This window comes from Pontibacter roseus DSM 17521, from assembly GCF_000373265.1.
Classification (GTDB): Bacteria; Bacteroidota; Bacteroidia; order Cytophagales; family Hymenobacteraceae; genus Pontibacter; species Pontibacter roseus.
The window spans coordinates 692,060-807,402 of sequence record NZ_KB890762.1 but is presented as its reverse complement, the minus strand read 5'-3'; the positions used below and the strand labels follow the sequence as shown (position 1 = coordinate 807,402).

Genomic DNA, 115,343 nt, shown 5'->3' with positions numbered 1-115,343 from the left:
AGGAGAGGGGTGAGATTCTGCTTCTTAAGTTTGCCCAGGCGCTTGAGGATGTGGCGAAAGTAGAGCAACTGCCTAAGCTGGAGGGAAAAAGGATGTTCCTGATTCTTGCTCCAAAGGTGGCAGCGCCTCCTAAAAAGTAATTTGTTTAATTAATTATATACCCATGCCAAAAGTTAAAACTAAATCTGGTGCAAAGAAGCGTTTTTCTTTGACAGGTACTGGCAAAATTAAGCGCAAGCACGCTTACAAAAGCCACATCCTGACCAAGAAGACGACAAAACAGAAGCGTAATTTGACACATGCTGGCCTTGTTAGCACTGCTGATATGGACAGAGTGAAGTTGATGCTTCAAATCTAATTTCACAATTAGACGGTTAATTTATTAGTACGAACCCGGTGTCTGGTCTTTTGAAGATTGTCATAATCACCAGCCGCTAAAACTTTAAAGAAATGCCTAGATCGGTAAACGTCGTCGCAGCACGACACAGGAGAAAAAAAATGATGAAAATGGCCAAAGGTTACTTTGGCCGTCGCAAGAATGTCTGGACAGTTGCAAAAAACGCAATTGAAAAAGGTTTGCTTTACGCTTACCGCGACAGAAAAGCGAAAAAAAGAGATTTCCGTGCCCTTTGGATTCAGCGTATCAACGCTGGCGCGCGTGAGCATGGCCTGTCTTACTCTCAGTTGATGGGTGCCCTGAAAAAGGCGAATATCGACCTGAACCGCAAAGTACTTGCTGATTTGGCGATGAACCACCCAGAGGCTTTCAAAAGCATCGTTGAGAAAGTAAAATAATTTGCTTCCTACATATTATAGCAAGAGGCTTGGCAATGCGCCAAGCCTCTTTTGTTTTGTAGGCCACTGTTAGACCGATTTGCTGCCCCCAGCTCTCCATTGATGGATGCTATACCTGATTATTTATTCTAATCTCGAAGCTCATCCTGTACTATTGTGTGTTAGTGGACTTTGCTTCTAATGCTGATTAGAGAAGGTCTTTAGAGGATATCTAGCTTGATATTTAATGCATAGTTCTTCGCAGGTATAGGTATAGGCATGACTTCAGCTTGAGAGGCCGTATGAAGGAGGATTGTACGGAAATGCAGGCTATACTGCTGGAAGGAGGGAAGAAGCCTTGGACAATAAAAAAGCCCAGGATATACATCCAGGGCTCTGTAGCGGGGAGCAGAATCGAACTGCCGACCTTAGGGTTATGAATCCTACGCTCTAACCATCTGAGCTACCCCGCCGAATTGTGGTGCAAATATAGCTGATAAATTTCGAAGAAAGCAACTGCAAATGCATAAAAAAATATTTTGTTTTCCTTATATTTAAGGAATCGGAAATAAATACTATACTTACTCAGACACTTACAATACGTGATAATGAAGGCAACCAAGACGAAATTCATATGTGAGTACCCCATCAATGCCTCTGCCAAGCTACTATACCCATACTTGAGCACGGCGAGCGGGCTTTCGCAATGGTTCTGCGATGACGTGCTGGTAGACGAAGACAAGTTGTTCAACTTTGTGTGGGACGGCCGCAACCATTATGCGGAAATGACGAGCCACCGCACCAACCGCTCCGTGCGCTTCCTTTTCCTCGACAACAACAAGCACCATGCCTCTGACGCTTCCTACGTGGACTTCTCCATCGAGTCAAGCGAGCTGACGCAGGAACAGTTCCTGAAGGTGATTGACTATTCCGAAGAGGAGGACGTAGAGGAGCTGTCTGAGCTTTGGGAGCATTTGCTGCAAAAGCTGCGGGAAATAGTGGGAGGTTAACCCGTTCTTACACACGAACTGCTTATCTTTGCACGATTTTTGGGACCCGGGTGTTAAGTGAAAATACTCGGGCATCATTGCTGCCCCAATGCTATCAGGCTCACATGAAGAAACTAGATAAGCTGATATTACGGTCTTTTGCCGGTCCTTTCCTACTGACGTTCGCCATCGTGGAGTTCATTCTGCTCACGCAGTACATGCTCAAATACCTAGACGAACTCGTTGGCAAGGACTTAGGTATAGAAGTGTTTGCTGAGCTGTTGTTCTACTTCAGTATCAATATGGCGCCCATGGCCTTGCCGCTCGCGGTGCTTCTGTCGTCGTTGATGACCTTCGGCACCATGGGAGAGCACCATGAACTGACTGCCATCAAAACCTCAGGTATAGCACTCCCGCGTATACTCCGTCCTGTTGCCTTCGTGGTTATTGCCATCTCCATTGGTGCCTTCTTCTTCAACAACTACACTGTGCCGAAGGCTAACCTGAAGGCGTACAGCCTGCTTTGGGATATCCGTCAAAAAAAGCCTTCTATGAACTTCAAGGAAGGGGCCTTTTACAATGGTCTACCTGGGTATAGCATCAAAATCAACGAGAAGCTCAACGACGGCAAGACGCTGCGCGATATCATGATTTACGACCACTCGAAGGGCGGCACCAACACCACCGTCATTCTGGCTGACTCAGGCAAGATGTACACCGAGTATGACGACAATTACCTGGTCCTGGAGCTTTTCAAAGGCCAGACCTACGTAGACCAGAACGACGGTAGTTTCCGAAGTTCATCGGAGCAGTTCGTGCGCGAGAAATTCGATGCGAGCAAAATCATTTTCAGCCTGTCGTCTTTTAACCTCGATAGGACGCGCGAGGAGCTGTTCTCTGACAACAAGATGATGAAGAACATAGACCAGCTAGCAACTGTCACCGATTCGTTGCGCCGCTACAATGTCCGTGAGAAGGCTATGTATGCTCCCAATGTAGACCCGTTCTACCTGTACTTCAAGGCGGATACCGGGGATGTGAAGAATGGTCTGAAGCTAACCGGCAAGGTGTTGGAAGAGGAGAAAGAGATAGCGCCCTTGACTGCAGATGTGCTATTGGCGGCTACTACCAAGGCCCGGAACGTGAAAAGTTTCACTTCTAGTTACTTGGAGCGGGTGAATACGCTGGCACGCGATGCCAATAACTACGAAATTGAAATCTGGCGCAAGTATACCCAATCAGTTTCCATCCTGATTATGTTCCTGATTGGTGCGCCTTTGGGAGCTATTATCAAGAAAGGCGGCCTTGGCGTACCGGTTCTGATATCCATCATTTTCTTCATCGTGCTGTACGTGCTGGCCATACTAGGGGAGAAGTGGGCGCGTGAGGGGCTGCTGCCGGTAGGTATAGGTATGTGGGGAGCCAATGCTATCCTGCTGCCCATCGGTTTGTTCTTCCTGTACCAGGCCCGGAACGACTCCAGCCTGCTGGAAGTAGACTTCTGGCGAAAGTTGATGACCCGTCTCAAAAGGAATAAAATGTAGTGCTGGGGCGAAAGAACAGTGTGCATTTTATTTTTTAATATAGATATTTTGTATAACTTTGCGGCTTATACAAGTATCTATCCTCGAAAATAATAGATTGATATTTTTTATACGCAATGAAATTAACTACTGAAGCGAAACAAGAAATTTTTGAAAAGTACAGCCTGACTAAGTCTAAGACTGATACAGGTTCTGCCGAGGCTCAGATTGCGCTGTTCACCACACGCATCGCTGACCTGACAGAGCACCTTAAAATTCACAAGAAGGATTTTGGCACTCGCCTTGGTCTTCTTAAACTGGTAGGTAAGAGAAGAAGACTTCTCAACTACCTGCAGAAAAACGACATTGAGCGATACAGAGCCATCATCGGTGAGCTAGGTATACGTAAATAAGCTTTTTAGTGCATTAGGGAATTTCTTACAGGGATTCCCTAATTTTTTCAGTACCATTCCTTTCCCTTCCTCTTTGCCAGTACCTGACAGTGGCCGCAATTGGCAGCCCTGTCTTTGTTGATGCTAAACAATAATTGAAGATGTCTTATAACGCAATAACCAAAACAATCTTTCTTCCGGATGGCCGGGAGATAACAATCGAAACTGGTAAACTAGCCAAACAGGCTGACGGCTCTGTAGTAGTGAAAATGGGTAACACCATGCTGCTGGCAGCCGTTGTCTCTAACAAAGAAGCCCGCGAAGGGGTTGACTTTCTGCCTCTTTCCGTTGACTACCAGGAGAAGTTTGCCTCTTCTGGCAAAATTCCAGGAGGTTTCCTGAGAAGAGAGGCCAGACTATCTGATTACGAAATTCTTATATCTCGTTTGGTGGACCGTATCCTGCGACCTATGTTCCCGGGAGACTATCACGCCGAAACGCAGATGACTATACATATGATTTCAGCTGACGCGGAAATCATGCCGGATGCCTTGGCTGCGCTGGCTGCTTCGGCTGCCCTCGCTGTCTCTGACATCCCTTTCAACGGACCTATCTCTGAGGTGCGTGTGGCCCGCATTGACGGCCAACTGATTATCAACCCGAAGGTTTCTGACCTGCAGCGTGCCGATATCGATATGATAGTAGGTGCCTCTATGGACAGCGTAGCCATGGTGGAAGGTGAAATGAGCGAAGTGTCAGAAGAGGAGATGCTCGAGGCGATTGCTTTCGCACACGAAGCCATTAAAGTACAGTGCCAGGCGCAGATGGAGCTTGCCGAAATGGTAGGCAAACTGCAGAAACGCGAATACTCCCACGAAACACATGACTCTGAGCTGCGTGAGAAGGTATACCAGGCCACTTATGCCAAAGCCTACGAGGTAGCCAAAAGAGGCAGAGCGAACAAATCAGAGCGTAAAGAAGGATTTGCCGCTGTGTTGAACGAGTTCGTGGAGTCGCTGGGTGAAGACCATGGCTATGACATGGGCTTGATTAAGACCTACTACCACGATGTGGAGAAGGACGCCGTACGTGACATGATTCTGAATGACCGTGTACGTCTGGATGGCCGTCAACTAAATGAAATCCGACCTATCTGGTCTGAGGTGAACTACCTGCCAGCTACGCACGGCTCCGCTTTGTTTACGCGCGGTGAGACTCAGTCTTTGACTACGGTGACCCTGGGTACTAAGCTGGATGAGCAGATGATTGACAGCGCCATGGTGTCTGGCACGAACAAGTTCCTGTTGCACTACAACTTCCCTGCCTTCTCAACGGGTGAGGTGAAGCCAAACAGAGGCCCTGGCCGTCGCGAAATCGGTCATGGTAACTTGGCCCTGAGAGCGCTTAAGAAAGTGCTTCCACCGGATGCAGAGAACCCATATACTATCCGTATCGTGTCTGATATTCTGGAATCTAACGGTTCATCTTCTATGGCGACCGTATGTGCCGGTTCATTGGCCCTGATGGATGCAGGTGTTCCTGTTAAGGACGCCGTTTCAGGTATAGCCATGGGTTTGATTACTGACGAGAAGACAGGCAAATTCTCTGTTCTTTCTGACATCCTGGGTGATGAAGACCACTTGGGCGATATGGACTTCAAAGTGGCTGGTACCCGTAAAGGCATAACTGCTTGCCAGATGGACATCAAAGTACAGGGCTTGTCTTACGACGTGCTGAACCAGGCACTGGCGCAGGCCAGAGAGGGTCGTCTGCACATTCTCAACGAGATGAGCAAAACCCTTTCTTCTCCAAACCCTGACTACAAGCCACACACACCACGTTCCTTCAACATGGTGATTGACAAAGAATTCATTGGTGCCGTTATCGGACCAGGTGGTAAAGTGATACAGCAAATCCAGAAGGATACGGGCGCTACTATCATTATCGAGGAGAAGAACGAGAAAGGCCATGTGAATATCTTCGCGAGCGACCAGGACTCCATGAGCAGCGCGGTGAGCAAAATCAAAGGTATCGTAGCCCAGCCTGAGATAGGGGATACCTACATTGGTAAAGTGAAGTCTATTCAGCCTTACGGTGCCTTTGTGGAGTTCATGCCTGGCAAAGATGGCTTGCTGCATATCTCTGAGATTAAGCACGAGCGCCTGGAGACAATGGAAGGTGTACTGGAGATTGGTGAAGAGGTGAAAGTAAAGCTTATCGATGTCGACAAGAAGACTGGTAAGTTCAAGCTTTCGCGCAAGGCCATCCTGCCTAAGCCTGGCGCTCCAGAGCAGAACTAAGATAACTATCAAAAGCTCCTGATGCCCGTTCCGCATAGGCGGGGCGGTGTCAGGAGCTTTTGCTTTTGCATTACAGGCGTTGGCTCTTGATTTTATTCGCAATAAGTAAGAACTTTGCGCGATTTTCTGATGTTACCACTCCGAGCCCGAAATTAAGATTTTCACATTTTTGCATTAATATTATACTCTGATGAGACAACTCAAGATAAGCAAACAGATTACCAACCGTGAAAGCCAATCGCTTGATAAATATCTGCAGGAGATTGGTAAAGTTGATTTGCTTACGCCAGATGAAGAGGTGTCGTTAGCACAGAGAATTAAAGAGGGAGATCAGTTTGCGCTTGAGAAGTTGACGAAAGCTAACCTGCGTTTCGTGGTGTCAGTAGCCAAGCAGTACCAGAACCAAGGCCTATCTTTGGGCGACCTTATCAATGAAGGAAACTTGGGTCTGATTAAGGCTGCCAAGCGCTTTGATGAAACAAGGGGTTTCAAATTCATCTCTTACGCCGTTTGGTGGATTCGTCAGTCAATCCTGCAGGCATTGGCTGAGCAGTCGCGTATCGTGCGTCTGCCGCTTAACCGTGTTGGTTCCCTAAACAAGATTTCCAAATCATTCTCAGAACTGGAGCAGAAATTTGAGCGCGAGCCGTCGCCGGAGGAGATAGCGGAGGTACTGGAGCTAACAACAGCCGAGGTAGTGGATACGCTGAAAATCTCCGGACGCCACGTGTCAGTGGATGCCCCGTTTGTGCAAGGCGAAGAAAACCGTCTGCTCGACGTATTGGAAAATGAGGACGAAGAGTCACCTGACACGGGGTTGATGAATGATTCGCTTCGCAAAGAGGTACAGCGCGCACTTTCTACGCTTACCAAGCGTGAGGCTGACGTCATCACGCTCTACTTCGGGCTGAATGGCGAGCACTCGCTTACGCTGGAGGAGATAGGCGAGAAGTTCAACCTGACCCGTGAGCGTGTTAGACAAATTAAGGAGAAAGCCATCCGTAGGCTTCGTCACACTTCCAGAAGCAAAGCATTGAAACCATACCTAGGTTAAGTTGACCTAGTTGGAACAGAAAAGCCCTGGCCACGCTGCCAGGGCTTTTCTGTTATAGGGGAGTCCTCACCAATACAATTAACCGAGAAGGTATGCAGGCAGAGGATGAGATTTTTCGTATACTTGCAACCAAATTTCTTTTGCACCCAACACCAATGGAAATAGAAAGAGTAAAATGCCTTATCATAGGCTCAGGTCCGGCTGGTTACACAGCGGCGATATACGCTTCCAGGGCCGGTCTAAGCCCTGTTTTATACCAGGGACTCCAGCCAGGAGGCCAGCTGACCATCACCAACGACGTAGAGAACTATCCAGGCTATCCTGACGGAATCAATGGGCCGCAGATGATGGAGGACTTCAAGCGACAAGCCGAGCGATTTGGCACTGATGTGCGCTATGGCATTGCCACAGCCGTCGATTTCTCCTCACAGCCCCATAAAGTTACGATTGACGAACAAAAGGTGATAGAGGCCCATACGGTCATCATCTCAACGGGAGCCTCCGCTAAATGGCTAGGTATGGAGTCAGAGGCACGCCTGAATGGCAATGGTGTAAGCGCCTGTGCGGTTTGTGACGGCTTCTTTTACCGTGGACAAGATGTGGCTATCGTAGGCGCCGGCGATACGGCGGCTGAGGAAGCAACCTACCTGTCCAACCTCTGTAACAAGGTATACATGATTGTGCGCCGCGACGAGATGCGCGCTTCCACCATCATGCAGGAACGCGTGAAGAAGACACAGAACATCGAGATACTCTGGAACAGCGTGACGGACGAAATTCTGGGGGAAGACACGGTGCAGGGAGTGCGCGTACGGAATGTTTTGACCGATGATCTGCGGGAGATTCCGGTTCAAGGGTTCTTTGTGGCCATTGGCCACAAACCAAACTCTGACATCTTCGCCGATTACCTGAACCTGGACGAGAACGGGTACATCCGGACAATTCCGGGCACCAGCAAGACCAATATTGACGGCGTGTTTGCCTGCGGCGATGTGCAGGACTTCACCTACCGCCAGGCAGTGACTGCCGCAGGCTCGGGTTGTATGGCTGCGCTAGACGCAGAACGTTACCTGGCCGCACAGGATTTGTATTAAAAAGAAATGAGGGAAATTGTCTGGACTTGGCAAATTTGTGTTGCCTTAAGGGCATGCCCACAATAAAACGGCGCAGCTATAGTTAAAGAATGCGATATAGAGATTGAATCCATAGCGCTGCCATATTCCGATTCCAATGCTAAAGTTCAAAGCACCCATTTCAATTGCACTCTTTTTGCTCTGCTTGCTATGCGGAGCGGAAGGTGCATTTGCACAAGGGAGGGTGAAAGACCTGTTCAAGGTCAAGTCACCTAAGATTGACTACGTACGCCCTGACACTACCATCCTGATTAAGTACGAGGAGTTTCCGGATGATGAGTCTGATGCAGGCAAATCCATCTTCTTCAACCCCAAGAAGGAGTTGTCCATTGTGAGCGAGGATACCTCAGAACTGGACATGGGCGAGCAGCACATCGTGGAGGTGTCGGAGGAAGTGTTGATTGACTCCTCCTGGATTAAGATTGCGGGCTACTACGCCATCTGGGATACGCGCAACATCAACCCATACCGCATGGACGGCCGTCAGCTGAAAGACACGGTCGATATCACCTTGTATGACCCACGCGTCAAACGAGATTACAAGATGCCGCTGGAGAAGACACCTGTTACGAGTCGTTTTGGGCACAGGGGCTACCGTTGGCACTACGGCACTGATATTGACCTAAACACCGGCGACTCCATTTATGCAGCTTTTGATGGCGTGGTACGAATCAACAAGTGGGACGGCGGAGGATATGGCAACTACATCGTGGTACGTCATTACAACGGGTTGGAAACGCTTTATGGGCACATGAGCAAGACCATTGCCCAGACGGGTCAGTTTGTGAAAGCAGGTGAGGTGATAGGCTTAGGTGGTAGCACCGGCCGTAGCTCAGGTCCGCATTTGCACTATGAGGTGCGCTACCAAGGGAACCCGCTTGACCCAGAGTTGATGTACGACTTCCCGGACTACCTGCTGAAAGGGCAGAGCTTTGTCATTACCTCCGCCTTGTTCAATTACTACAACAAATCCAGGAGTTCAAGCAGTGGCAGCGCCCGCAAGGCGATGTACCACAAGGTGCGGAGCGGCGATACTCTCTCAGGTATAGCCAAAAGGTACGGCGTCTCAGTGAGCCAGATAACTAAACTGAATGGCATCAGTGCCCGTACCACTTTGAAGCTAGGGCGTTCCCTTCGCATAAAATAAAACGATACCCATGAAATTAGATATACTTGCTTTTGCGTCGCACCCAGATGATGTGGAATTGGGCTGTGCAGGCACCATTCTGGCCCACATAGCGGCGGGAAAGAAAGTAGGAGTAGTGGACTTGACGAGAGGCGAACTGGGTACCAGAGGCACGCCGGCTGAGCGAGTGGAAGAGGCCGAAGCCGCCGCCAAGATAATGGGACTCTCGGTAAGAGATAACCTGGGCTTTGCCGATGGCTTCTTCGCCAATGACAAAGAGCATCAGCTGCAGATTGTGCGGAAAGTGCGGCAGTACCAGCCGGACATCGTGTTGATGAACGCCTTGCACGACCGTCACCCGGACCATGGCCGTGGAGCCGCTGTGGTAGCTGAGGCCTGCTTTCTGTCTGGCCTTAAAATGATAAAGACACTTGGGGACAGTGGCTTGGAGCAGGAGGCGTGGCGACCAGGTGCCATGTACAACTTCATCCAGGACAGGTATATCACGCCTGATTTCGTGGTGGACGTGACGCCTTTTTGGGATAAGAAACTGGAAGCCATACGCGCCTTCCGGACGCAGTTCTTCAACCCGGACGATACCTCTCCGAACACCTACATCTCTTCCCCTGAGTTCCTGGACTTCATCGATGCACGTGCCCGCGAATATGGGCATGCCATTGGCGTGACGTATGGAGAGGGTTTCACCTCGGCTAAGAAAATAGGAGTGAGGAGCCTGTACGACTTGATTTAATTTGCCTTTATCATAAACAGCGAGGGCGCTGCAGGTATACCTGCAGCGCCCTCGCTGTTTATAGTCAAAATCGGCTTCTATTTCAGCCGGTTCTTTCGCCAATTGGAGCTGGTGCCATTGCTTGTGGCTGAGGCAGCTGTCACCTTCGGCTTGTTGTTTGTCAGCAGTAAGGCGGCGAGCGCTGCTACAATCTCTTCGGTTTCACCTGTCGCTTTATGCTCCAGTACGCTTGGGGTGAAGTAGCGCTCAATGAACTTCGTGTCAAAGTTTCCGGAAACGAAGGCCTCGTGCTGCAGCACATACTTTCCAAATGAAAGCGTCGTCTCTATACCTGTAATCTTGTACTCATCGATGGCACGCAGCATCTTGTCAATCGCCTCCTGGCGGTCCTTGCCGAAGGTCACCAGCTTGGCAATCATCGGGTCGTAGTAAATCGGGATGTCCATACCTTGCTCAAAGCCGTCATCCACGCGCACGCCCAGTCCTTGCGGGCGGATGTACGTCTCCAGGCGGCCTATGTCAGGCAGGAAGTTGTTGGTGGGGTCTTCGGCGTATACGCGCAGTTCCAGGGCATGTCCGTAAATCTGGAGATTTTCCTGGCGGAAGCTCAATGGGTTACCCTCCGCAATAAGGATTTGCTCCTTCACCAGGTCCAGACCTGTGATTTGCTCCGTTACCGGGTGCTCCACCTGCAGACGTGTGTTCATCTCCAGGAAATAGAAGTTCAGGTTCTCGTCCACGAGGAACTCCACGGTGCCGGCACCTACATAGTCGCAGGCCTTGGCCACATTGACGGCGCAGCGCCCCATCTCGTCGCGCAGTTCGGGCGTCAGGACAGCGGAAGGCGCCTCTTCAATCACCTTCTGGTGGCGGCGCTGGATGGAGCACTCCCGCTCAAACAAGTGTACGATGTTGCCGTGCGTGTCGCCCAGCACCTGAATCTCGATGTGGCGTGGTGAGCCGATGTATTTCTCGATGAACACGGAGCCATCGCCGAAGGCTGAAGTAGCCTCACTTACGGCGAGTTTCATCTGCTCTTCAAACACGTCCACGCTTTCCACCACGCGCATGCCTTTTCCGCCGCCACCGGCACTGGCTTTTATCAGAATAGGGAAGCCTACCTGCTGCGCGATTATCTTGGCCTCCTCCACGTTAGTGATGGCTTCTTCGGTACCCGGCACCATAGGTATGTCGTATTTGGCAACGGCAGCCTTGGCGGCGAGCTTACTGCCCATCAGTTCAATTGCCTCGGGCGTGGGGCCTATGAAAATCAATCCTGCCTCCTGCACCTGGCGCGCAAAGTTTGCATTCTCTGACAAGAATCCGTAACCTGGGTGAATGGCATCCACCTGCAGCCGCTTGCATACCTCAATGATGACGTCGCCGCGCAGATATGACTCGCTTGACTTGGGGCCACCCACACACACGGCCTCGTCGGCATAGCGTACGTGCAGGGCACTGCGGTCAGCCTCGCTGTAGATGGCTACCGTGCTGATTCCCATTTCTTTGGCTGAGCGCATGACACGCAGCGCAATCTCACCTCGGTTGGCAACTAGAATCTTGTTGATTTTTTTCATGCAGGGGCTAGGCTATATTTTCTTCAAAGAAACAGCATACGGGCCAAACTTAAAAATGAGTAGGTGAAAAAGGGGCCGCCGGAGTATTAGAAATTGTTTATGAATCTATAAAATGATAAATTTGCAGGCATTATACTTAGAACTGAATATATAGTATCACATACTACATAAAAACCTTAAATTATCCCTTAACTTAATTAAACACAAGGTGGATTTATTTGAAAAGTTGTTGACCAACAGAGGTCCGTTAGGCAGCCACTCACATTATGCGCATGGCTATTTCACATTTCCGAAGCTAGAGGGGGAAATCGCTCCGCGCATGAAGTTCAGGGGCAAGGAGGTTCTTACCTGGAGCCTTAACAACTACCTAGGACTGGCAAACCACCCGGAAGTTCGCAAAGCTGACGCTGAAGCCGCTGCCGCCTGGGGTATGGCTACGCCAATGGGAGCCCGTATCATGTCTGGTAACACCAATTATCATGAGCAGTTAGAGTCGGAACTCGCTGATTTCGTGCAGAAGCCGGATGCGCTGTTGCTGAACTTTGGCTACCAGGGTGTAGTGTCTATCATTGATGCACTGGTTGATCGCCACGACGTGATTGTGTACGATGCTGAGTCGCATGCCTGTATCATTGACGGTGTTCGTCTGCACCAGGGCAAGCGCTTTGTATACGCGCATAACGACATGGCTAGCCTGGAGAAGCAGTTGGAGCGCGCCACACGCTGGGCTGAAAACACTGGCGGCGCTATCCTGGTGATTACGGAAGGCGTGTTTGGTATGTCTGGTAACCTAGGCAAGCTGGACGAGGTGGTGAAGCTGAAGGAGAAATTCAACTTCCGCCTGTTTGTGGATGATGCGCACGGATTTGGTACCATGGGTAAGACCGGTGCCGGAACAGGTGAGCACTTGGGCTGCCAGGACGGTATAGACGTTTATTTCTCCACGTTCGCCAAATCCATGGCCAGCATTGGAGCCTTCGTTGCTTCAAACGAGCAAGTGGTGGAATACCTGCGCTACAACATGCGTTCCCAGATTTTCGCCAAATCGCTGCCTATGCCTTTGACCATTGGAGCCATCAAGCGACTGGAGCTGCTGCGCACCCAGCCTGAACTGAAGGACAAACTGTGGGAAGTAGTACGTGCGCTGCAAAGCGGCCTGCGCGAGAAGGGCTTCAACATCGGAACTACGGAGTCTCCGGTTACACCTGTGTTCCTGAACGGCCAGATTCCAGATGCGACGCAACTGACGCTGGATTTGCGTGAGAACTATAACATCTTCTGCTCTATTGTGGTGTACCCAGTTGTACCGAAGGACGTGATTATGCTCCGCCTTATACCTACGGCTGTGCACACGCTGGACGATGTGAAAGAGACGATTGAGGCTTTTGAGAAGATTGCACAAAAACTAGATAAAGGTCTATACTCTAAGTCGACTGTAACCGCCTAGATTGCTTGTAGGGGCTATATTAAAGTTTGCTAATCTTTGCATGTTATCATTTAATGTGTATATTAGAGCAGTAAAAACAAATGTTTCACTATAATAATAGCACCAATGAACAACAACTTTAGCAAACTCAAGGACTTGGTTATGTCGCTGGAATCTGACTTCGAAAAGTTCTATGACAAGAACAATGCCGCTGCTGGTACTCGTGTACGCAAAGGTATGCAAGACCTGAAGAACATGGCGCAGGACATCCGTAAGGAGGTTCAAGACATGAAAAACACCACTACTGAGAAGAAATAAGCAGCTCTTTAGACAAGACAAATAAAAAAGGTGGACCGTAAAGTCCACCTTTTTTATTTGTAACCCCCCTGTTTATCTGTTAGTTAACAGATATAAGATAATAGTTCTTCTTGCCTTTCTGTACCACCAGGTATTTCTGCTGCAGGAGCTCGAATTTCACCTCTTCTTCCGGTCCCTGCACCTTTTGGCGGTTGATGCTCACGCCTCCGTTCTTTATCATGCGCTTGGCTTCCCCCTTTGATTCGAAAATCTGCCCGCCTGTAATGTCAGACAACAAATCGCTCACGGTCGCAGCCGTCTCGTAGTTGGTGCGTGTCACCTCAATATGCGGCACACCCTCGAAAACAGACAGCAAAACATCGGCTTGTAGGCCTTTTAGGGTCTCTAAATCGCCTTTTCCGAATAAAATTTGTGAGGCATCCACAGCAGCCAGGTAGTCTTCTTCGGAGTGCACGCGAATTGTAACATCCTTAGCCAGGGCTTTCTGCAGCACGCGTAGGTGCGGTGCCTGTTTGTGCTCTTCGGTTAGGCTTTCTATCTCCTCTTTAGGGAGCAGAGTGTATACCTTGATTAGCTTCTCTGCCTCCTCATCGGAGAGGTTGAGCCAGAACTGGTAGAACTTGTATGGGGAGGTCAGCTTCGGGTCGAGCCAGACGTTGCCACCCTCTGATTTTCCAAACTTGGTACCATCTGATTTGGTCACCAGCTTTCCGACCAATGCATAGGCCTTGCCTCCGTCTATGCGACGAATTAGTTCTGTGCCAGTCGTGATATTGCCCCACTGGTCAGACGCGCCCATCTGCAGACGTACCCCTTTGTTCTTGTACAGGTGGTAGAAATCGTAGCCCTGGATGAGCTGGTAAGAAAACTCAGTAAAGGAGAGGCCTTCGGCGCGGTCACCTTCCTCGTCGGCGCTGATGCGCTTCTTAACCGAATCCTTCGCCATCATATAATTCACAGTCAGGTGCTTGCCCACCTCGCGCAGGAAGCCCAGGAAGCTGAACTCCTTGAACCAGTCGTAGTTGTTGACAATTTCAGCAGAGTTAGCGCCGCTGTTGAAATCGAGGAATTTCTCGAGCTGGCGGCGTATACCTTCCTGGTTTGCATTGAGAGTTTCTTCATCCAATAGATTGCGCTCGGCTGATTTGCCGGAAGGGTCGCCAATCATACCGGTGGCACCGCCAACCAAGGCAACTGGCTTATGGCCTGTGCGCTGCAGATGCACTAGCAACATGATTGTGGCCAGGTTGCCGATGTGCAGGGAAGAGGCCGTCGGGTCAAAACCGATATAGCCCGTCGTCATGCCGGATGCGAGTTGTTCTTCTGTGCCAGGCATGAAATCGTGGAGCATGCCTCTCCATCTTAATTCTTCTATCAGGTTCATGTACGCCTTGTTCGTCTATTCAGGGCAAATATAAAAAAGAGTTGGCAGATTCGTGGGGAAGCTGTGACATTGATGAGCATATGAGCCAAGAAACAGGAATCACAGGTATAGGCTGTAGTCCCATACCTAGAAGCAGTAGTCGCAGGCTTCCCACTATTTGGTGAGCCAGATGGACTCTACCTCCAGGCTGTGCGGCTTGGCGTAGTCCGCTGGGGTGGCGCCATGACCGATGCTGACTTCTATTTTCTCTGTCTGGTCCAGTCGCATGTCTCCAGGCTTGGCACGTTTAAACCAGAACGGATGAAAGCCAGGGTATGGCCGAGGCAGGAGCATGAACGCTGCTGGCTTGAAGCTGCTCAGCGGTATTTCTATCTCCTGCATTATATCTGACAATGGAACGGTAGCCGCATAGGCTGTGGCATCTGAACCAACCAACGTCACCCGCAACTGTTCCTTTCCTGCCTTGCTGGTCCGCGCCCTTATCACCAGCTTTTTGAAGTTACCTAGCTCTGATTTCCTTCCCATTAGTTTGTCTCCTATGTAGTATTGGAAGCCCATGACGTGCTCCGGCATGTGGAGGTCTTTGCTCGTCAGTTTCAGCACCAGTTGTCCGGGTTTCTCTGTTGTCACCAGCTGCCTTTCATCGCTGCGCCAGAGGTTGGGGTATACCATCAGGTTACGGTCTGTGGTGGCATTAAATAGCTGCAGGGCCGCGTTCTCAGCGGTTACAAATAGCTGCCAGTTGTCTGTCTGGTAATAGTCCCATGCAAAAGGGTCGCCCTTGTGGCCTCCGGGGAAAGTAGTGAAATCCTGTTCGCCTTTCTGCACCAGGATGCGGTAGTGGAGGAGCCCAGGCGACAAGATGTCTGCGGGTAGCTCAGCCGTATAGGTATAGGCGTCCTGTGGCTTCATCTCCACTGTCTTCCAGATGCCGGAGAGGTGGTGCAGGAGCAAGGACACTTTGTCCTCTCTGCCAATACCTGCGACTATAGCCTTTATACTTACTGGTTTGCCTGCCGTCACCTCAGGTATAGCTTCAATCGAAACGTGCTGCTCTGTGGAGCGGGACTGTGGGGCCACAAATTCGCTGAGCTGTAGATTTGCTACACCAGTTTTAGCGTTCCTCCGCTTCTTTCCGCCCTTCGTCAGCAGATACGTGCCCGGCTGAATAGTAAAGACTCCTTTGCTGGCCTGCGTTGAAAGTTGGTTTCCTTCGTTCAGCCCCTCCACTGTAAACTTATCACCCAAATCGGGAAGTCGTACCTGCATCGGGTGTGGCTGCCACTGTATGCGCACCACCTCCTTTTGGGGAGAGGCCTTGGCGAAGGGGTCGCGGAGGGGTATAGCATCCGGCATCACCTCCAATCGCCACACCCCATTCTCCAGTTTGTCCAGAAAGTAGGCTCCCAGGCCTTGGTACTGCACTACGGGAGAGCTTCCCACACCAGCAATACGCTGCAGTTTAGTCGCATTGGCAGGCTTCGTGCGGGTGGAGTTGGAGTAGTAGAATTCCTGCGGTGTGTTCATCTCACTCAGCTGTTCCTCATAGCTCACCCGGAACGCGCCGAATTTCGTGTTTTCTGGGTAGGCGCCGTAGCTCTTCAACCTAGGCAAGCTGTGAAAGGCTTTGGAGGCAATCATCAGGCTGATGGCTTTGGCGGGGGTATAGGCCAGGTTGACGTAGTGCGTCTGGTACTCGGTGTTACTGTAGGCGGTTGCCATGGGGTCATAAGCGAATTGGGTAGCCCACTGAAAACCCGCCTCCCGGAAGCTGCGGGCCATGGCTGGGTACATGATGGGGCTGGCGATGTCACCGGCATCAAACTCATACACCATACGTGCCTTACCGGCAAATTGCGGTATGGTGTCAAACGGAATGACGTATTTGTCTACGTGGGGCAGGTAATTGCCCTGTAGGGTGCGGTTGGCCACCAACCCGGTAGGGTACCACTGAAAACTCACGCCGTCAATATTGGCCTGTGAGACGGCATCCGCGTAGCGCGGCGATTCGCTGATGTTGTAGAAGATGGGCTTTGTCCAGCCAGTTTTCCGCATGACTTGCACCATGCGGTTCACATACTCCTTTGCGCGTTCCTTGGGGCCGGAATGGTGCGGCTCGTTGTTCACCTCGGCTGCTATCACGTCGGGGTCGTTCTGGTAGGTGAGCTTGGTATAGGGGTTGACGTGCCGGAAGAACTGCTCCAGGTACCGTTCCTGCGCCTGGAAAGCGGCTTCCTCGGTTACGGCCTTCTGCTTGCCATAGATGCTGGAAAAACTTCCGGTTTTGATGTCCGGCTCCGGATAACCGGGTCCCCAGAAGGCAATGGGCGTGATGAGGATTTTGATGTTGCGTTGTTTAAGCTTATAAACCAGGTAATCAAAGAGGCGCAGGTGCTCGTTTTCGAGCAGGTTTCCCACCGAATCGCTTATCTCCGTATCCCACACGTGCACCCGAAAAGCATCGAACCCCAGCCGGGCCATATGGTATACATCCTGGTCGATGGCCTTCTCCAGGTCAACGCCCAATGCCTGGTGGGAGCGGTAGCCATAGGCGAAGGGGACTGTATAGTTCAAGCCGAAGAAGTTCGCCTCTGCATTGCCTTTCTGCAAGCGCAGCACCCCCTGCTTATCGACATATACCGCGTTGGTGTTCTGGCCGAAGGAAGGTAAGTTCAGGCAAAGGAAGAGGATTGCAAAAAGTAAGGCTATACCTGTGGGTAGAGTTTTTCGCATATTAATGTATGGTTTAGATGTTGCTGTTTTACCCTCTGTGAATGTGTTCTATACCTGCTATACCTGACGTGTTGCCGATTATTCGAGTCAATTTGTATATGATTAGAAAGGCTATCCCGATTTCCTTAGGGGAAAACTCGAATAGCATTTAATTCTTTCATTTTGATGGCTATACGTTAATTTTGTAGGAGAGAGGTATGCTGGTTATACCTTATACCTGTACCTGACTCGCTTATACCTGATAACCACCATGTCGCACACACCCGAAGGCATTTTAGAGCAGCTCAAGAAGCGGCAGTTCGCGCCCATCTACTTCCTGCAAGGCGAAGAGCCCTACTACATCGACCTGATTGCCGATTACATAGAGGCCAACGCGCTGCAGGAGCACGAGAAGGGCTTCAACCAGGTGGTGGTGTATGGCAAGGACGTGGATGTGGCCACGGTGCTGCTGCAGGCCAAGCGCTTCCCGATGATGTCGGAGCGGCAGGTGGTGATTGTGAAGGAGGCGCAGAGCATCCTCGACCTGGAGAAGGAGGAGGGAATGAGGCAACTGGAGGCATACCTACAGAACCCGCTCCCGTCCACTATTCTCGTCTTCTGCCACAAGCACAAGTCTTTGGACGGACGCAAATCGTTGGGCAAGGCGGTGCAGAAACACGCCGTACTGCTCACAACCAAAAAGCTCTACGAAAACCAGGTGCCTACCTGGATTAATGGCTATGTGAAATCCAAAGGTCTGCAGATACACCCGAAGGCGGTCATGTTGCTGAGCGAGTTCATTGGGGCCGATTTGTCGCGCCAGGCGAACGAGATAGATAAACTGCTCATCAACCTGCAGCCGGGCCAGACGATAGACGAGCGGGTGGTGCAGGAGAACGTGGGCATCAGCAAAGAGTACAACATCTTCGAGCTGCAGTCGGCCCTCATTGCGCAGGATGCCCTGAAGGCCAACCGCATCATCCAGTATTTTGAAGCCAATCCCAAAAACAACCCGCTTATACCGAACCTGAGCCTGCTCTTCTCCTTCTTCACCAAGTTGCTTTGCCTGCACCAATCCGCGGACAAGACAGAGTCGGGGGTGCGGAAGAGCCTGGGCAACCGAGGTTTTCTGGTGAAGGAGTACATGCTGGCGCTGCGGGTGTTTCCGCTGGGCAGGGTAGTGGATATCCTGCACCACATCCGGGTAGCCGACCTGCAGGTGAAAGGCATCACGGGAGGTGACATGAGCGAGGCGGATATCCTCAAAGAGCTTGTTTTTAAGATATTGCATCCCGTCCCCAGAACTTTAACATTTCAATAAATCGAAATTTAAGTATTCAGTGCAATATTTACCGCCTGACCCGCATTGTATAGGATGTGAGAGGGAATGCCGCAAGGGCCGTCACAGGTTTATGGGCGGAGGGTACGGTGGGTTGTCAATTTTTATTTAACTTTGAGTGGGGCATATCGCCTGTAGCGCATAAGGAGGCCGAGCACCTTCGGCCTCTTGAACAAGACACATGATTGGCTCCGAGAGGGGCAAAACGGAATAATATGAAGATAGCCTATAAAGTAGCGCTTGCATCGGTACTGGCTGGAGGGAGCCACATGGCTGTAGCCCAGCACACACAGGTATTCACCTCGGAGGAGAAGTACTATCATGAAGGCGTGGAGTTGTTTGACCGGGCCAAGTATGGGGCGGCCCAGGAAGCCTTCCAGAAGTACATCAACCTGATAGGAGACGATGCCAAGACGGCTGATGCGCAATACTACTACGCTCTCAGCGGCCTATACCTGCTGCACCCCAACGCCGAGCAGCTCATCCTGAACTTCACGCGCAAGTACCCTACGCACCCCAAAACGGCTTTGGCCAACTACGAGCTAGGTCTGTACTACTTCGAGCAGAAGGACTACAAGAAAGCCGTGGAACTGCTCGAGAAGGCGCCCACCCACCTATTGAGCATCAAGCAGAACAAGGAACTGGAGTTCCGGCTGGGCTATTCCTACTTCGCCACCAAAGACTTCAAGAACGCCAAAATCTGGTTCGACAAGAACAAGACCACCGGTTTCCGGGAGGATGAGCACCGCTTCGCTTATGCCTCCAACTACTATGCGGGCTATATTTCCTACCGTGAAGGCGACTATGCGGCCGCCAAGGCTGACCTGCTCATAGCGGAGAAGAACGAGGCATACGCCCAGATTGTGCCTTACATGATTACAGAGATTCTCTACAAGGAGAATGATGTGTACGAGGTGATTCGCTACGGCGAGGCAGCCCTTGCCAAAACCCCGAAGGTGCAGCAGGCGGATGAAATCGCATTGCTCGTAGGCGACGCCTATTACCAGCGGGCCGACTACAAAACGGCGGAGAAGTATTTCAGCCAGTTCGCCCAGGGCAAGCGCAAACTTGAACCGGTGATTCAGTACAAAATCGCGTTCACGGATTACAAAAACGGTAACTATAAAAACGCGATTGCCAACTTTAAAGAAGTAGCCCTCAAGAAAGACGCATTGGGGCAGAACGCGGCCTATTATCTGGGTCTGAGCTACCTGCGAGAGAACAACAAGCAGTTCGCGCTGACCGCTTTTGACCAGGCGCGCAAAAATGACCACGACAAAGACATCACCGAAGCCGCCACACTCAAGTATGCGCAGGTGAGCTACGAACTGGGCAACTTTAGGGAGGTGCTGGGCTCGCTGCAGACGTTCAACAAGGATTTCCCGGATTCAGAGCAGAGCGCGGAGGCCGACAACCTGCTGAGCGAAGCGTACTTCAACTCCAACAACTATCCGGAGGCCATTCGTCATATCGAGGCCATGCCCACTAAGAGCTACCGCATCCTGCAGACTTACCAGCGTGTGACCTATCACCACGGGGTGAACCTGTTCAACGAGGCGAAGTTCCCGGCAGCCGTGGCCATGCTGGACAAATCCCTGCAGTACCCATACGATAAGGAGATTACGGCCGCCAGCCATTTCATGAAAGGAGAGGCCTTCTCCATTGGGCAGCGTTATCCGGATGCCATCAACAGCTATGCAGCCGTGTTCCGCAACAGCGAGGCCCGCAAGTCTGACTACTACATGAAGTCCAGGTATGGCATCGGCTACGCCTATTATAACTCCAAGGAGTATGATAAGGCGATGCCACACTTCAAAGCCTATGTGGACGGGACCAATGCAAGCGACCCGAACCACTTCGATGCTATGGTGCGTCTGGCTGACCTGCACTACGTGAACAAGCAATACGGTCAGGCCCTTGGTCTCTACGACAAGGTGCTTGCTTCCAACTCTCCAGACAAAGACTATGTTTACTTCCAGAAAGGATTGGTGCAGAGCCTGAGCGGTAACAAGGAGCAGGCTAAGCAGAGTCTGCAAACGGTGGTGTCGCAATTCCCGAAATCCCGATATGCTGATGCCGCCATATACCAGCGCGCGCTCATTGATTTTGAGTCCGGTAACTACCAGCCAGCTGTGGCTGGCTTTACCAACCTCATCCAGAACCGTCCAGACAGCCGCCTGGTACCGAATGCACTGGAGAAAAGAGGTATAGCCTACGCCAACCTGGGACAACACGCCGACGCAGCACGCGACTACAAGCGCGTTCTCGACGAATTCCCGAACTCACGTTCTGCCAGTGGCTCCCTCTACAGCCTGCAAGAGGTGCTGGCTACTCAGAACCGCACCAGCGAGTTTGACGAATACGCGGCCAAGTTCAAAGCTGCTAACCCGGAAAGCAACGCCTTGGAAAGCATTGAATTCGAAGCTTCTAAGACCCTTTACTTCAATGAGAAATACAAGGAAGCGATTGCCAAGCTGGAGAACTACCTGAAGACATACCCGAACAGCCCGTTTGTGAGCGACGCCAAATATTTCCTGGCCGATTCATACCTGCGTGAGAACAACCGTGAGGCGGGTCTTACACGCATGAAGGCCGTAGTGGCCGAGAACAAGACGGAATACGTGAACCGGGCCATACAGAAAGTGGCGGATGTTGAGTTTGAGCAGGCGAACTATCCAGAGGCTATCAAGTACTACAGCCGCCTGCGCGACCTGGCCAGCAACCGCCGTGAGCAGCAGACAGCCCTGACAGGCCTGATGAAGAGCCACTTCCTGACAAATGACTATACCTCAGCCAAGCGCATCGCCAATGAGTTGATTAGTCAGGGTAATGCTGCCCTGCATGCCTACAACACAGCCTTGCTTTACAAAGGCAAATCAACCTACGCGGAAGGTAACCTGGACCAGGCCATGAAGGAACTGCAGGAGGCTGCCAATGCCGCTGCCGATGAAAACGGTGCCGAGGCACAGTACCTGGTGGCTGAGATTCTGTTCAAGCAGAAGAAGCACAAGGAGTCAGTGGATGCGGCCTATGCCTTCAACAATAAGTTCTCGAGCTACGACTACTGGCTGGGCAAATCCTTCCTCATTATTGCCGACAACTATGCTGCCCAGAACGAGATGTTCCAGGCGCGTGCCACGCTCAACTCCATTATCGAAAACTCACCAGAGGCGGAGATAGTGGCCGAAGCGAAGCAGAAATTGGCCAAGTTCGGCGGAGAAACAGGCAGCCCTGCTGACACCATACAACAGGAGGCGGCTCCAGCCGATACCTTGAAGGAAGGTAGTAGAAACTAACTCATCAGAATTCGCTGAACAGAAACATCATCATGAAGAATAAATTCAAAAAAGCCTCGCTCGCCTTAGTATTGTGTGTTGGGTATAGCTTTCTAAACAATGCCAGTGCGCAAACAACAGGCTGGGGCGAAGGCGCTAAGCTGGAGGATGCGGAAGTAGTTGTTGAAAAGGACCGCAAGATTGAATTGCCGCGTGCCAGCCGCAACTACCAGAAGTTCACCGTAGTTCCGCCCGAGCCCGGCGACCGCAACGTGCGTTACCGTTTCACTGATTACAAGCTGCCGGCACAAGACATCGACCTGCAAATGAAGGTGCTGACCATCAAGCAGGATGAGCTGATGAAACTGTATGGCAACTACATCAAGGCGGGCCTGGGCAACTATGGCACGCTATACCTGAAAGGGTACTTCCATAACAAGCGCAGCGATGTGGCTTCCTATGGGGCCGATGTGAGCCACATCACTTCTGCCAGAGGCCCTGTCGACAAGGGTAACTCGGCCGTGACGAACTCTGCCATCAATGTGCACGGCGAGACCTACCTGCAGGGCCTGACCGTTGGCGGACGCCTGGGCTATGGCCGTGACAAATATCATTTCTATGGCTACAATCCCATTCGGGAAGTGGCCGTGGACAAAGACACCATCAGCCAGGTGTTCAATCGCGTGAACGCGGAAGGCTATCTGCAGAACCATAATTCTGGTGCCCCCTTGCTTTACAAGGCTGGTTTGAACGTGAACTACCTCAACGACAGGTATGACATGCGGGAGACCAACATCGCCTTGAGCCTGGACAGTGAGTATGGCATTGATGAAGTGTCGGGCATCAAAGTGCTGGCGGACCTGTCGCTGTTGTCGCACAAAGATTCGACCACAGTGAGCCGCAGCTTCTTTAAATTACATCCTACCTACGAGCGCCAGATTAATTCCCTCCGGATTTCGGTGGGTGCCAACATAGCCCATACGGCTGACACGGTAAATGATGCCCGCAAGTTCAATGTATATCCAACCGTGCGTGTAGGAGTGGAGCCGATAAAGGATAACCTCTTGATTTACGCAGGTATAGGAGGTGATTTGCAAAGGGTTTCTTTATATGGCCTCACACAGGAGAACCCTTTCTTAGCGCCGAACGTGCGTGTGGCTGATTTGAACAAGGGTTTGGAGGTATACGGAGGTATGCAGGCTAATATTGCCAACTTTGTGCACCTGACCGGGCGCGTAGCCTATCAGAATTTCCGTAACATGTACTTCTACAACAACTCAGCGAGCGACTCCACCAAGTTTGATTTGGTGTATGACGACGGAGTTACAAATGTTTTCAATCTTTATGCAGAGGCCGTGTTCAATTATTCGGATGAGCTGCGCGTAGGATTAAAGGCTGATTATAATAAATATAGCACCGCCAGCTTAGAGAAAGCGTTCCACCGTCCGGAGCTGATGGGCAGCGTTTTCGCCACCTACAACTTCTATGATAAGATTCTGTTTAATTCAGAACTTTACTATATTGGGAGTTCATTTGGGCGCATAACCAGCCCGGATGGTACTCCTGTGCTAAGGGAAACCGACACCATCGTTGATTTGAATCTGAAGGCCGACTACCGGTTCTCCAACCGGTTCACGACTTTCCTGATGGTGAATAATTTGTTTGGTCAGAAGTACGAAAGGTTTGTAAATTACCCGAACAAAAGTCTGAATCTGATAGGAGGAGTCTCTTATTCTTTCTAAGCGCCCATGGTAGAAAAGCACATCAAGTCCCTGCTCTATAACCACGACTGCGTTATCATCCCTGATTTTGGGGGATTGATAACCCGTTATGTTTCCGCCAGGATACACCCGGTGAAGCATTCGTTGGTGCCGCCATCCAAGAAGATAGCTTTCAATGAGAAGCTGGTTCTGAACGATGGCCTGCTCATCAGCACGATTGCACACGCCAACTGTATATCCAAGGAGGAGGCGAAGCAGCTGGTGATGAAATTCGTGCACCAGGCCCGCACCCGGCTTGACGGCGAAAACCGCTTTGAACTGGGTGACATTGGCGTGTTCCGCTACAATGCCGAGCGAAAGCTGGAGTTTGAATATGTGGAGGCAGACAATCTGCTGGAAGCTAGTTTCGGGCTCCCCGAACTGGTGGCAAGGCCAATACGGCCAGAAGAACCGGCAGTACTACGCACGCTGCTGAAAGAACGTAACACAGAGCCGGTCGTTATCAAGCAGCCACTGCGCAAGCGCCTCAAGCGGGCATACAACGTGGCCGCTGGGCTTGCCTTGACTGGCTTGGTAGGCGCGGGCCTCTACATGCTGTCGCTTCAGACTGATTATACCAGCAGCAGCCTGAGCCCCATCTCCTTTATAGGTACTCAAAAGGTAGAAACAGAAAAAAGTGTTGAGCCCACAATAACGGCATTAGAGGAGGCTGCGGCAGGGTATGGCAACGCCTTTGTTTCACCGGCAGAGGCTGGTGAAGTGGAAATGGCTAGCAGTGGCGTAGCTACAACTGACGTGGACGCAGAAACCGAAACTTCAGAAGCTGCATCTCAATATGCTGCAATAGAAAACGTTATAGAAAATAGCGATGCTTCTAAAGCAAAAGAAGCTGTGGCCGTTGCGCCTGAAGTGAAGACGCCGGTTACGCAAATCAGTGGCAAAGACGGCCGCTTTTATATCATTACCGGTGGCTATAATCAGATGGACAATGCCGAATATAGCCGCCAGGAGATAGCTGAGAAAGGTCATGAGGCGAAGGTGCTGGTACCGGGCAAAGGCAGCAGGCTGTATAAAGTATCGGTTGCGGATTTTGCCACGCCCGAGGAGGCGCAGGCTGCTGCAAGAGAATTAAGAAAATCATTCGGAGAAACAATTTGGGTATTTAATAATTAACATGACATCTCTCTTATTACAGATTACAACTACCCCTTCTGACACGACAGCAGTTCTTGCAGAAGGGGCAGAAGCAGCAGAAACCTCTGTTTCTTTGCTAGATTTAGCCATGGCGGGTGGCTGGGCGATGATTCCGTTGGCGCTCCTGTCGCTGGCAGCCGTGTACATCTTCTTTGAGCGTTACCTGACGCTTAAGAAGGCCGCTAAAAACCCAGAGGGATTCAATGACCGCATCAAAAGCATGGTGTTGGCCGGTGACATCAATGGCGCAAAAATGCTGTGCGCCCAGACAAACACCCCAGTGTCCCGAATGTTGGGCAAGGGCGTGAGCCGTATCGGTAATCCACTAAAGAATATCGAGACTTCCATCGAGAACGTTGGCAAAATTGAAATCAGCAAGTTGGAGCGCAACTTGGCGGCCCTGGCCACCATTGCAGGCGCAGCTCCGATGCTGGGCTTCCTGGGTACGGTGACAGGTATGATTCAAGCTTTTATCGCTATTGCGCAGGCAGAAGGTTCTATCAGCCCGCAGTTGCTTTCAGGCGGTATCTACCAAGCCATGGTGACAACGGCAGCTGGTTTGATTATCGGCCTTCCAGCCTATGTAGGGTATAACTACCTTGTATCCAAGATTGATAATATCGTGCATGGTATGGAATACTCTTCCATTGAATTCATTGACCTATTACAAGAACCACAACTGTAAGCATGAATCTACGCTCAAAAAACAGGATTAGTGCCGAGTTCAGTATGTCGTCAATGACCGACATCATCTTCCTGTTGCTCATATTCTTCATGCTTACCTCTAACTTCGTGGCACCCACCGGTCTGCCTGTGAGCCTGCCAACCAGCAAGGCATCTGCCATTGTGATGCAGAAGATAAGCGTGACCATCACACCTGACTTAAAGTATTACTTGAACGATAAGGAAGTGGTCCTTTCAGATATTGAGCCACAGTTGGCAACACTTTTGCAGGGTGCTGATGAAGGCGTTGTGGTATTGCATGTTGACAAGAGTGTGCCGGTGGAGTATTTGGTGAACGTCGCCAGCATTGCCGCCAACCTTAACGCGAAAGTGACGCTGGCCACTGTGCCAGCAGAGTAAACAGAATAAGATGGAGATAGCACTGACAAAGGAAGAGGAGAAGAATAAGAAGATAGCGGCAGGTATAAGCATTACCCTGCACGCTATTATCCTGTTGCTTCTGTTCTATGTGCTCGTGTGGAATGGGGCTCCGGGCAAACCGGACGAGGAGATGGGAATTGAGCTTAACTTTGGCATGGATGCCGCAGGAAGCGGTGATGTACAGTCCAAGGCTACTCCCAATGAGTCCAAGAATGTGCAGGACAGCAAACCGGCACCCACTCAGCCCGACCCACTGCCTGAGCCGAAGCCCGTGGCAGCTGCCACACCAACTCCTCCTACACCTGCTGAGGCACCTAAAGTGGTGACCACTACTGCTGATGCCCCTGTCACTGTAAAGGAGGAAGTGAAGCCGCAGCCCAAGCCTCAGCCAAAGGAAGAGGTGAAAAAGCCGGTAGAGCAGCCGAAGGAAGAGGTAAAGAAGCCTGAGCCTGAAAAACCACGTTCGCTTTACCCCGGTAAACCTACTGAAAGCACTGGTACCGGCAAAAGCGGAACCTCCAACGAGGCAACCGGAAACAACAACGGGGATGACGCCAACAAAGTAGGCGACAAGGGTGACCCTGCCGGAACGCTTGATTCCAGAAACATGTACGGTAAACCTGGCGGCGGTGGCGGTGGCGATGGACTGGATATGGCCGGTTGGCGCTACGACGTATCCCCGAAACGCGACCCATACGACAACGAGACGGGCTTCATCAAGTTCCGCATCCGCATTGACGCAGATGGCAACCTGATTGCGGTGGAGCGTCTGGAAAGCACGGTGTCGCCGCATGTGGAGAAATGGTACAAAGACCAACTGCAGAAGACGACTTTCAGCAGGACAGGAGGCGGCCGAAGCACCTCAGGCGCAACAGGTACGGTGACTTTCGTGATTCGCTCCCGCTAATTTCTCTTTGTATTCTATGACTTATCAAGAGTGCCTTGATTACCTATACCAGCAATTGCCGATGTATCAACGCATCGGCAATGCTGCTTTTAAGAAGAGCCTGGACAATATCATCGCTTTATGCGATGCGCTTGGCCAGCCCCAGCACCAGTTCAAGTCAGTGCACGTGGCTGGCACCAACGGCAAAGGCAGCAGCTCCCATATGCTCGCAGCCGTGTTGCAAGAAGCAGGCTACAAAACAGGCCTCTATACCTCACCACATCTTAAATCCTTCACTGAACGCGTCCGCATCAACGGTGAGGAACTGCCTCAGCGGTACCTCATTGATTTCGTGGAGCGAAATAAGCCACTATTTGAGCAGGTGATGCCTTCCTTTTTTGAAATGACGGTGGCACTGGCGTTTAAATATTTCGCCGATGAACAGGTTGATATAGCGGTGATTGAGGTTGGGCTGGGAGGGCGCTTGGACTCAACCAACATCATACAGCCGGAGGTATCCCTCATCACCAACATCGGGTTTGACCATCAGGCGCTTTTAGGAGATTCCTTGGAGGCGATTGCAGGGGAGAAGGCGGGCATTATCAAAGGAAACACGCCTGTCGTTATCAGTACGAAGCAGTCCGAAGTGGCGCATGTGTTTGAACAGAAAGCAGCACAGGTTCATGCCCCTTTGTATTTCGCCACGGATGCCATTCAGGTGGAGCCTGTCGCACAGGATTTGCAGGGGCAGTTCTACCAGGTATACCGTCAAGGGCAGCTGTACCTGGAGCGCCTTGAATCGGATTTGGCAGGAATGTACCAGCAGTACAACCTTCCCGGTGTGCTCCAGACGCTTGCTGTTCTGCAGGAGAAAGGCTATACCATACCTGAGTCAGCCATTCGTAAAGGTATAGCGCATACTAAAACCATAACCGGTCTTAAAGGACGCTGGCAGGTATTGTCTGAATCCCCCTTAACTATTTGTGACACGGGCCATAACGCAGATGGAATTAAACAGATACTTCTGCAGTTGCAGGCACTGAACCCGACCAATGTGCACATGGTTTTCGGAGCTGTGAATGACAAAGATGTGACTTCCATCCTACAGCTTCTGCCAAAGAGCTATACCTATTACTTCTGCCAGGCACAGATTCCACGCGCGCTTCCCGTTGCAGAACTGCTGGAGAAAGCCAAATCCATTGGGTTGAGCGGGCAGGCTTTTGGAACGGTTGCAGCCGCTATAGAAGCAGCCAGGGGAAATGCGGCGCCCGATGAGGTTATTTTTATCGGAGGTAGTACCTTTGTGGTCGCAGAAATTGAAGAACTATAACACGTAATGGGAAGATCGAAATTAGAGAAGTTCGCAGCCATAGCCGAGCGCGAGAACGTAGTGGAAGCCGGTGATGAGCTGTACGGACAACTAGTAGGGAAGTGGAGAGAAGAGTTTTTTGGCAATGACAACCCGCTGGTACTGGAAGTTGGGTGTGGCCGCGGTGAGTACACTGTCGGAATGGCCCGCCTGTTCACCGAGAAGAACTTCATAGGTTTGGACATCAAAGGAGCACGCATCTGGAAGGGCAGCACCATGGCGCAAGAGGAGGACTTGGAAAACGTGGCTTTCCTCCGGACATTCATCGAGAACCTGGAAGAGAACTTCGCTGAAGGGGAAGTAGACGAAATATGGGTGACTTTCCCGGACCCGCGCCCCCGTGACCGCGACATTAAACGCCGACTCACGTCGCCTCGCTTCCTGGATTTATATGCTAGAATCCTGAAGCCGGGTGGCACCGTGCATCTGAAGACGGACAACCAGATGCTTTTTGAATATACCTTGGAAGTGCTGCAGGAACGGCAGCCAAAAGACTTACTCTATACCTCAGACCTATATCGATCCGACCTACAGGAGCATACAATGGGCATTTACACCACCTACGAAAGACGCTACCTCGAAGAAGGAATCGCTATCAAGTACCTGCAGTTCAAGGTATAGGTGTTTGTAAAGCAAACGAATTTGGCCTTACCTATAAAACAATGGCCCGCTACACTTTAAGTATAGCGGGCCATTGTTTTGTTGCTGAGAGACCTCAGGATTAATTTACTGATGCTATGGCAAACTGGGAATAGCTTTCTGAGCTGAAACTTGCGCCCGCATTTTCTAATTTTCTTCGATTTCCTCGAAAATCTCCTGAAGTTCATCAAAGTCTTTCAGGCCGGGCTTGATTTCGTGGCCGCCTCGCAGGCCGATGCCGGTTGGCTTCACCTCCTTCAGGATGGTGTTGATGTTGTCGCGGTGCAGACCGAAACCCAGGTATACCGGAAATTTTTTCGCCAGGTTTTTCAGGAACTTGGTGTTCGTGCCGTCGATGCTGTCAAAGTCAGTGGAGTAGATGAGGAAACTGTCTACCGATGGGCTGTAGAGTTCCATCATCTCCAGTAACTCGCTCTCAACGGTGTCCTTGTTGATGTACACCTTCTGGATGACTGGGCGGTTGATTTCCTCTATCTCGTCGATAAGGTATGGCGTGTCGAGTTGGATGTAGTCCAGTCCGAAGTCATCGGCATACTGGTTGATGATGTCAGGCTTCGCCCGCTCAAACTCGCCGGCTAGCTTCACGCCGGATATCCATCCCACGATTTCCTTTAATGTCTCAGAAGACATGCGGTCCGCGGCATCTAGTTTCAGGTTGAACCCGATGATGTCAACACCCATTCCGGCGCAATAGCGCGCGTCACTCAAATTATTTATACCGTTTACTATCACGGAGGTACGTAAGCCCATAGCAATCTATTGTTTAATGTTACCCGCAGGTAAGGTTAGATGGTTCGAGTTTCAAAGTAAGTCCCAAATTGGGTACAAAGCCATTTTTTTGTGCTTTTTTTTGCATAACAACGAAGCAAGTCAGAACGTCCGTATGTACGCTCGGTCCAATATTTGGGTGGCTGAATCTTTATTACTGGTGCTATGTTACTATCTTTGTAGAAAATTTATATTCGATCATCCTTACATTTTATAAAATAGATGAGTAAGTTAGGAAGGGTATTGGTAGCCATGAGCGGGGGCATCGATAGTTCGGTGGCGGCAGTGATGCTGCACGAGCAGGGATACGAAGTGGTGGGCATGACCATGAAGACCTGGGACTATGCCTCCAGCGGGGCTAGCAAGAAAGAGACCGGCTGCTGCAGCCTCGATTCCATCAACGATGCCCGCAACATTGCCGTTCAATTGGGTTTTCCGCATTATATCATAGACATACGTGAAGAGTTTGGCGATTTCGTCATCAACCACTTCACCGATGAGTACATTGCTGGCCGCACGCCCAACCCCTGTGTACTGTGCAACACGCACATCAAGTGGGATGCGCTGTTGCGCCGAGCCGACCAATTGGGTTGTGATTTCATCGCCACCGGGCATTATGCCAACATCCGCGAGGAAAACGGCCGCTATGTGATTTCAAAAGGACTTGATGAGAACAAAGACCAGTCGTATGCGCTTTGGGGGATTTCTCAGCAAAGCCTGAGCCGCACGATTTTCCCGTTGGGTAAACTGCGCAAAACCGAGATTCGGCAGATGGCAACAGACCGTGGCTTCACGGAACTGGTGAACAAGCCAGAGTCCTACGAGATATGCTTTATACCTGACAACGATTACCGAGGCTTCCTGAAGCGCCGGGTAGAAGGGCTGGAGGAGCAGGTAGCCGGAGGCGAGTTCGTTCTGGAGGACGGCACGGTGGTAGGCAAGCATGAGGGCTATCCGTTCTATACCATTGGGCAGCGCAAAGGCCTGGGTATAGCCTTGGGATTCCCGGCCTATGTGACGCGAATCGAGCGGGAGACAAACCGGGTGATACTGGGCAATTACGAAGACCTGGCAAAGAATGCGATGACGGTCGGTAAGCTGAACATGGTGAAGTACGACAACCTGATTGGTCAACCTATACCTACGGTGACGAAGGTGCGTTACAACGACCCAGGTACGGAGGCCATCATTGAGCAGGAGGGAGACAAGATGAAAGTCCACTTCCTCAGCGGGGTGCATGCCATCGCGCCAGGGCAGGCGGCCGTTTTCTACGAAGGCAACGATGTAGTGGGTGGCGGCTGGATTGAATCGAACTATAATTCAGATTATAACCTGAACGTGCTACAATAATGAGGAAAGCGCTGTTGCTTTTGGTCGTGCTGGCTGGTTTTCTGGCCGGGTGTGAGAACAAGTACAAAGACCCGGACCCGCAGGCCATGGGCTACGAATACTTTCCGCTGGAAATCGGGGACTACCGCATCTATGATGTGACGGACATCCGGTTCACCAGTAACGTGGGGGACACAACCCGTTTCCAGATGCGGGAGCGGGTGGATACCAGCTTCACTGACCAAACGAACCAGCTTGTTTACAAAGTAGTGCGGTCCATCCGCTTCAACCCAAACAGCGCCTGGATAGATGACTCTGTGTTGGTGGCCGCAAAACTGGATAACATGGTGCTCCTGACGAAGAACAACACCAAGTATGTGAAGCTAGTTTTTCCGGTGAAAGAAGGAGGCGAATGGATAGGAGACTTGTACAATGACCGTATTGCGGGAGGTGGTAGACAGTCTAAAATCAGAAATGATAAAGAAGTGTATACCTATTCTAGTGTAGGACGTCCGTACCAAGAGTGGGGATTAAATTATCCTAACACTATAACTGTGTCTCAAGATAGTACCAGTTCTACAGTTATCTATGACAAACGACAGGAGGTATATGCTGAAGCAGTAGGCCTAATATACCGACTGGCTAATAGACTGAGGTACTGCGAAGACACAGAGTCTAAGCAATGCTCTTATGGAACCGATTATATAGTATCTGGCCACGAACGCCACGAAGTTCTCGTATCACACGGTAAAATGTAAAAGCCATGCGACTTCTGCTTCTCTATACTTGCTTGCTGTTGACGGTTTCACTCGCCAAAGGACAATCAGGCAGTGGGCCCGGCCAGGAGGAGCAGAAGCACTTGGTTTATTTCAAGGACAAGGCTGACTCACCTTTCTCTACAGACGCAGCCACACAATTCCTGTCCTCAAAGGCCATTGAGCGCCGCAGCAAGCAGGGTATACCAGTAGTTCCCCGCGATTTTCCGGTTAACCCACAGTACGTGAAAGGTTTGCAAGACCAGGGGGCAAAGGTGTTGTATACCTCCCGCTGGTTCAATGCTGTTATGGTGCAGTGTTCCACTGAGAAATTGGCTGAACTGCAGGCACTTCCTTTTGTCCGTTCTTCCCAGACCCTAAATCGGCTCGCCAATACGACCTCGCGCAAGAGTGGAACGCAATCAGCGGACAGCATGGAGATGACCATCATCGCCCCCGAGGCCAAGGAGTACGGCCTTGCTTTCCATCAGGCGAACATGTTGGGTGTTCCTGCCTTACAAGCCGCGGGTTACAAAGGCGAAGGTATAGCCATTGCGGTTTTGGATGCTGGCTTCCCGGGAGTGAATTCGGCAACCCCTTTTGCGCATCTGCACGAGAACAATCAAATCAAGGCTACTTTCGATTTTGTGACGAGGAAGCAGGATGTTTATAGCAGTAGTTCCCACGGCACCTCTGTACTCTCGACCATGGCAGCCTACGAGCCAGGCAAACTGATTGGCACCGCCTACAAAGCGGACTACTATCTTTTCCGGACAGAAGATGCCGCCACAGAGCACAACATAGAGGAAGTGAACTGGCTGTTGGCGGCAGAGTTTGCCGACAGTGCCGGTGTGGATGTTATCAACTCCTCCCTCGGCTATACCTTGTTCGACTCCCCATCCTACAGCTATACCTACGAGGAACTGAACGGCAACACCTCGATTGTGACGCGTGCTGCTGATTATGCTGCCGCCACAGGTATGCTGGTGGTGGTGAGCGCCGGCAACGAAGGCAACAAACCTTGGCGCTATGTGTCTGCCCCCGCCGATGCGGATTCGGTGCTCACTGTTGGGGCGGTGGACTCACTGGCGAATCGTGCGACGTTCAGCTCTATAGGTCCTACTGCCGACCAACGCATCAAACCTGACGTGGTGGCGATGGGGCAGCAGGCCTATGTACTTACGCCCTCCGGCGCTTTGGTAAGGTCAAACGGCACTTCCTTCTCCGGGCCCATTATGGCAGGTATGGTTGCTTGTCTGTGGCAGGCCAACAATACCTTATCGAACATGCAGCTGCTGCAATTGGTACGGCAGATGGGCAGCAACGCCAGCAACCCTAATAACAACATAGGGTATGGTGTGCCGCATTACAATGAGACGGTTACGGGCCTGCCGGAATTCGTGAACGATGGCATTGCCATCTCCAACCCCGTCACCGAACAAGACATCGTGTTAACCATGGGGGAGAGCTGGCAGAAGGCACAGAGCGTGGTGCAGGTGTTCGACGCGACAGGCAAGCTCCTGTTGAAACAGAACCTGCCGTCCAACAACAGGAGCCATGTGCTCCAACTGAGGCCGGGGAGGTTGAAGCGGGGCGTATACCTGTGCCAGGTGACTTCTGGCGAGCAGCGCATCACCTTGCGCTTCGTTAAACTCTAAAGCTGTAGGAATAGCTAGGGCCGATTCTATCTTAATTTCTATATTTGTTTCATGAAACCAATTATAGCCCCTTCTGTACTCGCTTCTGATTTCGCCAACCTGCAATCGGAGGTAGAGATGCTCAACCAGAGCCAGGCCGACTGGCTGCACATCGACATCATGGACGGCCGTTTTGTGCCCAACATCTCCTTCGGTTTTCCGGTGCTGCAGGCCATACAGCGCCATGCTAAAAAGCCACTGGACGTGCACCTGATGATTGTGGAGCCGGAACTGTACATTGAGCAGTTCAGAGCAGCGGGAGCCGAAATCATTTCCGTGCACCTGGAGGCCTGCAACCACCTCCACCGCACCATCCAGCAAATCAAAGCCACTGGCGCAAAGGCGGGCGTAGCCCTCAATCCCCATACCTCCGTGCAACTCCTCGATGATGTGATTTCCGATGTGGATTTGGTGTGCCTGATGTCCGTGAATCCAGGCTTCGGGGGGCAGAAGTTCATCGAGAATACGTACCGAAAAATAGAATCACTGAAGAACCTCATCATAGCACGCAACTCACAGGCGCTGATAGAGATAGACGGAGGCGTCAACCAGCAGAACGCACCGCTGCTCCTCGAGAAAGGCGCTGATGCTCTGGTGGCCGGCAGCTTCGTGTTCAGCTCATCAGACCCGCTGCAGACCATCGCCAATCTGAAAAACCTATAAACCCACTTGGCCTCTTCTATGCTACGATATCTATTGGTATGGCTGCTTTTGTTGCTGCCGGCAGCTGTTGTAGCACAGCAGGGAGTTGTGTCGGGTACTGTACTAGATGATAAACGGCAGCCGCTGGAACTCGCCACCATCGGGGTACAGGGCTATACCTTGGGCGCCCAGACGGATGCACAGGGAAAATACCGCTTGCAGCTTCCTGCCGAAAAAGAGCTGGTGCTGGTGGTGCGCTACCTCGGTTTCAAAGTGCAGGAACGCACGGTTCGGCTGCAGCCAGCGCAGGAACTGAACCTGGATTTTATACTAGAGCCCGACCCGCAACAACTCCGGCAGGTCGATGTGCGTGGCAAAAACGAAAATGATACCCGTGAGCAGGTCAGCGTCACCCGGCTGGACCCGACATTGACCAAAACATTGCCTTCCGCCTTCGGGGACTTCAGCAAAATACTGGTCACGCTGCCCGGCGTATCGAGCAACAACGAACTCTCCTCTACCTATTCGGTCAGAGGCGGCAACTATGACGAGAACCTGGTCTATGTCAACGGCATCGAGATTTACCGGCCTTTCCTGATTTCGGCGGCACAGCAGGAGGGACTCAGCTTCGTGAACCCGGATTTGGTGGGTAATATCGAGTTCTCGTCCGGTGGCTGGCAACCCAAGTATGGCGACAAGCTTTCCTCGGTACTCAGCATACAGTATAAGCGCCCGACCGGTTTCGCCGCCTCCGTCACAGGAAGTTTGACGGGTGGCGCCTTGCATCTGGAGGAGGCGTCAAAGAACAAGAAAGTATCTTACCTGCTCGGGTTGCGCCACAAAAACGGTCAATACATGTTACAGGGGCTGCAGGTAGATGGCCAGTACCGCCCAAATTTCACCGATGGCCAAGCTTACATCAGTTTTGATTTGGGCAAAGAGCCGGAGCGTACCACCTTAGGTATACTGGGCAGCTATGCTCGTAATGATTTTTTGGTCAAGCCGGAGTCGCGTACCACCACCTTCGGAACCCGGCAGACGCCTTTGCGTCTGCTCGTAGGCTATGATGGGCAGGAGAAGATGGAGTATGAAACATACCAGGCGGGAGCCAACCTCTCGCACCAGGTCTCCGATAAGCTCCTGACAGAATTCATCTTATCCGGAGTGCACTCTCTGGAGCGGGAGTTCCGGGACATAGAAGCCGCATATAGGCTCTGCGATGTGAACACGCTGGGCCGCAACGACATGGGCGAGTGCCTGCGCGACAGAGGGATTGGCAGCCAGTTTGACCATGCCCGCAATGCGCTCAAAGCCATGGTCCTGACAGCCGAAACACGCAATACCTGGCGCATCAACTCCCGCAGCACGGTGTTGGCAGGGGCCAGAGCAAGCCTGGAGCGGATTGAAGACCGGTTGGCCGAGTATGGCTTTGTGGATTCCTCTGATTTTGTGACGCCCAGCTATTACCTCAGTTCCGCGCTCAACCTAAACACGCAGCGCTATAACGCCTATGTGCAGCATACCTATGAGTTGGATTCTCTCAAGACGATTACCTACGGCTTCCGGGCAAGTTACTGGGATTACAACAGAGAGCTCATTATTACCCCACGCATTCAGTATTCCTTCATCACCCGCCGCAACCCCAATCTGTCATTCAAGGCAGCCATTGGCTTGTATTACCAACCGCCATTTTACCGGGAGCTGCGCAACTTTGAGGGGGAACTGAATCCGGAACTGAAAGCACAGCGCTCGGTGCATGCCGTGGTTGGCAGCGATTACCTGTTCAAAGCCTGGGGCCGCGACTTTAAGCTGACCTCAGAGGCGTATTACAAACACATGACAAACGTCATCCCTTACGATTTGGACAATGTGCGCTTACGCTACTACGCCCGCAACAACGCCAAAGCCTATGCGGCCGGTTTTGATGTGCGCGTCAACGGGGAGTTCATAAAGGGAGCGGAGTCGTGGCTGAGCCTGGGTATACTCACTACCAAGGAAGACCTGCAAGGTGACTCTACGCAGGTAAACAGTGATACAGGAGAAGTGCTGGGCAAAACACCCCGGGGCTACATGAGCCGCCCGACGGACCAACTGCTGAATGTAGGGGTGTTCTTCCAGGACCACCTGCCCGATAACCCAACCATCCGGATGTACCTGAACCTGGTGTATGGCAGCGGCCTTCCGTTTGGTCCGCCGCGCAGACCCGACTTCCGCAACGCCTTCTCCGGAAAATCTTACAAGCGAGTCGACATTGGCTTCTCCAAGCTGATTGCCCTTGGAGACGAACTCACAGCCCGCAACAAGGTGTCAATGGAAAGCCTTTGGATAGGCCTGGAGGTGCTCAACATCATTGACGCCAAAAACAGGATTTCCTACAGCTACGTGAGCGATGTGAATGGTATCACCTATGCCGTACCTAACTTTCTGACGGGTAGACGCTTAAACTTGCATTTCATTGCAAAATTCTAATCCGCTCTACCTGAAAAAGCTGCGGGGGTGCAAGAATCATATTGCTCCCTCGCAGCTTTTTATATTAGGGTGGCCTAGCGTCTTTTCTTCCAGTCGTTATAGGCTGATTCTATCTCTTTCGCGTAGGTCTTGTACGATTCTGGCTCCGTGTTGCCCAGTTGCATGGCTTTAGCCGTCAGGTTGGCCGCCGCCTCGTATTCTTTGTTCTGGGCATACAGACGGGCCTTTACCCAGTTGTTGAAGAAATTCTCTTTAATGGCAATAGATTTATTTATCCACTGAAGCGCCTTCTGGTGGTGTTCCTTTTTCGGAATCATGTAACTGGCGGCCTGAGCCCAGGTATACCAATCGTCTGGGGCGGCTTCAGCAAGTGCCTTGTTGATGTTGGCCAGAGCCTTTTTCTCTATCTCTGTCTCAATCCGGATTGATACCAGCGAGTTTTCCCAAGTCAAGTTCAGGGTACCGGTATTGGTGCCAATATCCCCGAAGGAGAACTGCAGCGTCTCCTGGAAAGGGATAGCCTTCGGCTGAACACGCAGATAGGCCACGTCATTTAGTTCGCTGTATCCCTCCAAGCCCCATAGCGTCGTGTCCTTATTCAGGACAATGTTCCATACCGTATCGCTTTCAGGAAGGATGAAAAAAGAGTAGGTGCCTGCCGGTACACGTTCATGGTTCAGGTATAGGTCATCTTCGAATTTAATAAGGGTCGCCTCATTCGCACCGGCCCTCCAAAGTTGCCCATATGGCACCAGCGAACCAAAAATCTTTCGTCCCTTCACACCAGGGGCATGGTAGCGGATTGAGATTTCAGTCAAACCAATCGTCTGTTTCACCATAGCTTCCGGGCTAGCCTGTGGCAGCTTGAGCTGTGCCTCGCTGTCAAAGCTCGAAGCGAGTAGTAATAGCAGTATAGTAAGGGGTAGCAGGTACTTCTTCATGGTAATGTATACGTGTGGAGTATTCTTCATTTTAGCTGATTACCGAAAAAACTATGCCAGTTGACCCAGCATATAGCATAATTCGAATGCAAAGATAAAAAAAGTTTTCACCATCAAATCCCTGACGCTAATCCTTCAGATGTATAACAAAAGCTGTAACAGCTGCAATAGATAGCATTTTAGATGTTACAACAACGCATATAATAGCCTAATATAGAAGAATTCTATGTTTAAAGTTAAAAAAAATATTTGTTTGATATAACCTTTTGTTTATAGATTTGTATAATCGTACTAATTAATTAAATAATCCGACTATTTCATGCTGCAAGTGCCACCTAATCCTTAACTGCCTGTCAGGTACAATGGGAAGGGTATGTCCTCCTGCTTTACATCTGCCACTCATGCTATGAAAAAGACTGTCTACCTAGGCGCACTATGGCTACAGCCATAGTGAGAAAACTGCACAACCCTACTAAATAAACCCTCTATCAAAAATGTATGAATGGTAAAATTTTACTAGAACTAAAAGCAAGAGAATATATTGCTTTTCAGCGGTCGCTGCTTTTCACGCTTATCCTATTATTAGGATCATTCGGAGTGCAGGCACAAAGCGCTGCTACGGTCACAACAGACAAGGATGACTATTCACCTGGACAGTATGTAATTGTAACTGGTACAGGCTGGCAACCAGGAGAAACCGTTTCATTTGATTTTCATGAAACACCGCAGGTGTGTACTTCTGACCACCATGTTCGCAGCACTATAGCGAAGGAAGATGGAACTATTCTATATGACCAGTTTTTGATAAATGAAAAGCATTTGGGAGTAGCGTTTGTTTTAACGGCTACAGGTCAGTCTTCTGGATTGACAGCTGTTACACATTTTACAGATGCAGGTATAAGAAATGTTTCTGTTAATGGTACTTCCTTTTGTGCAGGTGAAAGTATTACTGTACTATTCGAAGCCGTATCAAACATTTCTCCAACAGGTAGTACTGGCAATTTTAACCAAGAAAATTTCTTCCACGCTCAGTTAAGTAATGCATCAGGTAGTTTTGGTTCGCCTATCAAAATTGGAGAATTGAAGAGTAGAGCTTCTAATCAAGTTCTGCAAATTGAAGCTTCTATTCCTCCCAATACTGCACCTGGTTTAAACTACAAAATTAGAGTTGTATCAACAGACCCTGTAACTAATGCACCTGAAATCTCAAAACCAATTTCGATTTCATCAAAGCCTTCTGAAGCTCGTGCAGGAAATAACCAACTTGAGGTTACAGGTAATTCAACCTCACTAGAAGGTAATACTCCTACAGTTGGTACAGGTTCTTGGAGTATATTAAGTGGTACAGGTGGTTCATTTAGTTCAACTTCCAGCCCTACAGCAACTTTTACTGGAACTGCAGGGACTTCTTATGTTTTGAGATGGACTATTACTAATGGTGCCTGTATATCATCGGATGATGTATCAATTTCATTTAGCAGTGTAGTTGCTACTACAACAACTACTGGAAACGCAACAGCTGTTTATGGAGATGCCTCAGTATCTCTGAGCGCTTCTGTTTCTCCTTCTACTGCTACAGGTAATATAGAATTTTTTGTGAATGGAGTCTCAGCAGGAAGTTCCACAGTTATATCAGGTACTGCTACTAAAGTCTTAAGTTTAAGTGGAGTGAATGCTGATTCATATATGATAAGGGCTGACTTCGTTGGAAGCGGTAATTATGCAGCTAGTTCTGGTAATGGTAACCTAACAGTGACTAAGGCCGCCACTACTGCCTTAGTAACGCTTGCTGCCGGTCCATTCACCTACACCGGCTCAGCCATCAAGCCAGCCACGGTAAGTGTAACCGGTCCTGGTAATTTGAGCCTGACTCCGGATGCCGTTTACGCCAACAACGTGAACGCGGGCACAGCCACTGCCAGCTATAGCTATGCGGGTGATGACAACTACCTCCCGTCTTCCGACAGCGAAGAGTTCACCATTGACAAAGCGACAGCTACGCTCACGCTTGCCAACCTCTCTCACGTGTATGACGGCACCGAGAAATTCGCCACTGTCACCACTTCACCAGCCAACCTTACGGGTGTGAGCATCAGCAACAACGGCAAAACCGCTGCTGATTCTTATGAAGTAGTGGCTACTTTAGAAAATGCCAACTACACAGCCGCTCCAGTTAAGGGCACCTTGTCTATTGCCAAAGCAACTTTAGCAATCAAAGCAGAAGATGCTAGCAAGGTATACGGTGAGGCCAACCCGTCCCTGAAGCCCTCTATTGTAAGCGGTGCCGTTGAAGGCGAGAGTTTTACATTATCTGCCTCTACTGTTGCAGATGAAAATTCAGCGGTAGGATCCTATGCCATCGTGCCATCAGTTAGCGGCACTACAATCGATAACTATACAGTGGCTGCTACCAGCGGTACATTAACCATAGGTAAGAGAGAGCTCACAGCTAAGGCAGATAACAAGAGCCGCACCTACGGTGATGATAATCCAGAACTTACAATTAGCTATTCTGGATTTGTACTGGGCCAGAACGCCTCTGCGCTTGCCAAAGCACCTACAGCTACCACCGAAGCCACACGCACGAGTGCTGTAAATGACTATGCCATTACAGTGGCAGGCGGCGAAGCAGCTAACTATAGCTTCAAATACCAAGAGGGTACGCTGACAATAGGAAAGGCTGAATTGACTGTCACAGCTCAGAACGAGAGCCGCGTGTACGGCGATACTAACCCAGGCTTCACAGGAACTGTAGCAGGTGCCAAAAACGGTGAGACATTCACAGTTGGTGGTACGACTGCGGCTACAGCTACATCTTCGGTTGGTTCCTATGACATAGTACCGACAGTGTCAGGCACTACAATAGGGAACTATACCGTAACTCCTGTTAATGGAAAACTTTCAGTTACAGCTAGAGAAATAACTGTTACAGCAGACGCAGGCCAGACGAAAGTGTATGGTGACGACGAGCCATCTGCTTATACTTATTCTATTACGTCAAGTAGCTTGGTGAACAGCGATAAGTTGAGCGGTAGGCTGAACAGAGAAGCTGGTGAGAATGTTAATTCTTACGCCATCACACAAGGCACGCTGGCAGCCACAGACAACTATAATTTGCTTTTTGTAGGTAGCAACTTCTCAATCACGCAGCGTGCTATTGAAGTTACTGCCGATGCAAAAACGAAGGTATACGGGGATGAAGATCCTGCATTCACCTACCGAATCACAAAAGGAAACTTAGTAGAGGACGATGCCCTATCGGGAGAATTAAGTAGAGCAACTGGTGAGAACATTGGTTCTTACGCAATCGCTAAAAACAGCCTGGGTGCAGGTCCTAACTATGATATGACTTTTGTTCCAGCCAACCTGGAAATCATGCCAAGGGCTATCACGGTTAATCCAAAAAGCAACCAGAGCAAAGTATTCGGTACTTCTGACCCTGTACTTGCCTATGACAATACGGAGTTAGTTAAAGGCGACTCATTCACAGGTACATTAGCAAGAGCGGCTGGCGACAATGTTGGTGCCTATGCCATCAGCATTGGCTCGCTTGAACTTAGCAGCAACTACACACTGAACCTGGTGGAAGGTGTTCAATTCGAAATCACACCGATGCCAATAACTGCTTCTATCACTGCTTCTAACAAGGTATATGATGGAACTGATGCAGCTATGGCCACTGGTAGTGCAAAGGGTGTAGACAATGCTGATGTTGCTGTAAACGTGTCGGAAGCCAGATTTGCAAGTGCAGCAGCTGGTAACGGTAAAGTAGTGACTGCAACCGTCTCCATCTCTGATGGCAACTACAGCCTGACATCGACAACGGCTGCCACTACAGCAGACATTACGCCAAAGAGCATCTCTGGAGAATTCGCGGCGGCTGATAAAGTTTACGATGGCAACTCGGATGCAACTGTGACAGACAGAAGCCTGATTGATTTTATCGAAAATGATAAAGTGTCTTTAGTAGGAGGTACTGCAACATTCGCAGATAAGAATGCTGGTGCAGGTAAGACAGTGACTTTAGTTGGGGCTGAGCTAGCAGGTGATGACAGAGGCAATTACAACCTGACCATGGTTAGCACGGCAACAGCTGACATAGAGCAAAAGCTTGCCTCAGTCACACCTTCTGCTAATACCAAGGTATACGGTGGTGCTGAGCCAACGCTAGGAGGTGAAACAGCTGGTTTCTTAGATGCTGATAAAGTTACTGCATCCTACTCACGCGAAGCGGGCGAAACGGTTGCCACCTATACTATTAGCGCCATCCTTTCTCCTGAAACTGCTCTTGGCAACTACGACATCACTTACAAGACAGCAGAATTCGAGATTACGCCTGCAACTATAACCGTGGTAGCCGCTGATAAGAGTAAGGTCTACGGTGATGCGAACCCTGCCTTCACTGGTTTGGTAGCAGGCATCGTACGTGAAGACGCTATCACAGTAGCTTATAACACAGAAGCAACAGCTGCAAGCCCTGTAGCTACATATGCCATTGTTCCTGTACTGAGTGGTGCTGTGCTAAACAACTATACAGTGGATGCGACAAGCGGTACTCTGACCGTTACACATGCCACCTTAACAGTTGTTGTCAACAACAAAACCAGAAAATACAACGAAGATAATCCTGAATTGGATGGTGTTCTATCTGGTGTTAAGAACAATGACAACATCACTGCTTCTTACAGCACTACTGCTATAAAAACGAGTGACGTGATTGCTGGTGGCTATCCTATCACGGCAACTTTTTATGACCCTGACGAAAAGCTGAGCAACTACAAGGTGACCAATACACCAGGTGTCCTAACAATTGAACAAGCTCAGGCTACTACCACGCTGGCTGATTTGCAGAAGACATACAACCGTTCTGCCCAAGGTGCTACCGTGACTACTTCACCTGCCGGTATAGACGTTACAGTGACGTATGATGGTTCTGCTACAGTGCCAATAGCAGCTGGTTCTTATGCGGTAGTAGCGGCTTTGAACAACAGCAACTACAGCGCTGCAAACGCTATAGGCACGCTGGTGATCAATCAGAAAGAGGTAATAGCCAAATTGGCCAACTCCGGCAAAACTTACGATGGAACTACTGCAGCCACCGGTACAACAGCCACTCTGGAAGGCATAATTTCTCCTGATGTGGTAAGCGCTACAGTATCTGGAGCAGCGTTCAGTGCCGCCGCCGCTGGCGAGCGAACTGTGACAGCTAACGTCGAGTTGGCCGGTGCGGACAAAGCGAACTATAAGCTGGCATCCATCACTCCGGCAACAGCAATCATTGCTCAGAAAGCTCTGACGGCATCCATTTCAGCCGAAGACAAGGTATACGATGGTGGTACCGCCGCCACAGTAAGCGCGAGTCTGGAAGGAGTTGTTGGTGAAGACAATGTGGTGGTTACGCCTTCTAGTGGAGCCTTCGCTGATAAGCATGTCGGGAATGGAAAGAGTGTAACCGCTGACATCAGGATTAGTGGTACAGACGCAGGCAACTATAGCGTGAGTGCCTCTGCCGCTACAACAGCCTCAATCACTGCCAGGCCAATCACAGTAGTTGCCGATGCGAAAAGCAAGGTGTACGGAGACATTGACCCCGCGCTGACCTTTACAATTACATCTGGTGAACTGGTGCAAGGCGAAGACTTTAGTGGTATCCTTGTCAGAGAACCTGGCGATAACGTTGGAAAGTACGCTATCCAGCAAAACACACTCACAGCAGGAAGCAACTATGCTTTAACGTTCACAGGTGCTGATTTGGTAATCACGAAAGCCCCTCTGACTGTGACAGCGCATAATGCCTCACGCCTTTGTGGTCAACAAAATGATACCTTCACAGGAACAATCACTGGAATTAAGAGAAGCGATATCATTACGGCTACCTATTCCTCTGATGCTGATGCCTCGAGTCCGGCCGGCACCTATGCCATTGTTCCGGCGCTGTTAGGAGCTAACTTAGGTAATTATGAGGTAACCCTAGTGAGTGGCGTGCTGACTATTGGAAGCGTGAAGGTCGATGCATCCTCAAACTCTACTCCGCAGGCTGTTAAAAGTACTGCAACTACAGTTGTTATCAAGGTCACTAACGCTACAGGCAGCGCAGCTGCCAACGTACCGGTTAAGCTTTACTTTGATAACAAAGCAGTCCAAGAGGTGGCTTCCAACGAATCGGGTGTGGCATCTTTCAATGTGGGGATTCTGCAGACGGGCGTTTACAAAATCAGAACAGAGGCTGGTGCTGGATGCAATGAGACTACGGTATATCTGCCAGTGTACGATCCAAACGGAGGCTTCGTGACCGGAGGTGGCTGGATTGACTCTCCTGCTGGTGCCTACAAAGCCGATAAGGGATTGACCGGTAAAGCACATTTTGGTTTTGTAGCCAAGTATAAGAAGGGTTCTACCGTTCCGGATGGCAACACGGAGTTCCAGTTCCAGGCGGGCAACCTCAATTTCAACAGCACTGCCTATGATGACATGCGCTTGGTGATTGCAGGTGCCAAAGCGAACTACAAAGGCACCGGTAAAATCAATGGTGCTGGCAACTATGGCTTCATGGTATCGGCGGTTGATGGCCAGGCCAATGGTGGTGGCGGTGTTGACAAATTCCGTATCAAGATATGGGACAGAGACAACGGAGATGCTGTGGTGTATGACAATAACGTTCTCAACGCAGATGAAAGTGCTGAACCGGCGACAGCACTCGGTGGCGGCTCCATCGTAATCCACGAAGCCAAATCCGTTGCCACTGCGCCTAAGTCTTCTAAGGTAATCTCTGAAGAACTGGTAACTGCTTCCACGGCCCGCTTCGACAACTACCCGAACGCGTTCTCTGACCGCACGACCATCCGCTTCTCCCTGGATACAGAAGAGAACTTTGCGCTGGAGGTCTATGACATCAGAGGAGCTCTGGTGAAGAAGGTGAGCAACGGCGTTGCAGAGGCAGGCAAGGTATACGAGTTTGAACTGGATGCCCGTAACATGGCTGAAGGCGTATACTTTGCACGACTGGCCACTGGCTCACGCATGCAAACCATCAAGATGCTGTTGAAGAAGTAAATTGACACAGCGGGGTTTCGGCCCCAGAAAGCAAAAGGCACCTGTCGTAATTGACGGGTGCCTTTTGCTTTTAGAGTCTTTTTACAACAAAAGCGCCAGGAGTTTTGTTAAACCTGAAATCCCTGTTACATTTGCAACGCAGAATGAGCAAGAACCCGCTAAATATCCTCCTTTCAACTCCGGCAGCGCCTGTTGCCTGTGGTTCTGCTGCGCATCATCATTTCCATCATTCCTCGTAAGAGGAATCACAGCACCATATAGCCCCCTGAAGGGTTCGTATACCCTTCCTTTACCTTGCCACAGGCCAGGTTGTTCTCATTTGTATTCTTAACACACACTTTATGCTACGATTAGCAATACAGAAGTCCGGCCGTTTGAGCGAAGACTCACTCAAGCTTATCCGTGAATGCGGCATCACATTCATATCCAGTTCCCTGAAGCTAAAAACCGAATCCACTAACTTCCCACTTGAAATCCTATACCTGCGCGATGATGACATACCAGGCTATGTGGCCGATGGCGTGGCCGACATAGGTATAGTAGGGGAGAACGTGCTGGTGGAGGAAGGCATGCAGGCGCTGGCCGTCGAGCAGTTGGGTTTTTCCAAATGCCGACTTTCACTCGCTGTTCCGAAAGCCGACGAGTACAGCGACATAACCGATTTGGAGGGTAAAAACATAGCTACGTCCTACCCCAACCTGCTCCAGTCATACCTGCAGGAAAAGGGGGTGCAGGCGCACATCCACACCATCAGCGGCTCCGTGGAAATCGCACCCAGCATTGGCCTGGCCGATGCTATTTGTGATATTGTGAGTTCGGGCAGCACCCTCATCAGCAATGGCCTCAAAGAGGTGGAACGCGTGTTCAAATCACAGGCGGTGCTGATTGCGAATGAAAACCTGAACGCGGATAAAAAGCAGATACTGGAAAAACTGCTGTTCCGGATACATGCCGTGCAGCGTGCCCAGAAAGCAAAGTATATATTATTGAACACGCCCAATGAGAAGATAGCGGAAATCAGCCGGCTGCTTCCGGGAGCCAAGTCGCCGTCCATCTTGCCATTGGCCGAAGAAGGCTGGAGCTCCCTGCACTCGGTGGTGAACGAGGACGATTTTTGGGAAATCATAGAAAAGTTGAAAGACGCCGGAGCCCAGGGAATACTGGTGGTACCGATAGAAAAGATGATTGTATGATGCGCAAGATAGAATATCCGTCCACTGCCGACTGGCAGCAACTGGTGAAACGACCCACCCAGAACTATGAAGACCTGGAAGCAGGTATAGCGCAGACGTTCAAGTTAGTGCAGGAGCAGGGCGATGCCGCGTTACTAGAATTAACACAGAAGTACGACGGAGTGCAGCTGGACAACCTGTTCGCCTCGCAGGAAGAAATAGCCGCAGCAGAATCCAAGTTACCTGCTGAACTGAAGCAGGCGATTCTGCAAGCCTATAGCAACATCCACTTGTTCCATGCGCAGCAGGCCGAGCAGCCAAAGCAGGTGGAGACCATGCCCGGCGTGACCTGCTGGCGCAATAGTGTAGCCATTGAAAAAGTGGGTTTGTATATACCGGGTGGCACAGCGCCGCTGTTCTCCACGCTCCTCATGCTCGGGGTTCCGGCCCAACTGGCGGGTTGTCGCGAGGTGGTGCTCTGTACGCCTCCTTCCAAAGATGGGAGTGTACACCCGGCCATCTTGTACACGGCCTCCGTGCTAGGTATAGCCAAAGTGGTGAAAGTGGGAGGAGCACAGGCCATTGCGGCTATGGCTTTCGGGACGGAAAGCGTACCGGCTGTCGATAAGATATTCGGTCCGGGTAACCAGTATGTGACGGTGGCCAAGCAGATGTTGAGCAAAACGGGTGTGGCCATCGACTTGCCAGCCGGTCCGTCCGAAGTGTTGGTCATCGCTGATGAGTCGGCTAATGCGGCCTTTGTGGCGGCTGATTTGCTGTCGCAGGCTGAACACGGAGCCGATTCACAGGTAATTTTGCTTACCAATTCAGCACAATTGCTGAACCAGGTAGAGGCGCAGTTGCAGGCACAATTAGAGGTGCTGCCGCGAAAGGCATTCGCTGAAAAAGCCCTGCAGAACAGCCTGGGCATCCTGCTGCACGACGAGGAGGAGATGCTGCGTTTCTCCAACCTATACGCACCGGAGCACTTGATACTTTCCATCCAAAGTTTTGAGGAGGTGCTGGACCAGATAACAAATGCAGGCTCTGTGTTCCTGGGCAACTACAGTCCGGAATCGGCTGGCGACTACGCCTCCGGCACCAACCATACCTTGCCTACCAACGGCTATGCCCGCGCCTACAGCGGTGTGTCACTCGATAGCTTTGTCAAGAATATCACGTTCCAGTACATCACGCCCGAGGGACTGCAGAACATAGGCAGTACCATCGAGGTGATGGCCGGCGCGGAAGGATTGGACGCCCATAAAAATGCTGTAAGTATCAGATTGAAGGAGATAAGAAATGTTTAACCTACAGAAATTAGTGCGCCCGAACGTGCTGAAGATGAAGCCTTATTCTTCAGCACGCGATGAGTTCAAGGGAACAGCCCACGTATTCGTTGACGCAAATGAAAACAATCTGGGTAGCCTGGCTGGCGATAACTACAACCGATACCCGGACCCGCACCAGAAGCAGCTGAAAGAAGTGATCGCCGGTATAAAAGGCGTGAGGCCATCGCAGATTTTCCTGGGCAACGGCAGCGATGAAGCCATTGATTTGCTGTTCCGGATGGTGTGTCGCCCGGGTATGGACAGCATGCTGCACCTGCCACCCACGTATGGCATGTATGAGGTGTCGGCCAACCTGAACGAGGTGCGACTGGAGAGCGTGCAGCTGACAACTGCCTTTCAGGTGCCGGTAGAGGAGGTGCTGGCGCAGGTGAAGCCTGAGACCAAACTCATTTTCATCTGCTCACCCAATAACCCAACCGGCAATAGCATAGAAGCCCATCGCATCGAGACTATACTGAGAGGCTTTGATGGACTGGTGGTGCTGGACGAAGCATACATTGACTTTTCTGATACCCCCAGCTGGACTACCAGACTAGAGGAGTTTCCGAACCTGGTGGTATTGCAGACTTTCTCTAAAGCCTGGGGTTTGGCGGGCCTGCGTCTGGGAATGGCCTTCGCTTCCGAGGAAATTATCGCGCTGCTCGACAAAATCAAACCGCCCTATAACATCAATCAGGCAACGCAGGAGATGGCGCTGCGGGCACTGGAGCAGACCGAACAGCTGCAGTACATGGTGGAGGAGATTGTGCAGGAACGGGAAATGCTGGCGCACGCGCTTCCAACCCTGGAGGCAGTGGAGAAGGTATACCCGTCGGATGCCAATTTTCTGCTGGTCAAAGTGAAGGACGCCATTGGGTTGTATACCCACCTGCTGGACCAGGGCATTGTGGTGCGCAACCGTTCGAGCCTTCCTGGATGCGAGGGCTGCCTGCGTATATCGGTTGGCACCACGGAAGAGAATCAGCAGCTGTTTCAGGCAATAGCAGCATTTAGCAAATAAGACATATCCTGGTCGCCTGGGATACATGACACAATTATCAATAATGAAAAAAGTATTGTTTATAGACCGTGACGGCACCATATTAGTGGAGCCTAAAACGGATTTTCAGGTGGACTCTTTTGAGAAGTTCGAGTTTCTGCCGAAGGTGATTCGCAACCTGTACAAGATTCGCGCAGAGTTGGATTATGAGTTCGTGCTTGTGACTAACCAAGACGGGCTCGGGACTGACTCGTATCCGGAGCATACTTTCTGGCCATACCAGAACAAGATGCTCGACATTCTGAAAGGAGAGGGCGTGGAGTTTGATGACATCCTGATTGACCGCAGCTTTGAGCACGAGGGACTGGAGACGCGCAAGCCAGGTATAGGTATGATGAAAAAATACCTCAAAGGGGAGTATGACTTGGCCAATTCCTATGTGCTAGGCGACCGCCTGACGGATGTTCAACTGGCGAAGAACCTAGGTGCAAAGGCCATCTTCATTGGAGAGCAACCGGTGCCGGAGGCGGCGCTGAGCACTAATGACTGGGATGACATCTATACCTTCCTGAAGTTGCCCGAGCGACGCGCCAGCATACGCCGCCAAACCAACGAAACCGATATCGCCATCGACCTGAACTTGGACGGCACCGGTAAAATGGACATCCATACCGGGCTTGGCTTTTTCGACCACATGCTGGAGCAGTTGGCCAAACACGGCAAACTGGATTTGACCGTCCTGGTGAAAGGCGACCTGCACATAGACGAGCACCATACCATTGAGGACACCGGTCTGGCTTTGGGAGAGGCGTTTCTGGCAGCGTTAGGAGACAAAAAAGGCATCAGCCGCTACGGATTCCTGTTGCCCATGGACGATGTGCTGGCGCAAGTGGCCATCGACTTCAGTGGCCGTCCCTGGACGGTGTGGGAGGCGGAGTTCAAGCGCGAGAAAGTAGGCGACATGCCCACGGAGATGTTCTTCCACTTTTTCAAATCCTTCAGCGACACCTCTAAGTGCAACCTCAATATCAAGGCGGAGGGGCAGAACGAGCACCATAAAATCGAGGCGATTTTCAAAGGATTCGCGAAGGCGATACAAATGGCGGTGAAGCGCAACCCCAACGACAGCTCCATACCTAGCACCAAGGGAACCTTATAATTGCATTAAAACGAAAGAAGGGGGCAATCAGGCCCCCTTCTTTCGTTTTATAAAAAATACCCTTTTAGCAAGTGCGTAGCCAATCGGTAGCGGTTTCTATGTCATCAAAAGTTTTGATAAAACTCGCATCCTCCGTGTTCTTCAAGGTCTTATCAGTGGACAGTCGGCTGAACGTGCTAGGGGAATACACCCAGGCGAAACACTCCAATCCGGCAGCGCGCATGCGCGGCATCCAGTCCTGACCCACCCATTTAGAAGCACCCGACCAAATACCTTCCACGTTGGTGTTGTCGTTGAGGATTTTGGTGCACTGCCGTTCCTGCATACACTCCAGAATCTTTTCGCAACCCGCCACCACGCTGTCGTAACTTTGGAAGCCACGCCAGTTGATGTAAATCCAGTCATCAGCATGGTTGTACTCAATCAATATGTTGCTCTCTCTGTGCAGAATTTCATTTCTTACCAGTTTCATAGCCATACTGTCCGGAATATAAGTGTACCGAGTTTTGCCTCCTCAATATCCATACTAGGATAAAGTGTTGGCTGTAAAGGAAAAATTCAAAATGCTATACGTCATAAATAAGATTGAGGCGTAGCTTTACGACAGGAGCAAAAATTAGTCCTAATACAGCTGTGATGGTGGTATTATTGTAATAGGCTGAATCACAATGTAGTTAAAGTACCTGTGTTAGAACATGGATAAAGTATTTTTCCCAATAATGGAAAAGTGTGCAGGTGATTTTCCCAAATCTTAAATTGCAGGGCAGACAGAATAGACAGCATAGGAGCATGGGTTATGCAGACACAGCTTGGAAATAAAAAAGCGCATGCTGCTTGCGTTTCTGAATATTGTCTTTACATTTGTGACAGAGGACTACATTTGAGTTCTCGTCATTACAATAGAGGAAAATGATTCAATCGCTTCATATGGCATGGTGGTGGCACGTTACAATCCGTATCGTGAACAGCCTTGCTATGTATGAGAAGAGATAAGAAGATATAGCAAACAACCAAAGGTATAGAAGCCTGCTGTTCACATGAATGGCAGGCTTTTTTGTTTTAATCCCTTTTTGAATCGATGGAGAAATATAAGATACACACCACCCACAAGCGCCTGCTGGCCGATACCCTGACGCCGGTGAGCGTATACCTGAAGCTGCGCGACCGCTTCCCGAACAGTATCCTGCTGGAGAGTTCCGACTACCATGGCGCCGAAAACAGCTTTTCTTATATCTGCTGTAGCCCCATTGCCAGCATCAAAGCCGAGAACGAGCTACTGACGGAGACTTTCCCGGACGGAAACTCTTCGCTTACCCCCATTACAAAGGCTACCGATGTGCCCGCTCAACTGGCTGCTTTCGCGAATCAATTTGAGACGGAGCCAAGCGGTTTCAGCTTCATCAGCAACGGGCTTTTCGGGTACATGAACTATGACGCCGTCCGCTACTTCGAGGACGTCGACCTGCGCCTGCGGCCAGGCCGTCAGCAGATTCCGGATTTGTACTATGCCGTGTACCGCTACATCATCGCCATCAATCACTTTACTAACGAGGCCTATATTTTTTCCCATACCTGCAGGCCTGAGGAAGAAGATGGTATAGCCCAATTGGAGGCGCTGCTCAACAGCCGCAACATACCCAGCTATACCTTCCGAACCCGCGGTGAAGAGGACTGCAACATCAGCAGGGAGGGCTTTCTGACGAACATCCAGCGGGCGAAGGAGCATTGCTTCCGAGGCGACGTGTTCCAGCTAGTTCTTTCCCGCCGGTTTGAGCAGGCTTTTCAGGGAGACGAGTTCAACGTGTACCGGGCACTGCGCTCCGTCAACCCTTCGCCCTATCTGTTCTACTTCGATTATGGCAGCTTCAAGATTTTCGGCTCTTCCCCGGAGGCGCAACTCGTCATCAAAGACAAGAAAGCGAGCATTTTCCCGATTGCCGGCACCTTCCGCCGGACAGGTGATGATGCCGCCGATGCCGCACTGGCCGAGAACCTGCTGGCCGACCCCAAAGAGAACGCCGAGCACGTGATGCTGGTAGACCTAGCCCGCAACGATTTGAGCCGCAACGGGCATAGCGTGAAGGTAGAGACCTTCCGGGAAATCCAATTCTATTCCCATGTGATTCACTTGGTGTCGAAGGTGTCGGGGCAGCTGCACCGGCAGGAAGATTCGCTTCAGATGGTGGCCAGTACCTTTCCGGCGGGTACACTTTCCGGTGCTCCAAAACACAAGGCCATGCAGCTAATTGATAAATACGAGACCACCAACCGGTCCTTTTACGGCGGCTGCATCGGATTCCTCGACTTCAACGGCAACTTTAACAGCGCCATCATGATTCGCTCTTTCCTGAGCAAAGACTACAAGCTCTTCTACCAGGCAGGTGCAGGTATCGTGGTGGCGTCCAACCCAGAGAGTGAGCTGCAGGAAGTGGACAACAAACTTATGGCTTTGCGAAAAGCCCTGACCTTAGCACAGGAGATAAACTGATATGGACGTACTGGTAATCGACAACTACGACTCTTTCACCTACAACCTGGTGCACCTGGTGCAGGAACTGGGCGCCCAGGTAACCGTCCGCCGCAACGACAAAACCACCTTGGAGGAGGTGAGCCGCTATGACAAAATCCTACTATCACCAGGTCCTGGCATACCCGATGAGGCAGGTATGTTGAAGGAAATCATACAAACATTTGGGTCAAGCAAAAGCCTGCTAGGCGTGTGTCTCGGACATCAAGCGATTGGAGAGGTATATGGTGGCAAATTGTTCAACAGCAAAGAGGTATGGCATGGGGTGGCAACGCCGGTACAGGTGATTTGTGAAGAGGAAGTCCTTTTTCAGGACATGCCCCGGCAGTTCAGCACTGCGCGCTACCATTCTTGGTTAGTGGAGCAGCAACTGCCTGAGTGCCTGGTTCCGACGGCGGTTGACGCGGCTGGCCACATCATGGCGCTGCGGCACCGCGAGCACGATGTGCGGGGCGTGCAGTTCCACCCGGAGTCGGTGCTCACGGAGCATGGCAAGCAAATCATGAGCAACTGGCTGCACCTCTAGAAACAGGGCCTGAGAATCCTTTGCTATACCTAATTCTTTTGTAAGAAACTAATGAGAGAGATACTGAACCACCTGTTTGAACACAAGACGCTGAGCAAGGAGCAGGCGCGCGAGGTGCTGCTGAACGTGACGGCCGGCAAATACAACCAGAGCCAAATCGCCAGCTTCCTGACGGTGTACATGATGCGGAGCATCACGGTAGAGGAGTTGGAGGGTTTCCGAAACGCCCTGCTGGACACCTGCCACCGCATCGACCTGGAGGCTTACGACCCGATTGACCTTTGCGGCACCGGTGGGGACGGAAAGGATACCTTCAACATCTCGACGCTATCTTCCTTTGTGGTAGCGGCTAATGGCATACCGGTGGCCAAGCATGGTAATTATGGCGTGTCCTCGTCCTGCGGCTCTTCCAATGTGCTGGAAGCGCTGGGAATCCGGTTCACAACCGATACCGACAAACTGGTGCGGAGCATAGACTCCTATAATATTTGTTTCCTGCACGCCCCACTTTTTCACCCGGCAATGAAAGGGGTGGGGGCCATTCGCAAAGACCTGGGGGTGAAGACCTTCTTCAACATGCTGGGCCCGATGGTGAACCCAGCCTTCCCGAAGAAGCAGTTGGTTGGGGTGTTCAGCCTGGAGTTGGCCCGTATGTACGGCTACCTGTACCAGCAGCAGCCGGAGCTCCGGTATAGCATCCTCCATACCCTGGACGGTTACGATGAGGTTTCCCTGACCAGCCCCTTCAAGGTGATTGCCGATAGCAAGGAGCAGTTGCTTGATGCGCCGGATTTGGGTCTGTCGCGCCTGCAGCACGAGCAAATCCAGGGCGGAGGAGGTATAGCCGAGTCCGCAAAAATTTTCCTGGATGTGCTGAAAGGAGCCGGGACAGCCGCCCAGACAGATGTGGTGTCGGCCAACGCAGGTATGGCCATCCATTGCGCCCGACCTGAGATAGCTATACCTGAGGCCGTGCAACTGGCAAAAGAAACACTGGAATCAGGTAGGGCTTACACCCTATTTTCCAGGTTAATAGCGGATAAGAACCTTGTCATGGCTTAGGCCTTTTTGAACTTCTATACCTTTCATTTGTAAAACATCAGACATGAACATACTCGACGAAATAATCGCGCATAAATACAAAGAGGTGGCAGACCGTAAGGAGCTATACCCGGTCAAGCTGCTGGAGAAGAGCCTGTACTTCGAGACGCCCTGCCTGTCGCTGGAGCGCTACCTGCTGCGGCCCGACAAGAGCGGTATCATCGCAGAAATCAAGCGCAAGTCGCCTTCCAAAGGAGACATCAACCCTTATGTGTCGGTGGAGCGAACTTCGATTGGCTACATGCAGGCAGGGGCATCAGCACTTTCCATCCTGACAGACACGCACTATTTTGGTGGAAAGAATGAGGACCTGGTGACGGCCCGGAAGTACAACTACTGCCCCATCCTGTGCAAGGATTTCACGGTGGACGAGTACCAAATCGTGGAGGCTAAATCCATAGGCGCGGATGCTGTTCTGCTCATTGCCGCGGCATTGGAGCCGGCCCGTCTGAAGCAATTGGCTGCTTTTGCCCGCTCCTTTGGTTTGGAGGTATTGCTGGAGGTGCACAACCTGGAGGAACTGCAGCAGACGCTGTGCGACAATGTGACGGTGGTGGGCGTCAACAACCGCAACCTGCAGACCTTCCAGACCAACGTAGCGCTCTCATTCGAACTGGCACAGCATATTCCGGCAGGTATGACCAAGGTCTCAGAAAGTGGTTTGAAAGAGCCAAAGACACTGGTAGAGCTGCAGGAGGCAGGTTACAACGGTTTCCTGATTGGTGAAAGCTTTATGACAGACGGGCGTCCGGAACGTGCTGCCATGGAATTCATACGGGAGCTCCGCCAGTTACAGGAAGAGAATCTTGTTAAAAGCTAGGCGATGGAAGTGAAAATCTGTGGCATGCGTGAGCCCGAAAATATCCAGCAGGTGGCGGCATTAGAGCCGGATTACATGGGTTTCATCTTCTACGAGGGCTCCAAGCGCTTCTGTGAAGGTCACATCACGCCTGAACTGCTGGCGGAACTTCCGGCAGGTATCCAGAAGGTGGGGGTGTTTGTGAATGAATCGACGGACAACATCCGGCACACCCAGCGGAAGTATGGCCTTGATTTGGTGCAGTTGCACGGCCACGAGACGCCGGTCCAGTGTCGGGAGCTCAGTGAGGCAGGCATACGCATGATTAAGGCCTTTTCCGTGGATGACCGCTTCGCTTTCGAAAACACCTTGCTCTATGAGCGATACTGCGATTACTTTCTGTTTGACACGCGGGGGAATAACTACGGGGGCAACGGCACCGTCTTCGACTGGGAACTACTCAAAGGCTATCTGGCAGACAAGCCTTATTTCCTGAGCGGTGGCCTGAACCTGGCGAACCTGCAGAGCAAAGAATTCGAGAAGCTGAGACCCAGACCATTTGCCCTTGATGTGAACAGTGGCTTCGAGCTGGAACCGGGGCTGAAGGATGTGGAGCAGTTGAGGGACCTGATTAACTTTGTGAAAGATAAGTAATAAAGTAATGTCGTTTCGACTACTCTATAGGCGTGAGCCGGCGCGGCTGTTAAAAATCATATTCGGTTAGTAAGTCTGGATTTATCAGCTGCGATGGCACCTCTAGGGAACTCGAAATACAAATAACAGAAGATTATGAAATATACAGTAGATGAAAACGGCTTCTATGGCAGGTTCGGAGGAGCCTATGTCCCCGAGATGCTATACCCCAATGTGGAGGAGCTGCGCCAGAATTATCTGAAGATAATGAGCGCGCCGGATTTCCAGGAGGAATTGCAGGGGCTACTTCGCGACTACGTAGGAAGACCAACGCCCTTGTACTTTGCCAAGCGGCTATCCGAGAAATACAATACCCAGGTATACCTGAAGCGGGAAGACCTCAACCATACCGGCGCGCATAAAATAAACAACACGGTGGGGCAGGTGCTGCTAGCCAAACGTCTGGGCAAGACCCGCATTATCGCCGAGACGGGCGCCGGACAGCATGGCGTGGCGACCGCCACGGTTTGCGCGCTCATGAACCTGGAGTGCATCGTGTACATGGGTGAAGTGGACATCAAACGTCAGGCGCCCAATGTGGCTAGGATGAAGATGTTGGGTGCCACGGTGGTGCCGGCCACCAGCGGCAGCCGCACCCTAAAAGACGCCACCAACGAGGCAATTCGCGACTGGATTAACAACCCCGAAGACACCTACTACATCATCGGTTCGGTAGTGGGGCCACACCCATACCCGGACATGGTCGCCCGTTTCCAGTCCGTTATATCAGAGGAGATGAAGGCGCAACTGCTGGAGAAGACTGGCCAAGAGAACCCTGATTATGTGGTGGCCTGCGTAGGCGGCGGCAGCAACGCCGCCGGAGCTTTCTACCACTTCCTGGATACGCCGGAGGTGAAGCTAGTAGCCGTGGAGGCAGCCGGACTGGGAGTGGATTCTGGTGAGTCTGCTGCCACGTCGGTGTTGGGCAAGGAAGGCATTATCCACGGCAGCCGTACGCTGCTCATGCAGACCGATGACGGGCAGGTGACGGAACCCTATTCCATCTCGGCTGGCCTGGACTATCCCGGCGTAGGACCGCTGCACGCGCACCTGCACCAATCCGGCCGCGCCCGTTTCGAGAGCATCACCGACGAAGAGGCGCTGCAAGCGGTACTGGAGCTGACGCGGCTCGAAGGCATTATACCTGCCCTGGAGTCGGCCCATGCCTTGGCGGCTCTTGGTCGCATCGGTGCGAAGCCGGAGGATGTGGTGGTGGTGAACTTATCGGGCCGCGGCGACAAAGATTTAACGACATACCTTGACAGATTCGGGCTCCATGGCAACTAGATTACAGAGGCTCTTTGGGCAGAACCAGCAGGGGCTGCTTTCGGTATACTTCACGGCCGGCTACCCCAAGCTGGACGACACGGTGCCCATCATCCTGGAATTAGAGAAGAGTGGGGTTGATTTGATTGAAGTCGGTATGCCTTTCTCCGACCCGCTAGCCGACGGTCCTACCATTCAGCAGAGCAGCGAAGTGGCCATCCGCAACGGCATGACCATTCCCAAACTCTTTGAGCAACTGCAGGACATCCGGCAGCATACCCAGATTCCGCTGGTGCTGATGGGCTACCTGAACCCCGTGATGCAATACGGAGTGGAGCGCTTCCTGCAGAAAGCCAGTGAAATAGGTATAGATGGCCTTATCCTACCCGACCTACCGCTGGCAGACTATGTGCGGGAGTACAAGCCGCTGTTTGAGCAGTACGGGTTGAGCAACGTTTTCCTGGTGACGCCTCAGACGCCGGAGCAGCGTATTCGCGAAATTGACAGCCATTCCAACAGCTTCATCTACATGGTGTCGTCGGCATCGGTGACGGGAAGCACCGGTTCCAAAGGGGTCTCCAACACAGACTACTTCCAGCGTGTGGCAGGTATGGGTTTGCGAAACCCGGGCATCATCGGTTTCGGCATACACGACCGCGACACCTTCACGCAGGCCTGCACCCATGCCCGAGGGGCCATCATCGGGAGTGCCTTCATCAAGGCCTTGGCGAAAGAAGGAAGCCTGCAGGACAACGTCCGTACATTCATCCAAAGCATCAGAGAAAACGAGAAAGTATGATTATACAGTTGCAGCAAGGTATACCTGCTGATATCAAAGAGAATATCCTGCAAGAGGTTAAGAATGTAGGATTCAAAGCCAACGAGGTGCAGACGCAGGAGGGGAGTTACATTGTGGGCATCGGCAAGAAAGACTTCGACATTCGTACGCTGGGACAGTTGCCGGGCGTGGCAGACATTCACCGTGTGTCAGACGAATACAAGCTGATTTCCCGCAAATGGAAAGTGAACCCCACGCGCATTGACTTAGGTGATGGTGTGCTCATAGGCGAAGGCAGCTTCAGCATCATGGCCGGTCCGTGCTCCATCGAGAACGAGCAGCAGATTGAGCTGGTGGTACAGCATCTCAAAGAGAATAATGTGAGCATCATGCGGGGCGGCGTGTTCAAACCGCGCAGCTCACCCTACGCTTTCCGTGGGCTGGGGCTGGATGGGCTGCGCATGTTCCACCGGATTTGCCGCGAAAACGGCATTAAAATAATCACGGAAGTGATGCAGGTGTCGCAGATTGAGGAGATGGCAGACTATGTGGATGTGTTCCAGGTGGGCGCGCGCAACAGCCAGAACTTTAACCTGCTCGACGCGCTGGGCGAGGCGCAGAAGCCGGTGCTGCTAAAGCGCGGCATCTCCGGGACTATAGAAGAATTGCTGCAGGCGGCGGAGTACATCTTCTCCAACGGCAACGAGAAAATCATGCTTTGCGAGCGCGGCATACGTTCCTATGAAACCGCATACCGCAACGTGCTGGACCTAAACGCTGTGCCGGTGCTCAAGGCCAAAACCCATCTGCCCGTCATCGTGGACCCCTCGCACGGCATCGGCCTTCGCGATTTTGTGGAGCAGATGTCGCTGGCCGCGGTGATGGCCGGTGCGGACGGCGTGATTTACGAAACGCATCAGAAACCGGAAGAGGCCTTCTCAGATGGGCAGCAGACGGTGAATTTCAAAGAGTCGGAGCGGTTGATAAAACGCATGCGCCAGGCGTACGAACTCCGGGAGAGTTTTTAGATTAGCTATCGCACAAGCGTCCTAGCTCGTAGCTGGCCTGTTGTTAAGGTCAAAGGCTAGGCAGAGTTGCAAAGCAGCGCCAGTAAAAAGAGTTTTTAAAATTTTAAAGGAGAAGTCTCGCTTTGAAGGGGCCAGGGGGATGTTAATCATGAACGAATTAACAACCCTTTTGTCCACTCAATGGGACAGACTGTATCAAAGCAAAAACATGTAGAAACAAAAAGTCCGGTGCTTTTAAGCACCGGACTTTTTGTTTTAGAGTTAATAGACTTTAGTTGTTCGCCGGCTTCAGCGTTTCATCCAGCCATTTGAAGAACTCTCGCTGCCAAACAATGGCGTTTTGCGGCTGCAGCACCCAGTGGTTTTCATCCGGCAAGTATAGCAGACGGCTCTTCAAACCTTTCAGCTGCGCCAGCTGGAAGGCCTGCAGGCCCTGCTCTATACCTACCCGGAAGTCCTGCCCGCCCTGCACAATCAGAATCGGCGTGTCCCATTTGTTGGCGTGCTCAATCGGGTTGAACTGCTTGTAGGACTCCAGGGATTTGGTTTCCCAGTAAGGGCCTTTCAGCTCGTTGTTGGCAAAAAACAACTCTTCCGTGGTGCCATACCAGCTGCGCATATCAAACAGGCCGTCGTGGGCGATGAAGGTCTTGAAGCGGTTCTCATGCATACCTGCCAGCATGAACACGGAGTAGCCGCCGTAGCTGGCACCTACTGCACCCAGTCTGTCTTTGTCCACATACGCCTCTTTGGCCAAGTCATCAATGGCGGTCAGGTAATCGCGGATTGCCTGTCCGCCCCAGTCGCCGCTGATTTGGCGGTTCCATTCTTCGCCATGGCCCGGCATGCCGCGTCTGTTCGGTGCAATCACGATGTAGCCATTGGCTGCCATGAGCTGCATGTTCCAACGGTAGGAGTAATACTGCGTCAGAGCAGACTGTGGGCCACCCTGGCAGTAGAGCAGTGTCGGGTATTTCTTATTCGGGTCGAAGTCAGGCGGATACACTACCCACGAAAGCAGGTCCTTGCCATCAGTAGCCTTTGTCGTGCGTGGCTCCACCTTGCTTAGTGATAGCTTGCTGTAAATGGCGTCATTCACGTTCGTCAGCTGCGTCAGTTTCCCTGATTTGAGGCCTACCCGGTATAGCTCCGCGGCGTGGTTCATGTCGGCGCGTGATACAATCAGACTGTTGCCCGACTGACCCACAATGCCATTTACATCAAACTGTCCTTTGGTCACCTGTTTGATGCTTTTATTGGAGAACTTCTCCAGGTTTTTCGGCAGCGAAATCTCGAATAGTTGGATGGTACCTTTGGTAGGGGCCACGAACCAGATTTTGCTGCCGTCTTTGCTCCACTCAAAGGAGTTGATGGTTTCGTCCCAGTCTTTGGTCAGGTTGAATTTCTCTCCTGATTTGATGTCGGATACAATCAGTTCATTCTGGTCGGCTTCGTTTCCGTCTTCGTCCATACTCAGCCAGGCTATTTTGGAAGCGTCTTCTGAGAACGACGGAGCCGTGTCATAGCCCAGGTTGTCCTGCGTCAGGTTGGTTGTTTTGCCCGTGGCCAGGTCGTAGCGGTAAATGTCGGTGTTGGTGCTGACGGCATACGCTTTCCCGAACTTCTTCTTGCTCACATATAGGATGGCTTTGCTGTCGGGGCTCCAAATCATGTCCTCCAATCCGCCGAAAGGCATTTGGGGCGTATCAAAGGGCTCATCTTTCATGATGTCAACAGGCGTGCCGAGCTTGCCATCGTTGTAATGTGCATAGAAGACGTGCTGAAACTTGCCATCCTCCCAAGTGTCCCAATGGCGGTAGTTGAGGTCGTCGTACACGTATGCGTTCGATTTCTTCAGCTCCGGGTAGATATCAGTGCTGTGCATCTTTTTCACTTCTACATCGCGGGAGAACAGCACGTGCTTGCCATCCGGAGAGATGCGTACATTGGTCAGGCCGCCTTCTATATTGGAGAGCTGTTTTGGTTCGCCTTTTCCACCCGCAAGCTGCCACAGCTGGCCCTTGTGCAGATAAATGATATTGCCAGCTTTGTCGATGTGCACCACGCTTTCGCCGCCTTTGGTAGACGTGAGTTGCGTTGGCTGTCCGCCGGTCACCGGTATGCGGTAGAGGTTGCGTTCGCTGCCGTTCTCTTCCATGTTGACGTAACCAACGCCATAGATGACCGATTTACCGTCAGGCGTTACCTTTTCGGCCGAGACGCGGCCCAGCTTCCAGAGGAGTTCTGGGGTCATGCGCTGCTGTGCCTGCGCCATACCTACGGCAAACACTCCAGCAAGTACTAGTATCTTTTTCATACTTCAAATGTAAGGCAATTGGCGGAAATCTAAAATCACAGTCGCAGGTATGGGAGGTAAGAAAAAGTAAGAATAAATAGTAACTGTAAGCAGGCTGTTTTATATTTGCCTCCATGAAAGGCACACTGGCACATCTGCACCATCATCATGCACGAAGCGAACGTTTCGGAGCCGTCTGCCTATGGATTTGCCAATAGTTTAAGCTATACCCTATTCCAAAAGCCTGACTCCGAAATGAGTCAGGCTTTTTTGATTCATGACAGATTCAAACCAAAGCATGAAATCGTGGTTGTGGCTCTGTTGCAGTCATCATTCGTAAAATCTAATTCATAATTCAACAGCATGAACCTAGTTATAGTGGATTACAAAGCGGGCAATGTGCAGTCGGTGCAGTTTGCGCTGGAGCGGCTTGGCGTGCAGGCCACACTGAGCGCCGACTTTGAGACTATACAGTCGGCCGACAAGGTGATTTTCCCAGGGGTGGGAGAGGCCTCATCAGCCATGGCCCAGCTCCGGTCCCGCAACCTGGACAAGCTGCTGCCTACGCTGAAGCAGCCGTTTTTTGGTGTATGCCTGGGCATGCAGCTGCTCTGCCAGCACTCCGATGAAGGAGATACTGATATGCTGGGCATCATTCCGTTGCCGGTCAAGCGCTTCCAGACCGACCTGAAGGTGCCGCACATGGGTTGGAACCAACTGGAGCAGCTGCAGACACCGCTATTTGCAGGTATAGCCGAAGGCGAATATGCCTATTATGTGCATAGTTTCTACGTGCCGCTGTCAGAGTACACCATTGCCCAGACGTCCTACCCGGAGCCCTTCTCGGCTGCCCTTCAGTTTAAAAACTTTTATGCCGCGCAGTTCCACCCGGAGAAAAGCGGACCTGCCGGCTCACAAATCCTCAAAAACTTCTTAGCCTTATGATGGATATCACCCCAGCCATAGACCTTATCGGCGGCCAGTGCGTGCGCCTCACCGAAGGCGACTTCGCCCAGCAGACCACCTACGACAGCAACCCTTTGGAGGTGGCCAAGCGCTTTGAGGCGCACGGCATCAAGCGACTGCACCTGGTGGACCTGGACGGCGCCCGGGCGCGCAAGCCGGTGAACCTGAACGTACTGGAGAGTATAGCCGCCAACACGAACCTAATCATAGATTTTGGGGGAGGCTTGCAGTCGGATGAGGCAGTGCAGCAGGCATTTGACGCAGGTGCAGCGCAAATTACGGCGGGCAGCATCGCCGTTCGAGAACCAGAGACTGTGAAAGACTGGCTGCTGCGCTACGGGGCCGACAAAATCATTATTGGTGCTGACTTTAAGGGTTCGAACATCGCCATCAGCGCCTGGACCGAGGAGAGCAAATACCCACTGCAGGAGTTCATATCCGGGTATGTAAAAACAGGCGCTAAAGTGTTCATCTGCACCGATGTAAGCAAAGACGGCAAATTGCAGGGGCCTTCACACAATACCTACCGCCACCTGCGGCTCACGCTGCCAGAGGCGGACATCATCGCGAGTGGTGGTGTCACCACCGTGCGGGACCTGGAGGAGCTGCAGGAAATCGGGGTGAGGGGCGCCATCATCGGCAAAGCCATATACGAAGGCACCATTTCCTTGAAAGACTTAGAACGATTCCTATGCTAACCAAACGCATTATACCCTGCCTCGACATCAAAGACGGCCGTACTGTGAAGGGCATCCGTTTCGAGAACATCCGCGATGCCGGCGACCCGGTGGAACTGGCCAAGTGGTATGCCGGACAAGGTGCTGATGAACTGGTATTCCTCGACATCACCGCTACCAATGAAGAACGTAAGACCTTCGCGGAACTCGTGCGCGACATTGCCCGACACATCGATATTCCTTTCACAGTGGGTGGAGGTATAAGCTCCGTGGCCGATGTGGAGGTGCTGCTGCAGGCTGGCGCCGATAAAGTGTCTATCAACTCGGCTGCCATCCGCCACCCACAACTGGTGGAGGACCTGGCTAAGCGCTTCGGGAGCCAGTGCGTGACCGTAGCCATTGATACGAAGCACACCGACGCCACCGGCTGGAAGGTATACACCCGGGCTGGTACCGTGGAGACGGAGCATGCTACCGTGGACTGGTCCAAACGGGTAGTGGATTTAGGCGCAGGTGAGATACTGCTGACCAGCATGAACAACGACGGTACCAAGGCTGGATTCGCACTGGATATCACCGGGGAGGTAGCACGCGCTGTGACAGTGCCGGTAGTCGCCTCGGGAGGGGCGGGCAATAAGCAGCACTTTGCTGACGTTTTCTTGCAGGCACAGGCCGATGCCGCGCTGGCAGCCAGTCTGTTCCACTTCCGGGAGCTAGAAATACCGGACCTGAAGCACTTCCTCAAAAATCAGGGGGTAGATGTTCGGATTTAATCAGGGATTGTTAAATTGCCGAATCGTGAAGGCCGCTTGTTTAGGCACACGCTCCTTACTCTTTACCTTCTAACCTCAAAACAAACTGATTTTGAACATTGACTTCGACAAAATGAGCGGCCTGGTGCCGGCGGTGATACAGGATGGGCAAACCGGACAGGTGCTCATGCTGGGTTACATGAACTGGGAGGCGCTGGACAAGACACAGAAAGAGGGATTGGTCACGTTCTTCTCCCGCTCTAAGAACCGTCTCTGGACCAAGGGCGAAACATCCGGCAACACGCTGCACGTGCTCAGCATCATGGAGGACTGCGACAACGATTCCCTGCTCATCAAAGTGAAACCCAATGGTCCCACTTGCCATACCGGTGATACAAGCTGTTTTGGCGAGGATGACACGGCGAAACGGATGGCAGCCATTCAGTTCATAGCCAGGCTGGAAGAGGTGATTCAGGAACGCAAGGCAAAGCCTTCGGAGGCATCGTATACCAATTTCCTCTTCAACAAAGGCGTGAACAAGATAGCGCAGAAGGTGGGAGAGGAGGCCGTGGAGACGGTGATTGATGCCGTGGCGGGAAAAACGGATACCATGAAAGGCGAAGCAGCCGATTTGCTTTACCACCTGCTGGTGCTGCTGGCAGCCACAGGCATGCAACTGAGTGATGTGGTGGCTGTGCTGCAGGAGCGACACAAGAAATAGCTTTTACTTTAGAATTACTACAAAGCCCCCCGCAGGTATAGCTGCGGGGGGCTTTGCTGTTTAGAGACGTACGAGACGCAGGTTCTTGAAGAAACCTGTCACTGTGATGTCGCATTTACGGGCATCGTCCAGGTTGGGGTTGTAGCGGGTAGGGTCATAGGCGTCAGGCATGGTGATCTCGAACTTGCCGCTGGCCAGTTGGTTCTGGGTGTCAAAGGCGGTGATTTCTACTTCTCCTGCCATCGTGTTGCCCCCGCTCATTAGGGCGCTTCCGCCGCCTGTGCCCAGGTAGTGGTAATAGGTGGTTTCCGCCTTTCCGGCTTCCGTCTCCGGCAGTGATTTGACGCTATACTTCCCTACATACCCGCTGGGTATATCAGTGCTCTTTATCTTGAAGACCAGGGCATCTTTGCCGGTGGGAGCCGCAGGGGAGAATGCCAGTTCCAGTTTGCCATTCTCCAAAACCAAATGCGATTCAAAAGCGCCCAAGGTATAGGTGGCTTTCTCGTCTTCGTCTGCGTTCTTAAAGTCGAAGGTTCTGTTCAGGCTTGCTTCCGGTTCAGGCAAGGGAGTCTCTTTCTCCTCTTCGTCGCAGGCGCCAAGTAGAAGCGGCAAAGCCAATAGGCAGGCGTAGTGAAATAGCTTTTTCATAGATTAATTATAAGTACCATTTGAAAAAGCTATACCTATTATCGTGCCAATATTATATATTACTTATATAAATTTTAAAATCGAGTCGGCTATTTCGCCGCCTTTTTCTTCCTGCACGAAATGGCCGGCTTTGTAACGTTGTACCTGTGCCTCCGGAAAAGCCTCTTGCCATTTGTCCAGCAGGTGGAGGGGCAGCAGCGCGTCTTTCTCTCCCCACAGGATGAGCTTGGTTATAGGCCTGATATTTTCCCGCTGTTCCCACAATTGCTCAAACCAATCTCCCGACTCCTTCAGCGCCACAGCGAAGTGCCAGGTCCCGATGCGGTTGCTGGCTTTGTTCAGGGGCCGCAGGTAGTGCCGGTGAACATCTTTGCTGAGGTGGCGACGCTCGTGGTAGCCTCTGGGGAGCAACAGGCGCGGCGAAAAGCCCAGGTTCAGGTATAGCAAGCGGCCAAGAGCGCCGTTCAGGAAGCCGCTGATTTTCATCATCTGTCTCTCCTCTTGCAAGCTCCACAGCCAGGTGTTCAGGATAACAATCCGTTTGACGTTAGAAGGGTGGCGCAGGGCGTAGTTCAAACCAATAGGGCCTCCAAAATCGTGTACTACCAGTGTGATGTCTTTTAACTGCAGGTGTTCTATTAGTTGCTCCAGGTTCTGGGCGTGCGCCTCTGGGGTATAGCTGAACGACGTAGGTTTTTCTGACAGGCCAAAGCCCAGGTGGTCAGGTGCAATACAACGATACCTTCTGCTCAGGGACTTGATTTGCTGGCGCCACACAAACGACCAGGTAGGCGTGCCGTGCACGAAAACAATAGGCTCGCCCTGACCCTCATCCACATAGTGCATCTGCCCGTTCGGCAAGGTCAGGGTGTGGTGCGCGAAGGGGTACAGAATCCGGTCCAGCCACTTGGGGGACTTCATGGTGCCTGCCGTTGTCTCTCTATAAGTTTCCATACCGTGTGCTGAATTATTTTATGATTGGGAGTGCGTTCTTTCTTTCCTTTCATTTCTTGCCTTTGCTGTATTTAAGTATGAGCAGTTGGGCTACCTCGTCTATCGGGTAATCGTCGAACAGCAGGAAGTGGTGCGCCATACCATCGATGGCGGCGAAGAGCAGTTTCGCTTCTATCGCCACATTCCCGAAGCCGTCCTGCTCCAGGTTCTGTCGGATACTGGTCTCAATCGCCTCTGTTTCCGCCTGCATGCTGACAAGCAGCCGCTTCACCACAGGTGACTGCATCCGGATGCCATGCAGCAGCCTCCAGAAGTCCTTTTTCTCCTTGAGCAGCTGCACCGTCTGCTGTATATGACGCGCAATGCGAGAGTCTGTTTGCTGCTCTGTCTGGTTGCTGAGGGTAGCCTGTACGTCCCGGATGCCCTGCCGGAAAATCTCTTCGAGCAGTTGTTCTTTCCCGCTGAAGTAATTGTACAGCAGCCCCAACGACATGCCCGCCTCACTGGCAATTGCGCGAATCGATGTCGCCTCGTAGCCTTTCTGGGCAAACAGCCGGAGCGCCACCTCCACCAAGGTGCCGACACTTTGTTCCCGCTTCTCCTGAAACTTGTTCATCTTATTTAATGAACGATTGTTCAATAATTTTGTTGGCCTCTTCCTGCCTGTTTTTCTATACCTCTACAGTGGCGTCTTTTTTAACGCAGGGCACGGTTGTCCGTAAGAACGCATAAACCAATCGACTCCCGTGAATTTCAAAACGCTTTTCCGTTCTGGGTGGGTATGGCTCCTGCTCCTTCTCTTTCTTTTGCTGCTTTTTGTATCGGCTCTCACCTCCTGGTACTTCATTCCCTGGCTGCAGGACAAGCTCGTGACGACGGTGAAGGAGCAGAGCAAAGGCCTCTACAGTCTGCAGCTGCACGGACTGGATGCATCGCTGCTGGGCGGGAGCATATCGGCTGACAGCCTGCACTTCACTCCGAATTATGACGAATGGGAAGCCAGAGCGGCTGCTGCGCAGAAAGACACGGGACAAGCCGAATTACCGCTCATGCTCATCGACCTGCGAAGCCGTACCTTTAAGCTGAGCGGCGTGAACTTTATCGGTATCCTGCGTGGCAAGCCTTTGGATGTGTCGCGGCTAAGGCTACAGCAACCCATCCTGAAAATAACCCAGATGCGGGAGGACACCACCCAACAGGATAAAGCACTACATGAGACGGTGCAAGGTATAGCGCGGGAGGCCCGCATCGGCCGCATCCAACTAGAGGACGGTGCCCTCAGGTTCAGGCAGGGAAAAGAATCGGAAGTGGATAGATTCACAGTGAAGGGCCTGCACTTGGACGTGAAAAACCTGCAACTGGACAGCACCTCTTTCCAGGCCGAAGACAGGGCTTTCTATGCCAGCAGCATCGCTTTGGAAACAGGTATGGCCAGTTATCTGCTGCCTGATGGCACTTACCGGCTTCGGGCCGGCGCGCTGAAAGCGAACACCTCAGACGGTACGCTCAACATCGGAAAACTGGAGGTGATTCCGCTGCTGAAGCCTGCCGCCATGGCCGGAAAGAAAGGTATGTCTGTCTCCACCATGAAAGTGGATGTGCCGGAAATCAACTGCAGTGGCGTTGACTACAAAGCTTACTCCAGGTATAGCCACCTGGTGGCGGAACTGGTGAACGTAGAAAGCCCCACCTTCAGTGCGTACATGGACCGGAAGAACTTTCCCCAGAAGGGAGACAAGCCCCTCCCGCACGACCTGGTGCAGGATTTGAAGACCCTGTTGGTAGTAAACAAAATCGAGGTGAAGGGGATGCACGTTCGCTACGAGGAGCTGGCTCCGGAGGCGGTGGAGACCGGTGTCATCACATTTGAGAATCTCTATGCCACTATCACGAATCTAACCAATGACAAGAACCGGATGTCAGCCGATAGCCCTGCCGTGGTGGATGTGAAAGCGCGTATCAACGGCGAGGCGCCCATGGCTGTGACCGTCCGGATGAACCTCCTGGACCAGAACGCTTTCCATACCCTGGAAGGAAGCGTGGGACCAGCAGACCCGGCCACGATGAACCCCATTCTGGAGCCCACCACTTTTTTGAGCGTGAAGGAAGGGCAGCTGCATAAGAGCGATTTCAGGTTGGAGGTATACCGCAACCGGGCAACTGGGCATCTTAATGCGCGCTACAGCAATTTCAAGGTGGACATCCTGACCCAGGAGGAAGACAGGAGACAGTCACTGGGCAAGAAGATTCTCTCCAAAGTGGCCAATAAATTCGTGATAGCCTCAGACAACCCGAAGCAAGGGGAGGAGCTGCGCACCGGTCCTATAGAAGTGACGCGCGCGAAAAACCGCTCCGTGTTCAACTACTGGAAGGATTGCCTGGTGAGCGGCTTCAGAAGCGCGGCAGGTATAGAGGGTTTCGGCGAAGACCTGAATGACCCGGATAGGGGATGAACAATGTAATTTAAGCATATCTATACCTTAGCGCTATCCTTTTTCTCGTTGTACAGTGGCTAGCAATAGCAGCCTTTCAAGGCCTATACCCTGTATACAAAGGGGTTTCCAAAAACTCAAAGTTGATGGTTACTGGAGCCTGTTCTCAGTAACAGCCGCGTATCAAGTACAATCACCTGCTTAAAAAAACTGGTCCAAGTTCTAACCTGCAGCCTATTTTTCTAGTTATTATAGAAACCCGGATTCTATAACAACACTTGCAGGAGGGCAATATGATACAAGAACCAGACAACAGCGGCAATTTAATCCTGAAAGACCTGCACGGGCATTTCCATATCATCGGCGATGTGCACGGCTGCTTTGAGGAGTTGCTGGCGCTGCTGCACAAACTGGGATATCAGGTGGTGGATGACCGAGAGACCGACCGATTCAAGGTATACCCGCCCGAAGGCTGCATGGCCATTTTTGTGGGAGACTTGGTGAATCGGGGCCCTAACTCTCCGGAGGTGTTGCGGCTGGTGATGGACATGGTGGAGCAGGAGGTGGCCCTGTGCGTGAGCGGTAACCACGACGACAAGCTTTTCCGCAAACTGATGGGCCGCAACGTGAAGGTGCGGCATGGCTTGGAACTGACCATGGCACAGCTTGCGCATTATGATAAAGCCTTCCATGATCGCGTGCGGAATTTCCTGGGGCACCTGCCACACCACATCATACTCGACGAGGGGCGACTGGTGGTGGCACATGCTGGCCTGGAAGAACAGCTACACGGACGGCACAGCAAATCGGTGCGCGACCTCTGCCTGTACGGCCCTACCACAGGGGAGGTCGATTCCTACGGGTTGCCGGTTCGCCTGGACTGGGCAGCCGATTATTCAGGTATGGCGGTGGTGGTGTATGGCCACACGCCGGTGCAGGAGCCCCGCTGGAAGAACAATACCATCAACATTGACACGGGCTGCGTATTCGGTGGCAAACTCACTTCCCTCACGTACCCTGACCACATCCTCACGCAGGTGGAGGCTTTCGGTACCTATGCTGAATCGGTGCGTCCGTTCCTGCAGCCTTCCCCTCACTAAGCCCGCTTACTCTTTCCCGTCTTTCTCATGGTCCCGGGCCATGTGCTCCTTGTGCAGGTAGTCCTTGAACTCATCCAGGTTCGTCCTGTCCCAGAAAGGTATCTTGTTCCGCACGGCCGTCCGGCCTATCACGTGGGCCGATACTGGGGAAGTGATGAAAGTGAAGCCGATGATGAGCAGCACCTTGATCAGCATATCCGCCTCGTTGAAGTAGATGCCCATACCTGTCAGAATCAGGGTGAGCCCCAGCGTGGCCCCCTTTGTGATGGCCGACATCCGGATGTAGAAATCGGGGAACCGCAACAGCCCAATGGTGGCAATCAGCATGAACGCCACGCCCAGCATAATGAGGACGGAGGAGACAATCTCGCGCAGCAGCAGGTAGTTGATGTTTTCAAACATGGCTTATCGGGTAGATTTCATAAGATAGTAGGCAAACGAAATGGAGCCCAGAAAACCGAACAGAGAAAGGATGATGGCCACATCGATGAAGTCGGCGTTGCCCGTCAGTTCGGTATAGATGGCCACCATTCCGATGACGTTGGCCACGAACAAGTCAAAGGCGGTGATGCGGTCTGGAAGTGTCGGGCCTAAGGCGAATCGTATGGCCGTCAGCACCAGGCAGATGCTCAGCGCCGCCATCGCGACTATGAGGGTGACGGAAAAGATGCTCATCTTGTCAGTTCCAGTAATCGGCGTTCAAATCCTTCCTTGATGCTGCGCTTCAGTTCCTCGACATCGCCGTTCTTCAGGTATAGCGAATGCATGTAGAGGAATTTCCTGTCGCTGCTCAAATCAATGGTGAGCGAACCAGGCGTGAGGGTGATAAAGCCAGTGAGTAGTGTAATCTCCAAATCGGTTTTGACTGTGAGAGGCAGGGCAATCACAATGGGCTGCATGTGGTACCTGGGCGTCAGGATATCATAGGCCACCCGCAGGTTGGCCACTATCAGTTCTTTGAGGAAGTACAACAGGAAATTGAGGGCCTTGGGCAGTTTCCGGAAGTAGGTTCTGTTGTAAGCCAGGGAACTCAGCCACAGCATGAACAGCACCGATGTGGCAACCGCCACGGCAGTCAGAGCGTTGTAGGGCACACCTGAATCTAAGTATTTGAAGAACAGGTAGCTGAGCACAAAAGCGGAAATGGAATGCAGGAGAAAAGTTTTCATATCATCTTTTCAATACGGCGTTGATGTACATTTCGCTGTTGAGGAGCTGTTCAGCAGCCCGTTGCGCGAGCGCTACTGTCGGCTCGGCGTACACCCCGATGAACAGGATGAACACCACCAGGAACACCACCGGCAGGTGCAGCAGCCTGTTCACGCGCAGGTCCGCCTCGGTCATCACCTCCAACAGCGGGTCTGTCTCCGGTTTTCGTTTCCAGAACACCTCGTTCCATATCTTGGTCATTGAGAAAATAGTGAGCAGGCTGACGGCAAGCGATGTCAGGACCAAACCGAAGTAGTCCGCCTCAAAGCCTGCCTTTGCCAGCATGAACTTCCCCCAGAAGCCGGAGAAAGGCGGTATACCTGCCAGCGAGAAGGCGGAAATGAAGAATAGCAGCGACAGGAACGGGTGCTGCAGGTATACGCTACCTAGTTTCTTGAGGGCGTACGTGCCATGCCGGTGCGCCACCACTCCACTGATGAGGAAGAGGTTCGTCTTGACCAGCACGTTGTGCATGATGAAGTAGATGCTCCCGGCCAAAGCCAGCGGTGTAGAGATGGCCAACCCCATGAGCATGTAGCCAATCTGGCTCACGATGTGGAAGGAGAGAATCTTCCGGAAGTCGTTCTGTGAGGCCGCCCCCAACACGCCAATCACCATTGTAAGCCCAGCCAATACCGTGAACAAAGGCAGCATCAGGCCTTTGTCCTGTATGAACACCAGTGTGAACAGGCGTATCATGGCATACATCCCCACCTTGGTAAGCAGGCCGGCAATGAAAGAGGAGATGGCGATGGGAGGCGTATGGTAAGAGGCCGGCAGCCAAAAGAACAGCGGGAAAATAGCCGCCTTGGTACCAAATGCCACCAGGAAGAACATGCCCGCTAAGGTTACCATGCTGGGGTGCGTCATAGGGGCACGCGCCATCAGGCCAAGCTCCGCCAGGTTCAGAGTACCTGTTATGCCATACACCAAACCTATACCTGTGAGCAAGAATCCGGAGGCCAGGAGGTTGATGGTCACGTATTTGATGGCCCCTTCCAGTTGCGGCTTGGTTCCGCCCAAGGCTATCAGCACGAAGCAGCAAATCAGGAGCAGCTCAAACCAGACGAACATGTTGAACAGGTCACCGGTGAGGCAGACGCCGCCTATACCTAGCTGCAGGAGCAACAGAATGGGGTAGTAGCCAAACGTCTGCCGGCCCCTGTCCAGCCCCTTGATGGAAAACAGATGAATCGCCATACCTACGATAGAACCCGTCAGCACCATCAGGCAACTGAAAAGGTCTGCGGCGAGCGTGATGCCAAAGGGGGCCGGCCAGTTACCAATCTGGGTAGTGGCAATGCCGTTGGTGTTCACTTCGAGCAGCAGCAGAAACGTGGAGACCAGCAGCCCCGCTTGCGCGAGCACGGCAATGTACTGCTGCACCTTCACATACCTCCAAAAGAAAAGGCACAGGATGGCAGCGTACAACGGAATGAGCAGCGGAAGCAGGAGGAGCAGGTGGTTCATCGGTTATTTCTCTTGTTCCTCTATCTGGTCCGTAGAATTCATGTCATCCAGGTCGTTGGTGCCGAAGGCCTGATATACCCGTTTGATGAGCACGATGGCGAACGCCTGAATCCCGAACCCGATGACGATGGCCGTGAGCAGCAACGCCTGCGGCACGGGGTCCGCGAAGGGCTCGGTAGCAACGGAGTCTTCCTGCGGGATGATGGCGGAACCACCCCTTGTCAGCCTGCCTATCACAAACACGAACAGGTTATTGGCCAACCCGAAGATGATGAGCCCTAGGATGAGCTTGAAAAAGTGGCGGTGCAGAATCAGGTAGAGGCTGGCGGCAAACAGGATGCCTATCAAAAAGGGGAGTATCAGTTCCATAGGCTATTCTTCTGACATGACGAATGTTATTTTCAGTACTATACCAATCACCAGCAGGTATACCCCAATGTCAAACAGAATAGGTGTGCCCGGCCTGCCAATTATAGGAAGGTAGAAATCCGTCCAGAAGGCCGTCATGAAAGGCTGCTGTGTCAGCAGAGCAGGCAATCCACTGCTAGCCGCGAGCAGCAATCCCGTGGCGATGATGGAAATAGGTTCGATGCGGACCATGTGCGTCCTGATGTCCTGGTGCAAAGCCTGCCTGCGCCTGCGCCATACGTTCACGCGCATCATGCGCATGAGGTAAAGCGAGCGGCTCTGGTTGGGCTGGCGCGGGTAGCCGTACAGGTTCACCTTCAGGAAGGTATCCACGGTGTGGTGCGGGCCGTGCGTCATGGTGTGAAACACGAAAGCGATAGAGCCAATCAACCCCCCGATGAAGCCTCCGCCCGGATGGTTGTGCCCCCTGAATAAGGTATAGACGGAGAAGAGGAGAAAGATGGGGATGAGGATACGGATGGCCGTGGCCAGTATGACTGTTTTCATGGTTTTCCTCCTTTCTGAATGCGCAATTTGAGCAAAGCCAGAATGCCGATGGCGGCAACGGCCAGCACCACAATTTCGCCCATCGTATCCATCGCCCTGAAATCCACCAGGATGACGTTCACGATGTTGTGCCCTTTCCCCAGCACATAGCTGTTCTCGCCAAAGTAGGATTTGAGTTTCGAGTCCATCGGGTACTGTTTCGCCAGCAGCAGCACGTACGTCATCATGGCGCCAAAGGCCAGTGACACGAGTATGTACAGATACCTTTGCCCGGCATGCGTGAGGTAGCGGAAAGGGGGCAGCTTGTGCAGGATGAGCACGAATATCACAACCGTGAGTGTCTCGATGAGCAACTGGGTGGCGGCCACGTCCGGGGCTCCGAACAGGATGAACAACAGCGCGGCCGAATACCCGATAATGCCCATGATGGCAATGGAGGTGAGCCGGGACCTGGTCCTGAATAAAAACACGAGTCCTGATATCATCAGCAAAAGCAGCACCACTTCATACAGGCGTATACCCTGCAGCTGCTGCACGCGGTCGGCTAAATCCAGCGTGGGGCCATTCCTCCAAAGTGTCAGCGACAACAGCCCGGTGAGCGTGAGCACGATGGTGGTAATATAGCTGCGGAGGTAGCCGTTCTGAATAGTGGCCGTCAGTTTGGTGGCACCGGTGATGAGTCCTTTCAGTAAGAGTTGGTAGAGGTTGTCGGGGCCGAACAGGTAGAGTCGGTTGAAGCGGGAGGCGTGCTGCTGCAGCCTGCCGGAAAAACGGTAAGCCAGATATCCCAATGCCATTGTCAGCAGGCTCAGCCCCAGCACCAGGTTGAAACCATGCCAGAGGGCCAGCTCAAACACCTGCTCCTCGCCCAGCATGGCCTCGGTTGCCCTGCGGAGAAGGGGAGTCGCCAGCAGGCCAGGCAGCAGACCGAAGGTGAGTCCTACAAATGAAAGCACCACCGGCGGCAGGTATAGGAGCGCCGAATCCGGATGCTCAATAGGCGTCACTTCGCCTTTGCTCCGCCAGAAAATGTGGTAGCCTATCGCCAGCGCCACGGCCACAAACACCATCCCTGAGAAGAACACGACGGCGAACAGCAGCCACTGAAAGGCACTTGCCCCCAATGCCGCCTCGTATACCAGTTCCTTCCCGATGAAGCCAAAAAAAGGCAGCACGCCGGCCATAGACAGTCCAGCCAGCGAGGCCGCGATGGCCGTGAAGCGCATGACCGGCCCCAGGCGGTTGAGCCGCGCCAAATCGCGGGTGCCGGTGGCATGGTCCACGTTACCGGCCACCAAAAACAGCGTCCCCTTGTAGAGGGCATGGGCGAGCAGGAACACTACCATGGCCTGCAGCGCCGGTCCCGTGCCGATGCCGGTCATGGTCACCAACGTGCCGAGCGCGCTGATGGTGGTATAAGCTAAGATGGCTTTGAGGTCGGTGTGCTGCATGGCCAGCAGCGCGCCCAGCACCGTAGTGATGCCACCCACCAGCAGGAGCGTATACTGCCAGTAGTCCGTGCCGCCCATCACCGGCGTAAGGCGCGCCAGCAGGTATACTCCCGCCTTGACCATGGTGGCTGAGTGCAGGTAGGCGCTGACGGGAGTAGGTGCCGCCATGGCGTTGGGTAGCCAGAAGTGAAACGGGAACTGCGCCGATTTGGTGAAAGCGCCCACCAGCACCAGCACCAGGGCCGGCAGGTAATAGGAGTGCGAAGTCACCATATCGCCGCGTGTGAGCAGTTCACTCACCGAGAACGTCTCACCGGCTATACCTACCAGTATCAGCCCGCCCATCAGCGCGAGCCCACCTAGACCCGTGACCAGAAAAGCCTGCAACGCGGCATCGCGCGAGCTCTCCTTCTCATGCCCGAACCCGATGAGCAGGTAGGAACTGATGCTCGTGAGCTCCCAGAAAACAAAAACGGAGAGCAGGTTGCCCGACAGGACCAGCCCCAGCATGGCCGTCATGAACAAAGTGAGGTATAGGTAAAATCGCCCAAGCAGGGGGTTGCCTTTCAGATAGCCTCCCGCGTATACCATGATGAGTGTTCCGAAACCGGTGATGAGCAGCGCGAAAAGCAGACTAAGGCCATCGAGGTAGAAATTCAGGTTGATGTTGAGGCTCGGCGTCCATGCCTGCACCTGGCTGACAGGGTTTCCGCCCAGCACTGCAGGGGCCAGCGTCAGCAGGTATACGAAGATGGAGAGCGGCAGCAGCGCCATGGGAACATACAGCCATTTCCCCAGCCAGCGGTACAGGAAGGGGGCAGCAAAGGCAAACAAAAGACCTGCTAGTATGGCTAGAATCATCTACTCTGATTAGAAATGTATCGGTATTCTTCTTATCTTAGGGTTGGTGACACACATAGTTACCAATCTGAGTGATTAATGTTACGTCGGGGCAGGAAGGCAGGGAATGGGTAACGGTTTTCGCATAGCTCGTCATTTTTGATTTTCCATTAAACCTACACTACCATGAACACGCTGAAACGTATTATGATTGGGCTCGACCTGACAGAGATGGATGAGACCCTCATCCGTTACACGGCCTTCCTCTGCTCCATATCCCAGATTGAGAAAGTGTATTTCATCCATGCTGAAAAGAGCCTGGAACTACCCGATGAACTGGTAGCATCCTTTCCGCAAGGGCACCTGCCGACCGATGAGAAAATCAAGGAAATGGTGGAGCAGCGTGTGGCGCAGTATTTCAGCCCCGGTAGCCCGGTAGAGGTAGAGGTAGAGGTGCAGGTAGTGGAAGGGTCTCCGCTGAAGGAGTTGTTGCACTGGTCCAAGGTGAAGCAGATAGACATGGTGCTGGTAGGACGCAAGCTGCGGCTGCGGGGCAGCGGCGTGCTGGCCCAGAAGCTGTTGCGCACCGGCAGGGTGAGCGTACTATTTGTGCCGGAAACCGCAGAACCTGTGCTGAACCACATTGTGGTAAGCGTGGATTTCTCAGATTACTCCATGATGGCCCTAGACCGCATCCTGCACTCCGCGCTGGCCAGGCCTGAAGTGCAAATCACCTGTCTGCACGTATACCAGGTGCCGACCGGATACATCACCCTTGGCATCAGCTACGAAGACTTTGACAAGCGCATGCAGGGCTTTGCCCACGACAAGTTCGAGCAGGTGCTGGCCCAGTTCCCCGGGCTGGCAGAGCGCGCCAAACTGAAGCTGGTGAAGCTCGATGATGAGGACGAAATCGGTGAGTTGATTGTGCTGGAGGCCAAGCGCTCCAGAGCCGATATGCTCGTGATTGGCGCCAAAGGAAAATCTGCCGCCGCCCTGTTTGTGCTGGGAAGCGTAACCGAGAAAATCCTGCGGAACAACAGCGACATCCCGATGATTGTGTACAAAAAGGCAAAAGAAGAAATCGGTTTCCTGGATGCGCTGCTCAGCGATGAGTAAGGCAACATAAGGAAGCCATACCTGATACAGAAGCGAAGTCGGCGCCCTGCCTGCTTCGCTTTTTTACTATTAGTTGGAAGAGTTATCGTGAAGCTCGGTTTGAAAAGGCAACCAGAATAGCGCCCAAAATGGCAGCCAAAGCAGAGGCACCGTACAGGCTGATTTTAAGGATAGTCATCGGTTGGCTTTCCCCCCATACCTCCAGTGCCATAAACAGCGACATCGTAAAGCCTATACCTGCCAGCATACCTGCACCCGCCACTTGGAGCCAGCTCACGTCGGTGGGCTTGTCGGTGAGGCGTACCAGAGTGGCCAAGCCGGCGAACAGGAGTACTCCCAAGGGTTTCCCGAGCACCAGACCCAAAAATATCCCCAACGCGACAGGGCTTCCGAGCTCTTGCAGCTCAAAGCTGTTATAGGCGAAGGCGGCATTGGCCAGCGCGAAAAGGGGCAGCACAGCGTATGCGGCCCAGGGCAGGAGTTGGTGCAGCAGCTTGCGCAAAGGCGAAAGTGCCCGGTTGCAGTTGGCGCGCAAGGTATGTACGGTTGCCTGGTATTCTTCTTCCAGTTCCTCGCCTGGGCCAGGGAATTTCACCATCTTCAGCGCATGAAGCTCCCCCAGCACGGTGTCGGCCGAAGTGATAAAATCCTCCTCGTCCACACGCGCATGCACCGGGATGACCAGCGCCAACAGCACCCCCGCTACAGCGCCGTTCACGCCCGCCACCAGAAAAGCTCCCCACATAGCCAAACCCAGCAGCAGGTACAGCCACATGCTCCGGTTGCGCAGCGCCCGCAGCACCACCAGCAAACCAAAAATACCCGTGCCCACCGACAGACTCAGCAGGTTGGCAATAGAGGTATAAAGGACAATTGTAAGCAACAAGGCGAGAATGGTTTGTAAGATGGTGACAGCGGAAAGGAACAGCCGAAGGGACAAAGATAGGCGTTGCCCAAAAACAGCCAGTACGGCCAGAGCGGCCGTCACATCGGTCGCCATGGGAACTGTCCAGCCCCGTTCGCTGCTGAGGCCTTCATTCATATACAGGTATAGCCCTGCTGATACAGCCATACCTCCCAAGGCAGCGGCCACCGGGAAAGCTGCCGTGCGGAAAGCGGCCAGTTCACCGGTGCGGAACAGGCGTTTCAGCTCCAGCGTGATGACCAGGAAGAACAGCGCCATCAGGGCATGGTTGACCCAGAACAGCAGCGGTTTGGCGAGAGTGGTGCCTCCGAAGGAAACAGTCAGCGGCGTGTGCCATACCTGAAAATAAGACGCTCCCCAGGGTGAATTGAGCCAGGCCAATGCCAGCAGCGCAACCACCACCACCAAAGTGCCACCCCGCGACATGACGTTTCCAAACTCCTGAAAAGGGTAGACGATGCGCCGGTGCAAAAAAGAATCAGCTGCTGGTTCCAAAGGATATAAGACTATATAGCTATATAAATCTTACCCTAAGACGTACCAGCAGCTGAAAAGTTTTATACCCTTAGCGGGCTTGGTTTAGAAGGAATCCGGAACGCAGCCCAGTTCTTTCCAGTCCTGCACCGGCAGGGGCAGGTCAATAATATGTCCTTTGTGAATGTCCAGAACCCAGCCGTGCACCTTAGGGTAGTTGCCCTTCTGGTAAGCACGTTGCATAACAGAGGTGTTGCAGATGTTCTTAACCTGGGCCAACACATTGTATTGAGCCAGCTTGTTCAGGCGCTCCTCGTCCGATGGAAGGGCATCCAACTCCTGGCGATTCTGCAGGTATAGCTCGCGAATAGGGTTCACCCAGCTCTCCACTACGCCGGTGGCAGTGCCCCGGTAGGCAGCTTCCACGCCGCCGCAGCGGTAGTGGCCGCACACCACAATATGCTGCACGCCCAGCGCCTCCACGGCATACTCCAGCACGGCCAGCAGGTTCATGTCCGTCAGCGATACCTGATTGGCCACGTTACGGTGAATGAAAAGCTCGCCTGGTTCGGTCTTGGTGAAGCTGTTGAGCGGCATGCGGCTATCGGAGCAGCCGATAAACAGAAAAGGAGGCTTCTGGCCTGTCGCCAGCTGTTCAAAATAGGCGGGGTTTTGCTGGAGTTTCTCCTCTGCCCATTCCAGGTTATTTTTGATAAGTTCTTCGTACGAGTGGTATAGCATAGTTAGCGCGTATGTTTAATTCGTGCTGAAGGTAGGGATAGAAGATTAAACTCAGATTAAATCCTGAAAAATATCCGAAATATAGCTTAATGCCTTGTTTCCTGGCCTTCTGTAACCAGCACGTCTACAGGTGTGGCGCCTTTGCGTCTCAGGCAACCACCTCTTTGGCGATATATCTGGAGTTCATGATGCTGAGGGCACCCATGTACTTGAGGTCAAAGTGGAGTACATCGCCTACTTTGTAGTTGAGTTCATTCTCGCCCAGCTCCACCACCAGCATATCGGAACTGGCCCCGATGACGGTGAGGCCTTCCTGCTGGGGCAGCAGGTACTTCGGGTTGATGTCGAGTAGGCCCACGTCCAGAATGGCGCGGTAGGATGTTTTGCCATACAGGCTCTCGTCAATCTCAAAACTCTCGCCGCTGGGGTTCTCCGCCAATACGCCCGTTGGAATCATAGGCTTCTGGTTCAGTTCGATAATCTCGGCCGTGAACTCAAACACATTGGCGTGCATGCCTTCAAATGTCTCGTTGGTGAAAAGGTTCAGACCGAAGAATAAAGCCTCGCCAATGCGGAAGTGGTTGATGCCTTTGGGCATCTGGTGCGTGAACAGGAGCGGGATAGTGACGGAAGTGCCACCCGAAACCCAAGGAATCTCGATGTTGAACTTGGCGTCGATGATTTGCTTGTAGAGGCTCAGTTGGATGAGTTTGTCCTGTGTGGGCATCACGCCGTGCAGGCAGTTGAAGTTGGCTCCAAGACCAATGACGGAGATGCCGGGCAACTGAAACACCTGCTCATAGAAATCCACCAGGTCGTCACCCATCACGCCTTCGCGCAAGTCGCCCATCTCTATCATGATGATGATTTTGTGCAACCTGTTCTGCCGCACGGCCTCTTCCGACAAAAGGCGAATCATGTCGAGCTCTGTCTCGAAGCTCACGTCGGCGTACTGAATGATTTCAGGTATGCTCTTTTTAGGGGCCGGTTTGATGTAGACAGTCTGCACATCGGGCGCCATGTTTTTGATAGCTTTCAGGTTGGTTACCCGCGAGTCGTGCACCTCTTTCACGCCTAGTGAGAGAACTTCTTTCAGAAACGTCTCTTCGCCGCAGAGCAGCTTGGTGACGATGCCCCAGTCGATGCCCTTTTCCTGGAACACGCGGTTAAGGTGGTTGTAGTTGTGCTGGAGTCGTTCGCGGTACAGTTTCAATACTGCCATACCTTATCGGATTAGTCTGTATTCTAAATATTTGTTCGTGAAGCCCATCTTCTCGTAGAGGTGCCGGGCCGGATTATCGGGCTCCACGTGCAGGGCAATACTGCCTTCTGTGTTCTCAGTGGCCAGTTGCACCAGCTTTTTGCCTACGCCTTTGCCGCGCTGGCTGTTGTGCACAGCCACATAAACCAGTATATTCTCGGGTATGTAGCCGCTCATGCCAGTATTGTTCAGTATCAATGCCCCTACCACCAGGTCGTTTTCCCGGGCCACCAGTACAGCGCCTCCTTTGCCGGCTGCCTCTGACAGGGCATAGTCCATGCACTTGGCGATGTCTTCGCGGGCGTCGCCGTACTGGTCCAGGTGGTGGAACAGGAAGTCGAGCACCTCGTCGCGGTTGAGGCCTTGCTGATTGGTGGGGGTGTAGATGTCGTAGTGGACGGAGTTGTTTTCTGCCATAGTTTCTTGTCAGTTTTGGTTAGTGTTTGATTGTAATAACGTGATGAAGCGGATAATTGCGGCGGTCAAGTTGAATAAATTAGGGTCAAGGCTGTACGGTAGTGGGAGGGTAGCGCTAAAAGCGGTATAGGTATAGCGCTGTGGAAAAACCCTGTACAGCCTGATTTCACTTTGGATAAACATACACTTAAACTTAGTTTGTATACGATAAAGCTGCTAAGGTTGAGGAGGTGCATGTATTGGAAAAGTATAAGTCTTCTTTGTCGCTGCAAGTATGAATAATGTTGAATATACTCAAAATTGAGCTGAGAAGTAAGTATTAACCTGAAAAACAGGTACTGCAAGTCCATGCGCTTGAATATGGTTGCTGTTAATGTGCAATATAACCAGTTGCTGGTCCCTGCTTCCCGACTATAGGAACAGTGATGCTTTTGCTTCTTTTTGTTAGGATAGTAACATTTAAGTCGGGCAGTTGGAGGTGCGCTTTTCTCAGGTATGCACGAAGAGGCACAGCTGCTCTTAGATGTAGAATCCTTGTATTAATCTATAAGATGATATAAATAATCTGCAGGTATTAGCTATATTAGCTGAAGGAGATATAATGCCCTTTGAGAGAAGTATTAGAATGTATTCCTTTTAGGTAGAAGCAAAGGCGTTACATTATTTGTTCCGACAATATAGCCGGAGTACTGCGGGTTTCCCTTTAAGTACCGCATCCTTATTTGACTATGAAAAGAGTTTTCCTTTTGATGTGCCTTTTGTTCGTGACATCGCTCACAAGCATTCCGGCATGGGCAACTGCGCCAAAGACTGCTAAGCAGTTAACCGTAGCTACCTATACCTATGGCCAAAACGACCGCCTTGGCAACATTCGCCCCATAGCCCTGCAAATGGCGAAATCACTTGGCGCAACTTTAAATCTGAAAAGCTACCCGACCATTGGTGAGTTGGTAGAAGCACTGAGGTGTGGAGAGGCTGATGTGGCCATAATGAATACTTTCGGCTATTTGCTGCTGCAAACGGATGCCAAAACGTCTGTTGTGCCCTTGGCTGCCCTTGAAGTCCCTGCTGACGCAATGGATGCCTATACCGCCTGCCTGCTAGCCAGCAAGCAGTCCGGCATTACGAGTCCAGAGCAGCTACGCAACAACTCCATGGCTTATTCGATTGCTTTTGCTGGCCGCCATTCCACATCCGGCAATCTGATTCCGAGGTTGTTCCTGAGTTCATTGGGTATAGCTGAACCGGAAGAGCAGTTTGGCCAGGTGAAGTTCTTGAACAGCCACGCCGACGCAATGCAGGAAGTGCTTAATGGCGCAACTGACATAGCGGCACTCGGCACCGGCGAGTATGAAAAGCAGCTTGAAAGCGGGAAGCTAAAGGAGCATGAAGTGGTCAAACTCTGGGAATCCGAAGCCATCTTGCAAGGGCCCGTGGTGTGCAAAGCCTCTATGCCAGCCAGGCAACAGAAAAAGCTGTTGAAGGTACTGCTCCAGGCCCACGAAGAAAACCCGGAGACGATTGTGCAGCTGAAACGCGCCTGGACCGAAGCCAATGAGGCCAGACAGTTCGTCGCAGTGTCGGAAAACTACTACAGCAGCCTCATAAACTTAGCGGGCAACAAAGAGAAGTTAAGAAAGATATTGGAGCAGCATCTGTAACTGATACCAACAGAATTCCTTTGCTATCTTAGGGTTCTGGAACTCATGAACGCTTTCCATTCGACTATGCCAAACGCTTGCCTGATGAAACATCTTTTTGCTGCTTTCCTGTTCCTGCTATTGCACACGGCCACAGCGCAGACACAAGCCGAAATGAATGGTCAGGCCTACGCTGCTTATCAACAAGCCGACAAGGAACTCAATGAGGTATACCGGCGCATACTGAAGGAATACAAAGCAGATGTAACGTTCATACAAGACCTGAAAGCCTCCCAAAGGATATGGATAAGCTTCCGCGATGCAGAACTGAACATGCTATACCCCGAGAGAGAAGTCGGCTACTATGGCTCTGTACATGCGATTTGCAGGGCAGACTACCTGGAACAGTTGACTTGCGAGAGGCTGGAGAAGCTGAAGCGGTGGCTTACGGGCACTGTGGGCGAGGATGTTTGTTCTGGCTCCATTAAAGCAACGAACTGAATGAAAACAAATCGCCGCAGCCACTGAAATGCGAAAAGGCAGCGCAATAAACAGAACAAAACCACAAATATATTCTCACTCCTGGCCTCCTATTTAATCATAATCCTTATATTCGGGATATGCTATACCTTGGCGCCCAAGCAGGCTCCTATACCTGAAACAAACTGTACCCCCCCATGAAAAAACTTTTTACGCTTTTGCTTCTGGCTGCCGCCTCGCACAGCCTGAACGCCCAGACCATCGACGCCGCAGCAGCCCATCGCTATTACGAACTGACCGACAGCCTGAAGGCCGGAAAGCGCCTCAGCGACGGCACCTGGAACAGCTTCTTTAAAATGGATGGCAACCGCCAGTACATCGACAATCAGGCGTATGACGAAAAGTACCTCAATAATTACAGGAAGGCGATGGAGGTGGTCTACATGCCAGAAAACGACAGCCTGCTGCAGGCCCGGCTGAAGGACCCACACAACTATTACCTGACCTATTTGATTCACCACTACAAAGAGGATGAGGCGGCACTGCGGACATACCTGGAGGGCGTCACGGCAAACCCTGAAGGGTACTTGGAGTCCATGTATGCGTCTACCTATACCATGCTGCCCAAGCGCCTGCACACCAAAAAACCGGACTTCACGGTATACCTGATTGCCCTGAACAACGATGCCGTGGCCAACAGAGACAACTTTGTGCTCAACCTGTGGGGCGAATATCAATTCGACAAAGCAAAACCAGGCATTGTAGGAGGACATGAGTTGCACCACCTGCTCTCCAGACAAAAGAAATACGAGGTGGCCGAGAAAGACCAGAGCCTGCTCCTGATGCTCCAGCTCCTCCTGAATGAGGGAGCGCCCGATTTGATTGACAAGAAGTATCTGGTAAGTCCGAACGTGCCCGAGGAACTCCAGTATGGCACCTACCTGCTGCAGCTGGGGGAGAGGCAGATGCCCAAAGTGGATGCCGCCATCAAAGAGATGGCCGCCGGCACCCGGACCTATACCTCCCAGGAACTCAAGCAGCAGGTGATAGGCATGAGCGGGCACGTTCCCGGTTTTTACATGGCCGACGTCATCGAGCGGAATGGCCTAAGGAACAAACTGGTCGCCCATATTGACAACCCTTTCCAGTTCATCTACCTCTACAACAAAGCCGCCAGAAAAGACAAAGCCAAACCCTACGTCTTCTCCGAGGAAGCCATGGCATACCTGAAAAAGGTGGAGTCGGGAGCGAAGGTGAAAAATTAGTCTTTGAATCCGGTCAGGTATAGCCTGCCGGATTCTTCATTTTTCTTTAACCCTTTCCATAACCATGAGAAACACTTTTCTGACAACATCCTTAAGTATAGCTGCCTCCCTTCTCCTTATGGGCTGCAATTCGGTGCAGGAGCAGCAAGAGACCAATGCTTCAACAGCGGTGCAAGTGGTGGGAGCCATGAAGAATGTGATGTGGAAAGGGGAGTTGGGCGGCACCATCAACCTGGATACCATTGGAAACAAACAGCACCTGTACGGGCTTGGTCCGGTAGAGTACCTGGCCGGGGAGCTGCTCATCGTGGATGGCAAATCCTACAAATCCACGGTGCTGACAGACACGACCATGCTGGTGGAGGAGACGTTTGAGGTAAAAGCACCATTCTTCGTCTATGCCCACGTGCGGGGCTGGCGTGAAATCACACCGCCGGACTCAGTCCAAACGTTGCAGCAACTGGAGGCATACCTGAACAAAACGACCCAAACGTCCAAACGCCCTTTCGCCTTCCGGGTGGAGGGGGAGGTGGAGCAGGCGACCATCCATATCGTGAACCTGCCTGAAGGCTCCAAAGTCAGCTCGCCCACTGAGGCCCACCAAGGGCAGGTGGATTATTCCTTGAAAGATAAACAAGTGCAGGTCGTAGGCTTTTTCTCGACGGAGCACAAGGCCGTTTTCACCCACCACGACACCTTCCTGCACATGCACCTGATGACGGATGACAAAACCCAAATGGGGCACCTGGATGAGGTCGTATTCAAGCAAGGCAAGGTGAAACTATACCTGCCTGCTGAGTAGCTCCTAACATCACTCGTTCTTTCTTATCTAAAGTCTCCACATACTGGCTTCAGAATTAGCCATACCTCCGCTTAGCCACTATCGAATTATACCTGGGGCTGAGGAGCCCGCAATTCATTATGAATAAACTATGCAGTTATCTTGATAGGATAATAGCAAGTTTATACAGTATTCACGTTATCTAATCCTGAAAAATGCGTATATAAAACAAGCTGATTTTCTGCGCCTTAAGTTCTTCGTGCCATGGCAAGGATTTCCACTCTTGTATTCCTTTGTCTCTGCCTCTGCTTCGCCACATTCGAAGCGACAGGGCAGCCTGCTGCCAAAGACACCGTCTACTTCACATCCAAGCGCAAGAGCATCACCATCCCGTTCAAGCTGGTGCACAACCTCATCGTCATTCCGGTACAAATAAATGGCTCCCAGCCACTCCATTTCATACTGGATTCCGGCGTGAAGAACACGCTCATCACGCGCCTGCACTACTCAGATTCTCTCAGCCTGAACCAAGCGGGCAAGATAACGCTGCAGGGCCTGGGCACCGGCCATGAGATTGAGGCGCTTTATTCGAGGGGAAACAACCTGCAGCTGCCGGGTATACGGGGCGATAATCACCAGGTGTACGTGCTTATGGAGGATATCTTCAACCTCTCCACACGCATGGGCATGTCGGTGCATGGCATCATCGGCTATGACATTTTCCGCAACTTCATCGTCAAAATAAACTACGACACCAAACACCTGACGCTGTACCGCCCTGACCTGAACCTGAAGGTTCCGAAGCGGGGAGAGGTATACCCGCTCATGATTGAGAACACCAAGGCCTACGTGGAGGCCGGCGTGCGGCAGTATAACGGAGATTCGCTCAAAGTGAAGCTGGTGATTGACACAGGCGCGAGCCATTCCATTTCGCTATACCTGCCCACAGACGAGCGCCTGCTGCTGCCCCCCAAGGTCATGGAAGCCTACCTGGGCAGAGGGCTGAGCGGGGATATCAACGGGAAAATCGGGCGCATCAACAGCTTCAAAATAGGCAAGTACGTGCTACAAGATTTGCCCGCCTCTTACCCGGATGAGGAATCTATCCGGGCGGCACTCAACCTGGCCAACCGCAACGGCAACATCGGCTCCGATATCCTCAAGCGCTTCACGGTCATTTTCGACTACCCGCACCAGCGCATGATGCTCGTGCCCAACAAAAAGTACAAGCAGCCTTTCTACTACAACATGACCGGGTTTGAAATCAGCACGCCACTGCCTGGGGCCAATTTCTATGTGGTGTCGCACGTCATAGAAGACTCGCCAGCCAAGCAGATAGGGCTGTTGCCGGGAGACCAGCTCCTCAACATAAACGGGCGCGACTGCAAAGAGATGAACATGGAGGAGTTGCTCGAGCTCTTCGACAGCAAGCCCGGTCGCCGGATTCGGCTCAAGCTTAAGCGCGATACCAAATACCTGAACGTGGAAATGGTACTCCAGAGCCGTATTTAGGAGGGGGCTTTTAGGCGTGTGTCAGGTCGAGGTATACCTGGAACAGGAGCAGCAGCACCGCCATCACAATCAATCCCAGCCCCACGTACAGCCGCACCTTCGGAACGGGCGCCACCACCAGGTTGCCTTGTTCATCCATTCTTTTCAAACGCAGGTTGGACACGATGAGTCCGTTGCCAAAGCTCAGCCAGATGGCAGCCATCAGCGGGTCACGCGTCAGAAACAAGGAGGCGGTTCCGATGGCGGAGAAAAGGATGCCAATGATGACGCTAAGGGAGAGGTTCTTCATGCAGGTATGCTATAGGGGCGGCTAGCTGTTGCAGCTGCCCATGCTCGCGACGCAAGTTACACAAACAGGCAGTAACCGCCATACCTATAAAGCCAGAGTCTGAACAGAAAAGTGTACTATGCGGATTTGGCACAGCTCAGATGAAGTCAATGTTGTAACATTTCAGGGGAAGTGTGTAAACTTTATCATAAATTAAAACCAATTGTTGTATAAATCGATATTAATTCCAAACCTTTGCTTTCTGAATGGGCGAAGGCCCTTTAAATTTCAAGAACGACGAAAGTAAAATGAAAAAAAAGCCGTTTTTATCATCTGTGATGGTAAATCACTCTTCTCTGAAGGGTGCGTCTTTTTCTATCTTTCCAGCAAGGGTAGTTTTGAGGGCCATTAACGCCATAGTCCGCTACAGGCCCTAGGCCGACATGCTTCCTGACCGCCTACGCAGTGGTCATCCTTCCCCTTTTTTATTGAATTAGCACAAGAGTGAGGACGAACGGAGACGTATCGCCTGCCTCTGACGTATTCCTGTATTTTTTCATTTGTAAAAATTGGCTGTGCGCAGGTATAGCCCGGGTATATTTTTTCCAGAATGAACAACCAAACTCCTTTTGTCATTACCGTTGCCACGGCGCAACACACTTTTTACGCCGCCCAGATATGCGATGAGATGGAGGCATCGGCCAAGGCCAGAGGCACAGGTATAGCCAAACGCTCCCCGGAATACATCGCCCAGAAGATGCTGGAGGGCAAGGCCGTCATCGCGCACGATGTGAACGGTGTTTGGGCTGGCTTCTGCTACATCGAGACCTGGAGCCACGGCAAATACGTGGCCAACTCAGGCCTGATTGTGTCGCCGGAACTGCGCAAGAGCGGCCTTGCCAAACTCATCAAGATGAAGATTTTCGAGCTGTCGCGCACCAAGTACCCCGATGCCAAAATCTTCGGACTGACCACCGGTCTGGCTGTTATGAAAATCAACTCGGACCTGGGTTACCGGCCTGTGACGTATTCGGAGCTGACGGATGATGACGCGTTCTGGGACGGCTGCAAGAGCTGTGTGAACTACGAAATCCTGCTGATGAAGAACCGCAGCAACTGCCTGTGCACCGCCATGCTCTACGACCCGGCACGGGAGCAGAAGCCCATTGCGCGCGAGCAGCTGCAAATCCTCACGCCCATAGAGGAACACAAAACTGCCGTGTATGGCAGCTATACCGCTGGCTCCGGCAGCCAGAACATCAACCCGACAAGCATCTAAAGATACCATGAAGAAGAAAGTTGTTTTAGCCTTCAGCGGCGGCCTCGACACCTCCTATTGCGTGAAGTACCTGAAAGCGGAGAAAGGTCTGGAAGTACATTCTGTTCTTGTAAACACAGGCGGATTTTCAGAAAAAGAGCTGCAAGAGACAGAGAAGCGCGCCTATGACCTGGGCGTGACACAGCATACCAACCTGGACGAAACGGAGCACTATTACCAGAGCTGCATCAAGTACCTGATTTTCGGGAATGTGCTCAAGAACAACACCTATCCGCTGTCGGTGAGCGCGGAGCGCGTGACGCAGGCAATGGCCATTGCCCGCCACGCCAAGGCTTTGGGCGCTGATTACGTGGCCCACGGCAGCACGGGCGCCGGCAACGACCAGGTGCGCTTCGACATGATATTCCATGTGATGATTCCGGAAATCGGCATCCTGACGCCAATCCGCGACATGAAGCTTTCGCGCGAGGAGGAGATTGAGTACCTGAAGCAGCACGGCGTGGAGTATGACTTTGTGAAGGCGCAATACTCTATCAACAAAGGCATCTGGGGCACCTCGGTAGGCGGCAAGGAAACCCTGACCTCAAACCTGCCACTGCCAGAGTCGGCTTACCCGACGCAGGTGACGAAAGAGCAGCCTGAGCGTGTGACGCTTCACTTTGCAAAAGGCGAACTGGTAGGTCTTAACGATACCACTTTCGAAAGCCCGGTACAGGCAATTCAGGTGCTGCAGGAGTTAGCCGCTCCGTTTGGCATCGGCCGTGACATCCACGTGGGGGACACCATCATCGGCATCAAAGGCCGTGTAGGTTTTGAGGCGGCTGCTCCCATGGTCATCATCAAGGCGCACCATACCCTGGAGAAGCACGTGCTCACCAAATGGCAATTGTACTGGAAAGATCAGTTGGCGACCTGGTATGGCAACTGGCTGCATGAAGGGCAGTTCATCGACCCGACTATGCGGAACATCGAGTCTTTCCTGCAGGAGACACAGGAGAACGTGACTGGTAAGGTACATGTGCTCCTGGCACCTTACCGTTTCCAGGTGGAAGGCATTGAGTCGGAGCATGATTTGATGTCCTCTAAATTCGGCAGCTACGGAGAGATGAACAATGCCTGGTCGGGTGAGGATGTGAAAGGCTTCTCGAAGATATTCGGCAACCAGGCCATGATGTACCACAAAATCAACAATACGGAGCTCTAATGGCGGTTAATATAAAAGCAGGCATTGTAGGCGGAGCAGGGTATGCCGGAGGCGAATTGTTGCGCCTCTTGCTGCTGCACCCCAACGTGGAATTGGCCTTCGTGCAAAGCCGCAGCCAGGCGGGCAAACCGGTTTATGCCGCACACCCCGATATGCTTGGCGAAACGGAACTGGTGTTCACGGCCGAGGCGGCTATACCTGTCGATGTGCTTTTCCTCTGCGCCGGACATGGCGAAGCAGCGAAGTTCCTGTCAGAAAACCAAGTGGCTGCTGAGACGAAGATTATCGACCTGAGCCAGGATTTCCGTTGGAACGAAGGCACGGCAACCGCTAACGTGGAAGCCGATAGTCGGAGCTTTGTCTATGGCTTGCCGGAACTACAGCGTGAGCAGATACGCCAGGCGCAGCACATCGCCAATCCGGGTTGCTTTGCCACAGGTATACAATTGGCGCTATTGCCTTTGGCCCAGCAAAACCTGCTGACCTCGGAGGTGCATGTAAGCGGCATCACGGGTTCCACTGGGGCCGGCCAAAGCCTGAGCGCCACCTCTCATTTCAGCTGGCGCACCGAGAACGTGTCGACCTACAAAGTGATGGAGCACCAGCACCTGCGTGAAATCAAACGAAGCCTATTGAGCCTTCAGCCGGAGGACCAACCAGCCATCCACTTTATACCTTACCGCGGACCCTTTGCGCGTGGCATTTTCATCACGGCATACCTGCAATCGGAACTGTCGCTGGAGGAGGCGCAGGCATTGTACAAAGAATACTATGCCGAACACCCCTTTACCATCGTCTCAGACCAGAACCCGGACCTGAAGCAGGTGGTGAACACGAACCGTTGCGTCCTATACCTGCAGAAGCATGGTAACATGCTCGTCATCACCAGCCTGATTGACAACCTGCTGAAGGGCGCCGCCGGCCAGGCCGTGCAGAACATGAACCTAATGTTCGGACTGGAAGAAACTACAGGACTGAAACTGAAAGCTGCTGCTTTCTAGAGAATAACAACTAAGTATAACAAGCAACAATTCAGCAACTAAACCATGCTACAGTACCCTAAAACCTTGTTTTACATCTATTTCCTAACCTCCTATATCTAGTTCTATCGCCATGAACCTCTTCGACGTATACCCGCTCTTCGACATCGAGCCAGTCAAAGCCTCCGGCCTTACCGTTTGGGATAAGGAAGGCAAAAAATACCTGGACCTCTACGGTGGCCACGCCGTCATCTCCATCGGCCACTCCCATCCTCACTACCTCAAGCGCATAGCGCGCCAGCTATACGATATCGGTTTCTACTCTAACGCGGTGCAGATGCCGCTGCAGCAGGAACTGGCCGAAAAGCTGGGCAAGCTCAGCGGCTACGAAGACTACAGCCTGTTCCTGTGTAACTCTGGCGCCGAAGCAAATGAGAACGCCCTGAAGCTGGCCTCCTTCCATACCGGACGCAAAAAAGTCATTTCCTTCAAGAGTTCGTTCCACGGACGTACCTCCGCCGCTGTCGCTGCCACAGATGATGTTTCTATCATAGCGCCTATCAATGAGACAGAGAACATCATCTTCCTGCCGTTCAACGATGTGGCGGCTTTTGCAGCGGCACTGCAGGAGCACGGAGAGCAACTGGCAGCGGTGATTGTGGAGGGTATACAAGGCGTCGGGGGTGTGAACGTGCCGGAGCCGGCTTTCCTGAAGTCGCTGGCTGCGGGTTGCGCACGCGTAGGAGCCCTGTTGATTCTGGATGAGGTGCAGTCGGGCTACGGGCGTTCGGGCAAATTCTTCGCGCACCAGCACGCAGGCATCCAACCCGACCTGATAACGGTGGCGAAGGGTATGGGCAATGGCTTCCCGGTGGGAGGTGTGCTGATAAGTCCGAAAGTGGAGGCACGCCACGGCATGCTGGGTACCACGTTTGGGGGCAACTACCTGGCCTGCGCTGCCGCCTTGGCGGTGCTGGAGGTGATGGAGCATGAGTTGCTGCTGGAGAACGCCACCATCATGGGGCATTACCTTAAAGAGAAACTCGAAGGTATGCCGGGCGTGAAAGAAGTGCGCGGACAAGGCTTGATGATTGGCATTGAGTTGAATGAGCCTTGTGCGGCTATACGTAAAGAGCTGCTCAGTGAGCATTGTATCTTCACCGGCAGTTCGTCCAACAAAAACACGCTGCGCCTGCTGCCCGCCTTGACCATCAGCAAAGCGGAGGCGGACCAGTTCCTGAAAGCATTTTCCAACATACTTTCCAAAAAAGTACTAGCATCATGAAGCAATTCACTTCTGTGCACGATGTGCCAAACGTAGCGGCCCTGGTAGAGGAGGTCCTGCAACTGAAACAAGCGCCCTACACCCACAAGACGCTGGGTCAGGACAAGACGCTCGGCCTGATTTTCCTTAACCCGAGTCTGCGCACCCGCCTGAGTACCCAAAAGGCCGGCATGAACCTGGGCATGAACGTGATGGTGATGAACCTGGACAAGGAAGGCTGGGCGCTGGAGACACGGGACGGCGTGGTGATGGATGGCACGACGGTGGAGCACATCCGGGAGGCCGCCGCCGTGATGGGTCAGTACTGCGACATCATCGGTATCCGCTCATTCCCCAAGCTGCAGGACAAGGAGGAGGATTACAGCGAAGACCTGCTGAACAAGTTTATCGAACTGGCAGGAGTGCCGGTGGTGAGCCTGGAATCGGCGACACGCCACCCGCTGCAGAGTCTGGCCGATTTGGTAACAATTAAAGAGCAAACCGCGGCTGGGAAGCGTCCGAAAGTGGTGCTGAGTTGGGCCCCACATATTAAACCCATCCCGCACTGTGTCGCCAATTCTTTTTCGGAGTGGATGCAGCAGGCCGATGTGGAGCTGGTGATTACGAACCCGGAAGGATACGACCTGGCGGAGGAGTTCACCCGTGGCGCACAGGTGCTGCACAACCAGGACGAGGCCCTGCAAGGTGCCGATTTTGTGTACGTAAAGAACTGGTCGAGCTTTGAGAACTACGGCCAGGTGCTGACGGACGGCAAGGGCTGGATGATGACCAATGAGAAGCTGGCGCTGACCAACAATGCTAAGGTGATGCACTGCCTGCCGGTGCGCCGCGGGCTGGAACTGAGCCATGAGGTGCTGGACGGGCCAAACTCACTGGTAATTGAGCAGGCCAACAACCGCCTGTATGCTGCTCAGGCCGTTCTCAAACGCATGCTCGATGGTATAGCTTAGGTATAGATGCAGACATTACACCTTATCAAGATAGGCGGAAACGTGTTGGACAACCCCGCGCGGCTGCAGCGTTTTTTGATTGATTTCGCGCAGCTGCCGGGGCCCAAGCTGCTGGTGCATGGCGGTGGCAAAATCGCCTCCACCATCGGGCTGCAGTTGGGCATACAGCCGCAATACGTGGAGGGTCGCCGCCTGACCGATGCTGAGACTCTGAAGCTGGTTACGATGGTGTACGCCGGGCTCATCAACAAAGGCGTGGTGGCGCAGCTGCAGGCGCTGGGCTGCAACGCCATCGGTCTTACCGGTGCAGACGCCAATGCCATACCCGCCACCAAGCGTCCGGTTACCACCATCGACTATGGCTTTGCCGGTGACATAGGCGGTCCGGAGACCATCAATGCCGCTGCTTTACAGGCACTGCTGCAGGCGGGGCTGACGCCAGTTTTCGCGCCGCTCACGCACGACGGGAACGGGAGTCTGCTCAACACCAACGCCGATACCATTGCCTCGGTGCTGGCCACGGCACTTGCTCCGCACTATCAGGTTAAACTGGTCTACTGTTTTGAGAAGAAAGGCGTGCTGGCTGATTCGGAAAAGGATGACTCGGTTATACCTGAAATCGACAACGAAGAGTATGCCTCATTGAAAGCCGGAGGTATAGTGAAAGACGGTATGGTGCCCAAGCTGGACAACGCTTTCGCAGCGCTGCGGCAGGGCGTAAGTGCGGTACTAATAGGAGAGGCGGAGGCCTTGCCTACGCTGGTTTCTGAAACAGCTTTTTCAGGCACCACAATTAAGCTAAGCCATGACTAAGTCGCAGCTATACCTGGAAGTACTTGACCTGCTAAAACAGCTCATCGCTATACCTTCCTTCAGCAAAGAAGAGGACAAGACCGGCGATGCAATTGCTAGCTTTCTGGAAGCGAAAGGTGTGGAGGTGTACCGCAAACTGAACAACGTCTGGGCCTTTAACCGACACTACAACCCGGAACTTCCTACGCTGCTGCTCAACTCGCACCACGACACGGTAAAACCCAACACCGGCTACACCCGTGACCCTTTCGCTGCGGCCGTGGAGGATGGCAAACTCTTTGGGCTGGGCAGCAATGACGCGGGCGGGTGTCTGGTATCGCTGCTGGCTACATTTCTGTATTTTCATGACCTAGAGAATCTCAGGTATAACCTGGTGTATGCCGCCACGGCGGAGGAGGAGATTTCCGGTAAAAACGGACTGGAGCTGATACTGCCAGAGCTGGGCGAATTGGAAGCCGCCATCGTGGGCGAACCTACGCTGATGCAGCTGGCAGTAGCCGAGAAAGGTCTGCTCGTGCTGGATTGCATCGCCACCGGCCGCTCCGGACACGCTGCCCGCGAGGAAGGACTGAACGCCATCTATGAGGCGCTGCCGGATATCCAATGGTTCCAGATCTACCGTTTCCCGAAGGAATCCGAACACCTGGGGCCGGTCAAGATGTCGGTGACGATGGTGCAGGCCGGTACCCAGCACAACGTAGTGCCGGACAGATGCCAATTCACAGTGGACGTGCGCCTCACAGATGCCTATACCATGGAGGAAGTGTTGGCGGTCATTCGGCAGCAGGTGAAGGCGGAGGTGGTGCCGCGCTCCATGCGTCTCAAACCCTCGTCTATACCTATGGAACATCCGCTGGTGCAGGCGGGACTGGAACTGGGTCGCCATACCTACGGCTCGCCGACCACCTCCGACCAGGCGATACTTTCCATACCCTCCCTCAAGCTCGGCCCAGGCGATTCGGCCCGTTCGCACATGGCCGATGAATTTATCTATATGAATGAGATAGAGGAAGGTATAGGGTTGTACATTGACATACTGGAGCGGGTTGTAAAAGCATGATTGGCATTTCCTCCTATCAATTGTCATTTCGACGATAGGAGAAATCTGATACGCTACCTGCCGCCGGTGCGAGCGCAGCGGGAGCCGGCGGTGAAAGATGCCGGACAGTTTATCATGTAGGGGGGTTCCTCTGTTTCCTTATCGTTCTCATAAAAGCCGCATCTGCGCTGGCGCTGGATTCGCGGCCGGAAGAGTTATAGATTCCTCCTTTCGTGGGAATGACAGAAAGGTTATTAGCAACAGAGCTTAACAGCTCAACTTACATCATCATAATTACAAATTTTCAAATCCAGCATCATGAAACTCTGGCAGAAAAACACCGACGTCAAAAAGGAAATCGAACTCTTCACCGTAGGCCGCGACCCGGAATTCGACCTGCAGCTGGCCGCTTTTGATGTGCTGGGTTCTCTGGCGCATACCCGCATGCTGGAGCAGGTGGGGCTGCTTGGAAAAGAAGATTTGGATGCGCTGCAGCAGGAGATGAAGCACATTTACCAGAGAATCCTAGCCGGCGATTTTTCCATAGAACCAGGAGTGGAGGACATCCACTCGATGGTGGAGCTGGAGTTGACACGCAAGCTGGGCGAGGCTGGCAAGAAAATCCACAGCGGCCGTTCACGCAACGACCAAGTGCTGGTGGACTTGAAGCTATACCTGCGCCATGAACTGCAGCAACTGGTGCAGGAGGTGAAAGTATTGTTTGATGTACTGCAGGAGCAGAGCGAACGGCACCAAGACAAGCTGCTGCCCGGATACACCCACCTACAGGTGGCCATGCCATCCTCCTTCGGCCTCTGGTATGGCGCCTACGCCGAAAGCTTAGTGGACGATGTGCTGCTGCTGCAATCGGCCTACAAAATCACGGATAAAAACCCTTTGGGTTCCGCCGCTGGCTATGGCTCCTCCTTTCCGCTCAACCGCCAGCTGACGACTGATTTGCTAGGCTTCGGGACGATGAACTACAACGTGGTATACGCCCAGATGGGCCGCGGCAAAACGGAGAGGGTCGTGAGCACGGCCATCGCCTCGGTAGCGGCTACGCTGGCGCGCATGGCCATGGACCTGTGCCTGTACATGAGCCAGAACTTCGCTTTCGTGAGTTTGCCGGATAACCTGACCACGGGCTCCAGCATCATGCCACATAAAAAGAACCCCGATGTATTTGAAATCATGCGCGGCAAGTGCAACAAGCTGCAGGCCCTGCCCACCGAGATTTCCATGCTGCTCATCAACCTGCCCTCCGGATACCACCGCGAACTGCAGCTCTTGAAAGAATCGCTTTTCCCAGCCTTCACAGAACTGCGGGAGTGCCTGCAGATGATGGCCTTCATGCTGCCGCAGCTGCAGGTGCGCAACCACATCATGGAGGAAGAGAAGTACAGATATGCTTTCAGCGTGGATGCTGTCAATGCTGAAGTGCTGGCGGGCCTGCCGTTTCGGGATGCGTATAAAAAAGTAGGGGAGAGCATCGAGCAGGGTACTTTTGCCATACCTGAATCCGTTACGCATACGCATGAGGGCAGCATCGGCAACCTCTGCAATGTTCAGATAGCACAACTCATGCAAGAGGCTATATCAGACTTTCACTTTGAGCGGGCGGAGCAGGCCCTGCAGCAACTAGTCAAATAAAATAACTTACCACTGAAAAAGGCGCGCCCTTCGAGCTAATCGAAGGGCGCGCCTCAATTATATACTTAAGTTAATACAGGTATGCTGTGCGCTTCCTGAATACCCAGAATCAGGAACGCTAGTTCATCCGGTAATTCTGTGGCTTGATGTTGTTCAGCTTTCGTGTGGCCTGCAGCAGGGTGGCGATGAGCAGCGCGATGAACACACTCATCCCGATGACCAGGTAGGACAGAACCTTCAGCGTCTTCACTTGCCGGTCCGCCGACTCGTACAGTTCCAGTCCCACCTCGCCCTGCAACTGAATCAGACTGTGCAGCGGCTCTAGCAGGTTCAGGAATGCCTCATGCCCGCCCGTTCGGTATAGGCTTTCGGCTTCGAACTTGTTACCTGAATTGCTCAAATCCAGAATCCGGTCCTGCACCTCCACCAGTTTGTTGAACTGCTGCTTGTACTGCGCCAGCCCTCGGCTTTCCCGCTCAATCAGGTAGGTTGCCTCAAATTTTTGAATTAGAGAATCTATACCTACCGTATTGACCTGCACCAGTTGCTCCAGGCTGTCCTCGCGATTATTCGAAGACGACAGAATGTGTTCTTCCAACATGATGCGGTTCTGGTAAGAGCGCTCCATCACCTCCGATATTAGCAACGAAGGGACCAGCCTGTCCTGGTATACAGACCGGAACTGCTTGCTCACCTGCCCGATGCTGTAGCTCGCAAACCAGGTCGCCAGTAGGATGATGGCAAAAACAGAGCCCAACGCAAAGGCAATCTTGTCTCGTTTCGTAATTCTATAGGCCCAATTCATGTCGCGTCGGCTGTTTCTCCTTCTAATATACTGGAAATCTGCTCGGCTACAAGGGATTATGGCATAAACTGGTGCGAATTGCAGCAATCAGCTTTAGAAAAGTGCTACATTCTTCTTCTTAAAATACAGATAACTTATATAGTGGCAAGCGTATAAGAGGCACATCCTATGAGCCGAAACCAAAGCGAAAGCACGTGATTCCAATCAAGATTCATACGCAGCCAGACGATTCCACCTGCGGGCCCACCAGCCTGCATGCGGTATACCGGTATTTCAAAGACAGCATTCCCCTCGGGGAGGTTATCAAGGAAGTGCCCTCGCTGGACGAAGGCGGGACGCTGGAGGCGCTGCTCGCCTGCCATGCGCTCAAACGCGGCTACCTGGCACGCATCTATACCTACAACCTGCACATTTTTGACCCTACCTGGTTCACACTAAACAACGAGGAGATAATCGAGAAACTGGAGTTGCAACTGGAGGTAAAGAAGGGGAGCAAGTTCACCCGTGCCACCCAAGCCTACATTGAGTTCCTGCGGCTGGGCGGCGAATTGCGCTGCACCGACCTTACCAAGGGCCTGCTGCGCGAGTATTTCGACAAAGGGATTCCGCTGCTGACCGGCCTCAGCGCCACCTACCTGTACCAGAGCGCACGGGAAATGGTCAACGAAGAAGGCAACTCCGTGTATGATGATGTGAGCGGCTTCCCGATGGGACATTTCGTGGTGCTCTGTGGCTTTGCTGAGGACCAGCGACACATTGTGGTAGCTGACCCTTACCGGGAGAACCCTTATTTCAATAACAACTATTACGAGGTGAAGGCGTCTCACCTGCTCAACTCCATCATGCTGGGCATGGCAACCTACGACGCCAACCTGCTTGCCATCAAACCGGCTTTACCCGAACCACCCATCGAGGAATAACAAATGCGAAAGATTGTAGTAGTGGATTATCCCAAGGACTGGGATGTGGCGATAGAAGACGTGGAGGTGGTGGATGTGCAGTCCTACCTGACCGACACCGCATACACTGACATAAAACACGCCCGTATATTCAACCTGTGCCGCTCCTACAGGTACCAGACCGCCGGCTATTACGTGTCGCTGCTGGCCGAGGCCAGAGGCCACAAACCGATTCCGAGCGTGACCACCATGCAGGACCTCAAGAGCCCCACCATCGTGCGGGCCATCACCGTGGAGCTGAATGACCTGATTCAGAAAACGCTGGGCAGCCTGCGTTCCAAGTCCTTTACGCTTAGTATCTACTTCGGCCAGAACGTAGCCCAGAAGTACGAAAAGCTCTGCAAGCAGCTCCACGATTTGTTTCAGGCACCGCTGCTGCGGGCGCAGTTCGTATTCAAGGACGAGTGGGTGCTGCAAAGCATCTCGGCTATACCTATCAATGACGTGCCGGACCACCACTGGCGCTACCTCATGCGCTTCGCCAAGTCTTACTTCGCCCGTCACCGCTTCTCCGGCGCACGCATCGGACGGAACAAGATTTACGACCTCGCCATACTGGTGGATCCGGAGGAGAAAGAGCCGCCATCCGACAAAAAGGCCATCCAGTATTTTGTGGAGGCGGCCGAGTCGCTCGGATTTTACGTAGAGCTCATCACCAAAGACGATTACCGTCGTTTGCCCGAGTTCGATGCTCTCTTTATCCGGGAGACCACTTCTGTCAACCACCATACCTACAAATTTGCCCGCAAGGCCTACGCCGATGGGCTGGTGGTAATTGACGACCCGGTTTCGATTCTGCGTTGCACGAACAAGGTATACCTGGCCGAGCTGCTCACAAAAGCCAAAGTACCCGTACCCAAGACCATGATTATCCATAAGGATAACCGGGAGCAGGTGGAGGCCGAACTGGGTATACCTTGCGTGCTCAAAAAGCCGGACAGCTCCTTCTCGCAGGGGGTGGTGAAAGCCAAGGACAAAGAGAGCCTGCACCGGGAGCTGGATGAGATGCTGGCCGATTCTGAGCTCATCATTGGGCAGGAATTCACGCCCACGGACTTTGATTGGCGCATCGGCATCATGGACAAGCAGCCGCTCTATGCCTGCAAGTATTTTATGGCCAAGGGGCACTGGCAGATTTACAACTGGAACGGCAAGAAGAACGACACCGAAGGAGACCACGAAACGGTGCCTTTCGAGGATGTTCCTTTCCCGGTGCTGCACACAGCTATCAAAGCGGCGAACCTGATAGGCGACGGGCTGTACGGGGTGGATTTGAAGGAGATTGACGGAAAGGCCTATGTCATTGAAGTGAACGACAACCCGAGCATCGACTCCGGTTGCGAAGACCAGATACTGAAAAAAGACCTATACCTGTCCATTCTCAAATCCATAAAGAAACGCATAGATGACAACAAAAACGTTAGAACAGATGAGTAACGCCACCAACACACTGCACCTGTTTGAAGGCTATGGCGTGGAAATGGAGTACATGATTGTAGACAAAGACACGCTCCAGGTAAAGCCCATCACCGACCAGCTCATCTACGATGAGGTAGGGGCCTATGTATCCGATGTGGAATTCGGCGACATTGCCTGGTCCAACGAATTGGTGCTGCACGTGGTGGAGCTCAAAACGCAGCAGCCTGTCCGGACACTAATCGGGCTTCAACACCAGTTCCAGGAGCACGTGCAGAAGATAAACCAGATGCTCGAGAAGCACAACGCCATGCTGCTCCCCACAGGAGCGCATCCGCTGATGGACCCCTACACTGACACCAAGTTGTGGCCGCACGAGCACAACGCCGTATACGAAGCTTACAATCGCATTTTCGACTGCCGTGGCCACGGTTGGGCCAACCTGCAGAGCACACACCTGAACCTGCCCTTCGGCAACGACGAAGAGTTTGAGAAGCTGCATGCCGCCATCCGTATGGTGTTGCCGCTTATCCCAGCCATAGCGGCCTCGTCGCCCATACTGGATGGCAAAATATCCGGCCTTCTCGATACGCGATTGGAGGTATACCGGAACAACCAGCAAAAGATTCCAGCCATAGCGGGCAAGGTCATACCTGAGGCGGTGTTCAGCAAAAAAGAGTACGAAGAGCAGATTCTGCAGAAAATGTACGATGCCGTGGCCCCTTACGACCAGGAGAGGGAGCTGCAGGAGGAATTCCTGAATTCCCGCGGCGCCATTGCACGTTTTGACCGGAACGCCATCGAAATACGCTTGATAGACATACAGGAGAGTCCGTTGGTGGACCTGGCTGTGCTGCAAGCCGTGGTGGCTGTGGTTCAGGCGCTGGCGGCAGAGCGCTGGGTGAGCATGGCTGATTTGAAGCATTGGGACGAGAACAAGCTATCCGATTTACTGTTGCAGGTGATTCGGACGGGACAGGAGACGGTCATTTCCGATATGGAGTTTATCCGCAGCTTCGGCCACGACTGCTCCGAGAACTGCACCGTAGGAGAGCTCTGGAAGCACCTGGTAAAAGAGACCCTCAACCTGGACGAGCAGCCTGAAATCGCTTACGCTCTCAATGTCATCCTATCCAGAGGCTGCCTATCCAAACGCATCCTGGAGGCGCTTGGTGAAAGTCCGTCCGAGAAAGAAATCCGCCAGGTATACCTGAACCTGTCCCGCTGCCTGGAATTTGGGGGCGTATTTATTCCTGAAAAACCATGCTGAGACTACTGTTGACATGTGAACACGGAGGAAATACAGTGCCTCCAGCCTATGAAGCATTATTCAACGGACAAGAAGATATACTACAAACTCACCGCGGCTATGACATTGGTGCGCTGGACCTTTACCAGTCCCTCAGGCCAGTGGCCGACGTTGGCTTCTATTCTGAGACGACGCGTCTTCTCGTGGAGCTGAACCGTTCCATCGGCCACCCCAAGCTGTTCTCTGAGTTCAGCAGTATGCTGCCTGAGAAGGACCGACAACGCTTACTACGTCAGCATTACCTACCGTACCGTGAGGAGGTGGAGCAAATGGTGCAGGACTTTGTGTCAGCGGGAAGGCAGGTGCTGCACCTGTCCGTGCATACCTTTACGCCTGTGCTGGATGGCGAGGAGCGGCAGGCTGACATTGGGTTGCTATATGACCCCAAACGGAAACAGGAGCGCGCCTTCAGCCGCGAGTGGAAAGCCGCGCTCCTCCGGCAGGACAAAAAGCTGCTGGTCCGTTTCAACTACCCTTATCTGGGTATAGCGGATGGACTGACCTCATACATGCGCCGCAAATTCACGGCCGACCAGTACGTTGGTATAGAGCTGGAGGTGAACCAGAAGTACCAGGAACATCACCCCGAAAGGTGGCACCAACTGAAACAGTTGCTTTCAGATACCCTTAAAGTCTTACTCCTGGAGAAGCAGGAGGAGTTTTCTAGCAGCTAAAGTCGTTGCACCCTTTTATGAATAAGGATAACAAAATGCAGGTTTAAACAGTAGTAGGAATATATATGAAGAGAACTGCATGTTATTCCTGTCGGTGCTCCGTATACACTTCACCAAATCCGCAGACAGCGGAATATTCTGTCTATCATTTGTATTACCCTAAACCTCTAAAACTATGAAGATTAAAAGTTTACTCAACCTGGTATTGGTACTAGTGGCAGCTCAGCTGATGTTTGCCTGTAGTTCCGCCAAATATTATGAATTTGCAGCGCATAAGGCTGCACCCTACCATGAACTGAAAACCAAGCCTGCCCATGAGAAAGAGGTAGCGCCCGAAACCTTACTCTCTGATGTAGCCCTGGCGGTTGTTGAGGAGAAAGAGGCCGCTAAAGCCCCTGAGGAGCCTGTGCTGGAAGCGAGCGTAGCTGCCCCGGTAGCCGCAGCTACTCCAAAAGTGACTCCTGTGGCTCCTGTTCCTGTGGAAGAAGTGAAGGTGACTGAGGCTGAGGCGCTAGCCATGGCCAAAGAGCGTATCGCCTCCATGACAAAGGCCGAGAAAAAGGAATTTAGAAAAGAAGTGCGTGAAGCGCTGAAGCAGGACGGAGGCGGAGGCACTAGCATTATCAAAATCATTTTGGCTATCCTGTTGCCGCCACTGGCCGTGTTCCTGCACGACGGCATCGGCACTTCCTTCTGGATTAGCATCATCCTGTGGTTGCTGGGCGTGATTCCGGGCATCATCTACGCTCTGCTCGTTGTGACGGATACGATTTAGATTGGGTGAGCATACCCACCTTTGAAGAAGCACCGCTCTACAGCGGTGCTTCTTTTTTTGCACTTGGCCTGCTTAACAACTCTATTGCATTTGCGTTTTATACCTGTAAAGCAAACTACTGATTCCAATTCAGAAGCAAAAACCACACAAGGCATGGAATACAAGGACTACTACAAGATACTGGGTGTAGAGAAGTCAGCTTCGCAGGCCGACATTAAAAAGGCTTACCGTGCACTTGCCAAAAAATTTCACCCTGACAAAACCAAAGGCGACAAGGCGGCCGAAGAGAAATTCAAAGACATCAGCGAGGCCTATGAGGTGCTGGGCGATGAGCAGAAGCGCAAGCAGTACGATGAATTGGGTGCTAACTGGCGACAGTTCCAGCAGGGGGGAGGCCAGTACAGGGGGCAGCCGGGCGGCGGCTTCAGAGGTAGCTACAGCCAGGGCGATGCCAGCGACATGTTTGGGGGCAGCGGTTTTTCTGATTTTTTTGAGCAGTTCTTCGGAGGTGGCTTCGCGCAGCAGGCCGGCGATTTCCGGGGCCGGGGACGAGCAACCAAAGGGCAAGATTACGAAGGTGAAATGGCCATCTCATTGCAGGAGGCCTACAGTGGCACCTCCCGCTTACTCACCGTGAATGGGCAGCAGCTGCGCATCACCACCAAGCCAGGGGTTGCCGACGGCCAGGTGCTCCGGATAAAGGGAAAAGGCGGGCCAGCGGTAGGAGGGGGAGTTCCCGGCGATTTGTTCATGCGGGTGCTGGTGCAGCCGCATCCTAACTTTGACCGGCAAGGCGATGACCTGCATACAAAGCTCAACCTAGATTTGTACACTGCCATACTAGGAGGAGACGCCGAAGTGGACACCATTACCGGTAAACTGAAGCTGAAAATACCTGCCGGAACGCAGAATGGAAAAACCCTGCGCCTGCGCGGCAAGGGCATGCCTGTCTATGGCAAACCGGACCAGCACGGGGATTTGTACGTAAAGATAGAGGTACAGCTTCCGGTGCACCTTTCAGACGAGGAGCGCAGCCTGATGCTGCAGTTGCGGGACTTGCACCAGCGGAAAACGGCCAATGTATAACTATGTATCACCATCAAGCCAGATTAGCCATGTTAATGACCCTAGACCATGTGAGCCTCCACAGCACGATTGAAAACTTTGCAGACAGCCTAGCCGACCGCAACCTCACCCACTACGCCAGCGACCTACTGGAAAAGAACGGTTGTAGGAGCCTGCACGAATTGAGCTTTGCCGTTAAAAGGGCAACGGAGGCCTGCAACTGCATGCATTTGCCTCTGCAGGAGAACTTCAAGGTGGTGTACAGGTCCCGTAATGGCGAGGTGGTGCAGGATTGGCGGCTCTCGCCCATGGCTTATCTGCTCACTGCCCTCAACTCAGACCCGCACAATGCCTTCGTTGCCAACCTGCAGGTAGAGGTGGTGAAGCGTATGCTGGACCAATCATAAACCAACAGCCACTGCCGTCAAACCAGCTTCATTCAGGGCTTCTTCCCAACCAAACTGCAGGCACAGGCGGTGCATGTTCTGTGGCATAGGCGCCTGAATGACCCAAAGCTGACCAGTCACCGGATGCACTAATTCCAGCGAAGCAGCATGGAGCAGCAGAAAAGGACTGTGCAGCTCCTCCCAAAACATCTGGTTGTGGCGCCAGTCGCCATGCCGTCTGTCACCAATAATATAATGCCGGATATGAGCGAAGTGCTTTCGGATTTGGTGCATGCGCCCCGTCTCCGGTTGCACCTGCACCAGTGAGTAACGGGCCGTACTATACCTGCCTACCGGTATAGGCAGCTCTACGGTAGCTAATCGGGTATAATGGGTAACGGCTTCCTGCGGCGCTTTGTGCTTGTGGTCTTTGTCAGGGCGGATAGGGCTGTCGATGGTCTCCTTATGTGCGGTATAGCCGCGCACGATGGCGTAATAGGTCTTACTCACCAAACGGTCTTCAAATGCCTTCACCAGCGGGCCGGTCGCCTCAGGGCTCTTGGCGAACAGCAGCACACCCGAGGTGCCCCGGTCCAGGCGATGGGCGGCGTATACCTGGTAGCCCAGTTGGTCGCGCAGCATCTGCAGGGCGAATTCCTTCTTCTCCTCAGCAATGCGCGTGCGGTGCACCAGCAGCCCGTTGGGCTTGTTCACCGCCACATAGCGCTCATCCTCATACAGTATCTCCAGCACAGGCTCAAAATTTCGTTCGTGCAAAGATAGCCAATTTCCGATTTCCGGCTATACCTGGCTTTCACTGTTCAGGCATGAGCGGCTATACCTACCTCAGCAAATAATCGTAAAGCCATAGAATTGATAAAAAGGCTGCCTATACTTGCTGCCTGAAAAGACGACAAAAATTTTAATGCATGGCCATATCATTCGACAACCTGAGAAGAGGGAAGAAATACGTGCTGCAGAACTTCGGGGAGAAGTTTGAGTTTCAGGTGGTGGATATGCCCGAGGAGGGAGCCTACCTGGTGAAGGACCTGAACACGCTGGATACTTTCCTGCTGCACGACCTGCTGCAGTACGGACGCGGCAAGGACTTCGATATGCAGGAGTTGTAGGCTGCTGGCTCAGTTGCTGCGGCTTACTTTGCCTTTGAGGTCCCAGTGGCTCCGCTGAACCTTATCTGTTTTCTGGTCCCGCACGATGGTGCGCACATAGCGCTCACCGGCAATGGAACCGTCCTCGTTCCGCTTCCCGATGAACAGGGTAACAGGTTCCCCCCGTTCATTGGTGATGAAGGTCAAATCCTTGCCGTTGTAGTGCGTGTCCTGGCGGGTATCGGGAGGGTATACCTTGTTGAGTTTCTCTATCAGTTTAGGGCCGAGCGACATGGTGTTTCATTTTTTTAGAACATACGCACACGCTACCTGTACGTTCCACTCAGGCGATGGCTGAGAGCGCATCCACCTGCTGCAACCAGAATTTAGCTTCCTCCACCTGGCTGAACACCTCGAATTCCACTTCGTTCACCACCAGTTGGTTCATCATGTTGCGCATCTTGTGTGACACCAACTCCTGGAACACATCCATGGGAATGATTCGGGCAAAGCGGAGCACCTGCGTATCGTACAGTCGGGTGGCGCACAACTCTGCGAGCGCCCGCTGCATGCACACATCAAAGTTAAAACCTCTGTGATTATCAGCAATCCAAAACTTCACTGCATGCCCAATGCTCAAGTCAATGGCCTTGTTGTAGATGGCGAGGAGATTGGATGTATCTGGTTGCTGCAACCATACCAGATGAAGCATATGCTCTTGAGGATGGAGCAAGATGGTGCAGAAGAAATTCTTGAAAATAATCATGAAGGTTTGCCCGTAGCAGAAAAAAAAATTTGTATACTGCTATAGAACAATCTGGGCTGCTAATAATTCAACTTAAAAATGTTTTATTAGGATTGTTCAACGATTGCTTCTGGATAAGCAACCTCGGCTCTGAATCTCATGTTAAAAATACAAGAATGCCTAACACCTGTGTTGTATGTTGTGTGTGAGCGATGGAAATACAAAAATACTGATTAAGAAGGACTACCTCGAAGTGAAGTGGGAGCCTGAATGCAGGATTATGACGGCAGTATGGAGTGGCTGGCTCAATTCTAGAAGGGGCTTTGAGGGCTGCAATCTGCTATTAGAACTTGTAAAAGAATATGGTGTGCCCAAGCTTTTGAACAGCAACTCAAAAGTGACAGGACATTCTGGCGCGTCAGACTGGTTGGGTGATGTTTGGCTCCCTGCACTCAGCGATGCAGGCGTACGCTACATGACGTGGGTATACCCGCGCGAGTTCTTCACCCAGCTGCAAATCGACAACGTAATCCAGAGGTGCAAGCAGATGGAGATACGCACATTCTTTGCTGACGAGGAGGCGCGCATCTGGCTGGAACAATACTGATTCTCTGCCATACCTATACTCTGGAAAGGGATAAATCAATCTGGTTTATGTTTTAATGCAACATCCATAACACCAATCGTATTTCATTTTTTTATTATTGCTGCTATACCTGAACGAGGTAGCTGCTGCTGCGTATAAAAAGTCCTAAACGCTACGTATCATGCAAGCACAGCAAGGGCATTTCTTCGTGTACATCTTTGGCAATCAGCCGAAGTCTGAACTCAACATTGGCGTATCGGATGACCTGCAGGAATATGTGCAGGCGAGCGACAAGCCTGCTACAGGGCATAAGCTGGTCTACTACGAGCACTACGACCTGCGGGAGGTAGCGCTCGTCCGCGAGCGGCACATCAAAGCCTGCAGCCCGGAGGAGACGTCGCGCCTGGTGGAGTCTATGAACCCGAACTGGTTGGATTTGACCGATACACTCTACTAACGCTATACCTCTCTTTCTATAGGTACAGTTATCTGCCTGTGTGTTACCCATACAGCTTTCTAATCTTTTTGCCTACCGGAAACCAAACCACCATACCTGCTGTCTATACCTATGAACTAACAGGCTTATACTGCTTTTCCGGTGCTTAACCTCTCATGAAAAGCCGTATATTGCCTGCTATAGGAGCACAACTCCTGTTCCCGGACACATGCTTATGCAAGCAGCCGGTGAAGCAGGAGAGGAGAAACAAATGAGAAAAATGCTGCTGCGACAAAGTGAGAACGTGCGGCTACAGCTCCTGGTGGTGCTGGTAGGCGTGCTGTTGATGCTCGGCAAATTCATCGCCTACTACCTCACCAACTCCAACGCCATCCTGACCGATGCCCTGGAATCCATCATCAATGTGGTGGCGGGCACTGTGTCGCTTTACAGTCTGGTGGTTTCGGCTAGACCCAAAGACTTAAACCACCCGTATGGCCATGGCAAGATTGAATTCGTGGCGGCTACGCTCGAAGGTTCTCTCATCGTGGTAGCCGGCGGAGCCATCATCCTCAAATCGGCTTACAATCTCTTCGCCCCTCAAGAGCTTTCCCGCCTCGACGTAGGTATATTTCTTACCGCAGCTGCCGGTATCATCAATTTCGTGGTAGGCCACTTGACTGAGCGCCGGGGCAACCAGAGCAATTCCCTGGTATTGGTGGCAGGAGGGAAGCATCTCAAAACAGACGCGTACTCCACAGCTGGTATCATCGTGGGCCTCGTCCTGATTTACTTTACCGGCCAGGTATGGCTGGACAGCCTGGTGGCTATCATCTTCGGCGCCTTTATCTGCTATACCGGTTACCGCATCCTCAGGGCATCTCTGGCGGGTATCATGGACGAAGCTGACTATGAGTTGCTCCGGCGCATCGTGCGGGTGCTCAACGAGAACCGCCGCGAAAATTGGATTGACATCCACAACCTGCGCGTCATCAAGTATGGTACCACCTTGCACATAGACTGCCACTTGACCGTGCCATGGTACTTGACGGTGCTCCAGGCACACGAGGAGGTGGAAGAGGTGGGCAAGCTAATCAAACAGAAGATTGACCCCGATATCGAGCTATTCATTCATACGGACCCCTGCGTAGATACATCCTGCTCCGTTTGCCCCAACTTACATTGCGAAGCACGTCGCAAGCCGTTCAAGCACCTGGTGGAGTGGGATTTCGACAAGGTTATCGCGGATAAAAAACATGGTGTGTAAGGTCAAACGTAGGTTTCTCTTCTCTTTCGGTATGGTTTTGGCTACTTCGCCGGGAATAGCAAGGTATAGCAGCATCTTTTTTGAGATACAGTCATACCGTTTCCTCATATTTACCGTAGCCTAAGTATAGGCATTTCAACTTCATGAAGAATACACTTACTTTTTATCTTTTCGCTACTTTTCTGCTTTTGTGGTCTTGCACGGAATCTGCTTCGGAGCAGACCCAACTGGAGGCCAATTCCCTTTCTTACGGCGATAGCGTAGACACGACCTCACTACAGAAAGCCACTTTTGCTGGCGGTTGTTTCTGGTGCACCGAGGCTTACTTTGAGCGTTTGCATGGAGTTGACATGGTCATTTCGGGCTACACAGGTGGGAGGGAGGAGCAACCGACTTACCAACTTGTGAGTAATGGCCTGACGGAGCATGCCGAAGCTGTGCAAGTATTCTACAACCCAGAGATTATCTCATATCAGGAATTGCTAGAGGTGTTCTTCGCTACCCACGACCCCACCACATTGAACCGGCAGGGGCCTGATGTAGGAAAACAGTACCGTTCTGCTATCTATTACCACGACGAAAAGCAGAAACAGCAAGTCGAAAAGTACATGCAGTCATTGGAGGAAGCGGGAACGTACCGGAGCCGGATTGTGACGCAACTTCAGCCTGCATCCAAATTCTGGGTAGCTGAGGAGTACCACCAAGACTACTATAGCCGCAACCCTGACGACCCGTATGTGGTTGCAGTGGCCCGCCCGAAGGTCATCAAATTTGAGGATGCTTATCGAGATAAGCTGAAGAAGAGTTACCGAGAAAGCGCCCAGAAACGGTAATTCCTAAAGGCCCGATGCCCGTGCAAAATTGTCGGGGATGGTTAAAGAATTCAATTTAATTATCAAAAAGCAACTATGGCTCGTATGTAGGTGAAATATACTTGAAACCTATATAAAACACTACGAACTATGGACTTTATACTCAATCTGCTGGTGAGCGCCGGCGTCATCTTGTTACTGTCATACCTGCTGCCACAGGTGCACGTCAAGAGTTTCCTAACAGCATTGTGGGTAGCTTTTTTGATTGGTTTGCTCAATGCCACCATAGGCTGGATTCTGCGCGGAATCCTTAATCTTGTATCTTTTTTCCTGCTAGAGGCCATCATAGGCTTAATTGTGACCACGCTCATGATAAAGCTGGTAGACAAACTCGTGCGTAATTTCAAAGTGGATGGCTGGTGGCCAGCACTGGTAATTGCCTTGGCGACAGGTGTCGCGCTGGCGCTGTTGAGTTATGCTCGTGGCGGAGCCGATGAGGCAGAATACGGCTATCTAGAAAGTGAACCGAAAACGGAGCAGCTATTTGCCAAGCAGGAAGAGCTTAGCGAAAACACAGCAGTGGTGCTGCAATAAGCACTAAAAAATTGTATTTGAATAGAACAAGGAGCCGGTATTGAATTATCGGCTCCTTGTTTATTTGGTGCAACTATATATAATGGGTTTTGTTTCTCTATAGGGTCAATTCTAAGAGACAATGCTGTTTAACATAAAGTATATTATTAGTGACACTTATTATAGAGGATTATCCTCGTATATAATCAGTCTTATAATTTATATTATGTTAAATAATGTTTGTGACAATAAGAAAGGGAGGCTCAGTAAACCTCCCTTTCTTATTAAAGATGATATCCTACTGTGATTAGTTCTTCAGCTTCTTACCTACTCGCTCTGCATCAGCAGTTCGCTTCAGTCGTGTGTACACGCGCTGCAGGTTAGCCAATGTCGCCTGGTCTTCCGGCTGGATTTGGAGTGCTTTCTCAAAGTAAGGCAAAGATGCCTCGTAGTGCTTCTTGGCCTGAGCCTCTAGACCAGCGCCTTGCTTCTTATAAGTGGCATAGTCCATTTTAGCTGCTTTGTTGTTGAACTCGCTGCCTTTGTTATATTCCAATACACCTAAGTTAAAGTAACCGTCAAAGTTGTTCGGGTCAGCCTCGATTGCCATCTTGTAGTTCTTGTAGGCTGCTTCGATGTTGCCTTTGCGCTCCTGCAGGTTGCCTCGTACAGCATATAGGCTGGCGTTCTTAGGGTCAGCTTCAATCGCCTTGTCAAGTTTAGCCATGGCCTCATCGGCACGGTTGTTCTTCAGGTAGTACTTCAGCTCCTCCTGCATCAGGTATACGCTATTCGGATGCTCCTTCAAGCCAGCTGACAAGGTAGCCATAATGTCCTCGTCTTTGGACTCTGCTGCCTGCTGCAGTTGTACCTTCGCTTTGTATACGTCTTCTGTCGTGTGGCCTATACCTAGCAACTTATCATAATATTTGATAGCGCCGTTGTAGTCCTGCTTGGCTGTGGACGCATAGGCTGCATACAGTATGGCAGTCGTATCGGTTGGGTTTACCTTAGAAGCTAGGTCATACTTAGCTATGGCGTTATCCCAGTCCTGGCTGTTGTGGTACTCCACCGCCTGGTTCAGCACCTGGCCGTACAGCATCTGCATGCGCTCCGGCACCTGCTTGCCAAACTGTCCGTCTTTGCCGTCCAGTTCCAATGTCTTATTGAAAGACTCCACTACCACTTCAGGCGTCTGCGCTGTAGCGTTTTTGCCATAGATAGGGTGTCCCAACATGTCCTGGTTGATGACGCCACGGTAGAACCAAGTCTTCGCTTTGTCCTTGGTCTTTGGGTGCTCTATGGCCTTGTTGATGTCAGCCTGCGCCTTGTCTAAAACCCCATTCTTGTGGTTTAGAACAGCACTGTTAACTGCTGAGTTCTGCGCAACAGCAACCTGTATGCTAGCGGCTGCCAAGGCTGTCATAAGTATTTTCTTCATACTTTTCAGAAATTGGTTTGTGTTTGTTAAACGTTAAATTAATGAAATAAAATTCCAGTTTCTCTACGGTTAGGCTTCTTCGGGCGCCTCAGGGTCCGTCATGGTGTCAGGTTGCAGCGAGTCTTCCGGTTGCAGTTCAGACTCCATCAATACCACTTCTTCCTCGTTCTCCATCTCAATCTTAGCAACAGAGGAAATCTGGTCCCCTTCCGTAATCTTAATCAAGCGAACTCCCTGCGTAGCGCGTCCAATCACTCGGATGTCGGCTACGCGAAGCCGGATGGTGATGCCCGAGCGGTTGATAATCATGAGGTCATCTGTATCGATTACTCCTTTTATGGCTACCAGTTTACCTGTTTTCTCTGTTACATTCAGTGTTTTCACACCTTTACCACCGCGGTTCGTTATACGGTATTCGTCAAGCAATGAGCGTTTTCCGAAACCGTTTTCTGATACCACCAGCAACTCGGTGTTCTCGTTCTCTACACAAACCATACCAACTACCTTATCCTCTGCTCCTGCCAGCGTCACGCCCCGTACACCGGCGGCGTTTCTGCCCATCGGTCTCACCTGGCTTTCGTTGAAGCGGATGGCCCTGCCCGACTCCAGCGCTATGATGATTTCGCTGTTGCCTGTAGTCAGCTGCACATCCAGCAATCTGTCGCCCTCGTTGATAGTGATGGCGTTTATACCGTTCGTTCTAGGACGGGAATAGGCTTCCAACACTGTCTTTTTGATAGTGCCTTGCTCAGTACAAAACACGAGATTGTGGTTTAGAACGAAATCCTGGTTTTTCAGGTCACGCACATTTATCACAGCGCGTACTTTGTCCTCTTTTTCGATGTTGATGAGGTTCTGGATGGCGCGTCCTTTGGTCGTCTTCCCTCCTTCTGGAATTTCGTACACCTTCATCCAGAACACGCGGCCAAATTCTGTGAAGAACAGCATGTGGTGGTGTGTGCTGGCGATGAATACGTGCTCCGTAAAGTCGCTTTCCTTGGAGGCAGCCACTCCTCTGGAGCCTATGCCCCCGCGGCTCTGGCTGCGGTACTCGCTCAGGGAAGTGCGCTTGATGTATCCTTCGTGCGAAATAGTGATAACCATGTTCTCTTCCGGAATCATGTCCTCGTAGGAAATGTCGCCGGTTGAGGCCTCGATGCTGGTGCGTCTGGCGTCGCCGTACCGCTCCCTTATCTCGGTGAGTTCGTCTTTGATAATCTGCATGCGCAGGCCTTCATCGTTCAGGACAGATGTCAGGTAATCAATCAGCTTCATGATTTCCTGGTACTCCGCCTGAATCTTATCGCGCTCCAGGCCGGTGAGGCGTTGCAGACGCATGTCCAGGATGGCACGTGCCTGAATCTCTGACAGGGCGAAACGCTCCATCAAGCCGTTGCGGGCAATCTCCGGGTCACGCGACGAACGAATCAGATTGATGACTTCGTCCAGGTTGTCGAGCGCAATCAGCAGGCCTTCCAGGATGTGAGCGCGCTTCCTGGCTTCGTCCAGTTCATACTGTGTTCTGCGGATAACCACCTCATGGCGGTGCTCTACAAAGTAGTGGATGAGCTCTTTCAGGTTCAGCGTCATCGGGCGGCCTTTCACCAGTGCCACGTTGTTCACGCCAAACGAAGACTGCAGCTGCGTATACTTGTAGAGGTTGTTCAGCACTACGTTAGGTATAGCATCGCGCTTTAGGTCGTATACAATGCGCAGACCGTCCCGGTCGGATTCGTCGCGCAAATCCGATATACCTTCAATTTTCTTTTCGTTGATGAGCGCAGCGGTCTTCTCGATGAGTGACGACTTGTTGACCATGTACGGAATCTCCGTCACGATAATTTGCTCTTTGCCGGTGGAGGTGGTCTCGAAGATGGCTCGTCCGCGCATCAGCACGCGGCCTCGGCCCGTTTCGAAAGCAGATTTCACGCCATCGTAGCCGTAGATGATGCCTCCCGTCGGGAAGTCAGGAGCCGTGATGTAGTGCATCAGTTCGGCTACGGTTATCTCTTTGTTATCGATGTAGGCGATGGTGCCGTTGATGACCTCTGTGAGGTTATGCGGCGCCATGTTGGTGGCCATACCCACCGCGATGCCAGAAGTTCCGTTCACCAGCAGGTTCGGGAATTTGGCAGGCATCACAGACGGCTCCTTTAATGAGTCGTCAAAGTTGGGCACAAAGTCCACGGTGTTCTTCTCTAAGTCGGCCAGCAGTTCGTCGGCTATGCGCTTGAGGCGCGCCTCGGTATAACGCATGGCAGCCGGTGAGTCACCGTCGATGGAGCCGTAGTTTCCCTGACCGTCTACCAACGGGTAGCGCAAAGACCATTCCTGCGCCATACGCACCATGGTCTCATACACGGAAGAGTCACCGTGTGGGTGGTACTTACCCAGCACCTCTCCCACGATTCTAGCAGACTTCTTATAGGCTTTGTTATAGGATACCCCCAGTTCGGACATACCGTACAGCACACGTCGGTGCACCGGCTTCAGGCCGTCTCTTACATCGGGTAAGGCTCTGGAAATGATGACAGACATTGAATAGTCGATGTATGCACCACGCATCTCGTCTTCAATGTTAATCGGTATTATTCGTTCGCCTTCGTTCATGTTCAAGGTCTAAATAATAGTTAGTGTGGTTATACAATCAGGCTGTCAGCCGTTTATGCTAGTTCTTGTTTCTGCTCTTGTCGTTGTTCCGCTTGTGCACCTCCCCCGTCTGTTTCGGGAGGCTCTCCCCTATTTTAGGGTTCTGCTTCTTGTGCAGGGGCATGCCTCTGAATTGCTCTTCGCCGCCGTGGCTGTGCACCATGCGCACTTGGCAAGCAGATATAGGGCAAAGGGGCCTACAGGAAGAGATAGAAAATAACAGCAGAGCAGTGCTGAGAAGTAAAAGCAGTCGGGTAGTTGCCATGTGGTTTGGGTTAGAAAGAGCACCGAAAATATGGGTGTTGCTCTTACATCCGTATCATACAAAAGTACGAAATTTTGCTTTACAAAACCAGCTTTTACGCCATAGTTTCCCCCCTTTTAAACCCCTCAGGTATAGCTTAAGCGGGATGGAAGCCGTTGATGGTAAAGCCACCGTCTACTGCCAGCGTCTGCCCTGTGATATAGGCGGCCGCCGGCATGCAAAGGAAGGCTACCGCTGCGGCCACATCCTCCGGTTTGCCTACTGAGCGCATAGGGGTTCTGCTGATCACTTCGTTGTAGTACGCCTCATTTTGAAGCACTGTCTGCGCCAGAGGCGTACTGATGTACCAGGGGGCTACCGCATTGACGCGTATACCCTCTCCTGCCCATTCCGCTGCCAGGTTTTTGGTGAGCTGCACGAGTGCGGCTTTGGTCATGCCGTAGATGGCTCCGGTGCGCACGTGCGTCAGCCCAGCGACGGAAGTCACCTGTATGATGTTACCTTGGTCGGAGTGCTGTAACAGAGGTTGTAGGCGACGGCTCAACTCAAATGCGGAGCGCAGGTTAGTGGCCATCACAAAATCGTATTCCTCGGAAGTATAGGCAGTGGTCGGTTTTCGTACGTTAGTGCCGACGTTATTCACCAAGATGTCCAATGCGCCCCAGGTAGCTTCCACCTTCTCAACCAGGTTGTTGCGTCCCTCTGGCGTGCTGACATCGGCGGCCAAAGTATGCAGCCGCTCCGGAAACTGCTCCTGTAGGGTTTGCAGGTCCTCTTGCTTCCTGGCCACGGCCAGCACCTCTGCGCCCAAATGTATGAACTCTTCCACAATGGCGGCCCCTATCCCTTTCGATCCACCGGTTACAACCGCTTTCTTGCCTGTCAGGAGCCAACGGTTCTGAAATGTTTCCTTATCCAATTTTTTATCTTTTCCGTGCTGAAAGTTGTGATTCAATATAGTTTTTCACTAATTTAATAACTCTAATGTAAACTTGGTCTTTTTATCTCTACAACATCGGCAGACCTTGAATTATTTTTAACCTCATCTATCGATTGCAAATGAAGAAACTACTACTCTTTGCCTCACTGACTGTGGCGGCGCATGTGTCCTTTGCTCAGAGCAGGGCGCTTCAGGGCAACACAGCTGAACTGAACCTGGCTAACCAGGGCGCCAATAATGCCAACAGTACTATCATGACCTTCGACTCCCGGTACGAAGGCGTGAAAGGCTCCCCTTACTTCATGGATAGCTGGACGAAGTCGACTATCACGATGGCAGACAATGCGGTATACCAGGATGTGGAGATTCTGTATAACGTGTACGCCAACGAGTTGCTGTACCGTGAGACAGTAGGCGCTGAAAAGCTGCTTCCTTCCCACCGCATCCAGAGTTTCACCATGAAGGACGCGGCAAGCGGGAAGGTATACACGCTTCGGCACCTGAACCAGGCGCAAGGGGCTGACCCTAAATTCGCCTATAACTTCTACATCATGCTGCATGATGGCAAAAAAGCCCAACTGGCCACCATGCCGCAGAAGATTATGAAGAAGGCGAACTACCAGGGTGCCTACAATGCTGACAAACCATATGATGAGTTGGTGAATGAATTCACTTACTACGTAGTGAACAACAACAAGATGGAGAAGGTGAAGCTTAACAAGAAGAACCTGTTGAAGGCCCTCTCTGATAAGCAGGCTGAGGTGCAGGCTTTCCTGGGGAAAGAGAAGATAGACGCAACTACCGAAGATGGTTGGGTTAAAGCACTGGCTCACTACGAAACACTATAGGAATTCGATAGCATTTTTTTTAACAGAAAAGGCACCTTCATCAGGTGCCTTTTCTGTTATGGCTTCTCGCCTAGGATGCGGCGCAGGTATGCCTGCAGATAGGCTTTGTCGACATTTGGTCGGTTGTTGACTTCATCGAAGTGCAGCTCTCCGTCATCACCGCGCCAGACATGGTATACGAACACGTACTGTCCTTTTCCCTTTTGCCAGCCATCAAACCGACCGAAGCGCAAATCCTGGATGTAGATTCCTTTCTCAGCCTCTGCTACGGCATAGTAGCCTTTGGTAATCTCCAGCAAGCGCTCTAACCTGGGGTGAGGTAGGTATGGCTCCAGCAGGTGCGCCTCACGGGGCTCAAAAGCGTAATTGATGTCATTGTCCTTATCAAGCAATGAGTAGAAACCGGTATAGTAACCGTCCTTACTCTCTGCAGTAACTGCCCAGAACAGGGTGTTCATGGGCGTTGGCTTGCTGATGTAGGAGGTATAGCGAATGTCTTGCTGTTGCAGACTCTCCTCAAAAGCCCTGTTGGCATAGGCTTTCGCAACGAATGAGAAAGCCACATAAGCAGTGCTAATAGCTAGCCCCGTGTAGTTGAGTGTCCGTCTGGTGCTGCTTCGCCTGTCATAAAAAGCGGCTGCCACCACACACACCAGAAAAGGGACGGTATACAGGGGGTCCACTACAAACAGGTTGTAAAAGGCTACGCCGTGATTGCTGAAAGGCCAGAAGAGCTGTGTGCCCCACGTCGTAAAGCTGTCCAACAGGGCGTGGGTCGTGAAGCCTAGGAAAAACAGCAGTGTCCAGTCCCGCCAGGTGGCGTGGTCATTGCGGTAGAGTCGCCAGAGCATCCATCCCAATAACGGAGACATCACGAAGGCGAACAAAAAGGAATGCGTGATGGAACGGTGGAAACTCAGCTGCCCCACCATGTCGAGCAAGGGGTTGGCCAGCACATCCAAATCAGGTATAGTACCGGCTATGGCCCCCCAGAGCAGGGCCTTGTTGCCCAGTTTCCGACCGGCTACTGCCTCGCCCACCGCGGCGCCCAGCACTATCTGTGTCAGTGAATCCATGGTTTGACTCTAATTCGCCTGCTGCTACCTGATAATAGGCGCCCGCTTGAACTCCTTGGTTCTGTCGAAGAGGAAGCGGTAAGTCACATAGGTCTTTAGCACACGGCTGCCCACCTGCTCCACCACTTTCATCATCTTGGGGTTGAAATCGCCAATCCAATTCATCTGCAGGTCCACGTAAGGAATATTCGGGTTGTTTTGAACCACTTTGGATGCGGACACCACCATAGCCGCCTCAACGCCCTTTCCTTGGCACTCGGGTATGATGCCGAACACGATCCCATACATAGTCTTGCAGGCGCCCCTCCAGCGGTGGAACGCGAATTTGACTTTCCCCCACAAATCTAGTTTGCCGTTGGTGTATTTGAAAAGCTGGTTCAACTCAGGTATAGCGATGAAGAAACCGGCCGGCTCGCCTTTGTAGTACGTGAACCAGATGATGCGCTCGTCAAGTACCGGCTTGAGTGCCTTCATGATGGACTTAGCCTGCGCCTCGCCCATGGCCTTGACCCCCTCGTGTTTCACCCAACCTTTGTTGTAGATGGTGCGGAAGTCCTCTGCATACTTATCCAGGTTGTTCTTGTCCATGTGCTGGAAGTGGTAATCAGGGTCGTTGAGCACGCGCTGGGACTTCTCGTAATACTCAGGA

General features: G+C 52.1%; 106 protein-coding genes and 1 tRNA gene (2 of these 107 running past the window's edge). 74 read left to right on the top strand and 33 right to left on the bottom strand.

Annotation, left to right across the window (positions count from 1 at the left end):
• From infC to rplT, 3 genes are all read left to right on the top strand, one after another.
• Positions 1–140: the 3' portion of a translation initiation factor IF-3 gene (gene infC, locus B051_RS21145; protein ID WP_018478084.1), read on the top strand. It extends 385 nt beyond the left edge of the window; only the last 140 of its 525 coding nucleotides appear in the window; the start codon falls outside the window, past its left edge; it ends in the stop codon at positions 138–140.
• A gap of 23 nt (positions 141–163) precedes the next feature.
• Positions 164–358, top strand: coding sequence for a 50S ribosomal protein L35 (gene rpmI / locus B051_RS0110100; protein ID WP_018478083.1), 195 nt, complete (start codon positions 164–166; stop codon positions 356–358).
• 92 nt (positions 359–450) lie between these two features.
• The gene (gene rplT, locus B051_RS0110095; protein ID WP_033316774.1) at positions 451–795 is read left to right on the top strand and encodes a 50S ribosomal protein L20; all 345 of its coding nucleotides are present in this window, start codon (positions 451–453) and stop codon (positions 793–795) included.
• 378 nt (positions 796–1,173) lie between these two features.
• Here rplT and B051_RS0110090 read toward each other — a convergent pair.
• Positions 1,174–1,247 (bottom strand) — tRNA-Met (locus tag B051_RS0110090).
• 135 nt (positions 1,248–1,382) lie between these two features.
• Here B051_RS0110090 and B051_RS0110085 point away from each other — a divergent pair.
• The 8 genes from B051_RS0110085 to bshB1 all read left to right on the top strand — a co-directional run bounded on the left by B051_RS0110085 (position 1,383) and on the right by bshB1 (position 10,042).
• Entirely contained in the window at positions 1,383–1,784 is a 402-nt protein-coding gene (locus tag B051_RS0110085) for an START-like domain-containing protein (protein ID WP_018478081.1), read from the top strand.
• A 104-nt stretch (positions 1,785–1,888) separates the two neighbouring features.
• Positions 1,889–3,307 carry an LptF/LptG family permease gene (locus B051_RS0110080; RefSeq protein ID WP_018478080.1) on the top strand — a complete coding sequence of 473 codons (1,419 nt, stop codon included), beginning with the start codon at positions 1,889–1,891 and terminating at the stop codon, positions 3,305–3,307.
• Positions 3,308–3,423: 116 nt separating this feature from the next.
• Positions 3,424–3,699, top strand: coding sequence for a 30S ribosomal protein S15 (gene rpsO / locus B051_RS0110075; protein WP_018478079.1), 276 nt, complete (start codon positions 3,424–3,426; stop codon positions 3,697–3,699).
• A 140-nt stretch (positions 3,700–3,839) separates the two neighbouring features.
• Positions 3,840–5,978, top strand: a complete 2,139-nt coding sequence (gene pnp, locus B051_RS0110070; protein ID WP_018478078.1) for a polyribonucleotide nucleotidyltransferase — start codon at positions 3,840–3,842, stop codon at positions 5,976–5,978.
• 190 nt (positions 5,979–6,168) lie between these two features.
• Positions 6,169–7,032: a sigma-70 family RNA polymerase sigma factor gene (locus B051_RS0110065; RefSeq protein WP_007656436.1), complete on the top strand. Its 864-nt coding sequence runs from the start codon at positions 6,169–6,171 to the stop codon at positions 7,030–7,032.
• Positions 7,033–7,187: 155 nt separating this feature from the next.
• Positions 7,188–8,126: a thioredoxin-disulfide reductase gene (gene trxB / locus B051_RS0110060; protein ID WP_026236318.1), complete on the top strand. Its 939-nt coding sequence runs from the start codon at positions 7,188–7,190 to the stop codon at positions 8,124–8,126.
• A 223-nt stretch (positions 8,127–8,349) separates the two neighbouring features.
• Positions 8,350–9,312, top strand: coding sequence for a M23 family metallopeptidase (locus tag B051_RS0110055; protein ID WP_245539605.1), 963 nt, complete (start codon positions 8,350–8,352; stop codon positions 9,310–9,312).
• 10 nt (positions 9,313–9,322) lie between these two features.
• Entirely contained in the window at positions 9,323–10,042 is a 720-nt protein-coding gene (gene bshB1, locus B051_RS0110050) for a bacillithiol biosynthesis deacetylase BshB1 (RefSeq protein WP_018478075.1), read from the top strand.
• A gap of 77 nt (positions 10,043–10,119) precedes the next feature.
• Here bshB1 and accC read toward each other — a convergent pair whose 3' ends face one another.
• The gene (accC, locus tag B051_RS0110045) at positions 10,120–11,619 is read right to left on the bottom strand and encodes an acetyl-CoA carboxylase biotin carboxylase subunit (RefSeq protein WP_018478074.1); all 1,500 of its coding nucleotides are present in this window, start codon (positions 11,617–11,619) and stop codon (positions 10,120–10,122) included.
• 208 nt (positions 11,620–11,827) lie between these two features.
• Here accC and B051_RS0110040 point away from each other — a divergent pair, with 208 nt between their 5' ends.
• Positions 11,828–13,066, top strand: a complete 1,239-nt coding sequence (locus B051_RS0110040) for an aminotransferase class I/II-fold pyridoxal phosphate-dependent enzyme (RefSeq protein WP_026236317.1) — start codon at positions 11,828–11,830, stop codon at positions 13,064–13,066.
• A 105-nt stretch (positions 13,067–13,171) separates the two neighbouring features.
• Positions 13,172–13,363 (top strand): histone H1-like protein, encoded by a 192-nt coding sequence (locus tag B051_RS0110035; protein WP_018478072.1) that lies wholly within the window; start codon positions 13,172–13,174, stop codon positions 13,361–13,363.
• Positions 13,364–13,442: 79 nt separating this feature from the next.
• Here the strand turns inward: B051_RS0110035 and tyrS are convergent, their stop codons facing one another.
• Together tyrS and B051_RS21140 are read right to left on the bottom strand one after the other, a co-directional pair.
• Positions 13,443–14,747 (bottom strand): tyrosine--tRNA ligase, encoded by a 1,305-nt coding sequence (tyrS, locus tag B051_RS0110030; protein WP_026236316.1) that lies wholly within the window; start codon positions 14,745–14,747, stop codon positions 13,443–13,445.
• Positions 14,748–14,900: 153 nt separating this feature from the next.
• Entirely contained in the window at positions 14,901–17,480 is a 2,580-nt protein-coding gene (locus B051_RS21140; RefSeq protein WP_018478070.1) for a cellulase family glycosylhydrolase, read from the bottom strand.
• Positions 17,481–17,730: 250 nt separating this feature from the next.
• Between B051_RS21140 and holA the strand changes: the two genes are divergently transcribed.
• The 9 genes from holA (at position 17,731) to trmB (ending at position 28,968) form a co-directional block, all read left to right on the top strand.
• Positions 17,731–18,780, top strand: a complete 1,050-nt coding sequence (holA, locus tag B051_RS0110015; RefSeq protein WP_018478068.1) for a DNA polymerase III subunit delta — start codon at positions 17,731–17,733, stop codon at positions 18,778–18,780.
• Positions 18,781–19,013: 233 nt separating this feature from the next.
• Positions 19,014–22,094, top strand: coding sequence for a tetratricopeptide repeat protein (locus tag B051_RS0110010; protein ID WP_018478067.1), 3,081 nt, complete (start codon positions 19,014–19,016; stop codon positions 22,092–22,094).
• Between the two features lie 32 nt (positions 22,095–22,126).
• Positions 22,127–23,815: a TonB-dependent receptor gene (locus B051_RS0110005; protein ID WP_018478066.1), complete on the top strand. Its 1,689-nt coding sequence runs from the start codon at positions 22,127–22,129 to the stop codon at positions 23,813–23,815.
• Positions 23,816–23,821: 6 nt separating this feature from the next.
• Positions 23,822–24,967 carry an HU domain-containing protein gene (locus B051_RS0110000; protein ID WP_018478065.1) on the top strand — a complete coding sequence of 382 codons (1,146 nt, stop codon included), beginning with the start codon at positions 23,822–23,824 and terminating at the stop codon, positions 24,965–24,967.
• Position 24,968: 1 nt separating this feature from the next.
• Complete coding sequence (locus tag B051_RS0109995; RefSeq protein WP_033316773.1) at positions 24,969–25,673, top strand: MotA/TolQ/ExbB proton channel family protein; 705 nt, start codon at positions 24,969–24,971, stop codon at positions 25,671–25,673.
• A gap of 2 nt (positions 25,674–25,675) precedes the next feature.
• Entirely contained in the window at positions 25,676–26,071 is a 396-nt protein-coding gene (locus tag B051_RS0109990; RefSeq protein ID WP_026236314.1) for an ExbD/TolR family protein, read from the top strand.
• A gap of 10 nt (positions 26,072–26,081) precedes the next feature.
• Complete coding sequence (locus B051_RS0109985; RefSeq protein WP_018478062.1) at positions 26,082–26,999, top strand: hypothetical protein; 918 nt, start codon at positions 26,082–26,084, stop codon at positions 26,997–26,999.
• A 16-nt stretch (positions 27,000–27,015) separates the two neighbouring features.
• On the top strand, positions 27,016–28,308 hold the full coding sequence (locus B051_RS0109980) for a bifunctional folylpolyglutamate synthase/dihydrofolate synthase (protein ID WP_026236313.1): 1,293 nt from the start codon (positions 27,016–27,018) through the stop codon (positions 28,306–28,308).
• A 6-nt stretch (positions 28,309–28,314) separates the two neighbouring features.
• Entirely contained in the window at positions 28,315–28,968 is a 654-nt protein-coding gene (gene trmB / locus B051_RS0109975; protein ID WP_018478060.1) for a tRNA (guanosine(46)-N7)-methyltransferase TrmB, read from the top strand.
• Positions 28,969–29,133: 165 nt separating this feature from the next.
• Here trmB and trpF read toward each other — a convergent pair whose 3' ends face one another.
• Positions 29,134–29,757, bottom strand: coding sequence for a phosphoribosylanthranilate isomerase (gene trpF, locus B051_RS0109970; RefSeq protein ID WP_033316772.1), 624 nt, complete (start codon positions 29,755–29,757; stop codon positions 29,134–29,136).
• A gap of 240 nt (positions 29,758–29,997) precedes the next feature.
• On the opposite strand from trpF, the gene mnmA reads away from it, so the two are divergent.
• Genes mnmA through B051_RS0109945 form a run of 5 tightly spaced genes read left to right on the top strand, consistent with a single transcriptional unit; the run spans position 29,998 to position 36,667 of the window.
• Positions 29,998–31,125, top strand: coding sequence for a tRNA 2-thiouridine(34) synthase MnmA (gene mnmA / locus B051_RS0109965; protein ID WP_026236312.1), 1,128 nt, complete (start codon positions 29,998–30,000; stop codon positions 31,123–31,125).
• Complete coding sequence (locus B051_RS0109960) at positions 31,125–31,862, top strand: hypothetical protein (protein ID WP_018478057.1); 738 nt, start codon at positions 31,125–31,127, stop codon at positions 31,860–31,862. The genes mnmA and B051_RS0109960 overlap by 1 nt, the downstream gene beginning before the upstream one ends.
• 5 nt (positions 31,863–31,867) lie before the next feature.
• Positions 31,868–33,517, top strand: a complete 1,650-nt coding sequence (locus tag B051_RS0109955) for a S8 family serine peptidase (protein WP_026236311.1) — start codon at positions 31,868–31,870, stop codon at positions 33,515–33,517.
• 51 nt (positions 33,518–33,568) lie between these two features.
• Positions 33,569–34,219, top strand: coding sequence for a ribulose-phosphate 3-epimerase (gene rpe / locus B051_RS0109950; protein ID WP_018478055.1), 651 nt, complete (start codon positions 33,569–33,571; stop codon positions 34,217–34,219).
• 18 nt (positions 34,220–34,237) lie between these two features.
• A complete protein-coding gene (locus B051_RS0109945) occupies positions 34,238–36,667 on the top strand; it encodes a TonB-dependent receptor (protein ID WP_033316771.1) in 2,430 nt (809 codons plus the stop codon).
• A gap of 74 nt (positions 36,668–36,741) precedes the next feature.
• Here the strand turns inward: B051_RS0109945 and B051_RS0109940 are convergent, their stop codons facing one another.
• Entirely contained in the window at positions 36,742–37,608 is an 867-nt protein-coding gene (locus B051_RS0109940) for a DUF2911 domain-containing protein (protein WP_018478053.1), read from the bottom strand.
• Between the two features lie 498 nt (positions 37,609–38,106).
• Here B051_RS0109940 and B051_RS0109935 point away from each other — a divergent pair, with 498 nt between their 5' ends.
• From B051_RS0109935 to hisB, 5 genes are all read left to right on the top strand, one after another.
• The gene (locus B051_RS0109935) at positions 38,107–44,661 is read left to right on the top strand and encodes an MBG domain-containing protein (RefSeq protein WP_083919440.1); all 6,555 of its coding nucleotides are present in this window, start codon (positions 38,107–38,109) and stop codon (positions 44,659–44,661) included.
• Between the two features lie 341 nt (positions 44,662–45,002).
• Positions 45,003–45,854, top strand: coding sequence for an ATP phosphoribosyltransferase (gene hisG, locus B051_RS0109930; RefSeq protein WP_026236310.1), 852 nt, complete (start codon positions 45,003–45,005; stop codon positions 45,852–45,854).
• Positions 45,854–47,143, top strand: coding sequence for a histidinol dehydrogenase (hisD, locus tag B051_RS0109925; protein ID WP_026236309.1), 1,290 nt, complete (start codon positions 45,854–45,856; stop codon positions 47,141–47,143). The genes hisG and hisD overlap by 1 nt, the downstream gene beginning before the upstream one ends.
• Positions 47,136–48,185: a histidinol-phosphate transaminase gene (gene hisC, locus B051_RS0109920; protein WP_018478049.1), complete on the top strand. Its 1,050-nt coding sequence runs from the start codon at positions 47,136–47,138 to the stop codon at positions 48,183–48,185. Before hisD ends, hisC begins: the two co-directional genes overlap by 8 nt.
• Before the next feature lie 43 nt (positions 48,186–48,228).
• Positions 48,229–49,323, top strand: coding sequence for a bifunctional histidinol-phosphatase/imidazoleglycerol-phosphate dehydratase HisB (gene hisB / locus B051_RS0109915; protein WP_018478048.1), 1,095 nt, complete (start codon positions 48,229–48,231; stop codon positions 49,321–49,323).
• Positions 49,324–49,387: 64 nt separating this feature from the next.
• Here the strand turns inward: hisB and B051_RS0109910 are convergent, their stop codons facing one another.
• Positions 49,388–49,795 carry a hypothetical protein gene (locus B051_RS0109910; protein ID WP_157578728.1) on the bottom strand — a complete coding sequence of 136 codons (408 nt, stop codon included), beginning with the start codon at positions 49,793–49,795 and terminating at the stop codon, positions 49,388–49,390.
• Between the two features lie 606 nt (positions 49,796–50,401).
• Between B051_RS0109910 and B051_RS0109905 the strand changes: the two genes are divergently transcribed.
• The 8 genes from B051_RS0109905 (at position 50,402) to aroF (ending at position 58,041) form a co-directional block, all read left to right on the top strand.
• A complete protein-coding gene (locus tag B051_RS0109905; RefSeq protein WP_018478046.1) occupies positions 50,402–51,811 on the top strand; it encodes an anthranilate synthase component I family protein in 1,410 nt (469 codons plus the stop codon).
• A gap of 1 nt (position 51,812) precedes the next feature.
• Positions 51,813–52,376, top strand: a complete 564-nt coding sequence (locus tag B051_RS0109900; protein WP_018478045.1) for an anthranilate synthase component II — start codon at positions 51,813–51,815, stop codon at positions 52,374–52,376.
• Positions 52,377–52,427: 51 nt separating this feature from the next.
• Positions 52,428–53,438, top strand: a complete 1,011-nt coding sequence (gene trpD, locus B051_RS0109895; RefSeq protein WP_018478044.1) for an anthranilate phosphoribosyltransferase — start codon at positions 52,428–52,430, stop codon at positions 53,436–53,438.
• Positions 53,439–53,481: 43 nt separating this feature from the next.
• Entirely contained in the window at positions 53,482–54,297 is an 816-nt protein-coding gene (trpC, locus tag B051_RS0109890) for an indole-3-glycerol phosphate synthase TrpC (protein ID WP_018478043.1), read from the top strand.
• Positions 54,298–54,300: 3 nt separating this feature from the next.
• On the top strand, positions 54,301–54,930 hold the full coding sequence (locus B051_RS0109885; RefSeq protein ID WP_018478042.1) for a phosphoribosylanthranilate isomerase: 630 nt from the start codon (positions 54,301–54,303) through the stop codon (positions 54,928–54,930).
• A gap of 135 nt (positions 54,931–55,065) precedes the next feature.
• A complete protein-coding gene (gene trpB, locus B051_RS0109880) occupies positions 55,066–56,256 on the top strand; it encodes a tryptophan synthase subunit beta (protein WP_018478041.1) in 1,191 nt (396 codons plus the stop codon).
• Complete coding sequence (gene trpA / locus B051_RS0109875; RefSeq protein ID WP_018478040.1) at positions 56,246–57,034, top strand: tryptophan synthase subunit alpha; 789 nt, start codon at positions 56,246–56,248, stop codon at positions 57,032–57,034. The genes trpB and trpA overlap by 11 nt, the downstream gene beginning before the upstream one ends.
• Positions 57,031–58,041 carry a 3-deoxy-7-phosphoheptulonate synthase gene (gene aroF, locus B051_RS0109870; protein WP_018478039.1) on the top strand — a complete coding sequence of 337 codons (1,011 nt, stop codon included), beginning with the start codon at positions 57,031–57,033 and terminating at the stop codon, positions 58,039–58,041. The genes trpA and aroF overlap by 4 nt, the downstream gene beginning before the upstream one ends.
• A gap of 271 nt (positions 58,042–58,312) precedes the next feature.
• Here aroF and B051_RS0109865 read toward each other — a convergent pair whose 3' ends face one another.
• Positions 58,313–60,358 carry a S9 family peptidase gene (locus B051_RS0109865; protein ID WP_018478038.1) on the bottom strand — a complete coding sequence of 682 codons (2,046 nt, stop codon included), beginning with the start codon at positions 60,356–60,358 and terminating at the stop codon, positions 58,313–58,315.
• A gap of 342 nt (positions 60,359–60,700) precedes the next feature.
• Here B051_RS0109865 and hisH point away from each other — a divergent pair, with 342 nt between their 5' ends.
• From hisH to hisIE, 4 genes are all read left to right on the top strand, one after another.
• A complete protein-coding gene (hisH, locus tag B051_RS0109860) occupies positions 60,701–61,282 on the top strand; it encodes an imidazole glycerol phosphate synthase subunit HisH (RefSeq protein WP_018478037.1) in 582 nt (193 codons plus the stop codon).
• Complete coding sequence (gene hisA, locus B051_RS0109855; RefSeq protein WP_018478036.1) at positions 61,279–62,001, top strand: 1-(5-phosphoribosyl)-5-[(5-phosphoribosylamino)methylideneamino]imidazole-4-carboxamide isomerase; 723 nt, start codon at positions 61,279–61,281, stop codon at positions 61,999–62,001. Before hisH ends, hisA begins: the two co-directional genes overlap by 4 nt.
• Complete coding sequence (hisF, locus tag B051_RS0109850; RefSeq protein WP_018478035.1) at positions 61,995–62,753, top strand: imidazole glycerol phosphate synthase subunit HisF; 759 nt, start codon at positions 61,995–61,997, stop codon at positions 62,751–62,753. The genes hisA and hisF overlap by 7 nt, the downstream gene beginning before the upstream one ends.
• A 91-nt stretch (positions 62,754–62,844) precedes the next feature.
• Positions 62,845–63,453, top strand: a complete 609-nt coding sequence (hisIE, locus tag B051_RS0109845; protein WP_018478034.1) for a bifunctional phosphoribosyl-AMP cyclohydrolase/phosphoribosyl-ATP diphosphatase HisIE — start codon at positions 62,845–62,847, stop codon at positions 63,451–63,453.
• Positions 63,454–63,513: 60 nt separating this feature from the next.
• Here hisIE and B051_RS0109840 read toward each other — a convergent pair whose 3' ends face one another.
• From B051_RS0109840 to B051_RS0109830, 3 genes are all read right to left on the bottom strand, one after another.
• Complete coding sequence (locus tag B051_RS0109840; protein ID WP_018478033.1) at positions 63,514–64,104, bottom strand: hypothetical protein; 591 nt, start codon at positions 64,102–64,104, stop codon at positions 63,514–63,516.
• A gap of 63 nt (positions 64,105–64,167) precedes the next feature.
• Positions 64,168–65,058 (bottom strand): alpha/beta fold hydrolase, encoded by an 891-nt coding sequence (locus B051_RS0109835; RefSeq protein ID WP_211214329.1) that lies wholly within the window; start codon positions 65,056–65,058, stop codon positions 64,168–64,170.
• Between the two features lie 49 nt (positions 65,059–65,107).
• Positions 65,108–65,674: a TetR/AcrR family transcriptional regulator gene (locus B051_RS0109830; protein WP_018478031.1), complete on the bottom strand. Its 567-nt coding sequence runs from the start codon at positions 65,672–65,674 to the stop codon at positions 65,108–65,110.
• A gap of 130 nt (positions 65,675–65,804) precedes the next feature.
• Between B051_RS0109830 and B051_RS0109825 the strand changes: the two genes are divergently transcribed.
• Both B051_RS0109825 and B051_RS0109820 read left to right on the top strand, forming a co-directional pair.
• On the top strand, positions 65,805–67,511 hold the full coding sequence (locus tag B051_RS0109825) for a DUF748 domain-containing protein (RefSeq protein ID WP_018478030.1): 1,707 nt from the start codon (positions 65,805–65,807) through the stop codon (positions 67,509–67,511).
• A gap of 272 nt (positions 67,512–67,783) precedes the next feature.
• On the top strand, positions 67,784–68,590 hold the full coding sequence (locus tag B051_RS0109820; protein ID WP_018478029.1) for a metallophosphoesterase: 807 nt from the start codon (positions 67,784–67,786) through the stop codon (positions 68,588–68,590).
• 6 nt (positions 68,591–68,596) lie between these two features.
• On the opposite strand, the gene mnhG is transcribed toward B051_RS0109820, so the two are convergent.
• Genes mnhG through B051_RS0109785 form a run of 7 tightly spaced genes read right to left on the bottom strand, consistent with a single transcriptional unit; the run spans position 68,597 to position 74,496 of the window.
• Positions 68,597–68,992, bottom strand: coding sequence for a monovalent cation/H(+) antiporter subunit G (gene mnhG, locus B051_RS0109815; protein WP_018478028.1), 396 nt, complete (start codon positions 68,990–68,992; stop codon positions 68,597–68,599).
• Positions 68,993–68,995: 3 nt separating this feature from the next.
• A complete protein-coding gene (locus tag B051_RS0109810) occupies positions 68,996–69,265 on the bottom strand; it encodes a monovalent cation/H+ antiporter complex subunit F (protein ID WP_018478027.1) in 270 nt (89 codons plus the stop codon).
• Entirely contained in the window at positions 69,262–69,759 is a 498-nt protein-coding gene (locus B051_RS0109805; RefSeq protein WP_018478026.1) for a Na+/H+ antiporter subunit E, read from the bottom strand. Before B051_RS0109805 ends, B051_RS0109810 begins: the two co-directional genes overlap by 4 nt.
• A 1-nt stretch (position 69,760) precedes the next feature.
• On the bottom strand, positions 69,761–71,269 hold the full coding sequence (locus B051_RS0109800) for a proton-conducting transporter transmembrane domain-containing protein (RefSeq protein ID WP_018478025.1): 1,509 nt from the start codon (positions 71,267–71,269) through the stop codon (positions 69,761–69,763).
• 3 nt (positions 71,270–71,272) lie between these two features.
• The gene (locus B051_RS0109795; protein ID WP_018478024.1) at positions 71,273–71,638 is read right to left on the bottom strand and encodes a Na+/H+ antiporter subunit C; all 366 of its coding nucleotides are present in this window, start codon (positions 71,636–71,638) and stop codon (positions 71,273–71,275) included.
• A gap of 3 nt (positions 71,639–71,641) precedes the next feature.
• Positions 71,642–72,184 (bottom strand): MnhB domain-containing protein, encoded by a 543-nt coding sequence (locus tag B051_RS0109790; RefSeq protein ID WP_018478023.1) that lies wholly within the window; start codon positions 72,182–72,184, stop codon positions 71,642–71,644.
• On the bottom strand, positions 72,181–74,496 hold the full coding sequence (locus B051_RS0109785; RefSeq protein WP_018478022.1) for a putative monovalent cation/H+ antiporter subunit A: 2,316 nt from the start codon (positions 74,494–74,496) through the stop codon (positions 72,181–72,183). The genes B051_RS0109790 and B051_RS0109785 overlap by 4 nt, the downstream gene beginning before the upstream one ends.
• A 165-nt stretch (positions 74,497–74,661) precedes the next feature.
• On the opposite strand from B051_RS0109785, the gene B051_RS0109780 reads away from it, so the two are divergent.
• Positions 74,662–75,594 (top strand): universal stress protein, encoded by a 933-nt coding sequence (locus B051_RS0109780; RefSeq protein WP_018478021.1) that lies wholly within the window; start codon positions 74,662–74,664, stop codon positions 75,592–75,594.
• 82 nt (positions 75,595–75,676) lie between these two features.
• Here B051_RS0109780 and nhaA read toward each other — a convergent pair whose 3' ends face one another.
• From nhaA to B051_RS0109760, 4 genes are all read right to left on the bottom strand, one after another.
• The gene (gene nhaA, locus B051_RS0109775) at positions 75,677–77,014 is read right to left on the bottom strand and encodes a Na+/H+ antiporter NhaA (RefSeq protein WP_018478020.1); all 1,338 of its coding nucleotides are present in this window, start codon (positions 77,012–77,014) and stop codon (positions 75,677–75,679) included.
• 84 nt (positions 77,015–77,098) lie between these two features.
• Positions 77,099–77,734: a carbonic anhydrase gene (locus tag B051_RS0109770; protein ID WP_018478019.1), complete on the bottom strand. Its 636-nt coding sequence runs from the start codon at positions 77,732–77,734 to the stop codon at positions 77,099–77,101.
• Between the two features lie 148 nt (positions 77,735–77,882).
• Positions 77,883–78,956 (bottom strand): alanine racemase, encoded by a 1,074-nt coding sequence (locus tag B051_RS0109765; protein ID WP_018478018.1) that lies wholly within the window; start codon positions 78,954–78,956, stop codon positions 77,883–77,885.
• 3 nt (positions 78,957–78,959) lie between these two features.
• The gene (locus tag B051_RS0109760; RefSeq protein WP_018478017.1) at positions 78,960–79,412 is read right to left on the bottom strand and encodes a GNAT family N-acetyltransferase; all 453 of its coding nucleotides are present in this window, start codon (positions 79,410–79,412) and stop codon (positions 78,960–78,962) included.
• A gap of 728 nt (positions 79,413–80,140) precedes the next feature.
• Here B051_RS0109760 and B051_RS0109755 point away from each other — a divergent pair.
• The 5 genes from B051_RS0109755 (at position 80,141) to B051_RS0109735 (ending at position 85,090) form a co-directional block, all read left to right on the top strand.
• Positions 80,141–81,073 (top strand): phosphate/phosphite/phosphonate ABC transporter substrate-binding protein, encoded by a 933-nt coding sequence (locus B051_RS0109755; RefSeq protein WP_071594869.1) that lies wholly within the window; start codon positions 80,141–80,143, stop codon positions 81,071–81,073.
• Positions 81,074–81,157: 84 nt separating this feature from the next.
• Positions 81,158–81,553 (top strand): lysozyme inhibitor LprI family protein, encoded by a 396-nt coding sequence (locus tag B051_RS0109750; RefSeq protein ID WP_018478015.1) that lies wholly within the window; start codon positions 81,158–81,160, stop codon positions 81,551–81,553.
• A 176-nt stretch (positions 81,554–81,729) separates the two neighbouring features.
• The gene (locus B051_RS0109745; RefSeq protein ID WP_018478014.1) at positions 81,730–82,797 is read left to right on the top strand and encodes a DUF5700 domain-containing putative Zn-dependent protease; all 1,068 of its coding nucleotides are present in this window, start codon (positions 81,730–81,732) and stop codon (positions 82,795–82,797) included.
• A 64-nt stretch (positions 82,798–82,861) separates the two neighbouring features.
• A complete protein-coding gene (locus tag B051_RS0109740; protein ID WP_033316770.1) occupies positions 82,862–83,599 on the top strand; it encodes an acetolactate decarboxylase in 738 nt (245 codons plus the stop codon).
• A 243-nt stretch (positions 83,600–83,842) separates the two neighbouring features.
• The gene (locus B051_RS0109735) at positions 83,843–85,090 is read left to right on the top strand and encodes an aspartyl protease family protein (RefSeq protein ID WP_018478012.1); all 1,248 of its coding nucleotides are present in this window, start codon (positions 83,843–83,845) and stop codon (positions 85,088–85,090) included.
• A gap of 10 nt (positions 85,091–85,100) precedes the next feature.
• Here the strand turns inward: B051_RS0109735 and B051_RS0109730 are convergent, their stop codons facing one another.
• Positions 85,101–85,379, bottom strand: coding sequence for a hypothetical protein (locus B051_RS0109730; RefSeq protein WP_018478011.1), 279 nt, complete (start codon positions 85,377–85,379; stop codon positions 85,101–85,103).
• Positions 85,380–85,968: 589 nt separating this feature from the next.
• Here B051_RS0109730 and B051_RS0109725 point away from each other — a divergent pair.
• The 8 genes from B051_RS0109725 (at position 85,969) to argH (ending at position 94,558) form a co-directional block, all read left to right on the top strand.
• Complete coding sequence (locus B051_RS0109725) at positions 85,969–86,637, top strand: N-acetyltransferase (protein WP_018478010.1); 669 nt, start codon at positions 85,969–85,971, stop codon at positions 86,635–86,637.
• A gap of 7 nt (positions 86,638–86,644) precedes the next feature.
• On the top strand, positions 86,645–87,841 hold the full coding sequence (gene argG, locus B051_RS0109720) for an argininosuccinate synthase (RefSeq protein ID WP_018478009.1): 1,197 nt from the start codon (positions 86,645–86,647) through the stop codon (positions 87,839–87,841).
• Entirely contained in the window at positions 87,841–88,842 is a 1,002-nt protein-coding gene (argC, locus tag B051_RS0109715) for an N-acetyl-gamma-glutamyl-phosphate reductase (RefSeq protein WP_018478008.1), read from the top strand. Before argG ends, argC begins: the two co-directional genes overlap by 1 nt.
• A gap of 112 nt (positions 88,843–88,954) precedes the next feature.
• Positions 88,955–90,106: an aspartate aminotransferase family protein gene (locus B051_RS0109710; RefSeq protein WP_018478007.1), complete on the top strand. Its 1,152-nt coding sequence runs from the start codon at positions 88,955–88,957 to the stop codon at positions 90,104–90,106.
• The gene (locus tag B051_RS0109705; protein WP_018478006.1) at positions 90,103–91,056 is read left to right on the top strand and encodes a Rossmann-fold NAD(P)-binding domain-containing protein; all 954 of its coding nucleotides are present in this window, start codon (positions 90,103–90,105) and stop codon (positions 91,054–91,056) included. The genes B051_RS0109710 and B051_RS0109705 overlap by 4 nt, the downstream gene beginning before the upstream one ends.
• Positions 91,057–91,062: 6 nt before the next feature.
• Positions 91,063–91,869 (top strand): acetylglutamate kinase, encoded by an 807-nt coding sequence (gene argB, locus B051_RS0109700; RefSeq protein ID WP_018478005.1) that lies wholly within the window; start codon positions 91,063–91,065, stop codon positions 91,867–91,869.
• Complete coding sequence (locus tag B051_RS0109695) at positions 91,862–92,929, top strand: M20 family metallo-hydrolase (protein ID WP_018478004.1); 1,068 nt, start codon at positions 91,862–91,864, stop codon at positions 92,927–92,929. Before argB ends, B051_RS0109695 begins: the two co-directional genes overlap by 8 nt.
• 297 nt (positions 92,930–93,226) lie before the next feature.
• Complete coding sequence (gene argH / locus B051_RS0109690) at positions 93,227–94,558, top strand: argininosuccinate lyase (protein ID WP_018478003.1); 1,332 nt, start codon at positions 93,227–93,229, stop codon at positions 94,556–94,558.
• Positions 94,559–94,676: 118 nt separating this feature from the next.
• Here argH and B051_RS0109685 read toward each other — a convergent pair whose 3' ends face one another.
• Complete coding sequence (locus B051_RS0109685; RefSeq protein WP_018478002.1) at positions 94,677–95,363, bottom strand: MCP four helix bundle domain-containing protein; 687 nt, start codon at positions 95,361–95,363, stop codon at positions 94,677–94,679.
• A 194-nt stretch (positions 95,364–95,557) separates the two neighbouring features.
• Between B051_RS0109685 and B051_RS0109680 the strand changes: the two genes are divergently transcribed.
• From B051_RS0109680 to B051_RS0109650, 7 genes are all read left to right on the top strand, one after another.
• Positions 95,558–96,283: a hypothetical protein gene (locus tag B051_RS0109680; RefSeq protein ID WP_018478001.1), complete on the top strand. Its 726-nt coding sequence runs from the start codon at positions 95,558–95,560 to the stop codon at positions 96,281–96,283.
• Positions 96,284–96,286: 3 nt separating this feature from the next.
• Positions 96,287–97,759: a RimK family protein gene (locus B051_RS0109675; RefSeq protein ID WP_018478000.1), complete on the top strand. Its 1,473-nt coding sequence runs from the start codon at positions 96,287–96,289 to the stop codon at positions 97,757–97,759.
• Positions 97,728–99,008, top strand: coding sequence for a carboxylate-amine ligase (locus tag B051_RS0109670; RefSeq protein ID WP_071594868.1), 1,281 nt, complete (start codon positions 97,728–97,730; stop codon positions 99,006–99,008). The genes B051_RS0109675 and B051_RS0109670 overlap by 32 nt, the downstream gene beginning before the upstream one ends.
• A complete protein-coding gene (locus B051_RS0109665) occupies positions 99,002–99,721 on the top strand; it encodes an N-formylglutamate amidohydrolase (protein ID WP_018477998.1) in 720 nt (239 codons plus the stop codon). The genes B051_RS0109670 and B051_RS0109665 overlap by 7 nt, the downstream gene beginning before the upstream one ends.
• A 175-nt stretch (positions 99,722–99,896) precedes the next feature.
• Positions 99,897–100,496 (top strand): YqaE/Pmp3 family membrane protein, encoded by a 600-nt coding sequence (locus B051_RS23055; RefSeq protein WP_018477997.1) that lies wholly within the window; start codon positions 99,897–99,899, stop codon positions 100,494–100,496.
• A gap of 153 nt (positions 100,497–100,649) precedes the next feature.
• On the top strand, positions 100,650–101,582 hold the full coding sequence (locus tag B051_RS0109655) for a DnaJ C-terminal domain-containing protein (protein ID WP_018477996.1): 933 nt from the start codon (positions 100,650–100,652) through the stop codon (positions 101,580–101,582).
• Between the two features lie 29 nt (positions 101,583–101,611).
• A complete protein-coding gene (locus B051_RS0109650; protein ID WP_245539604.1) occupies positions 101,612–101,968 on the top strand; it encodes a hypothetical protein in 357 nt (118 codons plus the stop codon).
• Here B051_RS0109650 and B051_RS0109645 read toward each other — a convergent pair.
• Positions 101,963–102,724 carry a pseudouridine synthase gene (locus B051_RS0109645; RefSeq protein ID WP_018477994.1) on the bottom strand — a complete coding sequence of 254 codons (762 nt, stop codon included), beginning with the start codon at positions 102,722–102,724 and terminating at the stop codon, positions 101,963–101,965. The two genes, B051_RS0109650 and B051_RS0109645, sit on opposite strands and share 6 nt — an antisense overlap.
• 152 nt (positions 102,725–102,876) lie before the next feature.
• Here B051_RS0109645 and B051_RS0109640 point away from each other — a divergent pair, with 152 nt between their 5' ends.
• Entirely contained in the window at positions 102,877–103,077 is a 201-nt protein-coding gene (locus B051_RS0109640; RefSeq protein WP_018477993.1) for a hypothetical protein, read from the top strand.
• A 9-nt stretch (positions 103,078–103,086) separates the two neighbouring features.
• Here B051_RS0109640 and B051_RS0109635 read toward each other — a convergent pair whose 3' ends face one another.
• Together B051_RS0109635 and B051_RS0109630 are read right to left on the bottom strand one after the other, a co-directional pair.
• Positions 103,087–103,350 carry a hypothetical protein gene (locus B051_RS0109635; RefSeq protein ID WP_018477992.1) on the bottom strand — a complete coding sequence of 88 codons (264 nt, stop codon included), beginning with the start codon at positions 103,348–103,350 and terminating at the stop codon, positions 103,087–103,089.
• A 49-nt stretch (positions 103,351–103,399) separates the two neighbouring features.
• Positions 103,400–103,768 (bottom strand): hypothetical protein, encoded by a 369-nt coding sequence (locus tag B051_RS0109630; protein ID WP_157578724.1) that lies wholly within the window; start codon positions 103,766–103,768, stop codon positions 103,400–103,402.
• A 400-nt stretch (positions 103,769–104,168) separates the two neighbouring features.
• Between B051_RS0109630 and B051_RS22425 the strand changes: the two genes are divergently transcribed.
• The 5 genes from B051_RS22425 (at position 104,169) to B051_RS21130 (ending at position 107,496) form a co-directional block, all read left to right on the top strand.
• On the top strand, positions 104,169–104,408 hold the full coding sequence (locus B051_RS22425) for a hypothetical protein (RefSeq protein WP_157578722.1): 240 nt from the start codon (positions 104,169–104,171) through the stop codon (positions 104,406–104,408).
• 160 nt (positions 104,409–104,568) lie between these two features.
• Entirely contained in the window at positions 104,569–104,844 is a 276-nt protein-coding gene (locus B051_RS0109620) for a GIY-YIG nuclease family protein (protein ID WP_018477989.1), read from the top strand.
• A 250-nt stretch (positions 104,845–105,094) separates the two neighbouring features.
• Complete coding sequence (locus B051_RS0109615) at positions 105,095–106,090, top strand: cation diffusion facilitator family transporter (protein ID WP_211214328.1); 996 nt, start codon at positions 105,095–105,097, stop codon at positions 106,088–106,090.
• A gap of 143 nt (positions 106,091–106,233) precedes the next feature.
• Entirely contained in the window at positions 106,234–106,923 is a 690-nt protein-coding gene (gene msrA / locus B051_RS0109610) for a peptide-methionine (S)-S-oxide reductase MsrA (protein ID WP_018477987.1), read from the top strand.
• Positions 106,924–107,052: 129 nt separating this feature from the next.
• Complete coding sequence (locus B051_RS21130) at positions 107,053–107,496, top strand: phage holin family protein (RefSeq protein WP_018477986.1); 444 nt, start codon at positions 107,053–107,055, stop codon at positions 107,494–107,496.
• 286 nt (positions 107,497–107,782) lie between these two features.
• Here the strand turns inward: B051_RS21130 and B051_RS0109595 are convergent, their stop codons facing one another.
• The 4 genes from B051_RS0109595 to B051_RS0109580 all read right to left on the bottom strand — a co-directional run bounded on the left by B051_RS0109595 (position 107,783) and on the right by B051_RS0109580 (position 112,749).
• A complete protein-coding gene (locus tag B051_RS0109595; protein WP_018477984.1) occupies positions 107,783–108,916 on the bottom strand; it encodes a tetratricopeptide repeat protein in 1,134 nt (377 codons plus the stop codon).
• Between the two features lie 69 nt (positions 108,917–108,985).
• Positions 108,986–111,526, bottom strand: coding sequence for a DNA gyrase subunit A (gyrA, locus tag B051_RS0109590; RefSeq protein ID WP_018477983.1), 2,541 nt, complete (start codon positions 111,524–111,526; stop codon positions 108,986–108,988).
• A gap of 58 nt (positions 111,527–111,584) precedes the next feature.
• Positions 111,585–111,728 carry a hypothetical protein gene (locus tag B051_RS22420; protein WP_018477982.1) on the bottom strand — a complete coding sequence of 48 codons (144 nt, stop codon included), beginning with the start codon at positions 111,726–111,728 and terminating at the stop codon, positions 111,585–111,587.
• Positions 111,729–111,966: 238 nt separating this feature from the next.
• Positions 111,967–112,749: an SDR family oxidoreductase gene (locus B051_RS0109580; protein ID WP_033316769.1), complete on the bottom strand. Its 783-nt coding sequence runs from the start codon at positions 112,747–112,749 to the stop codon at positions 111,967–111,969.
• Positions 112,750–112,889: 140 nt separating this feature from the next.
• Between B051_RS0109580 and B051_RS0109575 the strand changes: the two genes are divergently transcribed.
• Positions 112,890–113,618, top strand: a complete 729-nt coding sequence (locus tag B051_RS0109575) for a hypothetical protein (protein ID WP_018477980.1) — start codon at positions 112,890–112,892, stop codon at positions 113,616–113,618.
• 56 nt (positions 113,619–113,674) lie between these two features.
• Here the strand turns inward: B051_RS0109575 and B051_RS0109570 are convergent, their stop codons facing one another.
• Both B051_RS0109570 and B051_RS0109565 read right to left on the bottom strand, forming a co-directional pair.
• A complete protein-coding gene (locus B051_RS0109570) occupies positions 113,675–114,694 on the bottom strand; it encodes a metal-dependent hydrolase (RefSeq protein ID WP_018477979.1) in 1,020 nt (339 codons plus the stop codon).
• A 24-nt stretch (positions 114,695–114,718) separates the two neighbouring features.
• Positions 114,719–115,343, bottom strand: partial view of a hypothetical protein gene (locus B051_RS0109565; RefSeq protein ID WP_018477978.1) — the 3' portion only. The gene runs 542 nt beyond the window's last position; 625 of the gene's 1,167 nt are visible here — the last part of the coding sequence; its start codon lies beyond the right edge, outside the window — the gene reads right to left on this strand; the stop codon is at positions 114,719–114,721.

Coding starts and splice junctions, on each gene's coding strand:
- B051_RS0109905 (WP_018478046.1), top strand. CDS start 50,402: ATGGAGAAATATAAGATACACACCACCCACAAGCGCCTGCTGGCCGAT.
- B051_RS0109810 (WP_018478027.1), bottom strand. CDS start 69,265: ATGAGCATCTTTTCCGTCACCCTCATAGTCGCGATGGCGGCGCTGAGC.
- B051_RS0109570 (WP_018477979.1), bottom strand. CDS start 114,694: ATGGATTCACTGACACAGATAGTGCTGGGCGCCGCGGTGGGCGAGGCA.
- pnp (WP_018478078.1), top strand. CDS start 3,840: ATGTCTTATAACGCAATAACCAAAACAATCTTTCTTCCGGATGGCCGG.
- B051_RS0109990 (WP_026236314.1), top strand. CDS start 25,676: ATGAATCTACGCTCAAAAAACAGGATTAGTGCCGAGTTCAGTATGTCG.
- B051_RS0110010 (WP_018478067.1), top strand. CDS start 19,014: ATGAAGATAGCCTATAAAGTAGCGCTTGCATCGGTACTGGCTGGAGGG.
- B051_RS0109995 (WP_033316773.1), top strand. CDS start 24,969: ATGACATCTCTCTTATTACAGATTACAACTACCCCTTCTGACACGACA.
- B051_RS0109755 (WP_071594869.1), top strand. CDS start 80,141: ATGAAAAGAGTTTTCCTTTTGATGTGCCTTTTGTTCGTGACATCGCTC.
- B051_RS0109745 (WP_018478014.1), top strand. CDS start 81,730: ATGAAAAAACTTTTTACGCTTTTGCTTCTGGCTGCCGCCTCGCACAGC.
- trpC (WP_018478043.1), top strand. CDS start 53,482: ATGAACATACTCGACGAAATAATCGCGCATAAATACAAAGAGGTGGCA.
- B051_RS0110080 (WP_018478080.1), top strand. CDS start 1,889: ATGAAGAAACTAGATAAGCTGATATTACGGTCTTTTGCCGGTCCTTTC.
- rpe (WP_018478055.1), top strand. CDS start 33,569: ATGAAACCAATTATAGCCCCTTCTGTACTCGCTTCTGATTTCGCCAAC.
- B051_RS0109620 (WP_018477989.1), top strand. CDS start 104,569: ATGCAAGCACAGCAAGGGCATTTCTTCGTGTACATCTTTGGCAATCAG.
- B051_RS0109820 (WP_018478029.1), top strand. CDS start 67,784: ATGATACAAGAACCAGACAACAGCGGCAATTTAATCCTGAAAGACCTG.
- mnhG (WP_018478028.1), bottom strand. CDS start 68,992: ATGTTTGAAAACATCAACTACCTGCTGCTGCGCGAGATTGTCTCCTCC.
- trpA (WP_018478040.1), top strand. CDS start 56,246: ATGGCAACTAGATTACAGAGGCTCTTTGGGCAGAACCAGCAGGGGCTG.
- B051_RS0110035 (WP_018478072.1), top strand. CDS start 13,172: ATGAACAACAACTTTAGCAAACTCAAGGACTTGGTTATGTCGCTGGAA.
- trpB (WP_018478041.1), top strand. CDS start 55,066: ATGAAATATACAGTAGATGAAAACGGCTTCTATGGCAGGTTCGGAGGA.
- hisC (WP_018478049.1), top strand. CDS start 47,136: ATGTTTAACCTACAGAAATTAGTGCGCCCGAACGTGCTGAAGATGAAG.
- B051_RS0109765 (WP_018478018.1), bottom strand. CDS start 78,956: ATGGCAGTATTGAAACTGTACCGCGAACGACTCCAGCACAACTACAAC.
- B051_RS0110005 (WP_018478066.1), top strand. CDS start 22,127: ATGAAGAATAAATTCAAAAAAGCCTCGCTCGCCTTAGTATTGTGTGTT.
- rplT (WP_033316774.1), top strand. CDS start 451: ATGCCTAGATCGGTAAACGTCGTCGCAGCACGACACAGGAGAAAAAAA.
- hisH (WP_018478037.1), top strand. CDS start 60,701: ATGAACCTAGTTATAGTGGATTACAAAGCGGGCAATGTGCAGTCGGTG.
- B051_RS0109940 (WP_018478053.1), bottom strand. CDS start 37,608: ATGAAGAAGTACCTGCTACCCCTTACTATACTGCTATTACTACTCGCT.
- B051_RS0109840 (WP_018478033.1), bottom strand. CDS start 64,104: ATGAAAAAGCTATTTCACTACGCCTGCCTATTGGCTTTGCCGCTTCTA.
- B051_RS0109955 (WP_026236311.1), top strand. CDS start 31,868: ATGCGACTTCTGCTTCTCTATACTTGCTTGCTGTTGACGGTTTCACTC.
- B051_RS0109695 (WP_018478004.1), top strand. CDS start 91,862: ATGACTAAGTCGCAGCTATACCTGGAAGTACTTGACCTGCTAAAACAG.
- B051_RS0109595 (WP_018477984.1), bottom strand. CDS start 108,916: ATGAAGAAAATACTTATGACAGCCTTGGCAGCCGCTAGCATACAGGTT.
- trpF (WP_033316772.1), bottom strand. CDS start 29,757: ATGGGCTTACGTACCTCCGTGATAGTAAACGGTATAAATAATTTGAGT.
- B051_RS0109945 (WP_033316771.1), top strand. CDS start 34,238: ATGCTACGATATCTATTGGTATGGCTGCTTTTGTTGCTGCCGGCAGCT.
- B051_RS0109630 (WP_157578724.1), bottom strand. CDS start 103,768: ATGCTTCATCTGGTATGGTTGCAGCAACCAGATACATCCAATCTCCTC.
- holA (WP_018478068.1), top strand. CDS start 17,731: ATGTCGCACACACCCGAAGGCATTTTAGAGCAGCTCAAGAAGCGGCAG.
- aroF (WP_018478039.1), top strand. CDS start 57,031: ATGATTATACAGTTGCAGCAAGGTATACCTGCTGATATCAAAGAGAAT.
- argH (WP_018478003.1), top strand. CDS start 93,227: ATGAAACTCTGGCAGAAAAACACCGACGTCAAAAAGGAAATCGAACTC.
- B051_RS0109770 (WP_018478019.1), bottom strand. CDS start 77,734: ATGCTATACCACTCGTACGAAGAACTTATCAAAAATAACCTGGAATGG.
- B051_RS0110065 (WP_007656436.1), top strand. CDS start 6,169: ATGAGACAACTCAAGATAAGCAAACAGATTACCAACCGTGAAAGCCAA.
- B051_RS23055 (WP_018477997.1), top strand. CDS start 99,897: ATGAAGATTAAAAGTTTACTCAACCTGGTATTGGTACTAGTGGCAGCT.
- B051_RS0109685 (WP_018478002.1), bottom strand. CDS start 95,363: ATGAATTGGGCCTATAGAATTACGAAACGAGACAAGATTGCCTTTGCG.
- B051_RS0110085 (WP_018478081.1), top strand. CDS start 1,383: ATGAAGGCAACCAAGACGAAATTCATATGTGAGTACCCCATCAATGCC.
- B051_RS0109725 (WP_018478010.1), top strand. CDS start 85,969: ATGAACAACCAAACTCCTTTTGTCATTACCGTTGCCACGGCGCAACAC.
- trmB (WP_018478060.1), top strand. CDS start 28,315: ATGGGAAGATCGAAATTAGAGAAGTTCGCAGCCATAGCCGAGCGCGAG.
- B051_RS0109865 (WP_018478038.1), bottom strand. CDS start 60,358: ATGAAAAAGATACTAGTACTTGCTGGAGTGTTTGCCGTAGGTATGGCG.
- B051_RS0109735 (WP_018478012.1), top strand. CDS start 83,843: ATGGCAAGGATTTCCACTCTTGTATTCCTTTGTCTCTGCCTCTGCTTC.
- hisG (WP_026236310.1), top strand. CDS start 45,003: ATGCTACGATTAGCAATACAGAAGTCCGGCCGTTTGAGCGAAGACTCA.
- B051_RS0110000 (WP_018478065.1), top strand. CDS start 23,822: ATGGTAGAAAAGCACATCAAGTCCCTGCTCTATAACCACGACTGCGTT.
- B051_RS0109980 (WP_026236313.1), top strand. CDS start 27,016: ATGACTTATCAAGAGTGCCTTGATTACCTATACCAGCAATTGCCGATG.
- B051_RS0109780 (WP_018478021.1), top strand. CDS start 74,662: ATGAACACGCTGAAACGTATTATGATTGGGCTCGACCTGACAGAGATG.
- B051_RS0109615 (WP_211214328.1), top strand. CDS start 105,095: ATGAGAAAAATGCTGCTGCGACAAAGTGAGAACGTGCGGCTACAGCTC.
- bshB1 (WP_018478075.1), top strand. CDS start 9,323: ATGAAATTAGATATACTTGCTTTTGCGTCGCACCCAGATGATGTGGAA.
- trpD (WP_018478044.1), top strand. CDS start 52,428: ATGAGAGAGATACTGAACCACCTGTTTGAACACAAGACGCTGAGCAAG.
- B051_RS0109650 (WP_245539604.1), top strand. CDS start 101,612: ATGTTAATGACCCTAGACCATGTGAGCCTCCACAGCACGATTGAAAAC.
- argG (WP_018478009.1), top strand. CDS start 86,645: ATGAAGAAGAAAGTTGTTTTAGCCTTCAGCGGCGGCCTCGACACCTCC.
- B051_RS0109675 (WP_018478000.1), top strand. CDS start 96,287: ATGCGAAAGATTGTAGTAGTGGATTATCCCAAGGACTGGGATGTGGCG.
- tyrS (WP_026236316.1), bottom strand. CDS start 14,747: ATGAACCTGATAGAAGAATTAAGATGGAGAGGCATGCTCCACGATTTC.
- B051_RS0109670 (WP_071594868.1), top strand. CDS start 97,728: ATGACAACAAAAACGTTAGAACAGATGAGTAACGCCACCAACACACTG.
- argC (WP_018478008.1), top strand. CDS start 87,841: ATGGCGGTTAATATAAAAGCAGGCATTGTAGGCGGAGCAGGGTATGCC.
- B051_RS0109640 (WP_018477993.1), top strand. CDS start 102,877: ATGGCCATATCATTCGACAACCTGAGAAGAGGGAAGAAATACGTGCTG.
- mnmA (WP_026236312.1), top strand. CDS start 29,998: ATGAGTAAGTTAGGAAGGGTATTGGTAGCCATGAGCGGGGGCATCGAT.
- B051_RS21140 (WP_018478070.1), bottom strand. CDS start 17,480: ATGCGAAAAACTCTACCCACAGGTATAGCCTTACTTTTTGCAATCCTC.
- B051_RS0109960 (WP_018478057.1), top strand. CDS start 31,125: ATGAGGAAAGCGCTGTTGCTTTTGGTCGTGCTGGCTGGTTTTCTGGCC.
- B051_RS0109910 (WP_157578728.1), bottom strand. CDS start 49,795: ATGAAACTGGTAAGAAATGAAATTCTGCACAGAGAGAGCAACATATTG.
- hisA (WP_018478036.1), top strand. CDS start 61,279: ATGATGGATATCACCCCAGCCATAGACCTTATCGGCGGCCAGTGCGTG.
- B051_RS0109835 (WP_211214329.1), bottom strand. CDS start 65,058: ATGGAAACTTATAGAGAGACAACGGCAGGCACCATGAAGTCCCCCAAG.
- B051_RS0109885 (WP_018478042.1), top strand. CDS start 54,301: ATGGAAGTGAAAATCTGTGGCATGCGTGAGCCCGAAAATATCCAGCAG.
- B051_RS0109575 (WP_018477980.1), top strand. CDS start 112,890: ATGAAGAAACTACTACTCTTTGCCTCACTGACTGTGGCGGCGCATGTG.
- trxB (WP_026236318.1), top strand. CDS start 7,188: ATGGAAATAGAAAGAGTAAAATGCCTTATCATAGGCTCAGGTCCGGCT.
- B051_RS21130 (WP_018477986.1), top strand. CDS start 107,053: ATGGACTTTATACTCAATCTGCTGGTGAGCGCCGGCGTCATCTTGTTA.
- B051_RS0109740 (WP_033316770.1), top strand. CDS start 82,862: ATGAGAAACACTTTTCTGACAACATCCTTAAGTATAGCTGCCTCCCTT.
- B051_RS0109705 (WP_018478006.1), top strand. CDS start 90,103: ATGAAGCAATTCACTTCTGTGCACGATGTGCCAAACGTAGCGGCCCTG.
- hisD (WP_026236309.1), top strand. CDS start 45,854: ATGCGCAAGATAGAATATCCGTCCACTGCCGACTGGCAGCAACTGGTG.
- msrA (WP_018477987.1), top strand. CDS start 106,234: ATGAAGAATACACTTACTTTTTATCTTTTCGCTACTTTTCTGCTTTTG.
- B051_RS0109710 (WP_018478007.1), top strand. CDS start 88,955: ATGAACCTCTTCGACGTATACCCGCTCTTCGACATCGAGCCAGTCAAA.
- B051_RS0109730 (WP_018478011.1), bottom strand. CDS start 85,379: ATGAAGAACCTCTCCCTTAGCGTCATCATTGGCATCCTTTTCTCCGCC.
- B051_RS0109790 (WP_018478023.1), bottom strand. CDS start 72,184: ATGAAAACAGTCATACTGGCCACGGCCATCCGTATCCTCATCCCCATC.
- B051_RS0109805 (WP_018478026.1), bottom strand. CDS start 69,759: ATGAAAACTTTTCTCCTGCATTCCATTTCCGCTTTTGTGCTCAGCTAC.
- accC (WP_018478074.1), bottom strand. CDS start 11,619: ATGAAAAAAATCAACAAGATTCTAGTTGCCAACCGAGGTGAGATTGCG.
- B051_RS0109655 (WP_018477996.1), top strand. CDS start 100,650: ATGGAATACAAGGACTACTACAAGATACTGGGTGTAGAGAAGTCAGCT.
- B051_RS0109900 (WP_018478045.1), top strand. CDS start 51,813: ATGGACGTACTGGTAATCGACAACTACGACTCTTTCACCTACAACCTG.
- hisF (WP_018478035.1), top strand. CDS start 61,995: ATGCTAACCAAACGCATTATACCCTGCCTCGACATCAAAGACGGCCGT.
- B051_RS0109985 (WP_018478062.1), top strand. CDS start 26,082: ATGGAGATAGCACTGACAAAGGAAGAGGAGAAGAATAAGAAGATAGCG.
- rpmI (WP_018478083.1), top strand. CDS start 164: ATGCCAAAAGTTAAAACTAAATCTGGTGCAAAGAAGCGTTTTTCTTTG.
- B051_RS22420 (WP_018477982.1), bottom strand. CDS start 111,728: ATGGTGCACAGCCACGGCGGCGAAGAGCAATTCAGAGGCATGCCCCTG.
- B051_RS0109800 (WP_018478025.1), bottom strand. CDS start 71,269: ATGAACCACCTGCTCCTCCTGCTTCCGCTGCTCATTCCGTTGTACGCT.
- B051_RS0109750 (WP_018478015.1), top strand. CDS start 81,158: ATGAAACATCTTTTTGCTGCTTTCCTGTTCCTGCTATTGCACACGGCC.
- rpsO (WP_018478079.1), top strand. CDS start 3,424: ATGAAATTAACTACTGAAGCGAAACAAGAAATTTTTGAAAAGTACAGC.
- hisB (WP_018478048.1), top strand. CDS start 48,229: ATGAAAAAAGTATTGTTTATAGACCGTGACGGCACCATATTAGTGGAG.
- B051_RS0109635 (WP_018477992.1), bottom strand. CDS start 103,350: ATGTCGCTCGGCCCTAAACTGATAGAGAAACTCAACAAGGTATACCCT.
- B051_RS0109830 (WP_018478031.1), bottom strand. CDS start 65,674: ATGAACAAGTTTCAGGAGAAGCGGGAACAAAGTGTCGGCACCTTGGTG.
- B051_RS0109785 (WP_018478022.1), bottom strand. CDS start 74,496: ATGATTCTAGCCATACTAGCAGGTCTTTTGTTTGCCTTTGCTGCCCCC.
- B051_RS0109935 (WP_083919440.1), top strand. CDS start 38,107: ATGAATGGTAAAATTTTACTAGAACTAAAAGCAAGAGAATATATTGCT.
- B051_RS0109795 (WP_018478024.1), bottom strand. CDS start 71,638: ATGGAACTGATACTCCCCTTTTTGATAGGCATCCTGTTTGCCGCCAGC.
- gyrA (WP_018477983.1), bottom strand. CDS start 111,526: ATGAACGAAGGCGAACGAATAATACCGATTAACATTGAAGACGAGATG.
- B051_RS0109760 (WP_018478017.1), bottom strand. CDS start 79,412: ATGGCAGAAAACAACTCCGTCCACTACGACATCTACACCCCCACCAAT.
- argB (WP_018478005.1), top strand. CDS start 91,063: ATGCAGACATTACACCTTATCAAGATAGGCGGAAACGTGTTGGACAAC.
- B051_RS0109665 (WP_018477998.1), top strand. CDS start 99,002: ATGCTGAGACTACTGTTGACATGTGAACACGGAGGAAATACAGTGCCT.